Below are 108120 nucleotides of genomic sequence, written 5' to 3' on the forward strand. Positions count from 1 at the left end.
GCGGCATGAGCGGGCGCGAGCTCGCCGACAAGGTGGCGACGATCCGCCCCGGGGTGAAGGTGCTCTACACCTCCGGCTACACCGACAACGCCATTGTCCACCACGGCAAGCTCGACGACGGCGTCATGCTGCTGACAAAACCCTACCGCCGCAACCAGCTCGCCGACATGATCAGGAAGGCGCTGGGTGGCGGGGTGGCGGGTTAGAGTTTCTGGCTCGCGCGCCTTGGTCGAAGTCCCACCTGGAAATGTCGGTGTGGTAAACGCGCACGGCCATTACGAATGGCGATTGGGCCATTCGCGGCGTGATGCCCATCATCCAACATCCACGGCTTTCGCGATGACTGCCGTACGTTCCGCCAGTTCAGGAACCTTGGCCAAGTAGGCCTGGTAGTGCTGCGAGCTTCGATTCGCTTCGACCGCAGCGGCGTCCCGGTAAAGCTCATCAAGGACGTAACGATGGTCGTCCGAACTGTCGCGCCAGACGTCCCAGCGCAGATTGCCGGGCTCGGCCCTGCAATGCGGCGCCAGACCAACAAGGAGTTCTCTGAGCTCAACGATCTTGCCCGGGTGAGCAACTAGAATGGCAGTGATCTTCGAGGGCATTGTTATCACCCAGGCTTCCTCGGGGGGAACGGCGGCCTTCAGGGCAGCCAAGCGATGCTCGGCTGCCTAGTTCTATTTTCTGAGTGCCGCTAGCAACTCCTTGGCCAGGAGCCCGGCCGAGGCGGGATTCTGGCCAGTGATGAGGCGTCCGTCGACGACGACGTGAGGCTGCCAGTTTGCTGCGGACGTATACTCGGCACCCTCTGCCCGCAAGGCATCTTCAAGTTCGTAAGGAACGTCTTCGCGCGCGTAGTCGTACTCTTCCTTCTTCGAGAACGATGTGAGCTTCTTGCCCTGCACGAACGGCTTGCCATCGCCAAGGTCTACCCCGAGGAGCGCGCACGGACCGTGACAAACGGCAGTTACAAACTTTCCAGTGCTCCAGGCGCGCACGACTGCATTCTGAACGACGGGGTTACGCTGAATGTCGACCATCGGTCCAAGACCGCCTGGCACGAAGATGGCTTCGCAATCGGCAGCATCAACCTCAGCCAGTTTGCGACTGCGATTCAAGCGGCGAAAGGCCTTGCTTTCGAGAAAAGCCTTCTGCGCAGGATCTTTCTCGTCGTAGGCATCATATGGCGTCCATCCGCCCCTTAGAGAGGCGAACTCAACGGCAATGCCTGCCTTGTCCAGCACATCGAACGGATGCGCGACCTCGGCGAAAAAGAAGCCCGTCTTACGATTTTTCGGACCGATCACGGCTGCGTTGCTGACGATAACCAGGACGTGCTGAGTCATGATGCGTTTCCTAGAGAAGTCCGCTAAATTTGTCGTCGCTACGACACTACCCGGGCAGCCAAGAACCGTATATCCGAATCCTGCGGGATCATGCGCAATCCCTGCGGTGCCCTAGATCAGACCGATGGGCATTCACCTCGATCTGGCCGCAGCACAATTCGCGATACTGCCCCGGAGTGAGGCTTGCAGCCTTTCGGAAGACGCGCGTGAAGTTCGCCTGCGAGCCGAAACCGAACTCCAAGGCAATTTCGACCAGGGACAGCCGGTCGCGCGCTAGTTCGTGCCGCGCCGCCTGTACGCGGCGATCGGTCACGTAGCGGTGCGGCGATAGACCGGTCGCCTCGCGAAACAGCCGCGAAAAATGATAGGGGCTGAGGCAGGCCTGAGCCGCCAGATCCTCAAGTCTGATTTCGTCTCCCAGAGAAGCCTCGATATAGTCCAGCACGCGCTGCAGGCGCCGTGGATCGAGCGACGGCGACCTGTCGGGCGCGCGCCAGCGGTCGATCGTATAATTGCCCAGAAGATGCGCCGCGAGCGCTACTTGAATTCCCTCCACGAACAGCGCGTCAGTCGACTGGCGCGGACGATGAAGCAGATCTCGAAGCGGCGAGCAGATGTGGAAGAGCACCTGGTCCGTCAGACCGTGGGCGTAGGCGATCTCGATCCTTGCCGGATCGATATTGAAGTCCGCAAGCGCGCTCCGGTCCAGCAGCGCCGGCGGGAGGTAGAGATGAAGACACTCCATCCGGTCCGAAAGCTCGAGATGACTCTCCTGCGTCCCCACCGGGACGAGGTAGCTCATGCCCGGGCGCGCGAGGCTCTTCTGGACTTCACCGTTGCCGGTGCGGCACACCATCCCGCCGCCCGACAGCAGCATGACAAGCTCGGTGCAGATGGGAACGGGCGTTGCCTGGCGGCCCGCCTCGAACTTACGATGTTCGATGCTCAGCCCTGGCCAGTCGTTGGCCGCTGCGAGCTTCTCGCTGTTCTGGTACTTCCGATCTCCATGAGTCACGAGTGCCATCACGACCTCCGCAAGTTGCGGCGACTCCCGGCCCCGTATCGCAAGAGAGCGATCAGTCCATCCGGTCAATGAGTGCAGCCCGGCCCGCTGCCACGCCGATCCTGAATTTCTCACAAGGAGCGATAGCGAAGTCCAGAGGGGGCGCGGTTAAAAGAGGTAAAAGGCAAGCAAAGCAAAAGGTTGGAGCCAGCGCACCGGCGCTTCGAAAGCTGCTCTCACTGCAGATGAGCAAGATGCGTCCATCGTCGCGCAGGAATCGGAAATACCGCAACTTCTCAAGCGCGCTAGTGAAGGGCTCATCAAACGGCAATGTCGCCGTATCAATGATTGGAGCCTGCTATGAAGCCGCTTATTTCCGCGCTTGCTGCAATGTCGATCGCAACGGCCGCCCCCGCGGTCGCCGCCGAGAGGACCGTTTCCATCGTCCTTGTCCACGGCGCTTTCGTCGATGGCTCCGGCTGGAAGGACACCTACGACATTCTCTCGAATGCAGGCTATGAAGTGCTCGTCGTCCAGCAGCCGACGATCTCGCTTCGTGACGATGTCGCGGAGACCGAACGCGTGATCGCCAAGGCGCGGCATCCGGTTATCCTCGTCGGCCATTCCTATGGTGGCATGGTCATCACGGAGGCCGGCAACAATCCGAAGGTTCGCAGCCTTGTCTATCTCGCGGCATATGCTCCCGACGCCGGAGAGTCTGTCAGTACGCTGTCGGAAGGCCCAGTGCCCGTCGGCGAGCAAAAGGGGCCGCTGGTCACGGAGGGCAATTATCTCTTCGTCGATCGCGACAAATTCCCGACCTCTTTCGCTGGCGGCGTCGACGCTGCGACCGCTCGCTTCATGGCTGCGGCGCAATTGCCGTTTGGATTGCAGGCGGTGCAGTCCAAGGTCGACCGCGTGGCCTGGAAGACGAAGCCGACCTATTACATGGTCACGATGGAGGATCACATTATCCCTCCGACCTGGCTGCGCACCATGGCCAAGCGCTCGGGCGCGAAGGTGACGGAGATCAAAAGCGGCCACGCGGTGATGTTGTCGCATCCGCGGGAAGTCGCGGCGTTCATCAGAAGCGCGGATACGTCCGCGACCGAGTGAGACCGGCGGCGCCGCGCACGGACGGACATGCCTGTCGCAGACAAGGACTCGCAACATGGCCCTCAAGGATATTCTGCCAGGAAGATTGGGTTTCGGCGCGGCGCCGCTCGGCAACATGTTTCGCGACATTCCCGAGCAAGAAGCGCTCGCGACCGTGAATGCGGCCTGGGACGACGGCATCCGCTATTTCGACACCGCGCCATTCTATGGCGCGGGTCTTGCCGAGATCCGCATGGGCGCCGCGCTCGGAGGCCGGCCGCGAAGCGACTATGTCGTCAGCACCAAGGTCGGAAGATTGATCCTGGATGAGATCGAGGATGTCGGCGCGCGCGACGTCGCCGAGAAGGGCGGCGTGTTCAAATACGGGCGTCCGAACAAGATTGTGAACGACTATTCCGCGGACGCCACGCTGCGCTCGATCGAGGACAGCTTGAATCGGCTCGCGACCTCCCACATCGACATCGCCTTCGTGCATGACGTGGCGCAGGACTTCTACGGCGACGAATGGCTTTCGGTGTTCGAAAGCGCACGCAAGGGCGCGTTCAATACGCTCGACCGGCTGCGCGACGAAGGCGTGATCAAGGCATGGGGCCTCGGCGTCAACCGGGTCGAGCCGATCGAACTGCTGCTCGCGCTCGAAGAGCCGCACCCCGACGGCTTCCTGCTCGCGGGCCGCTACACGCTGCTCGACCATGCAAGGGCGCTTCAGCGGGTGATCCCGATGGTTGCGGAGCATGAGCTCGCGATCGTCATCGGCGGCCCCTACAGTTCGGGCGCGCTCGTCGGCGGCCCGAATTTTGAATATGCGCCGGCGCCCCCGGAAATCATCAACAAGGTGGGGCGGATCAAGGCGATCGCCGACCGCTACGGCATCAGCATGAAGGCGGCGGGCCTACAGTTCGCGCTGGCAAACCCGGTGGTGGCTGCCGTCATTCCAGGCGCCAGCCGTCCAGGCCGCATTGCCGAGGATCGAGCTGCGCTCGAGGAAGTCATCCCCGCCGATTTCTGGCGCGAGCTGCGCTCGGCGTCGCTCGTCAACCCCGCAGCTCCGCTCCCCCACTGAAGTGCATGTGAAGAGTGGTTCGCCCGGCTTCCGGAACTCAGCTATGAAGCGTCGAGCTTGTGAGCACAGCGGCTTGTGGCAAGCCTAAAAAAATGGCCAGAGGCGCCCGCTCAAGCGGCTTTATGCAGCAGTCGTGCAATTTCAGAAAGGCTCACTTCAACAAGTTTGCCGTGCATGATAATACCAGTCGATCACTTCGATCGATTGGCAATGCTCAATGCGGACCGCCACACGGCAACGGGGCGCACCTCGACAGGAGCTGACATTCAGTTTCGGCCCGTTTCGACTGGTCCCCGGCCGTCAGTTGCTTCTTCTCGACGAGCGCCCCGTCAAACTGGGCGGACGTGCGTTTGAGCTCTTGCGGCTGCTGGTGCAGCGCCGTGGCGAGCTGGTCAGCAAGAACGAGCTGATATCGGCAGCCTGGCCGGGCACGTTCGTCCACGACAGCAATCTCAAGGTCAATTTGTCGAGCTTGCGGCGCTCGCTGGGAGACACCCAGATCGAGCCCATCTACATCGCGACCGTGGCGCGGCGCGGGTACAAATTCATCGCCGATGTCCGGGTCGGCATCGGCGAGATCGAGGAGAAGCCTACGCTGGCCGATCCGCTCCCCCTTTCGCACCCACCATTGCCGCGCGGCATCGTCGGCCGCGAAGCCGACATCGGAGAAATCGCCGATCTGCTCGTTGAGGACAGGCACGTGACCCTGGCCGGCGCAGGAGGAATCGGTAAGACGACCGTAGCCTTGGCCGTCGCCCAAGCGTTTGCGTCAAGGTATCGCGACGGCGTCTGCTTCGTCGATCTCTCGACAATCTCCGATCCTACTCTGTTCGGCGCGGCGCTGGTGACGGCACTCGGTATCCGAGGCAATACGGACATTGATCTGGCTGCTGTACTCGACTATCTGAGGCCGCGGCAGATGCTGCTCATCCTCGACAATTGCGAGCATGTGCTGCCCGCCGCCACAATCTTTGCCAGCAAGTTCATGACGGACACATCGCCGTCCCGGCTGCTTGCGACGAGTCGCGAGCCGCTCGGCACCACCACCGAGCATATCGTGCGGCTTGGCTCTCTACCTTCTCCGGGATCTGGCCTTGGGCTGTCGGTTGATCAGGCTGTCAGGTTCCCGGCGGTGGAGCTGTTTGTCCGCCGCGCCGCCGAATGGTCGGACTACGAGTTCGTCGACGATGATTGCGAAGCCATCGCCGCGGTCTGCCATTCGCTGGACGGACTTCCACTGGCCATCGAACTGGCTGCAGCTCAGACCGGCAGGTTCACTCCTCGGGAGTTGTTGGTCATCCTCGATCAGAAGCTCGGTTTTAGCGCTGCCAGGACCGAGGGCGCGCCGCCGCGCCATGAGACCCTGATGGCGACGATTGAGTGGAGCTTCCGGCTGCTGTCGCAGAAGGAAGCCAGGCTGTTCGCCCTGCTGTCCGTGTTCAGCGATGGGTTCGAGGTCGAGGATGCGGTCTTCGTCGCGGAAGCGGCAGGGCTCACGCCAGTCGACGTCGTGACCGGACTCGGCAGCCTCGTCGCCAAATCACTGTTGAGCGCGCAGGCCCGGGGCGCGAGCCTGCGCTACCGGCTGCTCGACAGCACGCGCCGCTATGCCACGGAACGGCGTCAGGCCGATCCGGCGTGCGGACGGGCGCCGCGGCGCCATGCGGAGCGCATGGTTGCGCTGTTCGAGCAGTCCGAGGAAGAGTGGAACTGGCGCGAGCCGGCTGATTGGACCGAGCGCTACCTCGGCCGTATAGCCGATCTGAGAACCGCGCTGTCATGGTCGTTCGGGAAGCAGGGCGATGCCATCCTCGGCATCAGGCTTGCGGTTGCGGCGATCACCCTGTGGTCGGAAACCTCCATCCTGTCGGAGGCGCAAGCGCGGCTAGAGGGCGCACTTGCCTTGGCCAAGAGCGTCGCATGCGACGATCTATCGAAGGCAAAGCTCGCCTGCGCCCTCGGATGGAGCCTGTTCTACGCCCGCAAGAGTTCGAATGAGAACGAGGTCGCCTGGCTTGATGCGATCGCCTTCGCAAGGCGCGCCGGCAGCATCGACTATCAGCAGCGGGGGCTAGTGGGTTTTGCGTTCTATCTGCTGCAGATCGGCGAACTCGCGCGTGCCATCACCTATCTTGAGGAGGCCACCTCGCTGGCCGACCGGGCGCGCGATTTGACGGCGACGTCCGAAGCCGACAGAGCCCTGGCATGGGCTCACGCCTTCGCCGGCGAATTAAGCAAGAGCCGCCTGGTTCTCGATCGGCTCGCAGCAACCCATTCGCTGGCCGAGGGCCGTTCGCGCAAGGATGCGAACGAGGTTTATCGCTTCATCACCGTTCGCTTCAATCTGCCTTTCGTGGCCTGGATGCAGGGGCAAGCCGAATATGCGGCGAAGCTGGCCAACGATGCCGTCGAGGCCGCGGATCGCGGCGGTCACTGGGTGTCGCAGTCGAATGCGCTAGGCCTCGCCGCGCTTCCGATCTCACTCGAAAACGGGAATTTGGCGGCGCTCGAGCATTACGCGGAGCGGCTGCGTCGCAATCTGGATCGGGAGCGCATCTCGCGCTGGATTCCGGTCGAGCGCTATTTCTCGGCCTGCCTGCGCGATTTGCGCGGAGATCTTGCGGCGGTGGAGGATATCCGTGCGGCGATCGAGGAGCTGATCGACTGTCGCTTCCTGATGCGGATCGGCAGCTATCTCGCCATCCTCAGCCGCGCCTATCTGCGACAAGGGCGGATCGAAGAGGCGCGAAAGGCGATCACAAGGGCTATTCACCATCAGGAAGATCAGGGAGAGCGCTGGTGTCGTTCGGAGCTTCAGCGGGTCGAGGCCTCCGTACTCCTTTCCGAAGGTGAGCCGCTTCTTGCCGAAAACCTGTTGCAGCAGGCACTGGCTGAGGCGCGCGCGATAGGGGCGAAGACCTTTGAGCTGCGCGTAGCCACCGATCTTGCAGCGCGCTGGATAGCGGCCGGGCGCCGGCCGAAGGCCGTCCGATTGCTCACTCCGATCTACGAGCAGTTCAGTGAAGGATTTGAAACTCACGATCTGCTCGCCGCCGCGTGCCTGTTGGAGCGCGCGCGAGCGTCCGCTTAGGACGTCAGGCGGCAAGCCCCTTCATGACTACACGCCCTACCGCGTCGCCAGCACCACCGCTGCCAGCGTGAAGATCAGCGCGGCGATCTGCCCTGCTCCCAGTGGCTCGTGCAGCGCGACCGCGGACGCCACCACGCCGATGACAGGCACCGCCATGGTGCCGATCGCGGCGACGGAGGCCGGCAGGCGCGCGAGCGCTGCGAACCAGCTGACATAGGCGATGCAGAACTGCACCACGGTCGAATAGACCAGGAGCCACCAGCCGACCGGCGTCACCAGCTCCAGATGCGTGGTCTCGATGGCGAGGCCGATGATCGTGATCGGCAGGCAGCCGATCCCGATCTGCCAGGCCGCGGCGGTGATCGGCGGCAGACGGATCGGGTACTTCTTCGAAAACACCGTGCCGAGCGCGAAGCCGAGCGCGCCGCACAGCGCCATGATGATGCCCGGCAGCTTGTCCGCGGTGGCGGCAAAGCCGTTGCCGCCCATGATCGAGGCGAGGCCGGCAAAGGCCATCACCAGCGCGATGGTCCGCAACAAGGTCGGCCGCTCGCCGAGCACCGGCCAGGCGATCAGCGAGGCCCAGACCGGCATGGTGTAGGCGATCAGCGCGGCTTCGCTCGCCGGCAGCCACAGCAGCGCCAGGCCCATCAGCACCATCCAGCCGGTGACGTTGAGGATCGCGGCGGTCACGAGCCGCGGCCAGATCTCGCGCGGGACGCTGAGGCTGTCAGCGCGGATCAACGCCAGCGCCGCCAGCAGCACCGCGCCCAGCACGCCGGTCACCCCGCGCAAGGTCAGCGGCGGCAGCTCGGAGAGCAGGAATTTCGTCACCGGCCAGTTGAAGCCCCAGCCCACCGAGGTGATGGCGAGGAACATCAGGCCGGCCGGGGCGATGCGCGGTCGCAGCACCGGCCGAGTCGAATCAAGCATGTTGGTAGTCCGGCAAAATCGAGGGCAGCTTGGCGCGGATTCGCCCCTCCCACCACCACCCCGGCGGGCATGCCTGCCCTCACCTTCCGTAGCCCTACGTGAGTCCCGGTGTGGCAAGCCCGCGATCTAAAAATATACCTGCCCTGTGAACAGCGGGGTGAAGCCTCAGCGGCACCCCAAGATGGAAATTTTTTCGGTTGGGAATCCCTGAGGACTCACTGATACTTGGCTCAACAACAGGCGCGGGCCTGCCCCCTGTTATCCCCCACAATCCACCATATTTAGTATTTGATTCAGGAACTCGCACTAGTTCTTGACGGGCGTAACGGAGAGTCCTAGTTTTCGATCCGTTCGGCGCGAGTGTGTTTGCGTCCCGCCGGCACTCCCCCAAAGGGTCTGCAAAACAGCACTCCGCCAAGCCAGACAAAGGCAGCGGGATACGGGCTTGTCTGCCCTGCGAGCGGACTTTTCGGGCGCCTGAACGGGCTGGAAACAGGCCCGGATGGCAATGGTTGAAGACGTGACGTTGTGGGGCGTTGAACGCATGTCGGGCTCATCCCTTTGGGGCGGATGGGTCTGGACGTGCCGGCGGATGATCGGTGCGCGCATCGAGCAATCGCGTCGGGAGAAAATGGGCCGGGTCTACCGGCTGAGCTGCGATGCCAAGGGGCCCGACCGCCCTCAAGCACCGCAAAATGAAATGATGACCAGGCACGCCTGAACGGAGGCGGTCCGGTCAAAGATAGGACGGGGCAAGACCATGCGGATTGAGCGGCGCCACACCACTTCGGGACAGTCACCTTACGCCGGCATCGAGTTCCGGCTGACCACGTCGGAGATCAGGAATCCCGACGGCTCGGTCGTGTTCAAGCTCGACAATGTCGAGGTGCCGACCGCGTGGTCGCAGGTCGCCTCCGACGTCCTGGCCCAGAAGTACTTCCGCAAGGCCGGCGTTGCCGCGCGCCTGAAGAAGGTCGAGGAAGAGTCCGTCCCCTCCTTCCTGTGGCGCTCCGTGCCCGATACCGAGGCGCTTGCCCTGCTGCCCGAGAAAGAGCGCTTCGTCAGCGAGCTCTCGGCCAAGCAGGTGTTCGACCGTCTCGCCGGCTGCTGGACCTATTGGGGCTGGAAGGGCAACTATTTCTCCTCCGACGAGGACGCCCAGACCTTCTACGACGAGCTCCGCTACATGCTGACCATGCAGATGGTCGCGCCGAACTCGCCGCAATGGTTCAACACCGGTCTGCACTGGGCCTATGGCATCGACGGCCCCGGCCAGGGCCATTATTACGTCGACCCCTTCACCGGCAAGCTGACCCGCTCGAAATCCTCCTACGAGCATCCGCAGCCGCACGCCTGCTTCATCCAGGGCGTCGGTGACGACCTCGTCAACGAGGGCGGCATCATGGACCTCTGGGTCCGCGAAGCCCGCCTGTTCAAATACGGCTCCGGCACCGGCTCCAACTTCTCGCGCCTGCGCGGCGAAGGCGAACGCCTCTCCGGCGGCGGCCGCTCGTCCGGCCTGATGAGCTTCCTCAAGATCGGCGACCGCGCCGCGGGCGCGATCAAGTCGGGCGGCACCACGCGCCGCGCCGCCAAGATGGTCGTGGTCGACGTCGATCACCCCGACATCGAGACCTATATCGACTGGAAGGTGAAGGAGGAGCAGAAGGTCGCGGCTCTCGTCACCGGATCCAAGATCAACCAGAAGCACCTCAAGGCCGTGCTGAAGGCCTGCGTCAATTGCGAAGGCTCGGGCGACGATTGCTTCGATCCCGAGAAGAACCCGGCGCTCCGCCGCGAGATCAAGCTCGCGCGCCGCAGCCTCGTGCCTGACAACTACATCAAGCGCGTCATCCAGTTCGCCAAGCAAGGCTACAAGGACATCCAGTTCGACGTCTATGACACCGACTGGGATTCGGAAGCCTATCTCACGGTCTCCGGCCAGAACTCCAACAACTCGGTCTCGCTCAAGGACGACTTCCTGCGCGCGGTCGAGACCGACGGCGACTGGAATCTGGTGGGACGCACCACCAAGAAGATCACCAAGACCCTGAAGGCGCGCGATCTCTGGGAAAAAATCGGTTACGCCGCCTGGGCGTCGGCCGACCCCGGCCTGCACTTCAACACCACCATGAACGACTGGCACACCTGCAAGGCGTCCGGCGATATCCGCGCCTCCAATCCGTGCTCGGAATACATGTTCCTGGACGACACGGCGTGCAACCTCGCCTCCGCCAATCTGCTGACGTTCTACGACATCCCCTCCAAGCGTTTCGACGTCGAGGGTTACGAGCATCTCTGCCGGCTCTGGACCATCGTGCTCGAAATCTCGGTGATGATGGCGCAGTTCCCGTCGAAGTCGATCGCCGAGCTCTCCTACGAGTTCCGCACGCTCGGCCTCGGCTACGCCAATATCGGCGGCCTCCTGATGACCATGGGCCTGTCTTATGACTCGAAGGAAGGCCGCGCCATCGCCGGCGCGCTGACCGCGATCATGACGGGCATCACCTACAAGACCTCGGCCGAGATGGCGGCCGAGCTCGGCACCTTCCCCGGCTACAAGAAGAACGCCGCGCACATGCTGCGCGTGATCCGCAACCACCGCCGCGCCGCCCACGGCCAGTCCAACGGCTACGAGGCGCTGAGCGTCAATCCGGTGCCGATGGACCTGGTGTCCTGCCCGCAAGGAGACCTCGTCACCCATGCGCAAGCGGCCTGGGATGCGGCGCTCGAGCTCGGCGAGAAGTACGGCTATCGCAACGCCCAGACCACGGTGATCGCTCCGACCGGCACGATCGGCCTCGTCATGGATTGCGACACCACCGGCATCGAGCCTGATTTTGCGCTGGTGAAATTCAAGAAGCTCGCCGGTGGCGGCTACTTCAAGATCATCAACCGCGCGGTCCCCGCAGCCCTTCGCGCGCTCGGCTATCGCGAGAGCGAGATCGCGGAGATCGAGGCCTACGCCGTCGGCCACGGCTCGCTCTCCAACGCGCCCGGCATCAACGCCTCGACGCTGAGGGCCAAGGGCTTCACCGATGAAGCCATCGCCAAGGTCGAGAAGGCGCTGCCGACCGCGTTCGACATCAAGTTCGCCTTCAACAAATGGACCTTCGGCGAAGACTTCATCCGCGACCAGCTCGGCATCGGTGCCGAGGCGATCGCGGCCCCCGGCTTCGACCTGCTCCAGGCCGTGGGCTTCACCAAGCGCGAGATCGAGGCGGCCAACGTCCACATCTGCGGCGCGATGACGGTGGAAGGTGCCCCGCACCTCAAGGCCGAGCACTATCCGGTGTTCGACTGCGCCAACCCCTGCGGCAAGGTCGGCAAGCGCTATCTCTCGGTCGAGAGCCACATCCGCATGATGTCGGCGGCGCAGCCCTTCATCTCGGGTGCGATCTCCAAGACCATCAACATGCCGAACGACGCCACCGTGGAGGACTGCAAGTCCGCCTACATGCTGTCGTGGAAGCTGGCGCTCAAGGCCAACGCGCTCTATCGCGACGGCTCCAAGCTCAGCCAGCCGCTCAACTCGCAGCTCATCGCAGACGATGAGGACGAGGATGATGTGGTCGATCATCTCTACGACAAGCCGATGGCGGCACGCACCGCCCAGGTCTCGGAAAAGATCGTCGAGAAGCTGGTCGAGCGCATCATCGTGATGCGCGAGCGCGAGAAGATGCCGGATCGCCGCAAGGGTTACACCCAGAAGGCGGTCGTCGGCGGCCACAAGGTCTATTTGCGCACCGGCGAGTATGACGACGGCCGCATCGGCGAGATCTTCATCGACATGCACAAGGAAGGCGCGGCGCTGCGCTCCTTCATCAACAACTTCGCCATCGCGGTGTCGCTGGGTCTCCAGTACGGCGTGCCGCTCGACGAATATGTCGACGCCTTCACCTTCACCCGCTTCGAGCCGGCGGGCCCCGTGCAGGGCAACGACAGCATCAAGTACGCGACCTCGATCCTCGACTACGTCTTCCGAGAGCTGGCGGTGAGCTATCTCAGCCGCTTCGACCTCGCCCATGTCGATCCCAGCGAGACCGGGTTCGACGTGCTCGGCAAGGGCGTCGAGGAAGGCAAGGAGCCGGATGACCACGGCCAGCGCGCCTCCAAGCTGGTGTCGCGCGGCCTCACCCGCTCCCGCACCGACAACCTCGTGGTGATGCGCGGCGGCTCGACCGCGGTCGCCCAAGGCAACGACAGCGCGCCCGCCGGTGGCTCCAAGGTCACCTCGCTCGCCTCGCACGGCGCAGGCCGTGCCGGCGACGTCCTGGAAGGCGCGGTCGCGCTGAAGCAGGAAGTCGCCCACGACCTCTCGCCCACCGAGAAGCTGGAGGCCCTGCAATGGAGCAAGGCCGGCAGCGCGCAAGTCGCGGTGCCCAGCAAGGCCGAGCGCCGCGCGGAAGCGAAAGCCAAGGGCTATGAGGGCGAGATGTGCAGCGAGTGCGGCAACTTCACGCTGGTGCGGAATGGCACGTGCATGAAGTGCGATACTTGCGGCAGCACGACGGGGTGTTCGTAAGCGCGCCCTGAAACATAGAGCATGCCCGGCCGATGCCGGGCATGCGCAACGCCTAGTTTAAGTATTGTTGAATTCATTGTCTTTGGAGATTCGACATGACCAAGCAGCCAGGCCTTGACGGACGCCATCGCGACGCGGATGGGCAAATCCGTCACAAAAACGGTAACACTCGCGTCGACACACTGCGAGAAACCTACGGCGAAAACTTCGCCAAGGGATTTCGTGGGGACATGAAGCTGGAGACACTTCTTGAGAGGACCGGCGCCCCAACACTCACTGAGTATCTTAAAAAATAGACAAATACTTGGACGGTTAGCTTCTTCGTTCATCGGAGCACGTCATGATCAGCGTTCTAAGCCGCTTTGGACATCGGTGCCGAGAGTTGCGCCTCTCAAGAGGCCTAACCATGGGTGACCAGTCGGCACGCCTTAATTATTCCGTCAATAGAATTTCATCGATCGAATGCGGAGCTATGACTCCGCCTGACGACTATCTCAACGGCCTAAAAGATTGGATGAAACTGGACGACGGAGAGTTTCAGGATCTCAAGAAAACAATTCGCTCGAACGTCGTCGAACTCAATCGCGTAAAGGGTATGGGGGAGAATGGTCGCTCAATGCGGCTATTCAGAAAAATAAGTCAAATGACACCGGCACAAATCCGGGCATTCAAACAACCGCCTGAAAACGGGGTTAAGAATGAATGACGACTTCAAAGTAAACGGAAGATCGGCCAAAGATGTTGCCGCCACTGCTCTTGCTTGGCGTGACGTTTTGGGCGTTGCGGATCAGTGGGCTCCAGACGTCGTCAGACTGCTTGAGCTGTCATTACCTCGGATTATTTCCAACTTTGCACTCGTTGTTCGCCCCGACCCAGAGATGGGCGACGCAGAAGCCTATACTGAATTCAATCCACCACATATTGCCGTTCGCGGCAGCGTCTATTCGCTCGCCCTCCATCAAGAAGGCCGAAGCCGAATGACCTTCGCGCATGAACTTGGGCACCTCGTCATGCATCCGGGCGCGGTAAAGCTCCGCAGCGAAGCTGCCGCTCTCACGAAGTCGTCGTTCAAATTCTACGAGAGCGCAGAATGGCAGGCGAGAAAATTTGCCGCGCTATTTCTGGTCCCCGACCATATCGCGATACAGTTTGGCAGCGCGCAGCAGCTAGCCGAGTGCTGCAAGATCAGCGCGCAGGCCGCTCAGATAAGATTCAACGAGACCTCCCCGCTGCGGCAGCAGAAGCAAATTCCGGAGAGCATCCGGCAGGCCGTCGCTCAACTCAATCCCATCGAATAAGACAGAAGCCGCGCTAAACTGTTCTTCTAACAGGTAGGAAGATCAAGGATAGCGAGCCAAGAAGCGCGCGATGTTTACAAGCGTCAAGTTTCGCAACTTCAAGTCGCTCAGGGATTACACTGTCCACCTGAAGAGAACCAATATTTTGGTCGGCCCTAACAATGCTGGGAAATCCAGCATCTTGGATGCATTCCGTGTACTCGGTGCGGCGCAAACGTTCGCAATGCGCAGGAATCCAACACCATTGACGATCGGGCGCGACACGATTTCGGGGTATGAAATCCCGCAATCCCAACTTCCTATCTCTCTCGCCAATATTCATACAGACTACCACTCTGAGTACGAGACCTCGGTCACGTTCCAAATTGAGAATGGCAACAAGCTCCAACTCTTGTTCTTCGAAAATTCGCGTTGTGTGCTTGTAGCCGATAACTTGGGGCGCCAAATTCAGAATACGTCCGCATACAAGCGGAACTATCCACTCACAATCTCCATATTCCCAACTCTTGGTCCACTCGAAGAAGAGGAAAGCCCTGTCGATCCTGACTACCTTCGCCGTTGGCAGTCCACACGGCGATCAAACCGGCTTTTTCGAAACATCTGGTACCAGAACAGGACGAACTTTGATCGTTTCAAGTCTTTGGTTGAGGAAACTTGGCCCGGCATGACGATATCGCCGCCTGAGCGACACGGGTTTAATCCCGCTCGTCTGACAATGTTTTGCGTCGAAAACAGGGTCACTCGCGAGGTCTGCTGGGCTGGGTTCGGCTTTCAAGTGTGGCTTCAATTGCTGACCCATCTTCAGGGCGCTAGCGACTCAACCACAATGATCGTGGATGAGCCGGAGATATACCTGCATCCAGACCTGCAGCGGCGCCTCTTTTTGCTGCTCAAATCAATGAACAAGCAACTGGTTATGGCCACGCATTCCTCGGAAATCGTGAATGAGGCCGAGCATGACGAGATCCTCCTCGTCAACCGAACTCGGCGGACCGCCAAGCGAGTTGGCGATATAGATGGCCTTCAGGAGGCGCTCTTCACAATTGGCTCAGGGCAAAACATACATTTGGCCCGTCTGTCACGCGGTCGTAAGATACTCTTCTTTGAGGGTGACGACATAAAACTCATGAAGAAGTTTGCGGCCCGACTTGGGTATCGCAACTTCGAAAATGAGACGAGCATAACGGTCGTGCCTCTAGGTGGCTTCTCTCACAAGGAAAAGATTGCCGACGCAGCTTGGACTTTCGAAAAAGTTCTCCGCGCCGAAATATCCATTGCTGCGGTGCTCGATCGCGATTACCGCTCCGCCGAGGAGGTCGATGAAATCGCCCGTTCAGTTCCAGCGTCGATACCGGCTTTTTTCATTTTGGCACGTAAGGAGATCGAAAATTATCTGATCGAGCCTCACGCCATTGCAAATGCGATAAACGAACGCTTGGCAGGTCAGTCGAACCGCACGCGCCCCGATCTAACCGCTGAGGAGACGACGCAAATCTTAGATCAAATCGCGAACGGCATGAAATCAATGGTTTTGAGCCAGCTCGCAGGAAACCGCACCCGCTTCTTCGAAGGACGGACTCGCCATGATCCATCGACTGTATTTAAGGAAGCAATTGAGTACCTAGACGCCAAATGGACTTCAACCGCGAGCAAGCTAACTGTCGTCCCTGGCAAGCAACTTCTATCGGCCCTAAACACGTACCTGCAAGAAGCCATGGGCGTGTCAATCACTGCAACTCAAATCATTCGATCCTTGTCTCTGCCAAGCGATAGCGATCTGCGGCATATACTCGCTGCTCTGGACGAATTTGCTGCCGCTCAACAATCGTGACCTCATGCTAAAATTACGCTGACCAGTGCACTTAGCAGGCCTTCCGGCATTGCGGTGAAAGTGCACCAATTCACCTGCTCCTTCCGGCCGATCTGCGGATTCGGCTCCGCGTTTGGTGAACGGCGTCAATTAAGTGCACACCGTCATCGAGACTGGTTCCAGCTTCGTGCTCATCAACACCCCGCCGCCGGAATTACCTTTGCGGCTGCGCCCTTCCCTCCTAAACTCCGACCACCGCCGGCATCGGTTCCGACGGGCCCGGTAGAAGCGGAGTCAGATTATGCCCAAACCGGAAAGCTTCCCGATCGAGAAGATCTTCGTTCCCACGAAGCAGAAGAAAGCAATCAAGCCCGGGATCGTCGGGGAGATCGCTGAAAGTATGCTGGACATCGGACAACAGGAACCCATTTCCGTCCGGCTCGACGGAGACCGCCTCGTTCTGGTCGAGGGGCTGCATCGGCTCGAAGCCTGCAAGGCGCTCGGCGAGACGACCATCATCGGTGTCATCGTCCCGGCGGAAGTCGCTCAACACAGGCCGCTGCTGTCCGAAGGACCTGCAGTCGAGGCAGAGCGCATCAAGATGGCGCGATTGAAACAGCTGCGCCTCGAGAAGGAAGCTGCGGAAGCATCTATGGCTGGCTCGAAGAGCGTCAACGCAACGGAAGCGCCGCGCACCCGTCCGACGAAAGGCGTTCGCGACAATCCGAAGGCATCACCGGGCCGGACTGCGAAATCGTCGCCGAAAACATTGTCGGACTGGATCACGCAGCAAAAGGGCCACGGCGGCCGCTATTGATGGCCGGCGATGACGGTGCCAGTGCACTTCACCTGTCGATGTAGATTCAATGCGCGTCGCCGTAATGCGCGATACGGTCAGGCCGGACACGACCGCAAACGCCCGCGCCCTCCTCGGCCCCTACTTCGTATTGGCCTCGACCGCGTCCAGCAGCGGCATCTCGCGATGCGACTCGCAGAAGCGTGAGAGCTTGTTGCCGTTCTTGTTCAGCGCTTGCGTGTCCACGACGGGATTGTTGCGGCGGCCGGCGTAGAACCCGGCGAGCCAAACGTTTACGGTCTGCATGTGGGTAATGCGCTGGGTGATGTACTGGTCGCAGCTGATCTTGGAAACGTCGACCAGCACCTGGGCCTTGGCCGGCACGGCCAGCAGCAGGGCCGCGAAGGCACCAAGGATGATCGCTCTTGTCTGAACCATGTGTTCCTTCCGATGAATGTCTGCACGGTGGCGACGGTCGGGCGCTGCATGCTTGATCCAGATCAAGGGCGCCCGTTGCATACCCCGCGACCGCCCCACCCCGAGGCCTCGCCATAATTTCTCCTTCGCACGCGCGTTGTGTGGGACGGCGGCGAGTCTTATCGTTCCGATCGGACTGCCGCACTCCCATTGACGCCCGACTGGATCGAGAGCGCATCGGTGCCCGAGACGAACGACCCCAAACCTGACGACCACAAGCCCGACGCCCCCAAGCCGGACGCCCCAAAGTCGGACGCGGAACGCGCCGATGGCGGGCTGGCGCGGGCCTACGACCGGATCAAGAGCGCAGAGCAAGACCTGGCGCGGCTGGACCGGCTGGTTTCCGGAATGGAACGCGGCAGCGAAAGCCCAAGGGCCTCGCGAGCAAGCGCCGGTGCGGAGGCTGTCGAGACTCCCAAGGACAAGGCTCCCGAGGCCAAGGCTCCCAAGGCCGCGGCGCTGGCGCCGGTTAGCACGGCTCGCAATCAAGGCCTGAAGGGAGACCGGCCCATGCTGCGCGCTCTGGTCGGCCTCGTGCTGGCGATCGGCATTCTCGGTGCCGCCTTCGCTTCGCAATATCGCGACGAGGCCAGGTCCATGAGCAGGTCGATCATGGCGCGATGGACTCCACCGGCGGCGAGCGAGCCTCCGCAAGCGTCCACGGTTGAAACTCCGGCGCAGCCGCCGGCCGTGCAGCTCGCTGCCGCGGATGAGCCCGGCACGGTGCCCACGCCGCCGGTCGGCAAGGACACCGAGAGCAATGCAGGGTTTGACGCTTCAAAACCCGACGCTCCAAGACCCGACGCTTCAAAATCTGGCGCCACGACGCCTGACTCGTCGTCCTCTGATCTCGCGCAATCGCTCAAGACCATCACCAGCGAGCTCGCGAACATCAACGGAAAGCTCGAGCAACTGAAAAGCCGCAACGAGCAGACGCTGCGCGAGCAGGCCGACACCATTCAACAGCTCAAGGCGGCGCAGGAGAAGGATGCGGCGGCCAATGCGCGCCTCGCCGCACAGGTCCAGGCGCTGCAAAAGGAGCTGACGACGTCATCCGCATCTTCATCCGCACCTGCATCCGCGAAACCCGCCGCGCGAAGCGTGATGAACAACGAGACCGCTGCGCCGGCACGGCCGCACGCGCAAGCGGCCGCACCTCGGCGACCCCGGCCCTCGCGGGGGCCCTGGATGCCCCCGCCCTATATGGTCGATCCCTACTACGGCGATCCGGATTGGTGAGCCCGCGAGGCGGATGAGCCGACGGCGCGAAGCGAAGCGACACCCCTCAACCGCGGCTAGTCGCTCCTCAGGCTCAGGATGTAGCTCGCCAGCGCATCGGCCTGATCGGACGTCACGATCAGATTCGGCATGTTCTGGTGACTGGTCTTCAGGAACACTTTCAGCGAGAGCGCAGTGGTGCCCTTGCGGTTTGCGACGGCTTCGAATCCCGGGGCCGTATCGAACAGTCCGGCCATGCCGGGCTCGACGGCGTGACACGTCTGGCACCACGCTTGCGCAAGACGATGCCCCTCCGATGCCGTGCGCGCGGCCGGCCTGGGTGCCCCGCCGGCGCTGTGGACGATCATGACAAGAAACAGCCCCGACAGCGCGATCAGGATGCCCAGGCCGAAATAATTGCGAATGCTCCGCGACATAGCCATACCTCGCGCTTGCTTGGCAGCTTGCGAGCGTAGGCCCGGCGCGAGGACGCAGAATTGATCCCGATCAAGAACTGCCCTTGCGAACCCCATCGTACGATGACGGCGAGTGATGGGTTTCGCTTCCGCTTGACCCATTCTACGGGAGTCAGACCATCGCTTCCGTGTCTGCCACTGGACGTTTTCCGCCGTCTGGCTCTCCAGCGCGAGCAGTCCTGCTTCCCGCCGCAAAGATGTCGTGCACCAGCCCGAGTTTCCCCAGCCCCAGAATGATCAGGCCGTTGATGTCGATCTCGTACCAGGCGTGCGAAATGTAGGCGTCGCGGGGAAACCGGTGATGGTTGTTGTGCAGGCCTTCACCGAAGGTGAGGATCGTGGTCACGAACTCGTTGGTGGTGCCGTCGTCGAGATCGAAGCGGCGATAGCCGTAGCGGCCGTCGCTGTGGCAGACCGAGTTGACCAGCGATGTCGCCATGGTCATGAGGTAGCTGCGGAACAGGCCGGAGAACAGGATGCAGCCGGTCATCGTGTGCACGCCGCCGAAGGCGTAGCCGATCGCGCCCGGAATGATCACCGCCGAGAGCGCGTACCAGTACCAGCGTGTCCTGGTGAAGAACATGGCGATCGGGTCGGCCAGGATATCCTTGGCGTAGTATCCGGCATCGGTGGTGGCCTGGTCCCACACCCAGCCGCCTTGCGCATGCATCATCCCCTTGGCGAAGGTGACATAGGGGTTGCCGTCGCCGTCATAGTAAGGGCTGTGGACGTCGCCGGGCTTGTCGGAGTGGAGATGATGCCGGCGATGATTGCTCACCCATTTCAGGATCGAGCCCTGCACCGCCATGGTGGCGATGGCGGCGAACAGCGTCCGCATCACCGGACCGCAGCGGAAGCTGCGGTGCACGAAATAGCGATGCATGAAGCCGATCCCGACCGTGGACAACGCGAACGTGCCGGCGAAGACCGAAACCTCCACCCAGCCGATGCCTTGCCAGAAGGCCCAGACCAGCGCCGCGATCGAACCGCCGATCATGATGACGAACGAGATGTAGGAATCGCGAAACTTGGCCTCGACCACCGGCCCTTCGACCAGCACGCCCGGCGGCATTTTCCGCTCCGCAGCTTCCGCCGACACCACGCTTTCGATCACGGTCATTCCAGCCGATCCATTCACACAAAATTAACCCTGTTGCGGCGCACAGTACAACCTCGGGTTATTTCCATCAAGGATTGGAGCTGCCGTGGGAGTACGGAGCGGCGACTTGAAAGACGCGACCGGAGGAAAAAGAAGCCGGATTTCAAGGCCTGGTGACAGCGTTAACCAGGTACAAAGCCTCCGCGATGCACTCCCACAAGACCGATGCCAGGACGAAGCAAGCCCCTCCTCTCTCGCCTTCGCAAGCTCCGGCGTAGCGCGCGATGGATGCGAAAGACTTTCGCGCGCGCACCGCGGATGGTTCGGATCGCGGGCGGCATGGCGATGCTGCTTGCGGTCGTCGTGCTCGTGAATATCGCCTATCAAACCATGCGCAAGCCGACCGAGCTGTTCGTCCTTGTCGGCCACGCGCTCGACAAGGAGCCATCGGAGACCTGGCGGCAATACGGGCCGCTGTTCCGCAAGCATGCCACCGCGACGATCACGCCCGAATTGCTGGCCGCGCTGGCGCAGGTCGAGACATCGGGCAATCCGCTCGCGCGCACCTACTGGCGCTGGCGATGGAGTTTCAATCCGCTCGCGATCTACCGGCCCGCCTCCAGCGCCGTCGGCCTGTTCCAGATGCTGGACGCAGCCTACGCCGACGCCGCGCGGTTCTGTATTCGCAGCAACGCGGTCACGGAGGCCGGCTGCGGCTCACCCTTCCTCTATGTCCGCGCGATCCCGAGCCACGCCATCGAGCTGGCATCGGTGTATCTGGACCGCAATGTCGCCGATGTTCTCACGCGCGCGGGCGATGTGAAGGCGAGCGCGCGCGAGAAGCAGGATCTCGCCGCCTTCATCCATCTCTGCGGCGCTGGCCCCGCCACGGCCTATGCGCGCCGCAAGTTCCAGATGATCACCGACGAGCGCTGCGGCGATCACCTCGTCGCGAGCTACGTCGCCAGGGTCAACGCGATGAAGCGGCAGTTTGTGCGGCTTGCTGCGGAGGATGGCGGTTAGCGCCGCTACAGCCTCTTCAATTCGAAGAACGCCCTTATGGATTCCGCAATCTCTGGGCGATACTGACGCTGGATGGCATCGTCTCACTTTCTCAAGTGCGTCCCCGGAGTGAGGACGCTTCGATCCCTCCTGGGTGCGGTCCTGCTCGTGTGCACTGCCGTGTCAGGCGCGAGCGGCCAAGCCCTGATGCGGGGGACCGACCTGGTCCAGGTCCCGGACTGTCCGATCGAGCAACCATATATGCCCGAGCCGGATCGCAGCAGGACGACGCCGAGCCAGGACAGCCTTTTCTTTCCAATGGACGGACATCTCTACAAGCGCATTCAGCTTGCGGGACTGAGCGAGCCGACCGACCTCGATATCATCTGGACACCCGAAAATCCGTTCTTTCCGTTTCGGCAGCCTGCCGCCTGGCTTGTCCCCTGGACCGCGAAGACCGCCCATCTTTCGGTCGCTCAAGGCAACCCTCAATGTTTCTTCAACTGGTTTTTCTCTCCTCGGAATGTTCCGGGTCACATCGAAATCCGAGCAACGCAATCACTCGCCGGATTGAAAGTATCGTTTTCCGATCGAACCTGGGACCGCGACGGCGAGTGTCCCGCAAGACAGCTTTGCCCGGTTCTCGTCCAGCAGTTGCGGCAATGCCAATCGGCTCCCCGGTCAAAATCGTGCGACGGATTGATCGATACGGCCAGTCAGCTCACATCCCCATTTCAATGCAGGAGGACCGACGATTTCGAGCCGGTTCCGGCAATCTGGGTTTGCGAGGAGGTGATGGTCTCCAGCGTCCTGGAGGATACAATGCATCTCCTGAAGCGATTGAAGACAGCCAAAGCTCGCCAGTTCTATCGGTCAGGACAATTTCGCGCCGTGCTGGATGGAGCCTTGGCGGAGGAATACATGGATGACCCTCAACTGGAGCAACCTTCATCGCCACGCAAACGTTAGCGTCGCGATGCAGGCCGTCATCAATTCCACCTCCGTCGCTGGCCTTCACCACCAGTACGGCCAGCGCCAGCCCTCATAGCGGACATACGACGACACCAAAGGCGGGCCGTAGGGGTCGACCCGGTCGTCTTCAGGGCGATAACGATAGCGCGGAACGATATTGTAATCCCACGGCGTCGGCCTGAGCACCGGGACATCCACCCTCAACCGTTGTTCATCCACCACGCGGGCCTTCCGCGCCCGGGCTTCGGCATCCGATACCCCGAGATTACACAGCACCAAGGCGGTTCCGAGCGCACACGCGACAGTCATGATCTTCATGCGTTTGTCTCCTTGCCGCCAGAGTGCAAAAGGACGCCAGGCAAGGCAAGCGAATTTGCGATCAAGCTTTGCCGGAACGACCGATGCTGGCTGCACCGCCTCCGTCAGCTTCATCCACTGCTTGTCCCACCGGCTCTGCTCCGCTTCCGCGCGCTCTCCAGCGCAGCGTGCTGCGCTTTGATCGCCTCCGCTCTCGCCTGGATTGCAAATAGCGATCCAACACGCTAAACGTCTGCGATTGAAGCAAATCGATTCCAGCCTCTGGGGGATATATGTACAAGCTGATGGCATCTTTGGTCGTGGCGTTTTTGTCCCTGGGTATCTCGATGGCCAAGGCTGCCCCCGTTTACGAGTGTGGCGGCAACGCTGCCTGCCAGGCTAAGCGCGAGCGCATGTCCCAGGACGCTTACGATCGCAACATCGGCCGGTGCCTGACCGCAGCGGGCGCCACGCGCGAGCAGTGGCGCGCCCATGCCGTGCCGCGCGCGCAGGCGGACAAGGTCCGCGCCTGCCTCGAAGCACGCGGCTAAGCCCTACTCCCGCGCGCGACGCACAGCCTCCGCCAGCTTCATCCGCTGCTTGTCCCAACGCGTCGCCTCCGCCTCGGCGCGTTGATCGAGCGCGGCGCGCTCAGATTCGATCGCCTCCGCCCGCGATTCGTGCTGCCGCCTCGCCTCGTCCAGCGCCGCCTGCGCGCTCGCGACCGCCTTGTCGCGGCGCGCGCGCTCCTTGGCGCGGGCGGCCTCTTCCTTGCGGCGCTCGGCTTCCCGCCGCTTCTCTTCCTTCTCGAATGCTGCGGCGGCCTTGCGCGCCTGTTGAGCGTCGACCTTGCGGGCTGGCTGCTTTGTAGCCTTTGAAGAACTCTTTTTCGGTTTGGACTTCGCTTTGCGTTTGGGCTTGGCCCCGTCGTCAGCGAGATCGGTCGGCAACTCGGAATGCTCGGTGAACGCCCCGTCCGATCCGACCGGACGCCTGAGCACCACGCCCGGCTTCTCCATCGTCGCCGCGACGATGTCGGGGTCGTCGGTCTCTTTCGCAGCACCCTGATGAAACAGATTGGACCTGGCGCCCCAGGCGTCCAGCGCCGCCTTCATCGAGGGCGCGGCGATCGCCTGGTCGTAGAAGCCGAGCGAGGTCTGGTAGGTCTTCAGTTTTCTTTTTGGTTTTGCTTTCTTTGGCATGTCGCTCCGCAGCTGGCGAGCCACCAGCTTCCAGCGGCGCCATCTTGCCATACTGCCCCTGTTTTGCCCGACGAGTCAAATTCGATTCGGTATCGCCGAAGTCGAGGCGAGGCCGTAGCCCGGACGGTGCCCGCGGCGCGATTCCCGGATTGCGCTTCGCTCCATCCGGGCTACGGCCCAATACCAACGCTTTTTCGGATTTCCAACACACTGAAATCCCTCGGGATTTCTACTGTGCATGGGGTTGTTTTCGACGTTTTTATTTTGACGGGGTGCTGACTACGCCGCGTCGACATCCTCGGGCGCCGGCCCCGCGACGAGCCCGTCGAGGCCGACCATCAGCAGATCGGCGATGTGCATCAGCTGATACAGCGGAATGTCCGCCAGGCCCTCCTCGGCCAGAGAGACGAAGGCAGGCGTGGCGCCGATAAGCTCGGCGAGCTGGCTTTGCGTGTAGCCGCGTTTTTCGCGCGCAGCCCTGAGGCGCGCACCTATCCCCAGCCGGTGTCGGGACTGCTCGTCCGCGGTCATCATGACGGCCTGCTCGTCCGCGCTCGCATAACCGTCCGCGAACGCGCTGCCGATCAGCCTGCCCTTGCGCCAGGCAACCCGGCAGTCCTTGCGCAGTCCGCTGCTGAAGACCAGCGTGAACTGCTCGGCGACCCAGAGCGAGGCGTTGAGGCCGAGGCGTGCGCCGGTGCCGGAGACATCGCGGATGGTGCAGGGCGCGCTGATGATCTTGCCGGTGCCGTTGTCGAACTCGACAATGCCGGTGCGCAGCGTGTGATGTCTGACTGCGGCGCGATGCTCGCTCATGACCAGAACACTCCCTTCCGCCGCGACGTCGAACCGACGCAGCTACAAATTCCGGACCTCGATACCTCAGAGTTTTTCCTGAACTCCTAAGTTTCCAAGGGTTCCGCCAGGACTGAAAGCCATGGTAAAGGATTTGCTCCCAATCCATCTTTTTCCGGCGGAAAGCGTGCGGCGCGCCCGTGACGGGCGACGAGGCGAATAATGACCGACGCGATGAAATGTCCGACCTGCAGCTCCGAGCACGCCTATCAGGATCGCGGCCTCTGGGTCTGCCCGGAATGCGGCCACGAATGGAGCGGCACGGCGGAGGCCGCCGCGGACGCCGCGCAAGAGACCGGCGTGCGCGATGCCAACGGCAATGCGCTCACTGATGGCGACAGCGTCATCGTGATGAAGGATCTCAAGGTCAAGGGCTCCTCCTCCGTCGTCAAGGGCGGCACCAAGGTCCGCAACATCCGCCTGCAGGACGCGACCGACGGCCACAACATCGCCTGCAAGATCGACGGCATCGGCGCGATGAATTTGAAATCGGAGTTCGTGAGGAAGGCGTAAGGGCCGCGAACGCCAGGCGACCGCCAACGACGCATCGGGACGAAGAAGCGATGCGTCGGCCTGAACTTTTCGCGAGTTCGGCCGTTCTCTGTGTCAACAGAGGATGGCGGAAATGGTTTTCGATTTGCGGATCATCGCGATCTCGGCGAGTCTCGTTTTGGCTTCGATCGCGGTTGCCGCGGCCAGCGATCTGCACGACCAGCCGTCCTCGGCCGCCGCCGGCACGAGCGGTCCTGCGGGCGATGCGCGACCCATTCGCGTCGTTCTGCCCGCGCCATGGGAGCCCGCGACGCCGTCGTCAGGTTCAGCGGCCGCTACGCGAAAATAACTCGCCCTACGATCCCGCCAGCCGCACGTCCTGTTCAAAAGTGGACATACGCTGCTGCGCCGGGCCGGTACCGATCACTCAGCATCCGCACGACAATTTCGGGAGGCCGCTCTGCGAGAACCGCCAACAAGCGACGCGACCGGGCCGAACCCCACCGATGACATGTTCGACAATCTGAGCGATCAGGCCGTCTTGCGATTGTACGAAAACATCCGGCATCAGGTTGCCGCCGACAAGGCGCTCGGCGGCAGGTATCGGCTGCTCGGAAAATCCGCCAGCGAGCGCGCCGAGCGGCTCGGGCGGGAGCTGACCTGCCGCGGCGTCAAGTTCACCACCATCGAATGGTAAGCGCCGTTTTGGAGGCTGCGATCTATCGCTGCCTCTGCGCCAGATAGAATCCGCACAGTACCGTGACCAATCCCGCCGTCTGCAATAGTGTCGGCGGCTCGCCGAGCAGGAGCCAGCCGGTGAGCACCGTCAGCGCCGGCACGCAGGCAGGGACGACGGCGGCGCGGGCAACGCCGAGGCGTTGCACCGAGACTGCGAACAGATAAAGCGCAGCCGGGCCCGCAAGCACGCCCTGCGCCAGCGCCTGGATGGCGTTCTCACCGATACCGATCGCCGCGATCCGCGCGAGTCCGCCGGTCATGAGGTAGATCGGCAGCAGCAGCAGCGACAGCACGTTGATGACGAGCGCAGCCGACACGGCCGAGACACGCCAGTGGCGCAGCAGCGCGCCGAAACCTGCGAACATCAATCCGGTCAGCACGAAGGTCAGATCGCCGAGCACGCCGTCGACGCCGATATGGCCGATTGATTCCGCGCCGATCACGCCGAGTCCGCCGACGATGACGACAGCGCCGGCGATGCGCGACGCGGAGACGTGCTCCTTCAGGAACAAGGCCGCGAGCAGCAGGCCGCCGAGGGTCGCGCAGGAGGGCTGGATCACGCTGCCATGGCCGAGCGGCACGAACAGAAAACCAGTGTAGGAGATCAGCGACATCACGGGGCCGCCGAGCACCATCAGCGCAAGGCCCCTGCCCCAGCCGATGCCGCAGAGATCGGAGATGCCGCCGCGTATCACCAGCGGCAGGAACGCGATGCCGGACCAGACATAGCGATGCACGAGCAGATCGACCGGAGTGAAGCCGACCTTGAGCCCGTGCCGCGTGCCGGCAAAGCCGAGCGCCCAGAACACCGCCGCGGCGAGGCCGCAGAGCACGCCGACAAGCGCCGGCGCCGCATCGTTCTTTTGAGTGAGAGCGTCGGCGCCGCTCGTCCGCTGATCCATCAGCAAGGCTTATGTCAGCGCGCGACGAGGCTCAACCCATGCCGTTGCAGATCTGGCTAGAAAAATCCGGGGCTGAGATCGAGCCCATATGTCAGGCTCAGAACGAACACGAACAGCGCGGCGGCTGCGAACAAGGCGAGATGCCTAAGAATGAACGCGCGCGGCGAGACGCTTGCAACAACGGCTTTCTGTGCAATGGGCATGACTACTCCATTATGAAAATGATTCTTGGCTGCTCAATAAGCAGCGACCGCATCAAGCGCCGCGATCTGCAAAGCAACTATTAAAGAGATCACACTCGCTTTGAACGGCCGTACACAAGTGACACGTGATCATGACTCGCCGCGCAAAAAAAAGACCGCGCTCCCGAAGGGAACGCGGTCCAGGCAGGCTCGGAAAAAGAACCTGCGTTGGCTTGATGTTGGCTTGTGGGCCCCAGATCAGCGGGCGCTACCCGTTGTCACATCAGCGGTCTTCACCTTGCGCGGCGACAGAACGCGAGCTTGGTGAACCGAAGCAACGTTGGTGGGCGCCGAGGCCTGCTGCTCGACATGCGCGGCACCGAGCACGCGCACCTGCATCGGGGAAACCGGAAAACCGTTGGCCTCATAAGTCGGCAGCTCAGCGGCGAAAGCCGCGGTGCTGCCCGCGATCGTCAGGATGGCGGCGGCGATCGACAGAGTCTTCTTGTTCATGGGTGATGCTCCTTCAGTGGAAGATTCGGAGCACATTTAAGCGCGTTTTGCTGCATTGCGACATCCGTTGTTGCAACGCAACAACGCGCCGGGTGCATGGCAATATGTTTAATGCGCGTGGGCGGGGACTCAGCCGCCGAGCACATGGCCCCAGCCGTCGAAAACGTAGTCCTTCCAGATCACGGTTCCGTCATCGCCCGTTCGGCTGGCCCGCGTGAAATCGTCGGCCTGCTCAGCGGTCCAGGTGATGATCGTATCGGAGAGCTGGTCGTGCAGGATGGCGGGCTCGCTGGGATCGAAGGCGTCCATCGGACGAAGCGAGGAGTGCGTCATGGGCGCCTAACGCGCCGACCGTGACAAGGTTGCGCAACGTGTGGGTGAAACACCCTTACGGCGACCCGTGCCAGAATATTCGCCCTTATCGAATTTTGCACACCGCCCGCGCGCAAGCGCCGGTGGAACCGTGATGGAACCCGCGTTGCCCCCGCGCAACACCTGGTCGAAAAGCCCGCTTTTGCCGAATTGCGCCATTGCGCCGCCACACCGTCCTCCGAACAATCGACGCGCGGCGTGCCTTTTCGTGCAAGACTGTTTGGCCAAGACTGTCTGGTCAGACTATTCGGAGAAGACGAGGTTCAACAGAACCGTTTGGAGGCAGGGATCATGAATGATCGGCGGTCTCTTCTGGTGGCGGTCTCCTGCCCCTCGGCGGTTCTCGCCGGCTGGCTGGCGCTTTCTTTGTCCGCGTATGCTCCTGCCCTCATCGAGAACAGCGGCGCCAATGCTTCTGCCGTCTCGCGCGCTAAGGATCTTGGCCGGCTCGACCTCGCCGACATCCCGCACGCTGCGGCCATCGAGGACGGCGTCGCCCTGACCGCCGATATCGCGGCCGCCGTCGCTGCGACACCCTCGATCGTAACCACCGAAGTGGCAGCGCCCGAGGCCCCAGCTCTGGCCATCAAGCTCGCCTCGGCCGACCCAGTGCTGATCTTGCCGACCGAGGCGCCGCTCGCGCCGCAGATTTCGCCTGACCCAACACCAGTCGCCAGCGAGGTTGCTCCGGCTCCGGCGCCGGAGCCCGTGATAAAGCTCGCATCCGCCGATCCCACTGAGATCGTGACGACGGACGCGCTGTCGCCCGCGACGATCGCGACCGGCCCCGCGCCTGCCGCGAGCAAGGCTTCGCCGTCTGCGGATACGACCGCGGTACTCGACGAATGCTACGTCATGGAAGCCTGCATCGACCGCTATCTCTGGGCGCTCTACCAGCGCACGCCCAAGGAAGACTCGGTCAAGGTCGAGGATCGCCGCGCCGTCACCGTCAAGCGCAAGGGCAAGATGGTAACCGTGATGCGCAGCTTCACGAAACTGGTCGACGAGGACTTTGGCTGGAAGGATCCGAAGGCGGCCGACCGCGCCGGCATGTCGATGATGGACTACGTCATCGGCGGCATGGACAAGAGTTTCAAGAAAAAGCTGTTTCGTACGTTGCTCGCGGCTGAGGCTGCTGGGCTTTCGCCGGGCATCACCAGCGCGTTCCGCGACGACTATCGCCAGTCGATCGCGAGCGGCCTGAAAGCCGCCTCCGACCGCTCCTATCACGGCGGCAGCACGCGCGGCGGCTACGGCCACGGCATGGCGGCCGACATCGTCAGCACCAAGGGCGACAACCGCGCGCAGCGCTGGGTCTCGACCGAGGTGCTGTGGAAGTGGGTCGATGCCAATGGCAAGGCGCTCGGCATCGGCCGACCCTATCTCGGCCGCGATCCCCCGCATGTCGGCCCGGTCGACGGTACGGAATACGTCTCGCGCCGAGGCACGTCGGACCGTAAGGAAGCCAGCGTCAAGCCGAGGAAGGCGCGGGCCGTGGCAAGCGCAAAGCCGCCAAAGGCGAAGGCACAAGCGACGCGCGAGCAGAGGGTCCCGGCGAAGCCGCAGAAATCAGCGCAATCGGCCGCGAAGCGCGCGACCTGAGCATGACGGTCTACCGTCCCGGCGTCGGCAGCGGCACGAGCCGCATCTCCGCGGTGCCTGCTTCCTGCGTGCGCACCAGCACTGCAAAGATGGTTTCGACTGCGAGCCGTACCGCCGCCTCGATCGCTGTGCCCTTGGCCAGATGCGCCGCAATCATGCCGGTGAGGAGATCGCCGGTGCCTGAGGGGCGGATCGGCAGGCGCAGCGTCGCAAAGCGCGACAACTGACCGTCGGCGCACAGAATCGTTTCCACCTGCCCTTCCGCCGTATCAGTGAGCGTGCAACCGGTGGCGACCACGTCGATGCGGCCGGTCCCGGCCAGCGCCGCGCACGCCGCGCGCAGGCCCTGCACATCCGCGATGTCGAGGCCTGCGAGCAGCCCGAGTTCGAACTGGTTCGGCGTGGTCAGATTGGCGACCGGCAGCAGCCGGTGCCGGACCACGTCCAGGATGCCGTCGGCGACGTAGACCCGGCCGTCATCGCCGATCACGGGGTCGCAGAGATAGACCAGCTTCGAATTGCGGGTCAGCGCCCGCTCGACGAAATCGGCGACGACAGCGGCATTGCCGGACGAACCGAGATAGCCGGTGACGAGGATCGCGGCCTCGTCGACGAGATCGCGCTCCTCGACGCCTCTGAGCAAATCTGAAACAAGCTCTGTCTCCAGCACCCGCCCGCGCAGGCTCGGATAACGCGGATGGTTCGACAGCAGCGTTGTCGGCACCGCCGCGACATTCACCCCTTCCGCCTGGATGGCATAGGCGGCGGCGCTGTTGCCGACGTGACCGTGGACCACCTGGCTTTGAATGGAGATGACGAGCATGAAAGAGGTCCGTAGGGTCAAATGCCGGAGCGCGCAAGAGTAGCCCGGATCACGAACCGTGGTACCCAAGCCCCGGCCGCAGCACTTGCATCTTCCGCGCCAGCCGCCGATGCCCGCTCTCCTCCGACCGTGCCAGCCGGCCGGCGACCGCGACGTGGTCCGCATCGCTCTTCTGCTGGTTGAGCTTTGTCTGCCCCTCGACGGTATCCACTACGAGATCGATGACGCGAATGGCGGCCAACATGGTCTCGCGCTTGTCTGGCTCCATCTGCGCCAGGTCCCATGGCGTCTTCGGCAGCCGCGCTTCGGCGACCGCGAGTAGCGCATCGCCGTGCCTGCGGTTCTCCTCGAGCCCGCGCCGATGCGCCACGCCCGAGAGGTGCACGGCCTCGTAGAGCCAGGTCGAGACGTTGTCGCGCGAAGAATACCAGTCGTTGGAAATGTAGGCGTCGTCGCCGGCAACGATCAGCAGAAAGCGCCGCGCGCCATCAGCGAGCGGAACGAGCGGATTCCCGGCGGTGAAATGGATTTGCACGATCGTGCGCCCCTCGCGTTGCTCCAGCACGAAGGGCACATGCGAAGCGCGCGGCCCGCGCTCATCCGCCGCGACGATCATGCCGAAGCCGCGCTGGGTTGCGAATTCCAGCGCTTGCTGCTCCTCGATGCGGAATTGGGGGCGGAGGACATGCATGGCGGGGCGCTCGTCGACTGGCTGGAGGACAAACCGAGGCTAACTCATGATCCGGTCAAGTCAGAAGCGATATTGGCCCGCAAACGCGGATGTCGGGAATGATCTCGCCGCCGCGCCAGCTCATCGATATAGGCGCAGAACATGTCGGCCATTGCGTCGGCATGATGCGCGATCTCCGCCTCGTTGCGCGGTGTCTCCGAGAACTGCTTGCCAACCTCGCTTAGCGTCGTCTTGATCAGCTCGCCGGCAAGCTCCCGCGTCGCATCCGGCGCGTTGGGCAGGGCCTCCCGCATGAAGGCCGCGACGATGCCGTTACCGGCGGCCCGCGCGTCGTGTGCTTCGGGCGCATCGCGATAGAGCGGCGCGGCGTCGCTGAGCGCCGTGCGGATCGCAGCCTCCTCGCACTCGGAACGAATGAAGGCGTGGACCAGCGCTCGCAGCCGCACCAGTGGCGGTTTCGCCCGGTCCGCCAGGATGCCGCGCAGGAGCTCGCTCGTGCGCCGCCACTCGTCGCTCTGGAGGCGGAACAGGATCGCCGCCTTGTTCGGAAAATATTGATAGAGCGACCCGACGCTCACCCCGGCCCGTTCGGCCACCCGCGCCGTCGTGAAACGCTGCGCCCCCTCCTTGGCAAGGACCTGAACAGCCGCGTGCAGAATGGCCGCCACCAGCTCGTTCGAGCGGGCCTGCTGCGGCTGTTTTCGTGAGGAAACTGAACGGCTTCGGCGATCGGCCATGGCGCCCTCGGACAATGCGAATAGCGAATGCGACGAATTAGTCGTATTTCAATTCTCACGCAAGCACGCGCCTCGCGACGACATCTGGAGACTACACATGACCACCCCTACCATCATATCACTTGCACCACTGCTCGATCGTCTGTTCGACCAGGACGAAGCGGCGCGCGGCGCGATGCGAGCCGCGTTCGCCGATGTGACCGACGCCGAACGCGCACGGATGATGCGGAGCAAGACCGCTTACCGCGACCTCTACGGGCGGCTGAAGGACGCACCGCTCGCAGTCTCCCGCGAGACCGGTCACCTGCTTTACATGCTCGCACGCAGCTCCCGCGCTAAAGCGATCGTCGAGTTCGGCACCTCGTTCGGCGTCTCGACCCTGCACCTTGCCGCGGGCTTGCGCGACAATGGCGGCGGCCGCCTCATCACCACCGAATTCGAACCGTCCAAGGCGGCCCGGGCGCGCGAGAACCTCGCGGCCGGCGGGCTGCTGGATCTCGTCGAAATCCGCGAAGGCGACGCGCTGAAGACGCTTCAAGTCGACCTGCCCGACACGATCGATCTCGTGCTGCTCGACGGCGCCAAGGCGCTCTATCCCGATATCCTGGATCTGGTCGAAGGCCATCTCCGACCGGGCGCGATCATCGTCGCCGACAACGCGGACGACAGTCCCGACTACCTGGCGCGCATGCTCAGGCCCGGAAGCGGCTACATGTCCACGGCCTTTGCCGAGGATGTCGAACTCTCCGTGCGGATCAACTAACGCCACCACCAATGGGCCGCCGCGCGAACCATCGCGCGGCGGTTTCGTGCTGCGCTCCGCCGTGTCGCAGGCTCGTCACTGACACGTGATAGCTGGACCCGGGCAAACGTCATTTCCCCGTACCGCGCGGTATCTTTCTTTGCGCAACACGCCCGAGCCCGTGATGACTTCGGCCTTCAATGCCTACGCAGCGCTTGCCCTCGCTATCGTCCTGGAGGTCACGGCGTCTGCCTTCCTCCAGCAATCCGCGCAGTTCACGCGGCTGTGGCCGACACTGGCGATGGTGCTGTTCTATGTCGCCTCGTTCTACGCGCTGTCGGTCGCGATCCGGATCATCCCCCTGAGCATCGCCTATGCGATCTGGGGCGGGGTCGGCATCATCCTGACTGCAACGGTCTCCTTCGTGCTGTTTCGCCAGATGCTCGACGCTGCGGCCTTCGTCGGCATCGCGCTGATCGTGTCCGGAGTCGTGGTCATCAACCTGTTCTCGGCGGCCACGGTGCATTGATGCCGGCAAGGCCTCGGCTTGGCGACGCCCTCTCGGGCAGCCGGCTCACACCTACTGGCTTTGCGACGGCGTGGGAGCACGCCGCCTGGATCGCTTCGCGCCAGGCTTGGCCGCAGCTCCAGGCGGCGCCGTGTCGACCGATTCCAGATAGGCGGCAAGTGCCTTGGCTGTGGCCGAACTGGTTGCGTAATGGTCCTTCAGGAACCAGGACAGCGTCAGGTTGAAGCGCCCTTTGGCGAGGCCGCGCGGGCTGCGATGGCAGGTCGCGCATCCATCGGCGAAGAGCTTTTGCGGCGACTTGCCGGCATCGAGATTTTGCGCGGCGGCAATTGTCGCCGTCAGGACGGCGGCGGCTGCAAGAGTCATAGTTGGAAGACTTATCAGGCGCGCGGTCACGCCGCGCCCCGATCGAATGTGCGAAATCAATGTCGTCCCTGCCCGTCTTGCGGTCAGGCCGCCAATAGCTGATCGAATTCGGGCGGCGCGTAGGCCTTGCCGTCCTGGTCGGTGATGACGACCTTCCACCCCTCGCTCGCCCAAACCTTCGCCTTCGCGACGATGAGCAAACGGCTCTCGCGGGCAAAACTGCACTTCTCGTTGTCGCGTTCTGCGACCATCTTGTAGGCCAATGCGCATCCCCTTGCGTTGCCCTGCACCCGCTCTCGTCGTGGCAGCGGGCTTTGGCGGCAATTCGCCGGGAGCGTGGCAATTTGGTGCCATCCGCGGCAGCATTGTGCTTTGTTCCGGCTGAGCGAGGGAGATCGATCGTGCGCCGCATCATGAATGCGATTCTGCTTCTCGCGGGCTTGTTTGGTGCGGGCCTGCCCCGCGCAGCGCCGACAGCTGCGCAGACCTACGATCCGCGTCATCCCGTCTGCATCGAGATCTACACGATCGACGGCCGCAGCATCGATTGTAGCTTTGCGACAATGGCGCAGTGCGCCGCGACCGCGTCCGGGCAGTCCGCCCAGTGCTACGCCAATCCCTATGCCGCGCAGAGCCGGCAGCTGAGCCCGGTTCCGTCGCCGCCGCGACGAAGCCGATAGCACAGGTCTGCGCTCCGATCAGTGGACGCGAATGATGTGGGGGCGGCCAAGATCGATCAGCCCCTGCACCGCCGAGAGGCGGTCGTCGAGGGCTGCGATGGTCAGCAACAGATTGTTGCGGCGTTCGTCGAGAAGGCCCATCTCGGCGCCGGAGAGTTTGGTGCTCGATCGCTCCTTGTGAATCACCTCGAGAGATTGGCGCAATCCGGCAATCAGCCCGGACAGCTGCTTGGCTTCCTTGGTCATCGACCGCTTCGCGACATTATGGCGGCGCGTCTCCGCCTGGTTCTGTCTCATCGTCGTCATCCTCCCGTGCCCCGCTGCCCCGAGTGGAATGCTTACAGCTTTGAGTAGACATATTACGATCGATGAAATCTGTCCGCGAAGAAGCTTCTTAAATTGTACGCGCACGGAACCCGGTCCGCCCCGAGCAGAAAGCCCGGCGCGAGGGCCGGGCTTTCGTTGGTAAATTTAGTGCTTTTGGTGGCCGCCACCGGGACCGCCGGCCGGCGCACCGCCGCCGTGCGGCGCGGCGTTGATGTGAGGTGCGCCGCCACCAGCGCCATGAGGCATCGCAGGCGCAGCCGCGCGCGGCGCCGGCATCTGGGCATGAGCATTCATCGGCGAGCCGCGGCTCACATTGGGCTGGGCCATATGCGGCATCGCGGGCCGGCTTGCGGGCGCGGCTGATACACGCGGCGCTTCGTGTGCGCGCGCCATCGGTTGCGCAGGCACACCCGCGCGGTGTGCGGCCTGCTCGTGCATGATGCGGGCCTGTGCATCGCGCGGATTGCGGCCCTGAAGATTGGTCCGCTCATGCGCGATGCGGTCAGCTCGTCCCGCACGGCTCCGGTCCGTCGTCACCGCAGTCTCGTGCCTGGCGATCGCGGCGTCGTGTCGTGAAGTCATGGTATCACGGCCGGAGACCGCGGCCGCGCCCTTAACACTTTCCTTCGCATTTACCTTGGCATTCGCACCGTTGCGCCCGAGTGCGACCGCCGCATCGCGCGTTGCCGCGCGGCCGATGCGAGCCGCGCGCGGATCGATCGTCATCCGCATCGCGTCGCGCTGGTGCGAAGTCCAGTAGCTATTCCAGTGGGCATGCCGCCGATACCAGGGCCGCCCCTGATAATAGCTCGACCAGTACGAGGTCAGCACGAAGGGGACGATCGGCACGTCGATCTCGTCAACATAGTCGGGGAGATAGACGTAGTGATTGCGGTAGAGATATTCGAGATATTGCGACGACACCCAGCCGCGGTCATCCGAGAAGCTCACGTCGCACCAGGCATTGCCGCGCAGGCAACCATGGATGTCGACGCGGGCGCCCTCGGGGATGCGATCGACCAGCGGGAAGCCCGGACCCGGCCCGGCGCGCAGGCCGGTCGAGACGGTGACCATGCCCGGTGCGGCCAACGCGGCCGTCGGGGCGAGCAGCAATGCGGCTAACAACACGCTTCGGAATTTCATGGCGTAGTCCTCCTCTTTCGAGTCGGAACGCGCAGGCACAGCGGGCGTTCCGCGTGCGAAGATCTCATTCGTCAAAAGATCGAGACGTATACCGCGCGCGGTTCAATATTCATTCGCCGTTCATCGACACCGCACGGAGAGAGAGCCTGCGGGTGCGCCGGCGACCTCACTCGTCAGTTCACTTGCAGCATGAAGGCGTCGAAGTACGCAGCAAGCGCAGCAAAATCATCGAGCGGCAGCACGGTCGCGACATACTGATCCGGCCGCACTACGACCATGCAGCCCGCCCTACGGTCGATGCCGCGCATGGTGAAAACGTCCTGACCATTCTTGAGGTCCGGACAGAACATCTTCTCGTAGTCGATCAGGCCGTACCGGCCCTTGCGCGGAAGCAGCAGCGCGGGCATCGCCTCGACCGCGAGCTCGCGATGATCCTGCTGGAACACCGCCCGCAGGTCGATCACGCTGTCGATGTCGGCGGCCGCGGGCGTGTAACGCCGGACCGGCGACTCCCGCGCCTCGGAGAGGAAATTGCACAAGGCGCGAATGGCCGAGCCGGCGGCTGCCGGATCATCAGCGCCGGAGAAAGCGTAGATGCGGAAGCGGCCATCCGCCGGCGCGGCGTGCCCGAGATGCACCGGCTTGGCATCCGCAAGCCGGATCACCGGTGCGGAATGAAAGCGCGTCCCGATGACGAAACCTTGCGCGAGATGCTGATGGGAGGTCGCTCCGGTCAGAACCGACGGGCGGTAATGCGTCGCCGTGCCCGCGGTGTAGCGGCCGTGCTTCACGAAATAGTCCTGCATCCTGGCGGCGTCGGCGCCGCCGGTCTTGGCCGCGGACGCAAGAATCCCCGCCCATTCGCGATCGAAATCGATCAGCTCTTTCGCAACCGCCTGGCGCTCCTCCGAATAGGAATGCAGCAGGCTCGGCGCAGACTGCTTGCGCAAAACGGCAGCGAGCTTCCAGCCGAGATTGAAGGCGTCCTGCATCGAGACGTTCATGCCCTGCCCCGCCTTCGGGCTGTGGGTGTGGCAGGCATCGCCGGCGATGAAGATCCGCGGCAGACGCGTGGCGATATCGGTCTCCGGCACGTCGTCGAACTTGTCGGTCAGGCGCTGGCCGATCTCGTAGACCGACCACCACGCGATCTCCTTCACATCGAGCGTATGCGGCTTCAGGATCCGCTGCGCTTTCGCGATCACGTCATCCGCGGTGATGTTGCGATTGGCGACGCGCTCGCCGATGTCGAGCTTGGCGAGCTCGACATAGAGGCGGACCATGTAGCCGCCCTCGCGCGGAATGATGAGCAGGCTGCCGTCCTTCGCCGACTGGATCAGGGCCTTGAAGCGGATGTCCGGAAAATCGGTCACCGCCAGCACGTCCATCACGCCCCAGGCATGATTGGCGGAATCGCCAAGCAACTCGCGGCCGATCGATCTGCGCACCATGCTGCGAGCGCCGTCGCAGCCGACGACGTAGCGCGCCTTGATCGTCTCGACCTTGCCCTCGTTCTCGGCATCGACCCGTTCGAGCCGCGCCGTCACGGCATGGTCGGAGGGACCCGCGGCCGGATCGACCCGAAGGTCGAGCAGGCGCCGGCTGTAATGGGGCTCGAGCCTCGCCGGCGCCTTGCGCATGACGTCGAGAAAGCCGTCATGGATGCGCGCCTGGTTGAGAATGACGTGCGGGAATTCCGACAAACCGTCCTCGACGTCCTGCACCCGGCCGCTGCGGACGATATGTTCCGGCGCCCGCTCGTCCGGCTTCCAGAATGTCGTCTCGTTCACCCAGCAGGCTTCCTTCAGGACGCGCTCACTGAATCCGAAGGCGTGGAACATCTCCATGGTGCGGCATGCGATGCCGTCGGCCTGCCCGACCAGCAGGCGGCCCGGCTTCTGCTCGACGATGCAGGTCTTGATGTCGGCAAACTGGGCAAGCTGGGCCGCGAGCGTCAGGCCCGCAGGGCCACAGCCGACGATGAGGACATCGACCTCGTCAGGCACGCCCCCCGTTGCGCCCGAACCCTGAATGCGCGCGGCGGGATCGGCGATCTCAGGGTCGCCCGGCTGAAATCCATTGAGATGGAATTGCATGAGCACCTCTCCCGGATACGCTCTGTTTGGATATTGCTCAGTATGCTGACTATCAGTATACTTGTCAACGACCCGGCGGACCTGCCCCAACGGAGAAATTCGGTGAGAGACAACAACGACATGCCCGGACATCTGGCGCGCCGATTCCAGCAGATTGCGGTCGCGGTGTTTCTGGCCGAAGTCGGGGATGCCGGGTTCGACCTTACGCCGGTGCAATACGCCGCGCTCGCGACCATCAAGGCTAATCCTGGGCTCGACCAGGTGACCCTCGCAGGATTGATTGCCTACGACCGCACCACCATCACCGGCGTGATCGACCGCCTCGTGCAAAAGGGGCTCGCGGAGCGCCGCGCCTCGCGCCGCGACCGGCGTGCCCGCGAGCTCGAGATCACCGACGAAGGCCGCCGCACGTTGCGCAAGATCACGCCGGCCGTGGAATCCGCGCAACGCATCATGCTGCGCGGCCTCAGCGCGAAAGAAAGTGAGGAGCTGATGCGCCTTCTGCACAAGGCCATCGCCGCCGGCAACGAGCTCAGCCGCGCCCCGCTGCGCGAGGCGCAGGCATAACCCCCGTAATTCTACCGGTAATTGTCGCAGTGTCGCGAAACCAGGAACTAACCTTCGCCTGTTACGGTCGGCCGCATTCAGCGTTTAACGCGCGATTAACTTTGCCGGTCTGGAGTTTCGGATGTTCAGGTTCCTCATTGCGGCGGCGGCCATCGCGCTCTCGACCGCTCCGGCACTCGCGAACGGCCATGGCGGCGGCGATGCCCCTCCTCCGCCGAAGCCCGCGACCTCACCGGCGAAGGTCATCCTGACCAAGCAAGGCCCCACGCTCGTCGACCTCAACGGCATGACGCTCTACTATTACGAGCGCGATACCACCGGCAAGACGTCGAACTGCAACGGCAAATGCGTCGAGAGCTGGATTCCGCTCTCCGCAACGGCCGATGCCAAGGCGATCGGCGACTTCACCGTGATCAACCGCAACGACGGCAGCAAGATGTGGGCATATCGCTATCGTCCGCTCTACACCTCGCCGGCCGACAAGGCGCCGGGCGAGGCCAACGGCAATGCCACGACGCTGCAATGGCGCATCGCCCGTCCCGAGAACTAGGGCGACCTCACCCGCGCCAGCTGGGTCGCGCCTCGACTTGCGCGTTCTGTCCGGGCGGCAGCACCACGACCGTTGAATTGAGCTTCACCCGGTCATAGAGATCGATCACGTCCTCGTTGCGCATCCGGATGCATCCCGACGAGATCGCCTGCCCGATATATTCCGGCTGGTTGGTGCCGTGGATGCGGTAGAGCGTGTCCTTGTTGCCGGCATAGAGATAGATGCCGCGAGCACCCAGCGGATTCGCGGGACCACCGGGCACACGCGCCGGATAGGGTCCGAGCCGCGCCTGGATGTCCGCCGTCGGAACCCAGTCCGGCCATTCCGCAAGGCGACCGACCCGCGCGACCCCGGAGAACGCCATGGCTTCCTCGCCGACCGCGACACCGTAGCGGATCGCCTTGCCTTCGGGCAGCACGAAGTAGAGGTAGCGCGCATCGGTATCGACCAGGATCGTGCCCGGCTGCTCCTTGCGCGGGTAATCGACGATATGACGAAGATATTGCTCGGGCACGTTCGCCTGCGCGTACGGCGTATGAGCGAGTAACTGCCGGTCGCGCGGCGTCATGCTTGCGTCCGTCGATGGCGAAAGCGTCGTCTGCATGCAGCCGCCCAACGGAAGCATGGCAAGGACGAATAGAACGAATAAGGATCTTGGCACCGCCGGCCCCGATAGCGATAGCAGCACCCCCAGCGACCCCAGATGCTGCCAAAATCGTGCTGAAAACAAGGCATGGCGGAACAATTGCGCGTGTTTTCTGAGGCGGGTTCCATCACCACAAACGGCGCAAGAGCGTCGCACAGTCTCCATCCCCTCGCCTTGCTTTGGTCAAACCCGGCTGGACTCGTGCGTCATGTGCTTGGGCCTCGGGAATTGGATGGGCTCACCTCACGGATCTGCTCGCGCGAATGCGGACGGCCAACACTTCAACTACTCAACACCCGGGCTTCAAAACACCCGGGCTTCAAAGGAGCTGCGATGCTCGCGACGCTGAACTCTCGGCAAATCGTCGATGAGATCGTGAAGGACACGGTCACGAACAACGACCCGCACGACGCGGTGCAGATTTCGCCTGACATTGTGCTGGCCTCGCGCCGTCTCAGCGTCGCGCCCGCGCTTGCGCCTGAGATCACGGCCCGTCCGGACCCCAAAATAGATCCGGCGTTCGCGCTGAAGTCCAGGATGAACCCGGAGCCGAAGTTCAGTCCCATCGCGGAGCCGCAGGCGGCAGCGCCCTCGGTCGACACCGCCGTGCGCGTCGCGCCCGGTGATGGCCTCAGCCGGCAGAAGCGCTCCTCGGCCGGCAAATGGCTGCGCGGCGCGTTCGTCACGATGCTGTTTGCGGGCGGAAGCGCGGCCGCCACTGTCGCCTGGGAGAAACATGGCGACACCGCAAGACAGATGCTCGCCGAATGGACGCCGGCATTGGCGTCGCTACTGCCTTCGACCTCGGAGACGGCACCGCTCGCCGCCGCACAGGCTGCGCCGCCTGCGGACCAGGCCGCAACGGGTCAAGCCGCCACGGATCAAGCGGTCGATCAATCTGCGGCTCCGCCTGCAACCCAGGTTGCAGCAGCAGTGCCCACGGCAACACAACCCGATCCTGTACAATCGGTGCAGTCGATGACGCGCGATCTCACCGCGATGGCGCAACAGATCGAGCAGCTCAAGGCCAACATCGCCGAGTTGAAGGCCGGGCAGGAGCAGATGGCACGCGAGATGGCGAAGCCGCCGGCGCCGAAGCCGGTGGCCGATGCGAAGCCGCGCGTCGATCCGCGCGCGCAAATGTCCGCGCTGCCGCCGCGGCCCGCGGCGCCGCCGGTTCGCAAACCGAAGCCGGTCGTGTCGCACACCTACATGCCGGCTTATTCCCCCGCGCCGCTCGCACCGCCGCCGCCCTCGCAGGCTGCCGCGGTTCCGCCGCCGGCCGCCGTGACGACGCAAGCCGTTGCCGACGACGACGGACCTGTCGTGCGCCCGCCAATGCCGCTGCGCTGAACCATCGCCGCGCCACGACACGAAAGCGTCGCGCCAAGAACGCTGTCCGAGTCGATGTGATGCGTTGACTCCGGATGACTACGGGAAGCGATGCTTCGATCGTTTTTGCATCAAGAGAAAAGGCCGTCGGGATCTATGCCGGCGGCCTTCTCTTGCAGCTGCCGGTTCCCGGAGCCCGGTTCTGCTGCAATTTCATGCCTCATGATCACGTCGACATATTTAATAAAATCTTAACACGCTTGAATCTTGCACATCATTTCTGCGCCATAAGCACAGAGATTGCGCGCGCCGTTCATTCGATAAACATCGACTCAGTGGTACCATCGGTCATGTGTTGAAACGTCGACCCGAAGCTCAATTCGTCATACCGGGGAATTCGGATGCCTTACTATTCCTTCGATCTCGTGGTTGGTGAAGAGTTCAAGAACCAGGGCGGTATCATCCTCGAAGACATCGAGGTCGCCTCCGATCGCGCCGTTCAACTGGCCACCGAGCTGTCGCAGGTGAAGCCCGAGCTGCAAAGCAAGGGTTGCGCTGTGCGCGTCACCGACCGCGATCACAAAGAGGTCTATCGCACGCCGCTTGATCCGGTGCCGGCCTGGCGGCGCTAGCTCGCCGGCCGTCTTCGCGGCCGCACGCTATCCCCATTGCGGAGCGGCGCGCCAGCCGTTAGCCTTCCCGAAAATTCGGGGAGGTACCAAGGATGCGCACTGGTTTTCTGATGACGGCCCTGTTGCTGCTGGCGGCGCCGGCCCAAGCGGCCGACCATCCACGTTCGACCTATGTCACGTTGGTTTTGCAAGCGTTCGCCGCCAAGGTCGAATGTCCCGGCACCGATGTCGTCTACCAGGATCTGGTGCAGAAGGCGGAGCAGATGCAGCTGCCCGAAGGCACCACCGAGAAGGTCCGCAAGGCGATCGCCTGGATGCACACCGGCGGCAAATTGGGCGAGAAGCAGGACGACGATCTGATGGCCGAGGTCGCGGTGGCCACCCAGGCGACCGACCTCAACCAACGCCGCCTCGGCATGCCCAGCTGGTGCGAGGCCCAGAAGACCAACCTCGCCGGCCTGATCCGCAGCAAGGGCGGCTAGCGTGATCGCGCGGCGTTAAGCACGCCGCGCCGGAACTTTCGCTTCGGCCAATAATCGTCACAATCCTCGCCAGCATGCGGCTCTCTTCGAATTCGAACAGGGGAGCCCCATGCGGATCAACCATGTCCTTCTTGCCGTGGCGTTTGCCGTCGCCATGACGCCGACTGCGCCCGTGCTGGCGAAGAATTCCGATACCCAGAAGGGCGAGGACAAATCGACCTCGTCGTCATCGTGTAGCGCCTATCAGCAGGCGCCGGACGGCTCGTGGGAGCCGCTCCCCTGCAAGGAGACCGGCGAGCGCTCGCAGCCGCAGACGCAGCATCGCACATCACCGCAGGGCGCGGATCGCGGGGAGCATTGAACGCGGGGAACCTTGACGCGCGAGGGTGTCAGCTCTGGTGCGGACCGCGGATGATCTTCATCGCGTCGGCGATGTGACGCCACTCCTTAGCCTCATCGGCCTCGCCGCGGCCCTCGCAAGCCCTGGCCTGTTCGGCGGCCTTCGCGATCGCCGCAAAACCATGCTGTTCCAGCATCTGGCGCGCGACGGTGTGGACCTGGACCTCGGTCATCATGGGCGTTCTCCCGTTTGACGAAACCGCGGTGCATCGCGCCGCCGCGGGTTGTTCACAACGATTGAGCCCCGGACCTCGTTCCGCAGCGTTCCCGTCCGCGCGCAAAAGGCGGCCCGCTATGCCCAGCGGACCGCCTTTTCACCCACCCCAATTTGAAGCGTCGCGGCCGAAATCCCTATCCGGCCGCCGCGCGCCTGCGCTCGAAATCGTTGGGCACCTCGATATCGACCTCGAGGGTCGAGACCTCGTCGCCGCGATCGAGCCGGACGATGACCTTGGTCGGGTCCAGCGTGACGTGCCTGGAGACGACCGCGAGAATTTCCTCACGCAGCACACCGAGCAGATCGGGCTGGCCGCGCAGTCCGCGTTCATGGGCAAGCAGGATCTGCAACCGTTCGCGCGCGACGGGTGCAGAGGCCTTGTTGCCGCGGAGAAGCCGAAGCAGACCCATGCTCATGCGGCCCTCCGTCGCAGCAGGCGGTCCATGAATCCCTTGCGCTCGGTCGGCACCTGCATCGGCACGGTGTCGCCGCACAGCCGCCGCGCCGCGTCGATATAGGCCCGCGCCGGGGCGCCTTCCGCGTTCGAGAGCGTCACGGGCGTACCGACATTGGAGGCGCGCAGCACGTCCTGGCTCTCCGGGATGATGCCGAGCAAGGGTGTTGCAAGAATTTCGAGAATGTCCTCGATGGTCAGCATCTCGCCGCGCGCGGCGCGCGAGGGATCATAGCGGGTGATGAGAATGTGCTTCTCGACCCGCTCGCCCTTCTCGGCCCGCACCGTCTTGGAATCGAGCATGCCGATGATGCGATCGGAATCGCGCACCGAGGAGACTTCGGGATTGGTGACGATCACGGCTTCGTCGGCAAAGCGCATCGCCATGGAGGCGCCGCGCTCGATGCCGGCCGGGCTGTCGCAGATCACCCAGTCGAAACGGCTGCGCAGATCGTCGATGACCTTGCCCACTCCCTCTTCGGTCAGCGCGTCCTTGTCGCGGGTTTGCGAGGCCGGCAGCAGCCAGAGGTTCTCCAGCCGCTTGTCCTTGATCAGCGCCTGCGGCAGCTTTGCGACACCCTGCACCACGTTGATGAGGTCGAACACGACGCGGCGTTCGGCGCCCATCACGAGGTCGAGGTTGCGCAAGCCGACGTCGAAATCGACGACCACGACCTTTTCGCCGCGTTGCGCGAGCGCAGCCCCCAGTGCGGCGGTCGTCGTCGTCTTGCCGACGCCCCCCTTGCCTGACGTCACGACCAGTACCTTGGCCATCTCAAAAATCTCCTTCTGGTCAGTTCAGCGCAGTAATTCGCATGGTGTTGCCCTGCAGCCAGGCTTGGGCCGGCTTGCCGCGCAGGGCCGCGTCGATATCGTCGGCGGTCTGGTAAAAACCATCGATTGCAAGCAGTTCGGCCTCGATCTTCTGACAATAGATGCGTGCGCTCGTGTGACCGTTCACGCCCGCCATGGCACGGCCGCGCAGCGCGCCGTAGATGTGAATGGAGCCGCCGGCAACGACCTCGGCGCCGGAGCCGACAGACCCCAGAATGGTGACGTCGCCTTCGGGGAAGATCACGGTCTGGCCGGAGCGCACGGGGCTTTCGAGCAGCAGCGAGGTCGGCTTGGTCTCGACCTTTGCCTCAACCTTCTTGGGCGCACTCGGTTCGACCACGCAGCTCCGCCCGCCCGAAAGCAGCGGCGGCATCATGGGCGTCAGCCGGCCCTCCTCCACGCCCTCGATCCCGAGCACGCGGATGTTGCGGTCCTGAAGGCTGGTGAGCAGATGGCCGATGCCGGACTGGCTGAGATCGACCGAGGACAGGTCGATCACCACGGGCCGGCCCGCGAAGAAGCCCGGCGAGCGCGCGATGGTGGTGTCGATCTCCTGCAGCCAGTCCTGGATCGGAACCGTCGGCACGAACACGAAGGCCACATAGGAGCGCCCACGCAAGCGCACCATTTGGCGTTGAGGTTTTACTGCAGCCTCCATAGCGGCCGACTCGTTCCCTGTTATTGAATGGTTAACGATGCCGCCGATATGGTTAATGGCCGGTTAATTTCTCCGTGGGGTTACGTGGAGGCGGGCTGGCCGGCGGTGGCTCTCGGCGACGGGCAGCCACCCCCGATCTCCGGTGTCGTCCTGGCGAAAGCCAGGACCCATACCGCGGGATCCATCGATGCGGACGGTGGGAGCACCGAACCACGAGTCTTCGCCAAACCGCGCCCTGGGGTGATGGGTCCTGGGCTTTCGCCAGGACGACGATAAGGAAGCCCCCTACTTCTTGACCTTGCTCGCATCCATCTTGATGGCGGGATCGAGCATCCTGGTCGTGAACGCCGTCGTGACGTCGAACGGCTTCTCCATGCCGAGATAGGTCTGGACCAGCTCGTAGTCCTTCTTCATGCGCTCACCGTCGATCCAACCGAGCGCCTTCGTCGTCGTGAATTCGTCCGTCATCAGGAACTTGATGCGCTCCCACTGGCGCTCCTGATTCTCCTTGTCGAGACCGGAGACCTGATCGAGCAACGCCTTCAGGCAGGGCGCGGCGTCGGCGACGCAAGTCGCGAACGCCTTTTGCGTGACCCGCACGAACTCCTCGACCAGCTTCGGGTTCTTCTGCAGATAGCCGCCGTTGACGATCAGCGAATTGCCGTAAGGGTTGAGCCCGATGTCCTTCCAATTGACGTAGCCGAGATCGCTCCCGAACTCGATCACCTTCAAATCGTGCTCGTTGTAGAAGTCGCTGATGATGTCGACGGTATGGCTCTTCAGCGCGGCGATCTTCGCCGTCGGCCCGACATTGACGAAGCCGACGGAGTCCGGGGCAAGCCCTGCGGCCTTGGCGAAAGCCGGCCACATCACGCGCGAGGCGTCCCCGGGCGGATTACCGATCTTGTGGCCGGCAAAATCCTTGACCCCGTTCACGCCGTAGCTCTTCAGCCAGTAGAAGGTCTGGCCGGTGTTGGCGTAGACGCTCATGACGGCAACAGCGTCAGCGCCCTTGCTCTTCGCCACCAGCATGGTGGCGAGATCGGCGACGCCGAACGGCGAGCCGCCGGAGCCGACCTTGGCGGCGGAGACGCCGGAGCCCTTGCCGACCTCGATGGTCAGATCGATGCCCGCCTTCTCGTACCAGCCTTGCGCCTTGGCGTAATAGTACGGCGAGTGATCGGCCGTCGGTGCCCAGTTCAGGATCAGATTGACCGCCTCGCCCGCGGTCGCGGGCACGACTGGTGAACCGAGCATCAGGGCCACAGCCAGAGCCGAGCCCGCCGCCTGCAAACGCTTCATCGCATCTCTCCTCGTGCCCGCGACCGGCTTGTCGCTCTCCCCCTGTGAGGATACCAATGCAACAAGGCCGCCCTCAACTTGTCAACTGTTTGGTTGGAAATGCCCGCAAAACGTTCAGGCGACACCGTGCCGCAGCGGCGCGACCCGGTCGCCACCCGCAAGAAGCTGCTCACCGCGGCGCGCGAGGAGTTCGCCCGGCACGGCTTTGCCGGTGCCCGCGTCGACGAGATCGCGGAGCGCGCCGGCGTCAACAAGCAGCTCGTCTACCATTATTTCGGCGACAAGGACGCGCTCTATCTTGCCGTGCTCGAATGGGTTTACGCCGATATTCGCGAGCAGGAGCGCCAGCTCAATCTCGAAGGCCTGCCGCCTGAAAAGGCGATCCGGAAGCTGATCGAAGCCTCGTTCGATTACCTGGCGACGAACCCCGATTTCATCGTGCTTCTGAACGACGAGAACCGCGGCGGTGCCCGCCACGTCCGCGGTTCGACGCGGCTGGAGGCGATGCATTCGCCGCTGGTGAAGAGCGTGTCCCACATCCTTCACGAGGGCGTCCGCGCCGGCATGTTCCGCAAGGGGATCGACCCAATCCAGCTCTATATCTCCATCGCGGGCCTCAGCTATTTCTATCTCTCCAACACACCGACGCTGTCGGCGATCTTCGGCAAGGACCTGTCGAGCCGGGCGGCGCGGCGCGCCCGCCGCCGGCACGTCGCCGATCTCGTACTGCATTCGCTCCGGCCGTAATCAACCAACTGGTTGAAACTTCCCTCCGGGACGGTTAGGCTAGAGACCAGGCGGCAAGGTGGCCGGCGGCAACAGGGAGCAACCGGTGACAGGAGACGGCGCCCGCAATACGCGCAGCTTTGCGGTCATCCTGATCGTGCACCTCGCCGTGCTCGTGCTCTGGCAGGTCCTGGTCGATGCCTTCCACGTGCCAAAGTTCATCCTGCCCTCGCCGCTCGCGACAATCCAGACGCTGGGAACCGCGAGTTACGCCTGGGGCGCCAATACGCTGGTGACGGCGATCGAGATCCTCGGCGGCTTTGCGCTCGGCGCATTCGTCGGTGTGGCGCTGGCCGTCATCTTCAGCTGGGCGCCGCTGATCAGCCTCGTACTGCTGCCGCTGTTCGTGACGCTGAATATGATCCCAAAGGTCGCGCTCGGTCCGCTCCTCATCGTCTGGTTCTCCTACGGCATCGTGCCGAACATCCTGATCGCCTTCAGCATCTGCTTCTTCCCGATCCTGCTCACCACCGCGCGTGGCTTGCGCGAGGTGGAGCCGGATCTGCTCGACCTCGTCAAATCGCTGCGCGGCTCGCGCTGGACGCTGTTCCGCAAGATCCAGCTGCCGGGATCGCTGCCTTACATCTTCTCCGGCATGAAGGTCGGCGCCATCCTCGCGGTCGCCGGCGCCATTGTCGGCGAGTTCATCGCCTCCGAGCGCGGGCTCGGCTACCTCATGATCCAGGTGCAATCGTCGCTCGACACGCCCGCGATGGTGATGGCTGTCGTGCTGCTGACGCTGCTCGGGGTCGCGCTTTACGGCTTCGTGCTCGTCCTCGAACGCATGTTCGTGGTCGGTGACGCAACACCGACTTGAACGGCAAAGCCAAGACCAAGGACCACGACCATGCTCCTGACCCGCCAGACACTACCGAAGACCATCCCCGATATCGCCGCGCTCGACGATCTCCTGTGCCGGCCGACGCAGGCATTGATCGACGACCTCGCCAGGGTCGAGGGCGACATCACAATCCTCGGCGTCGCCGGCAAGATGGGGCCGACGCTGGCGGGGCTTGCCAAAGCCGCAGCGCCCGATCGCCGCGTCATCGGCGTCGCCCGCTTCAGCGACGCCGGCGTCAAGGACTGGCTGCATGCGCGTGGCGTCGAGACCATCAGTTGCGACCTGATGGACGAGACCGCGATTCAGGCGCTGCCGAAGGCGCCGAACATCGTCTTCATGGCCGGCCGCAAATTCGGCGCGGAGGGCGATCTGTCGCTGACCTGGGCGATGAATGCGCACGTGCCGGCGCTGGTCGCGCAGGCCTTCCCGTCATCGCGGATCGTGGCGTTCTCGACCGGCTGCATCTATCCCTTCGTCCCGGTCGACGGCAAAGGCTCGAGCGAGGACATGGCGCCGAACCCGCCCGGCGAATACGCCCAGTCCTGCGTCGGCCGCGAGCGCATGTTCGAGTATTTTTCGCGCAAGTTCGGGACGCCCGGGCGGCTGTTCCGCCTCAACTACGCGATCGACATGCGCTATGGCGTGCTCCACGACATCGCATCGAAAGTGCTCACGGGCACGCCGATCGACGTCAGCATCGGTCACGTCAATTTCATCTGGCAGGGCGATGCCTCGTCCCAGGCGCTGCGCTGCCTCGCGCATTGCACGGCGCCGACCTCGTCGATCAATGTCAGCGGCCACGAGATCTTGGCGGTGCGCGACCTCGCGGCAAGATTCGGGGCGAGGTTCGGCCGCGCGCCGGTGCTGACAGGAACCGAACAGCCGACGGCGTGGCTGACGGACACGTCCAAGGCAGTCGAGCTGTTCGGCCTGCCGGTCGTCGACACCGATCAGCTGATCGCATGGACCGCGGATTGGGTGTCCCGCGCCATGCCGAGCCTCGGCAAGCCCACCAAATACGAGGTGCGCGATGGACGCTACTGACGATCCGGCCATCATCAAGCTCGGCGTCGACGATGCGATCGCCGGGCTCGTGCTGTCGGCGGAAGCACGCTGGAACCAGACCGAGGAGGACTGGCGCATCTTCCTGCACGACGGAATCGTGTTCGGCATCCGCGACGGCAGACGGCTGGTGGCAACCGCGGCCCTCCTGCCCTACTCCAGCAAAAACGCCTGGATCAGCATGGTGCTGGTGTCAGGCACCCATCGCCGCCGCGGCCTTGCAACGCGCCTCGTCGATGCCTGCCTGGAAACCGCCCGCAGGAACGGCCTGACAAGCTGGCTCGACGCGACGCCCGACGGTGCTGCCGTCTATGGGCCGCTCGGGTTCACGCCGACCCTGCAATTGCGCCGTCTCAAGCTGGTGAAATCCGCGTCCGCATCCGGGCAGGCACCTTCATCCGCGACGCTCGACGCGCTCTGCGCGCGTGACCGGCGCGCTACGGGCCTCGATCGAACCGCCCTGCTCTCCAACTTCGCTCAGCGTCCCGGCTCACGCATCGTTTCCGCGAACGGCGCCATCGCGCTGGTGCGCGACGGACGCACCGCGCGCCATATCGGCCCGCTCTTTGCCGACGACGCCGCAGCCGCGCTGACCCTAGTCGATGCCATCGCGCGATCGGAGACCGGGCCGCTGCTGCTCGACGCCGTCGCGTCGCACACCGCGTTCCCTGACGGATTGACCGCATCGGGCTGGAGCATCGAACGGCCGTTCCAGCGTATGCGGTTCGGCCCCGCCAGTGCCGCGGGTGAGGACATGCCATTCGCCGTCGCCGGCCCTGAATTCGGATAGGACATCATGCACCACAGCCAGATCAACAGCGAAATCCGTAAGCTGATCGCCGACGGCACCGTGCTGCCGGCGCATCCCCTCGCGCTGACCGCCGAACGCCAGCTCGACAAGAAGCATCAGCGCGCGCTGACGCGCTATTACATCGACGCCGGCTCCGGCGGCCTTGCGGTCGGCGTGCACACCACGCAGTTCGCGATCCGCGATGTCGGCCTCTATCGTCCCGTGCTGGAGCTCGCTGCCGAGACGGCGGCGAACTGGACCAAGCGTCCGCTGGCGCTGGTCGCGGGCCTCGCCGGTCCGACCAGGCAGGCCACCACTGAAGCCCGCACCGCGCGCGACATCGGCTATCACGCAGGGCTCCTCAGCCTCGCCGCGATGAAGGGCGCGTCGGAAGACGACATCATCGCGCATTGCGCAGCGGTCGCAGCCGAAATTCCGCTGGTCGGCTTCTACCTTCAGCCGGCAGTGGGCGGCGTGCTCCTGTCTAGCCGGTTCTGGCAGCGCTTTGCTTCGATCGACAATGTCATCGCGATCAAGATCGCGCCGTTCAACCGCTACCGGACCCTCGATGTTCTGCGCGGCGTCGCGGCAGCCGGCGCGCTCGACCGCGTCGCGCTCTACACCGGCAATGACGACCACATCCTGCTCGATTTGATGCTGCCGTTCGACCTGCGCGACAACGGAATCACCACGCGCACTTATTTCAAGGGCGGCCTGCTCGGCCACTGGTCGGTCTGGACCGCGAGCGCGATCAAACAGTTCGAGCGCTGCAAGGCGGCACGGAACAAGGACAGCGTCCCGGCCGATTTGCTCGCGCTCGATGCCCGCGTCACCGATTGCAACAGCGCCTTCTTCGACGTCGCCAACGATTTTCACGGCTGCATCGCCGGCTGCCACGAGATACTGCGACGGCAAGGCCTGATGCAGGGCCTGTGGTGCCTCGATCCGAACGAGAGCCTGAGCCCCGGCCAGAAGGACGAGATCGAGCGCGTCTACCGCGAGCATTCCGACCTCAGCGACGACGCGTTCGTGGCCGCAAACTTGGATAAATGGCTGGCATGAGCTCGAGCCCCTTCATCAGCCTGCAAGGCGTCCGCAAGGTCTATCGCAGCGGCGGCGCCGAATTCCTGGCGGTGTCCGACGTCACCCTGGACGTGCAGGAGGGTGAGCTTGTCTCGCTGGTCGGCCCGTCCGGATGCGGCAAGACCACGGTGATGAAGATTTTGGCCGGCCTGCACGGCGCCGACGGCGGCACGGTGAAGATTGGCAATGCCAAAAGCCCGTTCGATCCGACCCGCGACATCGGCATGGTGTTCCAGCAGGCGCTGCTGCTGAAATGGCGGACGATCCTGGACAACGTGCTGCTGCCGGCGGAGATCGTCGGCCTGCCGATCAAGGCCGCGCGCGAGCGGGCGCGCGATCTGCTCAATCTGGTGGGACTTGCCGGCTACGAGCAGAAATATCCGCGAGAGCTGTCCGGCGGCATGCAGCAGCGCACCGCGATCGCGCGCGCCTTCATTCACGACCCGAAACTGATCCTGATGGACGAGCCGTTCGGCGCGCTCGACGCCTTGACGCGCGAGCAGATGAATCTGGAGATGCTGCGGATCTGGCGCGAGAGCGGCAAGACCATCATCTTCATCACGCACTCGATTCAGGAAGCCGTGTTCCTGTCCTCGCATTGCGCCGTGCTGACGTCAGGTCCGGCGAAGATGGCCGATTATTTCCCGATCGACCTGCCCTTCCCGCGCGATCTGCCGCTCAAGACGACGGACGCGTTCGGCGCCTATGCGCGGCGCATTTACGAGAAGCTGGGTTTGGGCGCGGCCCAAGGCGCCTGATGAATCCGTAGCCCGGATGGAGCGCAGCGCAATCCGGGGCGGTGCCGTTGACGTGCGAGACCCGGATTACGCTTGCGCTCTATCCGGGCTACGAAAGCCGGGCGCGGCGTGAGCACCGCGCCCCTCTTGCGATCAGGTCTTGTTGCGCATCTTGCCGAGCAGATAATTGTCGTAAAAATTCTCCGCGATCTGCGTGTAGAACAGCAGCTCTTTCATATAGGCGTCGTGGCTTTCCTTGGTGCGCTTGAACAGGTCGCTCTTGGTGGCGAGCTCGTTCAGATGCTCCTGGGTCGCGGCATAGCAGGCCTCCAGCACCGGCTGCGGAAACGCCTTCAGCTCCGCGCCATTGGCGATCAGCCGCTTCAGCGCCGCCGGATTGACGCTGTCGTATTTCTCGAGCATCCAGGCGCCCGCGGCCGACGCGGCCTGGTTGACGATCGCCTGGTACTGCTTCGGCAGCGACGCCCACTTCTCGTCGTTGACGATCATGTGCAGCATGGCGCCGCCTTCCCACCAGCCGGGGAAGTAGTAGTATTTGGCGACCTTCTGGAAGCCGAGCTTTTCGTCGTCATAGGGACCGACGAATTCGACTGCGTCGATCGTGCCCTTCTCCAGCGCCGGATAGATGTCGCCGCCCGCGATCTGTTGCGGGACCACGCCGAGGCGCGCCAGCACATGGCCGCCCATGCCGGCGATGCGGAATTTCAGGCCCTTGAGATCGTCGACGGCCTTGATCTCCTTGCGGAACCAGCCGCCCATCTGGGTGCCGGAATTGCCGCAGAGGATGGCGTGCGCCTTGAAGGGCTTCAGCGCCTCGTTGGTGAGGTCGGCGCCGCCGCCGAAATGCCACCAGGATTCCTGATGGCGATGGTTCATGCCGAAGGGCGCGCCCGTCGCATAGGCCAGCGCCGGCTCCTTGCCGATGTAGAAATAGAGCGGGGTCTGCGCCATGTCGACAGAGGCTGTGCTGACCGCATCCAGCGCCTGCAGGCCGGGGACGAGCTCGCCGGCCGCAAAGGTCTGAATCTGGAATTTGTTGTCGGTGGCCTCGGCAACATATTTCGCAAAAGTCTGCGCGGTGCCGTAGATGGTGTCCAGCGACTTCGGGAAGCTCGAGGTCAGACGCCATTTGATCTCGGGCGCGCCTTGCGCAATCGCAGGTGCGGCAACCAGCGTCGTCGCACCAGCGACCGCGCCGCCCTTCAGGAATGTACGGCGTTTCATGATGGGTCTCTCCCTGAACTATGTTTCAATGTATCGGCTTGAGGTCGATCTTCGCGAGCTATTGCCGTTCCTATAGCGGAGTTCAAGTCGTGAGCGGTAGCCCGGATGGAGCGCAGCGCAGTCCGGGACTCTCCCCAAACATCCGCCGTGTCACTCTCAGAGCAGTTTTGCGCTCACAAACAGCGCGCGCACGGCGTTGGTCGCCTGCACGACGAGCATGGCGTTCTCGGCGGCGCCTTCGAGCGCTGCGACCGCGTCTTCATGCAGCGAGCGGAATTCCATCCACTCGACCGATTTGAAATTGGTGAGGAATTGATAGGCCTGGCCGACGGTCGCAATCGCCAGCGTGTCGCCGTTCAGCTTGATCTTGAACGTCGTGCGCAGCGGGGTCTCGGAACTTTGCGGATCACTCACTTTGCGGATCACTCATGGGCTGCTTCTGGACGATGACGGCTCAAGGAAGGGAAAACGGCAGCCCCGCCGCGGCAGGCAAATATCAGGAGCAGATATCAGGACTCGGTGCTCGCCCGCTGCGAGGCGGTCGCCGACGGGGTCAGCCTGGGCACCACGACCAGACGGTTGAACTCACCATTGTCGTAGGCCTTCATGAAACGATCATAGTCCTTGATCGAAACGCAGCCGTTGGAGTCGCCACGAGGCCCGAGCATGTAATTGTGGGTGAGCAGGCCGACGCGGCCGAGCGCGCTGGTCCCCTCGGTGGGCGTCAAGCGCAGCGCGCGGACGCCGTGAAACAGTTTTTCGCGCGGCTTCAGGTCGTAGGTCGCGGGCGGGGTCGCGCCAACCATGCGCTGGTCGACGTGCTCCGGGTCGTCCATCAGCGCGCCCATGCCGGAATGCGCTTCCAGCGCGAGGCCGCTCGGCAGGTAAAGCGCCTTGGCCGAGATGTCATAGACCGCGGTGCGCGAATCGTAACCGAGCGCGGCGAGATCCGGCGCCTTGCCGAACAGGCCGCTGTCAGGCGTCAGCGAGGCCAGCTTGATCTTGTCGGTGAATTTTTCGAAGAAGTTGCGGTTGTCGACCCTCGGGTTGGTCTCGGCATAAGCCTGGCTGGAAGCAATCTGGGCCGAGAAGTCCGCCTGCGGCGGGCGCGAGCGCGGCATCGGGATGGCGTCGGCACGCTGCGCAAGTCTCGCCTCCTCGGACATGTGCCGGTCGTCGTCGGTCAGGGTCGAGCGCCAGTCGTCACCCTGGAGCTTCTGGGCGAGCATCGCCTTGGCGTCGCGCAATTTGAGCTGTACTGCACTCACCGCGGAGCGCTCCAGCGTCCGCAGGCCGAGCTCGCGGGCGGGCGGACTGCTCGAAGCAGAAGCGAAACGATCATCGAATGAAGGCGCATTGGCTGGCGGCAGCGCGGCGGTGACCAGCGAGCCCGAACCGCCGATATCCGCGACCCAGGCGGCAGCGCCCAGGGCCAGGGCGACGGCGGCCAGAGACAGCAATATCGTCTCGGCTCGCCCAATACGGCGGCGCGACAATAGCCTCTCGGCTTGTGCCCGGTCGGAAACCATCAGCTCCCCAAAATCGATCCCCGGGGGGACCCACCCCACCCGGAGATTCTATACCAGCTACCACATTGGGAGCCAAAAGTTAGGCATAATCGCGGCCGGCAAGGGTCTGGCAAGGCTCCGGCAAGCCATTCCAGGGTATCCTAAGGTATCCAATGACCGATCCTTTCGACCTCAAACGCTTTGTCCGGGCCCAGGACCCGGTCTACCGCGACATCCAGGGGGAGCTGACCCGGGGCCGGAAGCAGAGCCACTGGATGTGGTTCGTCTTCCCGCAGGTCGCCGGCCTCGGCTTCAGCGCCATGTCGCAGCGCTACGCCATCGCCTCCCGCGCCGAGGCCAAGGCCTATCTCGCCCACCCCATCCTCGGTCCGCGCCTGATCGAATGCACCCGCCTCGTGCTTGCCATCGAGGGTCGGACCATCAACGCCATCCTCGGCGCGCCCGATGACGCCAAATTCCGCTCGTCGATGACGCTGTTCGACGCGGTGTCCGACGAACCCGTTTTCGACGAGGCGCTCGTCCGGTACTTTTCCGGCGATCGCGATCCGGCAACGCTCGATATCCTCGCCGCCCTCGACCGCAAGGCCAGGTGACCGCGGCCGCCGGCAGCCACCAGCGTAAACCCGGGATTAACATCGCCTGCCTATTGTCCGTGCAAATAATTTCCCGCGCCAGTTGCCGGACAGACTCATGAAAATCGGTACGCTCCTGACCACCGCCATCGTCTCGCTCTCGACCGTGGGCGGCGGCCTCGCCGTCTACGTCGCCGTGACGAAATACCACACGATGGAGCGGATCACCGAAGCCCAGGGGCGGCTGGCGATCGTCCGCGCCGTCAGCGACATCCCGCGCTACCTCAATCCCGAGCGCGGCTTTTCCACCAACATCCTCTATGGCCCTCCTGCCGTCGACCCGGCGCTGCTTGCCGAGCAGGGCAAGCTGCGCAAGCAGACCGATGCCGCCCGCGACACGATGAACGCGCTGCGCAAGGACCTGCCCGGCCCGTTCGACGACGGCAACACCACCGGCGGCAACATCGACGCCATCAATTCGAAGTTCACCGCGCTACGCGAGGCCATCGACAAGGCGATGTCGGGCCCGCCGGAGGCGCGCAAGGACGCCGCCAAGAAGATCGTCGCCGACAATGCCGTGCTCAACGCCAGCGTGACTGCGCTGCTCAACGAGCAGGTCCGCCGCATGGCGATCCTCAATGGCGACGCCTACCGGCAGGCCAGCTACGCCAACATCGCCATGACATTGCGCGACGTCGGCGGCTTCAATTCGAGCCTGCACAAGAATCTCGTCGGGGGCAAGAAACCGGCGACCGAGACCGAGAAGGCCGAGATCAGCCGCTCGCAGGGCCGCAACGACCAGATCGTGATGTCGCTGCTGGAGTTGCGCGGCAATCCCGCAACGCCGGCGAACGTTGCCGCCGCGCTGGAGAAATTCAACGCGATCTACATCGAAGAGTTCGGCCGCGAGCTCAAGCTGGTGAAGGAGGGTGCGGTCAGCGGCAAGTACGAACACGACATGGACACCTATTACACCGCAACGCAGCGCGGCCTCAGCACCATCATCGAGGTCCGCGACGCCTTTTACGACAACGCCGAGCAGATTCTCGCCGGTGCTTCCACTGCGGCCCACACCAGCTTCACCATCGCACTCGCGGGCCTCCTCGCTGTGCTGATCGCCAGCGCCGGCCTCATCGTCACGGTCCGCCGCCGGGTCTGCGCTCCGATCGTCAACCTGACGACGCGGATGTCGCGGCTTGCCGAGGGCGAGGTCGCGGAAGAGATTCCCGGCGCCGAGCGTTCCGATGAAATCGGTGCCATGGCCGCGGCCGTCCGGGTCTTCAAGGACAACATGATCCGGGCCGACAGCCTTGCGGCCGAGAAGCAGGCCGAGAACGACGGCAAGATGCGCCGCGCCCAGGCGCTCGACGGGATCACCCGCGCGTTCGAAGCCAAGGTCACCGAGCTCGTCGGCGGATTGTCGAAAGCCTCCTCCACCATGGAAAGCACGGCGCAGTCGATGACCTCGACGGCGGCCCAGACCAACAGCCAGGCCGCGGTCGTCGCCGCCGCCTCACAGCAAACATCGAGCAACGTGCAGACCGTCGCGAGCGCCACCGAAGAGCTGACCTCTTCGATCTCGGAGATCGGCCGTCAAGTGGCCCAGTCCACCGAGATCGCCGCCCGCGCCGTCGACAACGCCCGCCGCACTGGCGACACCGCCCGTGCGCTGGCCGAGGGCGCGCAGAAGATCGGCGACGTCGTCACGCTGATCCAGAGCATCGCCGAGCAGACCAATTTGCTGGCGTTGAACGCGACCATCGAGGCTGCCCGCGCCGGCGATGCCGGCCGCGGCTTTGCGGTGGTTGCTGCCGAGGTGAAATCGCTGGCGGGCCAGACCGCCAAGGCCACCACCGAAATCTCCGAGCAGATTTCGGCGATCCAGGCCGCGAGCGACGAGACCGTCACCGCGATCCGTAACGTCGCCGACGTGATCGGCGAAATCGACCAGATCGGCACCGCGATTGCGGCCGCGATCGAGGAACAGGGCTCGGCGACCAAGGAGATCGCCCGCAGCGTCCAGGAGGCCGCGCGCGGCACCCAGGAGGTCAACACCAACATATCAGGCGTGCAGCGCGCCGCCGACGACACCGGCACGGCCGCGCGGGAGGTGCTGGGCGCGGCCGAGCAGCTCTCGACCCAGTCACGCGATCTCGCCGGACAGTTCGATCGCTTCCTCGGTGAGGTCAGGGCCGCGTAAGGCGCTCAGTACGGCGGCGCCTTGCGCGCCCGCTGCGCCTTGGCCGCCTCGATCCACCATGCGAGATCGTCGGCGAAACGCGGGAACGAGCGTTCCAGCGCCTTGCCGCCCTCGCCGATCGGTTCGCCCGCCTCCGACAGTGTCTGTGCGATCGGGCCGACGCCGATGGTGCTCGACACCACCACCATGCCCATCTCCGACAACGTGCCATGCCAGGCGGTCGAGGCACGCGCGCCGGACAGGCGGCCGGCCGAGTAGCTGACGATCGCGGCTGGACGCCAGAACCACTCCTCGAGGAAGTGGTCGGTGAGATTCTTCAGGCCGGGCTGAATGCCCCAATTGTATTCGCCGGTGACGAAGACGAAACCATCGGCGCCGCGGATCTCTCCCGCCAGCTTCTCCAGCGCCTCGGGTGCGGAGCCCTTGGGATATTCCTTGTACATGCGATCGAGCATCGGCAGGCCGATCGCCTTGGCGTCGATGAACACGACGTCGTCGCCGCGGGCGCGCAGGCGATCGATGACGAAATTCGCGAGGCGGATGCCCATGCGGTCGGAACGGTAGGAACCGTAGAGGACGAGGATGCGATTGCTCATGACCGGTAGTATAGCACGGATCATCAAGACCGGCCTCAACGTTTTGACGCACTAGGTTCGCCGTCCGCATTCAAGCGTTTGCGACGGTGTCTCGCCGAACTGGTCGCGATAGCTTCTGGAGAAGTCGCCGAGATGCCAGAAGCCGAACGCCAGCGCGACGGCCTTGACGCTGTCGGCACCGGCGAGCAGCCGCTGGCGCACCAGCCACAGCCGGCGCAGGCGCAAGTAGCGGTGCAGGCTCATGCCGCGATAGCGGCGGACGACGTCGTGCATGGTGCGAACGGACAGGCCGAGCGTGCGCGCGATCTCGTCGCTGTAGATGGGCTGCGAGAGGTCGTCGGAAAGCAGCGCGCGGATGTCCTGAAAGACCTTGAAGTTCCGCTCGTCATTGGGGCGCAGGGTCCATCGCGCAGGAACGATGCTTTCGAAAATTGCGTCCACAGCGCCGAGCAGGGTCTCCCTCATGGCGGCAGCCTTCAGCGGCACGTCGGGCGCATCGACCGGCTCTGAAGCGGCTGCCAACACCTCCCGAACCACACCGCGGAGCCGGTTCAAGCCCGCGGCGGTCGTTTCGAAGATGTTGAAGCAGAGGGCTGCTTGTGGCCAGCCGCGATCTGTCACCTCCGGCCTGAACACCACCGAGGCGATTTGCCGCTGCACCTCCTCGATGGTGGTGTAAGCCGCGCCGCTGCTGCCGATGACGATGACGGGTCGTGTGCGCTGCGTGCCGTTGAATCGAACCGGCACGTCCAAATCGTCCATCGTGAATCCGATCGCGGTGCAATTCTCGACGAGTTGTGCGTCGACCACCCGCGGAAATGCCCGCGTCAGATTCACGTCGCAGCCGGGCAGCGACAGAATGGTCTGCTCGGCCGAAATCCTCCGGACGAAAGGCGTGAACTCGAAGTTCAGGCCTCGTATGGCACTTCGAAATTCATCGACGTCGGTGAAACGAAATACCTTCGGCGCCAGCGTCGGCGCATCATCAGTTCTGTTCATGGCAATGTGAAACTTCGCGTCGCAACAAACGCGCGTCCGGCGAGGATGCCGGCCCAACTTCCCCGTTCCGGTGTCCCTTAAGTCTGAAAGAATCACTTCGCACTATGTTGCCCAGTTGGCGAGCGGCGAAGTCCAAGGACAAGCCGGCGCATCAAATCTCGCCAATTTTCGATAGCGTTTTCCGTGTATCCAGCGGTGCACATATACCTAGACGAGCAAAATCCAAATTTCAAATTAACGTCTGTCGAGCGGAATAGGCGCAGTTCGATAGTCCAAATTAATTTTAGGTCAGGCCCCTGCCATGATGGCAAATTCGCCTGCTGATGTTCTTGCTGAATTGGAAGAGACGGTCGCAACCTGCCCGGCGGAGCGTTGCGCACGCATTCTCTCCGGCATGGTGCAGTTGCTCACTGGCAGCCGCGACCAGTGCCGGGAATTGCTCAGCAACGTGGTCGACGGTGTTCTGCTGCGATTGACGGAACGAGTCGAGACCAGCGCACTGGTTCAGCTCAGCACGGCGCTCGCCGAGCTTGACATCGCGCCTCCCGAAACATTGTGGCGTCTCGCCTCGCACGATAATCCGGACGTGGCATGTCCTGTGTTGCTCAAGTCGCGCGCACTTTCCGCGGCAGATCTCGAGGCTGTCATTGACTCCCGTGGCGAGTTGCATCGACGCGCAATCGCCGCCCGCAGCGACATCGCGCCGGCCGTGACCGAAGCGTTGATCAAGCACGGCGGCCCGATCTGCCTTGCCCTGATCAAGAACCCGGGAACGAAATTCTCCGACGCAGCCTATGCAGCGCTGATTGCCAAGGCCGACCAGGACGGCGAGATCGCGAAGGCGCTGGCGCTCCGGCCCGGCACGCCCGACCTGGTCGTGCGCAAGCTGCTCTCCGCCCCACCAATGCGGCAGGCACCGGCGACGCCCAACCCATCCGCCGCGGCGCCGGTGCCGGAAGCGGAGCCGGCTCCGCCAAAGCGGCCTTGCCGGGCCGAGTATGCAAGCGCGAGGCCGGAGATCGTCATCCTCAACCGCATCGGCAAGCTCAACGATTCCACGGTGAACCGTTTTGCGATCCGCGGCGAGACGGCCAACCTGTTCACGGCGCTGTCGGTGCTTTCAGGGGCGCCGCTCGAAATTATCGAGCATGTCGTGAGCGACGACGATTGCGAGGGGCTGGTCATGGCGTGCCGGGCCTCGCGGCTGAACTGGCAGACCACCCTGACCATCCTGAGCAACCGCAGCGGGAAAAGGCTCTCCTATGCCGGGCGCGAGCGCGCGCAACGGATCTTCGAGACGCTGCTTCTGTCCACCAGCCAATGGACAGTGCGATGGGGGGAAATAGCCGCAAGCGCCAACACGAGCGATCCGGCAAATCGCGGCGCGAAGATGGGGGTTAGCCGATGAAGTTCGACGGTCGCAAAGCGCAGCGCGTGAAAATGGATCACAAGCAGCCGGTCAATCTGATGGGCTCCGACGGCACGTGGCGGCGCAGTTGCGTTCTGCTCGACATATCGCAAAGCGGTGCGAAGATCGAAGTCGAGGGCACGCTCGACGTTCTGCGGGCCAAGGAATTCTTCCTGCTGCTGTCGTCGACGGGGCTCGCCTACCGGCGCTGCGAATTGGTCTGGATCGACGGCACCACGGCCGGCGTGCACTTCGTCACCGTAGACGGCAAGAGGAAACCGGCAGCCGCCGCTGCCGCTCAGAGCACATAGGCCCAAGGACTCATCAGCCCCATCCACTCAGCATAATTCAGGTCAACCGTGCAGAACGCGCGAATTATATCCCGCCCCGTCAAAGGCAACGGCGGCATCCGAGAGAAGGAAGCGGCACGCCCGTTCGTGCATGTGCTGGCTGATTCCTCAGACAAATTATCGAGCATCTGTTCGATTCTCGAGCAGCAGTTTGCCGTCGCAGGCGAACGGCTCGACGCGGAAGCCAAGCTGTCCCAGGTGCCGTTCGCGATCGTCATCCGTGCGGAATTGCGGGATGTCCGCACCATTGCGGCCATCAAGAAACGAGCCGTAAAGCTCGCGAAGGCAACGAAGCGCATCTTCCTGGTCGAGCACGCCTCTCACATGAGTATCTCGCAGGCCTACGCGCTCGGGGCCACGCTCGTCCTTCCCGGGACGATCGACAAGAGCAAGCTGCTGGCAGCGCTTGCTGATCCCGCCGAAGAGGCGTCTGGTTCCTCAGGTCACGCGGCGCAGTCGGACAATGCAGTCGAGACCGCGGCGACCGCGATCGCGTCGATGTTCACCTCGGTGACATCAGGCCAGCCGATCGACATCAACGGCGCCAGAGAAGCCGGCCGCCAGATCGCCGATCGCATCAGCCAGCATGGCCTGTCGGAATGGCTCACGGCGGTGCGGCGCCATCACGAGGGGACCTATCAGCATTGTCTCCTCGTCACCGGCGTCACCATCGACTTCGGCCTGAGCCTCGGCGTCGGCAGGCCCGATCTGGAGCGCCTGTATACGGCGGCCATGTTCCACGACATCGGCAAGGCCCGGATCCCTCTTGCCATCCTCGACAAGCCCGGCCGTCTCGATCCGGAGGAACGTGCCATGATCGAGACTCACCCGGCAGCGGGCTACGATTTTCTGAAAGACCAAGACGATATCTCGCCGGAGATCCTCGATGCCGTGCGGCATCATCACGAATATCTCGACGGCAGCGGCTATCCGGATGCGCTCGGGGCCGAGAGCATTGGCGACATCGTGCGGATTCTCACGATCTCGGACATCTTCGCGGCCCTGATCGAATATCGGCATTACAAGCCGACGCTGCCACGCGGCGAGGCCTATGAGATCCTATGCGGGATGAGCGGAAAGTTGGAGAAGGCGCTGCTGACCGCGTTCAGGCAGGTCGCTCTCACGAGATGAGCGCAGCAATCCGTCTCGACCCCAGTCTAGTGCGCGGCGCGATGTCTGGTGCGGCGCGGAACGGTCCGGCAGGCGAGCCCTTCGGCCAGCAGCTTCATGTCCTCGTGCCGGCCGCTACGGATCATCCGGCCGAACTCTTCGGGTGTGAAAGGAAGACTTGGATCATCATCGATCGGACGCCGCACTCGCGGGCCGAAGAACCGTCGAACCAGGCTAGCGAGCCGCCGCATGTCAATTCCCTCGCGCCAGCATCAAACCTTTCAGTCCGTACATTGTTCCTCCTGCACGATAGAGATTGCAAGAGGCCGCCAAGGGGTCCGCACCAAAAAAATTCCGGCGAGAGAATAATCTCCTCTGCCTGCGTTACTCGGCGAATCCGACGTAGCGCACGAAATCGTCATTGCCCTCGCGATCGGAGCGAACGGCGTTCGCGGCAAAGTTGTCGTCGGGATAGCCCATCGCGACGCAGGTCATGATCACCTCGTCCTCCGGAATGTTTGCGACCTCGCGCACGATGTCGGAACGCATGATGCCCTGCCCGTTGATCACAGAACCGAGACCGCGGTCCCAGGCCGCGAGCACGATTCCGTAGCAGAGCGCGCCCAGATCGAAATGGCAGACCGCGCCGGGATCGAGCACGCGGTCATAGGTCAAGACGAGCGAGACCGGCGCGTCGAACTGGCGGAAGCCGCGCAGCACCCAGTCCTGGCGCATCGGCTTGTCGTCGCGCGCGATTCCCATCGCGCCGAACAGTTTCTTGGCGACGTCGACTTGCCGGGTCCGGTGCACGCCCTGGTACTCCCCGTGGCTGACGATGTCGCGCTTGACCTTGGCGCCGGCAACCATTTCCTCCATGTTGCGTCGGCGCAGCTGTTCCAGCGGACTGCCTGTGAGCACGTGGACATGCCAGGGCTGGGTGTTCATCGACGACGGCGCACGCTTGGCGCTGTCGATGATCGCCTCGATCACCGCGCGCGGCACCGGCTCGTTCCTGAAGCCGCGCACGCTGCGGCGCGACTGGACCAGCGTTTCGAATTCCACCTCAAGACCTCCCTGCCCGTTCATCCCACGGCATTGCATTCCCCGGCATCGCCACATGCGAGCGGTTGCCGATGCGGCGCGCAATATCTATGCTAACCCGCAAGCAAGACCAAGAACCGTGTGAGGATTCCATGGCCGCACCGCTCGATCCAGTCATCGCCCAGATCATTCCGCTGCTGCCGATGCGCGATCACACGACGATGACGCCACAGAGCGCCCGCGATTCCTTGCGCGCACTGGCTGCCTCGCGCGCGGCCATACCGCCGCCGCCGGTCGACATCGTCGCGGATATCAAGGTGAAAGGCGGCGCCGGACCGCTCGATGCACGGGTCTACCGGGTCGGCACCACGCCCGCACCGACCGTGGTGTTCTTCCATGGTGGCGGCTGGGTCGCGGGCGACCTCGAGACCCACGACCGGCAGGCACGCAATCTTGCGATCGAGACCGGCGCAGTCGTCGTCTCCGTCGACTATCGTCGCCCGCCCGAAACGCGCTTTCCCGGCGCGTTCGAGGACGCCTTTGCCGCGGTCAGCGACGTGTTTGGCCGCGTCGCGGAATTTGGCGGCGATGCAAAACGCCTGGGCGTCGCCGGCGACAGCGCCGGCGGCAATCTCGCCGCCACCACCGCGATCGCCTGCCGCGACACCGGCATCAAGCTCGCCGCGCAACTCCTGGTCTATCCCGTCACTGACGTCCTTGGGAGTTATGCGGACGCGCGCGAGAACGCACGCTTCCCCTCGCGCGCCGAGAATGCCGAAGGCTACTTCCTCTCCCGCGCCGTGATGGAGTGGTTCTGCGGTCATTATCTCGCCGATCCCTCGGACGCGACCGACTGGCGCGTTTCGCCGCTGCGCGCGACTTCGCTTGCCGGCGTCGCGCCCGCGATCGTCACCACCGCCTGGTTCGATCCCCTCCGCGACGAGGGCACGGCCTATGCACGGGCGCTGGAAGTCGCCGGTGTGCCGGTAAAGCACCATGAAGGCCCCAGCCTGATCCACGGCTATTTCGGCCTCGGCGACGCCTCCGAGGTGGCGCGCGCCGAAGCGCAGCGCGCACGCGCGGACTTCAAGGCGCTTCTCGCGCGCGGCGTATGAGCGGCTAGGTGCTCCCCGCCCGTTGCGCGTCGGTGTGCCCCCACGTCTGGTCCCAATCCTGACCGGCGGCATCGACGACGCGGCCGTCGGCTTCGAAGAACTTGTTCGGCACCTGAAAGATCGCCAGGATCAGGGCGCCCTCCGGGCACCAGGCAGCATGCCGGCTGCCCGCCTCGCGCCAGATGAATTCGCCGGCCTTGCAGGCAATCCCCTTGGCCGGCCCCTCGTTGTCGACGAGAGCGCCCTCGATGACATAACTCTGCTCGACGCCAACATGCTCGTGATCGGGCAGCACCGATCCCGGCGCAAAGCGCATCAAGGCCGTCATCAGACCGCTGCTGCGATCGAACAGCAGTGTCTTGGCCTCGCAGCCGGGAAAGCGCGTCTTCTGCCATTCCATGTCTTGCGGCCGAACCAGGTGAGAATGCCGGTCAGAATCGGCATCCGGCATGTTCGCAATCAGGGTCTCCATCACGATGCTCCCTTCGGCTAAACTCGCCCGAAGCTAGCAGGATCGCCCGTCCCGGTCAGCGAGCAGTGCAGCAGGCGGTGGGCCCCGTCGCACCCGCGCTCGGAAAATCGCCAGGAAGACCGGGCGGCAGGCGATCATCCAGCTTGATTGCGCCACGATTCCCGGCTCCAATCCGCGCGCCATTTCTGGTTTAGGGAGACAATCATGATGAAGCGAATTTTCCTGGCTGCGATCGTTGCCACGTTTGCGGCGGGTTCGGCCTTCGCGGAAGACACCTGCGAAAGCAAGGCCGTCGGCAAGGACGGCAAGGCCCTGGCTGGCGCCGCCAAGACCTCGTTCATGAAGAAGTGCAAGGCCGACGCCTGCGCGCCCAAGGCCGTCAGCGCCGAGGGCAAGCCGCTCGCCGGCGCCGCCAAGAACAGCTTTATGAAGAAGTGCGAGATGGGCGCGTAGTCGCGCTGCGAATTCGCTGCTGTTTTACTGAGCAATCACCAGACGAACTGCACATGGCCGGGCTTGTCCCGGCCATTCGCGTGTGTGTTTCCGTGTGCCGGTTTCCAGACCACATCATCCGAAAGCAGCGTCGCCCTAGACAGGAGCTCTCGACTGACCGATCATGCGATGCTGAGCGAACCGGGGCGCATCGGCAAGGCTTTCTAGGAAAGGGACGTCAAGATGTGGCAACCTCGAGTGCGTCATCACTTCATCGCGGCAATGAGCTTGCTCTTCGCTCTGCTCATCGGACTTGAAGCCGCGAACGCGCGGGGCCCGGGACTGCCCAACGTCATGGTGCTCGCAACCGGCGGCACGATCGCCGGCAGCGGGGCGAGCAGCACCACCGTGGTGGGTTACACCGCAGCCACCGTGGGCATAGAGACCCTCCTGAACGCCGTTCCCGAACTGAAAACGGTGGCTAACGTCAAGGGCGAGCAGGTCTTCCAGATCGCCAGCGAGAACATGAATAATGACTACTGGCTCAAGCTTGCCAAGCGCGTCAACACGCTGCTCGCGCAGGACGACGTCGATGGCATTGTGATCACGCACGGGACCGATACGATCGAGGAAACCAGCTATTTTCTGGACCTCGTCGTCAAGAGCAAGAAACCTGTCGTCGTCGTCGGCGCGATGCGGCCGTCGACGGCGATCAGCGCGGATGGGCCGATCAACCTCTTCAATGCGGTGATCCTCGCGGGCAGTGACGAGGCCGTCGGCAAGGGCGTGCTCGTCGCTCTCAACGATCAGATCAACGCGGCCCGCGATGTCACCAAGAACAACACTTCGACGGCGGACACCTTCCGCACGCCTGAACTCGGCTTTCTCGGCTACATGCAGGGCAACAAGCCGTACTTCTATCGTCAATCGACGCGCCGGCACACGGCAGACTCCGAATTCGACGTCTCCAGCCTCGATGTCCTGCCGCAAGTCGACATCGTCTACGGCTACGCCAACATGAACCGGGTTGCGATCGACGCGTTTGTCGCCGCCGGGGCCAAGGGGATCGTGCATGCCGGCGTCGGAGACGGCAGCCTGGCTCGTCCCGCGGTCGAGCCGGCGCTCGACGACGCCCGCAAGAAGGGTGTCGTGATCGTGCGCAGCAGCCGGGTCGGCAACGGCATCGTCGCGCGCAACGGCGAGGCCAAGGACGACGAGCACGACTTCGTCGTCTCGGATACGCTCAATCCTCAAAAGGCGCGTATTCTGCTGATGCTGGCGCTGACCAAGACGACCGACACGAAGGAAATCCAGCGGATGTTCTACACGTACTAGACCGTCGGATGTACGGTCGCTCCATGAACTCGTCATGCCCGGGCTTGTCCCGCCTGCGAGGCCGAAGCCTCTTCGGCGAGGCGAAGGCCCGGGCATCCACGGCCTTGTTTCCGTGTAGCAAAGGTCGTGGATGACCGGGACAAGCCCGGCCATGACGGCGAGGCGGTCGCCCTACTCCCGCTTGAAACGGTAATCAAAGGCGGCGCCGAGCGGCTTGATCAGCCCGACCGTCGGCGCCGGAAAATGGACAGGCAAGATCAGCGTGTCGGTGTCGGCGACGGAAGCAAAGAACTTTCGCCGCGACACCGCCGACTGCTTCGCATCCCAATCCGGCTTGGCCGACCAGTCCGGCTCGCGGCACTGGATCTGGTGATGCATGAGATCGCCAGCGACCACCGCGCGGCGCCCCTTCGAGAAGATGTTCACGCAGCAATGGCAGGGCGAATGCCCCGGCGTCGGCGTCAGCGTGACGGTGTCGTCGAGCGCGTAGTCGTCATCGACCAATAGCGCTTGGCCTGCTTCGACGATCGGCAGGCAATTGTCGCGAAACACGGTACCGGGCGGATTGCCGCCCTTGGCATGCTCGGCCTCCCAGGCCGCATATTCACCCTTGTGGAAGACGTATTTCGCATTGGGAAACGTCGGCACCCAGCGGCCGTCGCGCAAGGTCGTATTCCAGCCGGTGTGGTCGATATGAAGATGCGTGCAGAAGACGTAGTCGATCTGCTCGAAAGAGATGCCCAGCGCGAACAGCTCGTTGCGCCAGCGCTCCTTGCCCGGAAAATCGAACGGCGGCGGATGGCCCTTGTCCTCGCCGGTGCAGGTATCGACCAGAATGGTGTAGCGCGGCGTGCGCACCACGAAGGTCTGATAGGTGATCACCATCATGCCGCGCGCGGCGTCGAACACCTCAGGCTCCATCGTCGGCAGATGATGCCTGAACACGGCCTCGTCATAGGCCGGGAAAAAATCCTGCGGCCGCCGCCACGGCCCCTCCCGCTCGATCACCGCATCGATGGTGATGTCGCCGATGCGCAGCTGCTTCATGGCTGTTTCGCTCCCCTTTTGGAAGGAGCGTAGCGGGCCGCAGCAACGCGTCAAGGCGGCGTAGCGGTATGCTAGCTCCGCAGCCCCGGCGCTTCCTGCCCCGTGCGCGCGACGTATTCGGTGTAGCCGCCGCCGAACTGGTGGATGCCTTCGGGCGTCAACTCCAGCACGCGGTTCGACAGGACGCTGAGAAAATGCCGGTCATGCGAGACGAACAGCATGGTGCCCTCGAAATCCGACAGCGCCGTGATCAGCATCTCCTTGGTGGCGAGGTCGAGATGGTTGGTCGGCTCGTCCAGCACCAGAAAGTTCGGCGGATCGAACAGCATCTTCGCCATCACCAGGCGCGCCTTCTCGCCGCCCGAGAGCACGCGGCAGCGCTTCTCGACGTCGTCGCCGGAGAAGCCGAAGCAGCCGGCGAGCGCGCGCAGGGAGCCCTGACCCGCGGTCGGAAACGCATATTCGAGTGACTCGAACACCGTCTGCTCGCCGTCGAGCAAATCCATCGCGTGCTGCGCGAAATAACCCATCTTGACGCTGCCGCCGACCGCCACGGTACCCTCGTCCGGCTCGCTCGCACCAGCGACGAGCTTGAGCAGCGTCGATTTGCCGGCGCCGTTGACGCCCATCACGCACCAGCGTTCTCGGCGGCGGATCATGAAATCGAGCCCGTCATAGATCCGCTTGCTGCCGTAGCCCTTGAACACCTTCTTGAGCGCAACGACGTCCTCGCCCGAGCGCGGCGCCGGCGGAAAGTCGAACGCCACCGTCTGGCGGCGGCGCGGCGGCTCCACCCGCTCGATCTTGTCGAGCTTCTTCACCCGGCTCTGCACCTGCGCCGCATGAGATGCGCGCGCCTTGAACCGCTCGATGAACTTGATCTCCTTGGCGAGCATGGCCTGCTGGCGCTCGAACTGCGCCTGCTGCTGCTTCTCGCTGAGCGCCCGCTGCTGCTCGTAGAACTCGTAATTGCCGGCATAGGTGGTGAGCGAGCCGGAATCGATCTCCACCACCTTCGAGATCACGCGGTTGATGAACTCGCGATCGTGCGAGGTCATCAGCAGCGTGCCTTCGTAGTCGTGCAGGAACTTCTCCAGCCAGATCAGGCTTTCGAGATCGAGATGATTGCTGGGCTCGTCGAGCAGCATGACGTCGGGACGCATCAAGAGGATGCGGGCGAGCGCCACGCGCATCTTCCAGCCGCCGGAGAGCTTGCCGACGTCGCCGTCCATCATCTCCTGGCTGAAGCCGAGGCCGGACAGTGCCTCGCGCGCGCGGCCGTCGAGCGCATAGCCGTCGAGCTCTTCGAACGCGTGCTGCACCTCGCCGTAACGCGCGATGATCTCGTCCATCTGGTCGGCTTTGTCCGGATCGGCCATCGCAGTCTCGAGCTCGCGCAGCTCGGCTGCCACCGCACTCACTGGTCCCGCCCCGTCCATGACCTCGGCCACGGCGCTGCGGCCGGCCATCTCGCCGACGTCCTGGTTGAAATAGCCGATGGTGATGCCGCGATCGGTCGAGACCTGCCCCTCATCGGGCAGTTCCTCGCCGGCGATCATCCGGAATAGCGTGGTCTTGCCGGCGCCGTTCGGGCCGACGAGCCCGATCTTCTCGCCCTTGTTGAGGGCGGCGGACGCTTCGATGAACAGGATCTGGTGGCCGGCTTGCTTGCTGACGTTGTCGAGGCGGATCATGAGGTCTTTTTGGAGGATTGTTGCGTTGCAGCGTCAATAGGCCATGCGGGCCGCCAGGGGAAGCCCGGCCGGACCCGGATCAGCCCCGCGCGCCGCCGAATTCGCGCAATTCGACCCGCAACTTACGCCTTGTAGACCTCCACGGTCTGCATCATGCCCATCTCCTCATGGTTCATCATGTGGCAGTGGAGCATGTAGACGCCGGTGAAATCGATGAAGCGCGAGCGGAACACGACCTGCCCGCCCTTGCGCTCCACGATCACGGAATCCCGCCATTCCGGCACCGCCAGCGCCTTGCCGTTGGCCGAGATCACCTGGAATGGGTTGGTATGGATGTGGAACACGTGGTCGTCATGCTCGTGCGTGTTGACGATGGTCCACTCCTCGACCGCACCCAGTTTGACCCGCTGATCGATGCGGCCGGGGTCGAACTTCTTGCCGTCGACGAAGAACTCGAATTCCTGCCAATGGCCGGCGGCATCCGCCTCCGGCGCGGTCGCCGACAGCACCACCTTGCGGCGGTTGGTGATCTCGGAGTCCTTGATGGTCGCGAGCGGCGCCGGTGGCAAAGCGCGCGGCAGCTTCATGTCCATTGGCGCGCCTGACACCACGACCCGCGCCAGCGGTCCCACTGGCGAAGGATGCCCCTGATCGTAGGGCGTGGCGTTGAAGGCGTAGGTGCCGGGGCTTCCTGCCTTCACCAGAATATCGGCGCGCTGCCCAGGCGCGATCAGGACCTGCTTGAGCGGCTGCATGGCGCCGAGCTGGATGCCGTCATAGGCGATTGCATGCAGATCGTGCTTCTCGAGGTCGAGCAGCATGTCGTCCTGGTAGGCGGCATTGAGGATGCGCCAGCGCTGCACCTCGCCGGGCCGCATCTCGATCATCGGCCGGCGCTGGCCATTGATGGCGAGAAAGCGCGTCGCAGTCTCGGGAAACAGCGTCTCGAAATTCTCGACCATGCCGTTGGCATCGTAGACCACCTGGGTCAGCACCATGAGCCGTTCGCGGGCTGTGGCGATCTCGGGAATTTCGGCGAAATCGCCTTCGATGACGATGGCGCCGACCATGCCGGAGGACATCTGGATGTCGGCGCTGCCGTGGTGATGCGGGTGATACCAATAGGTGCCCTTGGTGTGATCGGCCGGCAGGGTGATTTCGATGTTGTAGCTGCGGCCCGGCGCCATCGAGCGCATGACGTTGTCGGAAATTCCGCTCGGGCTGGTATGCGCGCCGTGGAAATGGAAATTGGTGTTGTTGAACTGGTGCGGATGGCTGATGTCGGCCGGCAATCCATCGCGGTTCGGCGGCAGATCGTTGATCATCTTGATGCGCAGGGTATCGCCGGGCTTCATGCGCAAGGTCGGGCCGGGGCTGCCGCCCTCATAGGACCTGACATAGAGCCTGACGCCGCCGATCTGGCGATAGGCATAGCCGACGCGCATGGTCGTGCTCAGCACGCCATTGACGGACCGCCGCACCTCGGGCTCGAGCAGCGCTTGGTCCATGGCGGGAACGGGCGTTTCAGCGACCATCCCCATGGTCGGCGACATGTCCGCGGTGTGGGACATGCCCGCATGGTCGTGCGCGGCGTGCTGGGCATTCGCTGCACCTGCGAACAGCGACAACGCGCCGGCCTTGAGACCGCAATCCAGCAATTGGCGGCGCGACAATGTCGTCGTGCCCATCGTGCCGGTGACTGAAGACGCACCGTTCGGATCCTGCTGCATTTGAATTGCGCCCCCTGTTGCCGGACCGTCTTCCGTTCGATTCGACTCTAAAGCAAGCACGAAACCACAATTCGATCTGCGAGCGCACGACATTCAGCGGTTGTAAACCTTCTCACCCGTTCTATCGTCGCATGATGCATCGTGACGGATTCGCGCTGGCGCGCGCCATGCCCTTCGGACATCGCATGTTGACGGCATCCCGATGTTCTCGAAACTCTGTACAAGGATATGATCATGGGGCCTTCGCGACGCGAGTTCGTGAAGTGGTTGTCGGCGGGAGGCATCTCGGTCAGCCTCTCACATCTTGCATCCGCGGCCGGTGTGCCCTTCGCAGCGCACGAGACGCTGCCTGGACGCGGCAAGTTCAATCCCGCGACAAATGGCGCCGGCCGCGTCGACGGCGTCGCCAAGGTCACCGGTGCGAAGCTCTACGCCTCCGACTTCCGCGCCAATGATCTGCAGGGCTGGCCGCAGGCCACCTCGCACGCCATCCTGGTCCGCGCCAACGACGCCACGCACGTCTACACCGGACTGGACCTCGCCCGCCTCGGCGGCGCGCTCAAGCCGTCGGTGGTGGTGACTGCCGCCGAGCTCGACCGGATCGGGACGCAGGTGCCGGAGTTCTACGCGGGCGACCTGTTCTGTCCGATCGGCAAGACGCCGCTCTACCTCGGCCAGCCGGTCGCGCTTTTGATCTTCGAAAAGTTCGACACCTTCGACCAGGCGCGTCTCGCGCTGCGCGACGGCACGTTCGTCCAGTTCGGCGAGGAGACCGGGCCTGTCGTCGTGCCGGATTACGGGGCTTTCCGCTTCACGCGCGTGGCAGGTCCCTCGCCTGACAAGCCGGATGTCTATTCGCCGCTCCAGGCCGGCTGGGTCTCGCCCAAGAAGGTTCAGAGCGCGGCGCTGCCGGTGTGGTCGCCGCTCGCGAAGGACATGCCGGCGGATTACGCCAAGGCGGCGAAACATGGCGAGCAGATTCGTGCCGAGCTTGCCGCGGATGACGCATCCATGCTGGTGCTCGACCGCGAGTTCGAGACGCAATCGGTCGACCCGATGTTCCTGGAGCCCGAATGCGGGCTCGCCTGGTACGACGGCAAGGGCGGCAATCTCGAACTGCTGCTTGGCGTACAGTCGCCCTACGAGGCGGCGGAGTCGATCGCGCATCTGCTCGGCAAGGCCCGCGCGCCCTACAAGCCGGCGCACATCAACGCGCAATTCGCCCATGTCGGCGGCGGCTTTGGTGGCCGCGATCACACGCCTTTCATTCTCTATGTTGCGCTCGCGGCGATCTGCTTTCCCGGCAAGCCGGTGCGGCTGGCGCATGACCGCTACCAGCAGTTTCAGGCCGGCATCAAGCGCCATTCGATCAAGATGCGCTCGCGCATCGGCATCGATCGCGCAACCGGCAAGATCAAGGGGTTCGCCGCCGATCACGTGCTCGACGGCGGCGGGCTCGCCCATTTCTCCGCCAGCGTTGCCGTCGTCGCGGCCACCGGCGCGATCGGCATCTACGACATTCCGAAGGTCGACGTCAGGACCGTCGCGGTGCACTCGCGCGGCGTGAGCGCGGGCTCCATGCGCGGCTACGGCGTCCTGCAAGCCATGACGGCGCTGGAGGTCCTGATCGACGAAGCCGCGTCCGAGCTCAAGCGCGATCCGATCGAATTCCGGCGGCGCAATGCGCTGCCCCAGAACGGCCGGACCATGACGGGCAATCCCTACATCGTCTCGGTGCGGACGCCCGAAATCCTCGACAAGCTCGAGAAGCACCCGATCTGGCAGCAGCGGGCGCAGTTCAAGCAGACCTCGTCGGATCGGCTGGTCGGCACCGGCGTTGCCTGCGTGACGAAAGACTATGGCTCCGGCGCGGACGGCTCGCTCGGCCGTGTCGAGCTTGGACCTGACGGCAAGATCGTGATCTTCTGCGATCATGTCGAGATGGGCAACGGCATCGGGACGGCGCTGGCCAACCGCGTCGCCGGCCATCTTGGCGCCATCGCCGACGAGGTCTCGGTCGCCCGCGTCGACAGCTATGACGTGCTCGGGCTGGTCACGTCGGGCGATCCCTCCACCATGGACCAGAAGACGCAGGATGCCGCGGAGAAAAACCCGCGCTGGGTGCCTGCGATCAGCTCGCCGACGAGTTCCTCGATCGGCGCGCATGTCGGCACGCATTCCGCCGCGGAGGCCGCCCGGGTCATTTTCCGCTTCGGCCTGTGGCCCGCGGCGCTCGAGCTGTGGCGCATCGCAAGGACCGATCCGCGCGCGGGGCAATGGGCTAGCGCAAGCTGGCAGAACGGCCAGCTCACCATGCCCGGCCTCGAACCGCTCGGCCTCCCTACGCTCGCGGCAACGGCTCACACGCGTGGCTTCGTCACCGGTGCGGTTGCGCACAGCTTCTCGCGCTGGGCGTGGTCGCGGGCCCGCTTCCCGCTGTCCGGCGAGCAATACCGCGCCGAGATCGACGCGCTGGCGATCCGCAAAGGCAATAGCAAGTTCGAGCGGGTCAACCGCACCAGCGTCAAGTTTCCGCCGACCGACAACAACCGGATCGGCACCGCCTACACCTCGATGTGCGGCACGGTCGTCCGCGTCGAGATCGAGCGCGCAACCGGCGCGCTTCGCATCGCCAAGGCCTATAGCGTTTTCGAATGCGGCACCGCGCTGGTGCCCGAGGTGGTGATGGGCCAGGCCCAGGGCGGCTTCGCCATGGGCGTCGGCTACGCGTTGCTCGAAACCCTGCCCCCGTTCGAGGGCGGGCCGGGCAACGGCGAATGGAATCTCGGGCGCTATCTGGTCGCACGCGGTTCCGACCTGCCGCTCCGCGATCTCGAGATCGAGATGCTGAAGCCGCTGGTATCGGACGAAGCGCCGAAGGGCATGGCGGAGGTCGTGATGATCCCGATCGTGCCGGCGCTGATCAACGCCATCCACGACGCCACCGGCCATCGCTTCCGCGCGCTGCCGGTCACCGCAAGCCTATTGAAGGGAGTGCTCGCGTGACGACCCTCAGCCTCACCATCAACGGCCAGAAGCACGGTCCGATGGACGTCCGCGACGACCTCTCGATGAACGATTTTCTGCGCGAGATGCTCGGCATGACCGGCACCAAGTTCGGCTGCGGCGCCGCGCAATGCCTGAGCTGCGCCGTCATCATCGACGCGCCCGATGGCACCAGCACCACCAGCCCGACCTGCGTCGCGCCCGCCGTGAATTTCGACGGCAAGTCGATCCGCACCGTCGAGGGGCACGCGAAGGACGGCGAGCTCTCGACCCTGCAAAAGGCCTTCATCGCGCATTTCGCCTTTCAGTGCGGCTATTGCACCGCCGGCTTCCTCAATGAGGGCCAGGTCTTGCTGGAGCGCCTGTCGCGGACACTCGTCGCGCGCGAGGCGCTGGAGCAGACCATCGCTGACGCGCTCGACGGTCATCTCTGCCGCTGCACCGGCTACGTCAAATATCACGAGGCGGTGCGGGACGTGATCCTCGCCGACTCGAAGCGCTACCTCATGGCCACCAAGTGACACGCATCATGATCTCCGACATGCGGTTCAAGATGATTGCCGTGGCCGCCGCCCTCGCCGGCAGTCTCAGTACGGGCTACGCGGCCTCGGAGACGGCAAGCCACGCCCTCGCCTCGCCCGAGAGCTTTGCCTCGATCGGAGACACAGAGAAGCGTTCGGCCGCAATCTTCAGCGAGCTCGGCAAGGTGCTGACAAATCCGCGCTGCACCAATTGCCATCCGGCCGGCGACAGGCCGCACCAGGGCGACAATGCCCGCCTGCATCAGCCGCCGGTCACGCGCGGCGCTGACGGCCACGGCCTTGAGGCGATGCGCTGCAACAGCTGCCATCAGAAGGCCAATTTCGAGCCCGGCCGCATGCCCGGCCATCCCGAATGGCATCTGGCCCCGCGCGAGATGGCCTGGGAGGGCAAGACCGTCGGCGAGATCTGCGAACAGATCAGGGATCCCGCCCGCAATGGCGGGCGCAAGGTGGAAGACCTGATCGACCATATCGGCAAGGACACCCTCGTCGGCTGGGCCTGGAAGCCCGGCTTCGGCCGCTCGCCCGTGCCGGGCACGCAAGAGCAGGCCGGTGCGCTGGTCGAGGCTTGGGTCAAGACCGGAGCGGCGTGTCCGGCTCCGTGACGAGGTCGAAGCGTCCGTTCCGCGGCGAAGTCCAATCGAACTTGTGCGCCGAGCGGCATCACTTCGATAGCGCGGCTTGATCGTTTTCGACTGCACCGCCGCCACCCGAGGAGTTCACGACGCATACGGCTCGTGTGGCTAGGCGAATCGTGCCGAAACGGTCCCGAGCCCGGCGATGTTGGCCTCGAATGCGTCGCCCGGATTCACGGGCACCATCGGCCCCAGCGCTCCGGAGAGAACGACGTCGCCGGCGCGCAGCGGTCGCTTGCGACGCGCCAGTTCGCCGGCGAGCCAGGCCATCGCGTTGAGCGGATTGCCGAGGCAGGCGGCGCCCGTCCCCTTCGAGACCACCTCGTCCTTCCTCGTCATCTGCATCTGGAGCGAGCGGAGATCCAAGCCATCCAGCCGTCTGACGGGTCCTCCAAGAACGAAGAGCCCCGACGAGGCGTTGTCGGCGATGGTATCGACGATCCCAATATCCCAATTGGTGATACGGCTGCCGACGATCTCGAGGGCGGGCATCGCATAGGCCACTGCCCGCACAACGTCGGCCACGGTCGGCGTTTCGACCTCGATATCGCGGTCGAGTAGGAAGGCTACTTCCGCCTCGATCTTCGGCTGCAGGACGCGTCCCACCACGACAGGTTCGTCTTCTCCCACGATCATGTCGGCGAAAAGTACGCCGAAGTCGGGACGATCGACGCCGAGCTGCTTCTGGACCGCACGGGAGGTCAATCCGATCTTGCTTCCGACGACGCGCCGCCCCTCGTTTTCCCAGTGCGCAGTGTTCTCCTGCTGGATGGCGTAGGCTGCATCGACATCGAGCTCTGCCAGTTGCGTCCGGATGGGCGCGATCGGGGTGCCGGCGTAAGCCGCGCGGATCTCGGCGGCGAGCCCGCCGTGCTTGGTTTGCTGGTTCATCTGAACGATCCTTACTTGCCGGTCCGGAGGAATTCGATGTGGAGGCGGTTGAACTGCTCCGCGTCCTCGAACTGAGGCCAGTGGCCGCAGCGGTTCATGACGACGAATTTCGAACCCGGAATCATGTCCGCGATCTGCTTGCCTTCCTCGGGCGTGGCGGTCGGATCATGCGAGGTCCACACGACCATGGTCGGAGCCTTGATCGATCGGTACTGGTCGGCGGTGATCATGTTCGGTCGACGGATTTCCATGTCCTGCAGACACATGATCCGCTTCATCGTGTCGGCGAATCCCGGCTGCGCGTAGATCGCACGACGGGTCTCGATCAGGTCGTCCGAGACCATGCTCTTGTCGCACATCAGGAATTCAAGGCGCGTCTTGATCCGCTCCCATGAGGGATCGGAAGCAGCCTCGTTCGACAGCTTCTTCAGTCGTTCCATCACCTGCGGGTGCGCGGTCCAACCGCCGGCGGTGTTGAGGACCAGTTTCTCCACCACGGCGGGACGATGTACGGCGAGATAGGTCGCGACCCATCCACCCAGCGATTCACCGCTGATCATCGCCTTGTCCCTGCCGAGGATCTTGAGGACGGCGAGCACGTGGTCGGCGTAGTCCTTGACCTGGTAGTGGATCGCGGGCTTGTCGGTCCAACCGTGTCCCAGCATGTCGATGGCAACGAACCAGAAGCTATCGGCATGAGGGCCGAAATTCCTCGAATATGCCTCTGCATGGCCCCCGACACCGTGCAGCGCCAGGACGAGCGGCTTGGACGGGTCGCCCGACTCGATGCAGCGGGTCCGGATTCCGCCGGCGTCGATGTAGTGCTGCTTGAAGGAAGCGCCCCGCAGGTCGGCCCAGACGCTGGAGAAGTTCGCTGGTCTTGTGTCGCTCATGACTCGATCTCGTTGGTTTGTGTGTCAGGCGAAGAGCGGGGTGCCGCTGGGCCTCGATGGCGGCTGCGGCTTCTCGCGCGGGATCGCCGAAAGGTCCGAAACATCGAGGACCCTCCGTATCGCAGCGCTCAGCCGGTCCACGGCTTCTCCGGTGTCCGAAGTCCCCTCCATGTCGCGCCAGGCGACCACACCATCGGGGCGAACAAGAAGAACTCCAGCTTCGTCGATCTCGCGAGTGCGCTGCCACTCGCAATAGAGGTCCTGCGCTTCGGGCGAGCCCGTCACGACGACCCGGAGAAACGGGAGGTCAAGGCGCAGTGCCGCTTCCTTCCATGCGACGCCGGCGAGGCCCGTCACGACGGCAAAGAGGCCCTTACCCGTCACGTCGAGGGTCGACACCCGCAAGCCGTCGCGATCGACGAGCCACGCATGCGGGATCTTGGCACCCGGGCGCGACGTGGGCTGATTGTAGAGGCCGCGATCTCGCCGCCATTGCTCGGGCTCGCCACCGACGTCGGGAATCACGGCCGAGGATTCGTATCGCTGGTTCATCTCGGTACCCTGGGCATTGAATTCCGTCTGCTTGAGATCAAGCGCGGCCTGCGCCGCCTTCCGGGCCGCGACGCCATCTGGGCCCGGATCGCGAAAACGCGCGATGCCGGCGGCGACCGGATTCTCGGCGCCGGGCACGCGGAAGCATGCGTTCAGCGGGGCATAGTCGAGCCGGGACTGGTTGGCGCGCAGCACGATCTGCTTTCCAACCGGCGCCCGCTCCTGTGAGTAGCTTTCCAGAAGCTTCGGACCGGCCCAACCCTTCACGGCGTACGCGAGCTTCCAACCGAGGTTGTGACTGTCCTGTACGCATGTGTTGTTGCCGAGCCCGCTCGACGGCGGATGCCGGTGGACCGCGTCGCCGCCGCAGAACACCCTACCCTTCGAATACTGGGTCACGTAGGCCTGGTTCACATACCAGATCGACGTTCTCAAGATGTCGATCTCAACCGAAGGATCGCCAATCAACACCTTGATCTTCGGAATGATCGCGTCCGGCGACAAGTCCGGTTCACCCTTGCTGATGTCGAAGCCCCACCCGGCGATCCATTGCGTCCACGGATGCACGGCCCGCAGCAGCCCCATGCCGATCTCACCGAAGCTCGCATCCGGCGTCACGATCCAGTTCAGGATGCTCGGCCGATGTTTGCTGTACCTGGAGAGGTCGGCGTTGAAGACGGTGTAGACGGTCCCGGCCCGTGCCATCTGACCTTCGATCGGAAGCCCGAGATGGTCCACCACCATGGATCGAGCGCCGTCCGCGCCGACCATGTAGCGTGCGCGAATGGTGTACTCACGCCCATCCAGGCGATCTCGCAGCGTCGCCGTTACGCCGTCCGCATCCTGCTCATGACGGACATACTCGGTGTTGAATGCGAAGGTCGCACCCTTCTCGGCCGCCTTCTGGAACAGGATGGGCTCGAGCAGCGGTTGAATGATATCGACCATTCCGCACGGACTGGCACGCAGGTAATCGCCGCGGCGATCGTCGCCGGTTCCCCACGTCCGCATCCGGATCAACTCGGAGCCGGCCAGGCTGGTCGTGAAGGTCGTGTCGCCCATCAGTTCCCAGGGGCTCGCGTACCTGGCCACGTCGTCCGCGATCCCGAGATCGCGGAAGACCTCGTTGGCCCGCTGGTTCGTGATGTGGGCTCGCGGACTGTCGGCCATCCAGTTGCCGCGTGACACGATGTGACTGCGAACGCCGCAGTTCGCGAGCGCCAGAGCGGTCGTCGAGCCCGTTGGCCCGGCGCCGATGATGAGCACGTCTGTTTCGTATGCCATTTGCCTGCTCCGCGATGCTTCCGCATTCGCGCGGTGTTTTCGTGATCAGTGAGCGCCGTCAGCCTGTTTGGCCGCCATCATCGCCATGCCGGCGATCCAGCCCGGAATGGCTTCGTAGAATTCCTGCTCCATCTTGAAGCGGCCGCCGGTCGAGAAGGCGCCGAAGGCGGCGACCCATGCGAGCACCTCGTTGGCACCGCGTCCCGCAACTTCGCGGACCTTGTCGGTGTCGAGCGCGTCGGCACGCCAGATCTGGCCGCTACGCAGGATCTCCATGAACTGCGCATCCCAATCCGGATTGAGCGGCTGGCACGGCCCCTCTCCCGCTTCTGCGAGAACGCCCGCCTCGAGCACCCGCTTCTCGCGGGCTTCCTTGGCTTCCGCGGTCGGATTTCGCCCATTAATCAGCCGCTCCCGAATCTCCGGTGGCGCGTCCTTGATCGATGGCAGCGGCGGATCGTGCGAGAGGCCCCCCGACGCGGCAAACAAGACTCGCTTGCCGGAACGCGCAGCGAACCGCCCTACCGATTCACCGATTTGCCGGGCACGGCGGTAGGTCGGAACGGGCGGCGCAGCGGCGTTGACGAAGATCGGCAGGATCGGGATCGACTTGAAGTCACCGAGCATCGCCTCCCACAGTTGAACGAAGCCGTGATCGACCGGCATGCGATAAGATACGGCCACGTCAAAGTCCTCGGCCCTCACGTGGTCGATGAGCTCGAGCGCCGTCTTCTCCGGAACATCCAGCGGTCCCGTCCCGCCTCCCCAGTCGCCCAGCGAGACTGCGCCGGCCCCGACGCAGAACGAGGGCATCAGGTCGTAGAAGAAGCCGTTGAAGTGATCGGGAGCGAACTGGATGATGTAGTCGGGTGCGAACTCCTTCACGAAGGTCCCGAGCCGTCCAAACGCGGTTCGGACGCGTTGCTCGGTTTCGTTGCTGGCCGGTCCCTTGTACATCAGAGGCGTGTGAGAAGCGCAGACGATGGCGACTGACATGTTCGGATTCCTCGCGCCGAGTTGGATGGTCGATCGATGGCTGGCGGCTACTTCTTCACCAGCGGGCACGGACTTTCGGATAGCGGGCGGTTGACGGACTCGCCGGGCAGCGTCTGAATGACGTTGTAGAGATCCCAGGCACCCTTGTTTTCGCCAGGCTTCTTGACCCGGAGCAGGTACATGTCGTGGATCATCTTGCGGTCGGCACGGATATAGCCGTCGGCCGCGAAGAAGTCGTGCACGTGTTCCTTCTCCATCTGCTTCATGACCGTCGGGGCGTCGTCGGTACCCGTGGCCTTGACGGCCTTCAGGTAGTGCGCGACCGAGGAGTAGACGCCCGCATGGAATCCGGTCGGCATTATCTTGGCTTTGGCGAAGAAGCGTTCGGCCCAAGCGCGCGTTTCGGGCGTCCGGTCCCAGTAGAACGGCGACACTTCGTAGGCATCGTGCGCGATCTTCTGACCTACCGCGTAGACGTCCGTCAGCACCGATTGAAGCGGAACGATCTTGGCCGTTGAGCTCAGACCGAATTCGTCCGCCTGCTTCAGCGCGGTCACCGTATCGCCGCTCGACGCCGCGATCGCGATCACGTTGGCGCCGGCATTGGACGCGGTGAGTAGGAACGAAGCGAAGTCGGACGTGTTCGGCGGGAACACCGAGTTGCCGACCACCTGCCCGCCATTGAGCTTGACTTGCTCAGACGTATCGCGCGTCAGGGCATTGCCGTACGCCTGATCGACTGTGAGGAAGTACCATTTCGTTCCGCCGGCCTCGACCACGGACTTGGCGGCGCCTTTCGCGAGATTGTAGGTGTCAACCGTCCACTGGACCGTTAGCGGCGAGCAGGCCTTGCCGTTGAAGTCCGAGGAGGTCGAACCGGACAACAGCATGATTTTGCTCTTCTGCGCCGCCATGTTCTGCACGGCGAAGCCGATCGGGGATCCCTGCATGTCGGCGATCGCGTCCACGCCTTCGACGTCGAACCAGCGTCCGGCGATCTGCGATCCGACGTCCGGCTTGCCCTGGTGGTCGGCCGAGATCACCTCGACGTTGAGGCCGGCGCCGAAGTCCTCGGCGGCCATTTCAGCCGCGATCACCGAACCCTTGCCGTTCGCCATGGCCGTGGGGCCGGCGATGTCAGTCAGGACACCGACCTTGACCTTGCCTCCGCTGAGATTCGGGGGGCCGCCGGCGGTCTGCGCCGCGACCGGCGCCGCGAGAGCCAAGCACACGGCCGCAGACAAATAAAAGCTTGAATGAACCATCGTTTCCTCCCGTCGCCGCCCTTTTGGGCGTGCCGGGATGGATTGCCGCCGATTGAACTAGGATTCCATCTGAGTCTATGAAATGTTCGCAGTGCGAACACGTCTGGAGGGATCATGCACCGCAGCGTAAGGGCACTTTCCCGTGGCTTGGCGCTGATCAACGAGCTCAATGCAAGCGGCCCATCCAACGTCGTACAGCTTGCAAAGCGGACAGGACTCAACCGTACCACCTGCTATCGTCTGCTCGATACGCTGCGCGAAGATGGCTACGTGACCTTTGACGAGACGAATGCCTTGTTCGGCTTGACGTCCCAAGTACGCACCTTGAGCGAAGGCGTGTCTTCACGGGATCTATCGAGCCAGGCGGCACTGCCCGCGATGTTCGGCCTACTGGATGGCGTCTCCTGGCCAAGCGACTTCGGAGTGTTCGAACTCGGGTCGGTACTTATTCGGGAAAGCACACATCCCTTCAGTCCGTTCTCCGTTCATCGGTCCATGGTCGGACGGAGGAGATCCTTGGTGCGCAGCGCGCTTGGGAAAGCCATCTTGGCTGCCTCCGCGCCTGCTCTGCGACGAGAGATGCTGGACCTCACCGCATCACTCGTCGAGGAGGACGCGGCTTTGGCGAAAGACCGTCGTTTCATCGAGGACATTCTCTCACAGACGAAAAAGGACGGTTACGCCTCGTCCGTCGGTGGATCGGAGGCGGGCATCAGCGCGATCGCGCTGGCCATTCCGGGGGGCGGCCCCGTCCTCGGCAGCCTGAATCTGATTTTCTTCTCATCGTCGATGACGCCGGAGGCGGCCGCCAAAAAGTATCTGCCCAACATGCGGGCGGCGGTGAAGGAAATCGAGCGGCGGTGGTCCGCGGCAAACAAGGCGCGCGGAAAAGTCTCTTGACGCAGCCGCCTACGTGTTGCGCGCGAATGAAAAGGTGAGCCCTTGTCCCAAACGCCACTTCGAGGAGTGGCGAAGGATCTGCGGCCCGCGAGCGTCAAAACCACAGGAACCAATGTTCATGGCCGTGTTTCGCGCGTGAAAAGCAGATACTTGCAAGCTTATGTGTACCCGCACCTTCACGCCCGCCGCATCAGCTTGAGCGAGGCCGCCAGCCGCAGGCTGCGCTTGCCGGCAAGCGCGATGCCTTCGAGTTCGCCGCTGTCTTCCGTGCAGGTGCCGGAGAAGCCGATCCCGACCTCGTAGCCGCCGAACAAGGGGTTCTCGCCTTTCGGCGACGTTTGCACCGGGTTCAGCATCTCAACTTTCCACGGCAATCCGCCGAGGAGTATATTGCGGTGACAGTGCACTTTGGTTCAGTCAGCACCTCGAGCGCACGAGTGTGGCTGGGATCATTGAGTGCACTGTCACCGCAAAGCAGGAACTTTCCGTCACGGATGCGCCACTCTTCCTAGCCGCACTCGCCCGAGCCTATGCCAGCCTGCCAACAGCCCCGCTTGCGGGGAAGTCCTTTTGGTAGGCCACGAACGTATCGGACGGGAACAACCAGGACGTATCGTCGTAGTTGACCCACGCCCCGCTACTGTAACGACCGCGCCCGTTCCACGCGACTTGAGCCTTGCGATTGGCGTAGTTCCGGTCCCCCTTCGGAAGCACGTTGCCGTTGGAAACGAACTTGCCGCCGGTGTCGTACGAGCCCTGGATCGCCACGATCTCGTGCACCAGCTGCCACAGCACCCACACCCGAACCATTCCGTCCGCTGGCGGACTGATCTGGACCGTTTCTGTGTACGAGCTTTCGTCGCTAGTCGTCACGGATTTCGAGAACGTCGCTGACACCTCGGCGCTCAGTGCGCCGTACGAGATGCCCAGCGATGCGGTAATCGACTGTGAGACTGTCGAGGATACCCCCTGAGTCTTCGTGACACTGATCGTCAGGGTGTTGCCCACTGGAATCCGATGGTACGACTTCCCAACGGGGCGCCAGAACTGCCGCAAGACCAGCTGGTAGACCGGCGGCCCCTTGCCGTCCCAGTAGTTCTCGATGATCGCGGTGGTGTTTGACAGATTCTCGTTCGGCTCGTCGCAGACATAGGCGCTCTTGCTCGAATTGTCGGAATTGGCCCACATGACCAAGGGCCGATCCACGCTTTGAAGCTGGACATAGGCTGACCTGTCCGGCGGCTGACTGTTCGCGTTCGCGAGTTCGGGGACGAGCGGGAAATCTGTGTTCGTATCAGGCATTTTGAAAGACTCCGTAATGGCACGCCTCATGAAAGACAATTTTAAGTAGTATTTTGTAGTATCGGAAACAACACACGCACTGAAGATCGCTGCCGGCCTATCGCTGCATACTGCGACGCCGCACGGGCTCGGCCGCGCCTCAGCTAAACTTCCTTGGGGCGGCCGGTGCCCGAGCAATCGCCAGAAACCTAGCGGCTTCTACTCAGGATTGAATGGAAAACATTGCGCCTATCGCTTCGCCCCTTTTATATTTTCCTCACGTCAGGATCAGGGGGCGGCTTTGGAGCAGGACGAACTTGAGCGCTTGGTTGGCGGCCGGTTGCGATTGACGCTTGATGAGATCGTGCAGCATTCTCGCCTGCCTGAGGCGCGGCACGCTTATCTGGCAAGCTTCGTGAAGGTGTACGAGGGCGAACCATTTCTGGTTCGGCTTCTCCTGGAGGCGGGGCGGTTCTTTGTCTTCCACTGTGCGGCAGTCCTCGAAGCCGCCCATGACCCTTCCCGACGCGAGACCTGGTTCACCGTCAGCGCCCTCAAACAGCAACTTGCCTTGTTCGGATACGCGAGCGACCGGCAGGTGGATCATTTGATCGCGCGGTTGCGGGAGGTCGGGTTTCTCGAATTGCGCAGAGCCCCCGACGACGGCCGGGTCCGATTGCTGGCAACCACGGACAGGCTGCGCGCGCATCACATCGAATGGCTGGTGGCTCACTATGTGCCCCTTGCCACGCTGTATCCCGGTCACGATTACGGCCCGATATTTTCGCGCGATCGGGACTTTTACGTCCTCAACTGCAGCAAATCTCCGCCCTTCAATCCTGCAGCGGCTCGCCTCATGATGACGCTGCCGGACACGATGCTGTTCTTCAGCCATGCCGCCGGGCCGCTCATCCAGAATGCGGTGCTCAAGGCTGCAATGGATGCCGGCGACCCGAGCGCGGTCGTGCCCTATATCGAGGCCACCAGCCGTTTCGGCGTCTCCCGAACCCATGTCCGCAACTTGATGATCTCCGCTGAATCAGCCGGGCTCGTCAGGATCATCGGACGCGGGGGACGCAACATCGAGATTCTTCCGCGTTTCTGGGCAAGCTATGACCGTGGCCTCGCAGTGGGGATGTACCTCACCGATGCGGTCAATCTGGTCACGACGCGTGAGTGGCTCGAGAGATCCAGCCAAATCATGCGACCCTCTGCATTGGAGAACCAGGACTAGCACGCGACGAGATGATCGGTAGCCTACGCCCTTCGCATCAGCTTGAGCGATGCTGCCAGCCGCAAGCTACGCTTGCCAGCGAGCGCAATGCCTTCGAGCTCGCCGCTGTCTTCTGTGCAGGTGCCGGAGAAGCCGATCCCGACCTCGTAGCCGCCGAACACGGGGTTTTCGCCTTTCGCTGGCGTGTGCTCCTGGTTGAGCATCTCGCCCTTCCAGCGGCCGTCCGCCGAGGAATAGGAGCCGAGATAGTAGAAGAACGCATCTCCGCCCAGGATGCGGCCGTCCATCAGCAGCATGACGCCGGAGAGCCCGGCATCGACGCCGTCGAGCGCGCGCAGATGGATCGCATAGAGCCCGTTCACGACCCCGCCCGGACCAATCGTCCCCTGCGGCGGCAATCCCTCGTCATCGAGCCGCGTGAGATTGGCCCAGAAACCGGCACCCGGCATCGTGTCCGCGCTGCCCGCGAGACGGATCTGGTTGCCGACGAGCCGCCCCCGTGCGCCGATCGAGGCGACATCAGCCCCCATCAGCGGCTTGTAGTTGGGATCGTCGTTGTGCCGTTCGGTGATGACTTCGGCGATGATCTCGCCATCGCGCACGAAATAGCTTCCGAGATGCGCAAAAGCCGAATTGCCGCCCAGCAGCTTGCCGTCATGCATGCACATGATGCTGCGGCCGAAGGCATCGTTGACGCCGTATTCAACCTTGTAGAGCCCGTCCAGCAACGCAATTGACCCGGAATATCAAAAGGAAAGCACGCGCTACCTAGCACCAGCGTCGCACGAAGGCCATCGGGCTTTTTCGCGCAGGGCCATTCGCGAAGCCACACCCTGCCATGATGCCATCATGCGCCTGTTTTGCCCGACGGCGCAAGCGATTTCGGCAATTCCGTAGATGGCGATTTCACACCATTTGCGAGAGCTGAGATTTCAAGCACTTGGCTACTGTGCATGGGGTTGTTTTTCGCGTTTTTTGTTCGGGCGGTCGCGACGGCCTTCCTCAGGCGCTAGTGACGCTTGAAATACTGCACCTCGCGCTCATGCTTCTCGGCCGCCGCACGGCTCCTGAACGTGCCGAGGTTGCGGCGCTTGCCGGTCTTGGGATTCACCTTGCGCGAATAGAGCCGATATTCGCCGGATGCGAGCTTGCGAATCATGGTTGCGCCTCCTGCTGTCGAGGATTCAACGGACCGTGTCCGAGCTGGTTCCTGACGCATTCGACCCCGTCGACACAAGCACGACGCCCGCAACAATTTCGCCTATTACTACAAGTGAGCGACAGCATGATCCGGAAAAGTGCGCAGCGGTTGTCCGAAAAGGTCATGCTCACACATGAATCCAAAGCGCGTTCATCGCGCTTTAGAAGCACAGCGTGGTGACGAGCTTGCCCTGCTTGTCCTTGATCGCATAGGGACAGCGCAGCCGCTCCAGCGCCTGCTTGGCATCCGCGTCGCCGAGCGCCGCAGCGCGCTCGTAATAGGATTTCGCGGCGTCCTTGTCCTTTGGTCCGCCGCGGCCTTCCTGCGCGAAGGCGCCCATCCGCTCCAGCGCGCCGGGATGGTTTTGCGCGGCAGCCTTCTCGAACAGCGCACGCGCCGCGGCGTCGTCCTTCGCACCACCCGTACCTTCGGAGAGCATCATGCCGAGCTGGTATTGCGCCTCGGCATTGGTCTCGGCGGCCTTGCCGAGCAATGCGCGCGCCTGTGCGGGATCGGCCGGCGCGGCACCGCCGCTGCCGCCGAGCGCGGCGAGATTGCTGATGCCGCGGGGATTGCCGGCCTGCGCCGCTTTCTCGAACAATTTGCGCGCCTGCGCTTCATCCCTGGCGACACCGGAGCCGGTGCCGTAGGCGACACCGAGCTCGACCATTGCCGCACTCGATCCCTTGTCCGCGGCCTTGCGCCAGGCGGCCATCGCGTCCGCCGTCTGCCGGTTGGCGGCATAGGCGCGGCCGAGCGCGAACATCGCGCGCCGCGATGAGGGTGCGGCCTGCTTGCAGAATTTGATGGCGGTCGCAACGTCGGAGGCCGCAATCTCCGTCACGCCCTTCATATCGGCCGGCTTGTCGGGATCGCTGGGGTCCGCGGCGACGCGGTCGCACAGGACGAGATCGGCCGATTGCGCATGCGCCGACAACGGCGCCGCAAGCGTGAGAAGGATGGCAACGAGGAAAGTCCGCATGGACGCCAAGTTGCGTCGTCGCCCCGGCAAATTCAAGGCTCGAGTCCTGATTGGCGCAGCACGGGGACGACCTCGGGTGATGCCAGATAGCGCAGCAGCCGATCCGCGGCGTCGGCATGCTCGGCGTTTGTCATCCGGCCGACGGAGAACACGGCCGGCGTTTGCAGATCATGCGGAATCGGTCCGATCACCTCGATGCCCTCGACCTGCTTCAGCTCGCTGATCTGCTGCACGGCGAGCTCAGCCTCGCCGCTCACGAGCCGCTCCGCGGTAAAGCCCTGCTCGACGATGGTGGCTTTGGCGTTGATCTCTGCCGCGATGCCCATCTGCGCGATCAACCGGGCGAAATAGACGCCGCTCGCACCCAGCCGCGAATAGGCCACGGACCGCGCCGCGAGCAGCGCCTTGCGCAGTGCGGTTTCCGTGGCGATATCGGGATGCGCTTGCCCCACCCGCACCGCGATGCCGACGAAGGAGCGCGCGAGATCGGCCGCGTTCCCTGAGACGACGCGACCCTCGTCGATCATCTCGTCGAGCCCTTCGCGGGTGAGGATGACGAGATCGGCGGCCTCGCCGTCGCGCAACCGCTTGAGCAGCGCCAGCGTCGGCGCGAAATCGGCGTCGATGTGGACGCCGGTTGCGGTCTCGTACGCGGAGGACAGGCTGCGCATCGCGCCCATCAGGCCGAGCGTCGAAAGCATGCGAATTTTTTCCATCAGCGATTCCTGTGGCGATCAGGCGCGGTGCATCAGCTTGAGCGCGGCGGTCAGGCGCAGGCTACGCTTGCCAGCGAGCGCCGTTGCCTCCAGCACCGCCTGCTCGGCATCATAAGTGCCGGAGAAGCCGATGCCGACCTCGTGGCCGCCGAAGATCGGATCGTCCTTGGCCGGCGTGTGCTCCTGATTCAGGATCTGGCCCTTCCAGCGCCCGTTGGCGGCGGTGTAGCTGCCGAGATAATAGAACGATGCATCGCCGCCGAGGATGCGGCCCTTGTTGAGCAGCATCACGCCGGTGAGACCGCCGTCGACGCCGTCGAGCATGCGCAGATGCACCGAGTAGAGCCCGTCGGCGATGCCGGCCTCGCCGACGCCGCCGGCGATCGGCATCTCGTCTTCGGTGATGGGTGTCATCAACGACTGAAAGGGTACGCCGGGCAGCTCCTTGAGCTCGCCCTTGAAGCGATAGAGATCGCCGTCGGCCCAGCCCTTGGCAAGCAGGGTCGCGTCGTCCGTGCCCGCCATGGCGCGATAGTTCGGATCGGGGTTGTGGCGGACGGTGTTGATCACGATGTCGACGCCGCCTTCCGTCTTCGCGTAGGTGCCGATATGGGCGAAGGCCGAATTGCCGCCGAGCATCTTGCCGTTGCCGGCATGCATCACGCTTCGGCCGACGGCGTCGCCGAGCTGAAATCTCACCTTGTAGAAGCCTTCAAACACCAGCCGTCCCCGGCCCTGCGCGCACCCAGGCGCACTCTATCCCGCTTTCGGCGGCGATGGACAAGTTTCCCGCCATGAGGTCCGAGGCGGCTCCGCAAACGGCTGTCATCAGAATGAAAAATCCGCCGAAGCCTTTCGGCTTCGGCGGATCGAAGTCCAACCCGGGCCAGCCCCCCAGCCCGGGCCGGGAGGATCTAGGCGGCGGCCTTCTTGTCGGCCGGCACGGAGGCGATCGTCTTCAGGATCTGCGAAGCGATCTGGTATGGGTCGCCCTGCGAATTCGGACGACGGTCTTCCAGATAGCCCTTGTAACCGTTGTTGACGAAGGAGTGCGGCACGCGGATCGAAGCACCGCGATCGGCAATGCCGTAGCTGAACTTATTCCAGGGCGCGGTCTCGTGCTTGCCGGTCAGACGCTTGTCGTTGTCCGGGCCGTAGACGGCGATGTGGTCCATCAGGTTCTTGTCGAAGGCCGCCATCAGCGCCTCGAAGTACTCCTTGCCGCCGACCGTACGCATGTACTCGGTCGAGAAGTTGGCGTGCATGCCGGAGCCGTTCCAGTCGGTGTCGCCGAGCGGCTTGCAGTGGAACTCGATGTCGATGCCGTACTTCTCGGTCAGGCGCAGCATCAGGTAGCGGGCCATCCACATTTCGTCAGCGGCCTTCTTGGAGCCTTTGCCGAAGATCTGGAATTCCCACTGGCCCTTCGCGACTTCCGCGTTGATGCCTTCATGGTTGATGCCGGCGGCCAGGCAGAGGTCGAGATGCTCTTCGACGATCTTGCGGGCGACGTCGCCCACGTTCGAGAAGCCGACGCCGGTGTAGTACGGACCCTGGGGCGCCGGATAGCCGGAGGCCGGGAAGCCGAGCGGACGGCCGTCCTTGTAGAAGAAGTATTCCTGCTCGAAGCCGAACCAGGCGCCGGCATCGTCGAGGATGGTGGCGCGCTTGTTGGTCGAGTGCGGGGTCTTGCCGTCGGGCATCATGACTTCGCACATCACGAGCACGCCGTTGGTGCGGGCGGCATCCGGGAACACCGCGACCGGCTTCAGCACGCAATCGGAGCTGTGGCCTTCAGCCTGCTGGGTGGAGGAGCCATCGAAGCCCCAGAGCGGAAGCTGCTCGAGCGTCGGGAACGACGCGAATTCCTTGATCTGAGTTTTGCCGCGCAAGTTCGGAGTCGGCGTATATCCGTCGAGCCAGATGTACTCGAGCTTATACTTGGTCATTGAGCCTCTCTGTAGATGATGCGAAAGGTGGGGGCCGCAGGCCCCCGCACGATTGTTTACCCGGCCAACATCGGCCGACCCTTTCCAAGCATTTAACGTGCCAAAAGGCCGCAGCGCGGGAGGTTTTCCACCGCGGCCGGCCTCCTCTCCCGCCCGTCGGATCGTCGACTGCGCCGTGCGTCATAGCGGCGCACCTTTGCGTGAATAGCTGCACCGCAAAAATCCCGCGGAAAACGCCCGATTCTGGAGCAGGCAGGCCGGTGCCTGAGGTTGCCGACTAAACGCGCATCAACGTCCGGCAATATTCGCCAAGTCTGCGCCCGTCGCCCGCAACCTTCGCAATGGCCCACGCGTTAGCCACCCGACCGCTGCCTTGGAGGAAGCAGAATGCACCCTGCCTACAAAATAGGCCAAGGCTGATTTCCTTTTCAGCACTTTGCATTTCGGAATGCACGGCCGATATGGGGATTCCAGTAACCACAAGCCAACGAGTCGGGCGCACCATGGAGGCCAGCGCTGCGATCTCGGGAGATACCGCAATGATGAACAATGGACTGAGTCACGGATCTGCACAGATCTACCAATTCCCTGTCGGGGGCCGCTCCGCTCTCGGGGGGCGCCGCAACGGTGAGACCCGCCTTCCCGCCAACCACGCCTCGCTCCCCGTGAACGAGACGATTTGCAGCGGCAGCTGGTACCATCAGGAAGCAGTCGATGAAGCCAAGCCGAAATGGGATCGCTGATGCCTGCGTTCGGTTCGATACCGCCGCGCCCTCTCAAGCGTCCGGCGTCAGTTTGAAAAAGGGTCGAAACAACGAAGTTTCGGCCCTTTTTGATTTTTGTGGAAATGCCGCCGTTCAGATCCCCGCGCAGGCCGTGACCGGCCGCTTCAGATGCTTGACCGTGGTGCTGCCGGTCTTGCCGATCACAAGCGTGATGCCCGCCCCCGAATAGCGCGCGCCGGAGACCGTCAGCCGCTTCGCAAGCGTGACAGGCTCGCCGTCGATCTGGAGGAAGGCGCGCTTGTCGGCGTCATAAAACCCAACGATGAACTGCGTACCATCGGCGCAGTGGTAGGTCCGGAACGTCTGCGCATCGGCCTGCCGCGCTCCGATCACTCCGCCCGCCAGCATGGCGACCGTCAAAAGAATGGCCTTGTGCCGGCCCATGATCGCCCCCTGTAATAGATTCAAGGACGCCCGTTGTGCGTCCAATGGAGCCATAACCCAAACTGATCTCATGCAAGACAAGTCCCTGCAAGACTCCTCCGGACAAGACTCCTCGGTACAGGGCTCCCCTGCCCGCCATCTCGCCCTGCAAGGCGCCAGCAATTTTCGCGACCTCGGCGGCTATCCGACCGCAGATGGCCGGACCACGCGCTGGCGGCACATCTTCCGCTCCAACCATCTCGGCCAGCTCACTGCTGCCGATGTCGAGATCGTCCGCGCGCTGGGTGTGCGCAGCGCCTTCGATTTTCGCGGCGTCGAGGAGCGCGCGGCGGGCGTCTGCGTGATCAACGAGATCGCCGTGCATTCGCTGCCGATCGAGCCGACGGTCGTGGCTGCGCTGCGCGCCGAGCTCGCCAGAGGCAGGCTGACCGCGCCGGTCGCGCTCGAACTCATGCGCGAATCCTATCGCAACTATGTCCGCCACAACACGGCCAGTTTCCGCAACCTGTTCGGTCATCTCCTGGAGGACCGCGCGCCGCTCGTCATTCACTGCACCGCCGGCAAGGACCGCACCGGCTTTGCCAGCGCGCTGATCCTGCATGCGCTCGGCGTGCCGGATGACGTCATTGCCGAGGACTATCTGCTGACCAACCAGCACTACAAGCGCGACGCGACGGCGGCCACCGATCTGCCCGAGGACGTACGCAATGCCATCGGTAGCGTAGAGGCGTCGTACCTTGCCGCGGCTTTCGAAGCTGTCGGCGCCGAATATGGCGATCTCGAAACCTATTTGCGGGACGGGCTCAAGCTCGGCGCGGCCGAGCGGACGGCGCTCAAAGAACGCTATCTCACGTCGTAATCATACACGGGCATCTCTGTGTTGCACCCGTCGCCGTTAGGATCGCCGAACGCAGAGCCCGCGCGACTTGCATGGTGCTCCAGTCGCTCTGGTGCAGCTTCAACTCGTCGTCCGGCGCGAGCAGTTGCTCGAGCGAGGCGTTGTTGTGCTCGTTCCAGTGCCGCATCAGGGCCCAGCGCTGGAACAAATTGACTTTGGCCTCTTGCGCGGCGGCCCGGATCGCCGAGACCATCTTCTCCGAGAGCTTGGCATTGTCGCCGAGCATGGCCGTGACGTATTGCGGGTTGATGAGAATGACATCTGTGGCCGGATGATCGCGCAGGCGGGCCAATCCCTCGGCGATCTTAGCCAACACTTTATCGAAGTCGAATTCGTTGCTGCGAAACACGGCGTTGGTTCCGACCTGCCAGAGCACCAGCGAAGGATTGTCGGCAAAGATGTCATCGTTGAACCGAGCCACTTCTTGCGGCGCCTCTTCGCCGCCCTTGCCACGGTTGAGCACATCTATCCGGATGTCCCGATGGGGATCGTCATCCTTGTAGTGCTTTCTCAAATACAGCTCGAGCCGCGCTGGATATGCAACCACGTTGCCAAGTCCGGCCGTCGAGGACGACCCCATCGCCACGATGCGCACGGGCCCCCTTCCGCCCAATGCTTTCCTGAAGTTCGGCAGCGGATACTGCAAGTCAACGATCGCAGCAGGAAACTCGAGGGTCGGCAAATTGTCGCCCATGAAACAGCCTCCTCCACTATCTGAAGTTGCATCTATAGCCCAATTTGGAACCGGCCGCCATTGCAAGTCCAATGCGGGCCGCGCAATAGTCCGGCCCATTGATGGACGGAGAGTCTCGTGCAGGGAAAAGTCATTGTGGTGACCGGCGCACTCGGCGCACTTGGAAAAGTCGTCGCCGAGACCGCGCAGTCGCGCGGCGCGCGCGTGGCCGGCATCGACCATGCGCCATCGCAAATCTCCGCGACGCCTGAGCGCATCGAGATCGGCGGCGTCGATTTGTCCGACGCAGCACAAGCAAAGACGGCGGTCGAGGCGGCGGCAAGACACTTTGGCAAGCTCGATGGGCTGATCAACATCGCCGGCGGCTTCGCCTTCGAGACCGTGGGCGACGGCGACATCAAGACATGGCAGCGCATGCATGCGCTCAACCTGCTGACGGCGCTCAACGCCTCGCACGCGGCGCTTCCGCATCTGGCCGCGTCCAAGGCCGGCCGCATCGTCAACATCGGCGCCATGGGCGCGCTTCAGGCCGGCTCCGGCATGGGCCCCTATGCGGCGTCGAAAGCCGGCGTCCATCGCCTCACCGAGGCGTTGGCAAGCGAGTGGAAAAGCAAGGTGACCGTGAACGCTGTGCTGCCCTCGATCATCGACACCAAGGCCAATCGCGCCGACATGCCGAAAGCGGACTTCACCAAATGGGTGACACCGCAAGAACTCGCCGAAGTCATCCTGTTCCTCGCCAGCGATGCCGCGAGCGGCGTCACCGGCGCGCTGATCCCGGTCGGCGGCCGGGTGTAATCAATCCGGCACCAAGAGCCGGAGATTGCCTTTGAAACGGATGCTCTGTTTGCCGGCGAGCGCGATGCCCTCGCCGTACGCGGTCTCGTCATTATAGGTACCGCTGAAGCCGATGGTCACGACCTTGCGGCCCCACACCGGGCGCTCGTCGAACGAAGGGGAATGTTCCTCGTTGGTCAGCTCGCCCTTCCACTTGCCGTCGGCCGAGGTGTAGCTGCCGTAGGCGAAGAAGAACGAATCCCCTCCCCGCATGCTGCCGTCGCGCATCACCATGACGCCCTGGTTGCCGCCCTGGACGGCATCCAACATTTCGATGCGGATATGATAGAGCCCATTCCTGATGGTCATCTTCGTGAACCGCCCGATTATCCTACCCTCAGGATAGCCGGATCATCTGTTCCCGATCAAATGGCGCAGAGCTCTAAGTCCATTCCGGGGCTAAACTGCCGCAGACTGATTCTCGGACGTGACACTCGGAAGCTTGCTTTGGAAACCACGCTCTATCTGCCTGTCAAACGCTTCCTCGAAGAGCTCGGCTTCACGGTCAAGGGCGAGATCGGCGGCTGCGATCTCGTGGGCCTCAGCGCCGGCGATCCGCCGGTGGTGGTGATCGGCGAGCTCAAGCTCACCTTCAATCTCGAGCTGATCCTTCAGGCGGTCGATCGTGCACCGGCCGGCGACGAGGTCTGGATCGCAGCAAAGATGTCGGTGCGCGGCAAGGGACGCGAGACCGACGCGCGCTATCGCAATCTCTGTCGCCGCCTCGGCTTCGGCATGCTCGGGGTGACCGACCGGGGTCAGGTCGAGGTGCTGGTGAAGCCGCCGACGGCAGCCCCACGCCGCGAGCCGAAGGTCCGTTCGCGCCTCGTTGCGGAGCATCAGCGCCGCCAGGGCGATCCGGTGCTGGGCGGCAGCACGCGCGCGCCGATCATGACGGCTTATCGGCAGCAGGCGCTGGCCTGCGCCTCGGAGCTTGCGGCAGGCCCGCGGAGGGTGAGCGAGTTGCGCCAACGCTGTCCCGATGCCGGCAAGATCATGCTTAACAATGTGTATGGCTGGTTCGAACGCACCGAACGGGGAATCTACGGGCTGACGGAAGCGGGCCACGCGGCGCTGAAACGCTGGCCACAGCAGCGGGTTGCGGATGTTGCCGGTGTCGCGTCACCACCCTGACACCCAACCGGTGCATAGCTGAGATGCCACACCGATTTCATATTGCAATGCAACATAGACGGCACTAGGTATCCCGGCATCGAAACGAGGCCGTTATGAACGCAGACTGGAATACCAAATATGGCACGCGGCGCGTGCGCCACGATCCGCCGACCCTGGACGAGGCGATCTTCGCCGCCGTCGGCATCACCGATGATCAGGAGCAGCAGGCCGAGATCGCCGCAGCCCTGATGGGCATGCCGCTTGATGTCGTCCAGGCCGAGGTCAAGAAACAGGTTCGCACCAACAGCCGCATCACCTCGACCCGCGTGATCGCCGGCGAACAGGGTGCGCAGCGCTCGGTGGTGGTCGAACGCCGTGTCGTGCGCCGCTTCGGCAACGACAAGCGCACCGGCACCTGAAGGCTTAGTTCCCTATTTCCAATACAAAAGCGGACCGGTTTTGCCGGTCCGCTTTTTGATTCCAGTCGGCTTTTTCAGGTCAGGCGGCGCGATTGCCATAGATGCTGGAAATGATCTTCCAGCAGGTCGAGTTGAAGCTGATAAGAGCGCGGCCGGCCGCGAATGGCGAGGCCGCGAGATCAGCGAGCTCGTCCTCAGGCGCCTTGGCGAGATCGATCGTACCGGTCGATTCGCCATGACGGAATTGCAGATGCGCCCCGAACTTCCTGGCGAGCGCGCGCATTGCGTGATTCTCGGCACCGGTTGTAATGCGCAGGCGCTTGTAGCCTTTCCAGCGCGCTTCCGCGATCAAACGGCTGAACAGCACGGTGCCGACGTTCTGGCGCCGCGCCGAGGCTTCCACGCTGAAGGCGACCTCGGGCAGCGAATCGCCCTCTGGCGGATGCAGCTCGGCCGCACCGCGGACCACGCCATCGACGATGTAGGCGACGATCACGGTGCCGTCCTCGGCACAGCGCGCGGCGTAACGCTCGATAAAACTGTCGTCGAGAAAACCGTTGAAGCGGTCGTGCCGGCTTTCGGCATCGAGCCTCAGCAGATGATCGCGCAAGAGCGGCAATTCTTCCTGCTGGCTCAAGGTCCGCACGTAGCCCTGGACGGACTTCGGGCGGCTGGTTACTTCAAGTCCAAAATCTGCTGCGAGTGACAAGTCAAAACTCCTCTTGGTGTCCCTCGAGGAGGCGTTCGAATCCCTAGGCCTCCAATATTGTGCATCGCAACAAACTTTTCAAGACGGGAACCTGCCCAAGTTTCGGGCATTGGAGGCGACTAATTCGTTAATAAAATCAAGCCCCCGTATTCATACGAGGACCAGCTGGGTCTGCGTCACCACGGCGATCAGCTTGCCGTCCTCGGTCTCCAGCCGGGTGGTCCAGACCTGGGTGCGCCGGCCTCTGTGGATTGGGGTAGCGGTCGCGATCACCGTGGTTCCCTCCTTGGCCCCGCCGATGAAATTGGTCTTGCTCTCGAGCGTGGTCGTGCCCTTGGCGTCCTCCGGCAGATTGATCACGGTGGCCGCCGCGCCGACGGAATCGGCCAGCGCCATCACCGCGCCTCCGTGAATCGTGTGATGAAGTGTGCAGAGATCGGGCCTGACCATCATCCGCGCCACCACGCGATCCTTTCCGGCTTCGACGAACTCGACGCCCTTGAGTTCGGCAAACGGCATCTTCATTGCTTTAAGTTTCTCGAGCGGCGTCATCGGATCTCCTCCCAAATCATTCTGCTCTCAGGGTGAATTGCTCCGCGCGGCAAAGCAATGACGTCCGAGGTAATCGCCGCCGTGACATTCGGCTCTGCAGCGCATCGCCGAGAGGCGCTGCGCTGCGTCCGGGGCACGGGCCCCCTCACGTCACCGCATTCACCACCTGATATTCTGGCCGCCGCCAAATCTCGCCCGCGATCACCTCCTCCATGATCTCGGCCGCCCGCATGATCTCGCTCTCGCCGATATACAGCGGCGCGATGCCAAATCGCATGATGTCAGGCGCGCGGAAATCGCCGATGACGCCACGGGCGATGAGGGCCTGCATCGCGGCATAGCCGCCGTCGAAAGCAAAGGAGACCTGAGACCCGCGGCGCTCATGGGTGCGCGGTGTAACGAGCTTCAAGGACGGACAGCGGCGTTCGACCTCGGCAATCAGGAGATCGCCGAGCGCCAGCGAACGCGCGCGGACTTCTCTGATATCGACACGGTCCCAGATATCGAGCGAGGCCTCCAGCGCTGCCATTGCCAGCACCGGCGGCGTGCCGACGCGCATGCGCTCGACGCCGCCTGCGGCCGCATAGGCAAGCTCGAACGCGAACGGCTTTGCGTGTCCCATCCACCCCGACAAAGCGGCGCGCACGCTGTCGGCGTGGCGCGGCGCGACGTAGAGAAAGGCCGGCGCGCCGGGGCCGGCGTTGATGTATTTGTAGGTGCATCCGGCGGCGAAATCAGCGCCGGTACCCGCAAGGTCAACCGGCAGCGCACCGGCCGAATGCGCGAGGTCCCAGACCGTGACGATGCCAAGCGCATGCGCTCTTGCGGTCAGCTTCGCCATGTCGTGGCGGCGTCCGCTGCGGTAGTCGACCTCGGTGATGTAGAGCACCGCGATCTCCTCCGACAACGAAGCCTCGATCTGCTCCGGCGCTACCAGGCGCAGTTGATGGCCACGGCCGAACGTCGCGATCAGGCCTTCGGCCATGTAGAGGTCGGTCGGAAAATTGCCGGTGTCTGACAGGACGACCTTGCGCGATGCGTTCATGTCAAGCGCGGCGGCGAGCGCCTGATAGACCTTGAGCGACAGCGTATCTCCGACCATGACGGAGCCGGCTTCCGCACTGATCAGCCGCGCGATGCGATCGCCGACGTGGCGCGGTTGGGCATACCAGCCCGCCGTATTCCATGCGCGGATCAACTCATCACCCCACTCGGCGGTGATGACGCGGCTGACGCGCTCGGCGACACCAAGCGGCAACGCGCCGAGCGAATTGCCGTCGAGATAGATCACACCGTCCGGCATATGGAACAGCGCTTTGGTGTCGTCGTAGACGCGAAGCTTGGTCATGAAAATCTCTACAGGATCGTGCGCACGCGCCAGAGTTCGGGAAACAGTTCGACCTCCAGCATCCGCTTGAGGTAGCTGACGCCGCCGGTGCCGCCGGTGCCGCGCTTGAAGCCGATAACGCGCTCGACCGTCGTCACATGGTTGAAGCGCCAGCGCCGGAAATAATCCTCGAAATCGACCAGCTTTTCGGCGAGCTCATAGAGCATCCAGTGCGTTTCCGGCGCCTCGTAGACGATACGCCAGGCCTGCAGCACACCTTCATTGAAGCTATGAGTTTCGCGAACATCGCGCGCCAGCACCGCCGCGGGCATCTTGAGCCCGTTGCGGTCGGCGAGCCGCAGCACCTCGTCATAAAGGCTCGGGGTCGCGAGTTCGGTTTCGAGCAGCTGCGTGGTTTCCAAATCGTGCGCGTGCGGCTTGAGCATGGCGTGGTTGCGATTGCCGAGCAGGAATTCGATCAACCGGTATTGCCGCGACTGGAAGCCTGAGGACTGGCCAAGCTGCGAGCGGAAGCGCGTATACTCGCTGGGCGTCATGGTGCGCAGCACGTCCCAGGCGCCGTTGAGCTGCTCGAAGATGCGCGACATCCGTGCCAGCATCTTCATTGCAGGCTGCACCTCGTCCTTCGCGATCGAACGGCGTGCGGCGCTGAGCTCGTGGATGGCGAGCCGCATCCACAGTTCGGTGGTCTGATGCTGGATGATGAACAGCATCTCGTCATGCGCTTCCGACAGCGGATGCTGCGCGCCGAGGATCGCGTCCAGCGCCAGATAGCTTCCGTAGGACATGCGCCGGGCGAAATCGGTCTCGGCGCCTTCGCTTGCGGGATCGTATTGGCTGGACGTCATGGCAGGCCCTTTCAATCGATCTTTGAGGCCCCGTCAGTCGAGGCCGATCAGGCGCGCGGTGATTGGCGACGACGGGTCCTTGAGGGCGTCGATCACGGTGAAATGGTTCAGCCCGGGATCGACGACAAGACGAGTCGGCACGTCGAATCCAGTCCAGACATTGGCCATCAGATCGGACTGGCGGATGAATTCGGGTCGCTCGTTGCCACCGACCCAGGCGGTCACGGGCGAAGGCCCGCGCGGCAGATGCAGCGCCGCGCTTTCCAGCGTCGCCTCCTCCATCGTCATGCGCAGGGTGTCGTTCATCCTGGTCTTGAGCAGTGGACGCAGATCGTGCAGGCCGCTGATCGAAAGCGTGCCGGCGATGCGGTCGGCGACGGCCGGCTCCAGCCGGCTGTCGTCGCACAGCATGCGCGTGACGAGATGGCCGCCGGCGGAATGGCCGGCGAGCCGGATCGGACCCGCGACGAGCGAGGCCGCCTTGGCGGTCGCCGTGGTGATTTCTGCCGTAATGTCGGAGATGCGCGCGGCCGGCGTCAGCGTGTAGCTTGGCAGTGCCACGGTCCAGCCGTGATGCCGCGCGCCTTCGGCGAGATCAGTCCATGCCGACTTGTCGAAGCGCATCCAATAGCCGCCGTGGACGAACACGACGAGGCCCTTGCTGTCGCCGTCGGGCAGGACGAGGTCGAGCCGCTGGCGCTCGCCGGCGCCATAGGCGATGTCAGCGCGAAACTTCTTAAGCCCGGCGCGATAAGCCGCCGCCCGCTCCGCCCACAGCGCCGGTATCTTGTCCGAGCCCGGGATATGGGCCGAATTGGCATAAGCGTCATCCCAATCGCGCATCGTGCTTCCTCGACGGACTCAAGGCCATCTGGACCTGGCGCCAGTCTGCCACCGGCGCGGGCGGCATCCTAGTCTTTCTTTTAAGCTTAAAGGATTTTGAACGCCGGTGGATTGGGCAATCCCCGTCATTGCGAGCGCAGCGACTTGTCCGCCGAAGCTTTAGCGAAGGCGGAAGCAAATCCAGACTGTCTCCGCGGTGACAGACTGGATTGCTTCGTCGCAAGGGCTCCTCGCAATGACGGCGGAAGGCCCCTAGCCCTTCTCCACCCCGCACCAATTCGCGATGAATAGCGCCATTGCCTTGGTCGTCTTCTTAAGCGAGTCCAGATCGACATATTCATTGAAGCCGTGCATCTCGCCGCCGCTCGCGCCGAAGCACAGGCTCGGGATGCCGTGATTGAGGCCGTAAAAGCGGGTGTCGGTGAGCGCGGTGAAGACGAGATCTTCGACTGCGCCGCCATAGACGGTGTTGAAGGCCTTGCCGAACGCCGCCTCAGGCGCGGCGGCGTCGGTCAGCTCATAGCCTTCCGACAAAAAGCCCGACCATTCGACCTCCGGGGGATTGTTGGCGAGGAAGCGGTGGTTGCGCGCGGCAGCCGCAACGCAGGCCATGATCTCCTTCTGGTGATCGGCGATCGACCAGCCCGGCAACACGGCGATCCGGCAATCGACGTCGCACCAGGCCGGCACGCTGGAGGCCCAGTCGCCGCCCTTGATGATGCCGGGGTTGAAGTTGATGGGATGGTTCAGCGTCTTGAAGTGACGATCGGCTTTCGCGCGCTCGTTCCACTCGATCTCGAGTTTTTGCAGCGCCTGGATCAAATGATAGGCCGCCATGATTGCGTTCGCGCCGGAGCCGGCGAAGGCGACATGGGTCGGATGGCCCTTCACGCGCAGGCGGAACCAGATCACGCCGACCTGCGAGCGCACCATCTTGCCGCCGGTCGGCTCAGGAATGAAGCAAGCATCGGCACGATAGCCGCGTTGAAGCGTCGAGAGCGCGCCGACGCCTGTGCTCTCCTCCTCGATCACGGACTGGAAGTGAATCCGCGCCGTAGGCTTGAGGCCTGCGGCCTTGATCGCATCGAGCGCGGAGAGCGCTGCGATGGTGCCCGACTTCATGTCGCAGGCGCCGCGACCGAACATCTTGCCGTCCTCGATGACGGGCGAGAACGGCGGGGTGTCCCACAGTTCCAGCGGCCCGGCCGGTACGACGTCGCAATGACCCTGGAGGATCAGCGATTTGCCCGCCTCGGTTTTGGGCCGGTACGTGCCGACCACAGTGCGCGCCTTCGAAAAATCGTGCTCGATGGGCCCGAAGCCGCGCAGATCCTTGAGGTCGTCGACATTGATGTGCCAGTCGTCGACCTCGTAGCCGCGCGCGCGCAGGAGGTCGCCGATCATGTCCTGGCAAGGCCCTTCCGCCCCGCGCGTCGAGGGGATAGCGACGAAATCGCGGGTTGTCGCGAGCTGGGCTTCGAAGCCGGCATCGACGGCGTCAAGAATCCTCTGCTGCGTTTCGGCATTCATCAGGCAACTCCAATCGGGCATTGAGATCATCGATGGAGCGCAAGCTAACCGATTTCAGCCGTTCGGGTACTCTGCAAAATAGGCATCCCGCAATGCATCTTCGAGCAGCCGGCCTTCCGAATAGCCGTTCAGTGTCGCTGGCCGGCTGACGCCGTCGAGCAGCCGCGGGCAAGGCTCCGGCGCGCCGAGCACGGTGCGTACCGGGATGCGCTCGGCATAGATCGGCAGCGCATAGTCCTCTTCATCGTCGGCCACACCCTTGGCCCGGATTTTCGCGGAGGCTTCCTCGATCTCCATCGCGATAAAGGAGGTCGCCTTGATCTCCTGCGTGTTGCTCGCCCGCAGGCTTGCGGTGCGATCGGGGAAGAAGCGGTCGACCATCGCGATAACCGCGCGTTCTTTCTCCTCGGGATCGGTGACGAGATAGGCGGTGCCGAACGCCATCACGGCGCGGTAGTCGGCGGAGTGATTGAACCCGCAGCGCGCCAGCACCATGCTGTCGAGATGGGCGACGGTCAGGCACACACGCTCCCCCCGGGTCTGGTTGCGCAGCATGCGGCTGGCGCTCGAGCCATGCCAATACAGCTTCGTCCCTTCGCGCCAGAAGAAGGTCGGCGTGCAATAGGGTTGGCCGTCGATCGCATAGGAGACGTGGCAGAGCATCGAGGAATCCAGGATGCGATGAACGGTGTCGTGATCGTAGAAGCCGCGGTCGTGACGGCGCTTCACCTGGTTGCGCGCGGACGTCGGATAGGAATTTGGGCTCTCGGTCTGGCTCACGGCCGCTCCTGTCGGATTGGATCACTTCCAGCGCAGTTGTAGCCGCGGATTTGGTCTGCGATAGTGCCAATTCCATGGAAAAAATTCCGACCAATTCTGTCCCCTCGCCGGCCAAAGCCGAGCTGCCGCTCGACCTCGCAGGCCCGCACATCACGGCCGGCGCTTCGTCGGCGCACCGGCTGTACCAGGCGCTGTGCGAGATGATCGTCGGCGGCCTGGTGAAACCCGGCGAGCCGCTGCCGCCGTCGCGCACGCTGGCCAAGCAGACAGGCTTTCGGCGCAATGCCGTCGTCACCGCCTATGAGCGGCTGATCGCCGACGGCTTTGCCGATGCCACCGTCGGCTCCGGCACCTTCGTTGCCACGCGCATCCCCGCGCGCGCGGCCGAGCCGAAGCGGCCGAAGATCTTCGTGGAAGCGCCCGGGCAAGGCGCGTTTTCGCTCGGCTGCACCCATATTGACGCGCGCGCAGTGCAGCGTTTCCGGGCCTTTGTCGGCCGCCGCATGCGCGCCTTCGGCGCGGAGCATCTGCACTATGGCGACCCCCGCGGCAGCCGCGAGCTGCGTGCGGCGATCGCCGATCATCTGTTGTCGGCGCGGGGCCTGCGCTGTGATCCCGATCAGATCATGCTGACGTCGGGCACGCTGCACGCGCTGCGCATCGTGCTGAGCGCGATCCTGAAGTCCAACGACCAGGTCTGGTGCGAGGACCCAGGTTATCCCGCCGCGCGCAAGACTATCGCGCATTGCGGCTATCGTGCCGTGTCCGTGCCCGTCGACGCGCACGGCATGCGGATCGCCAGAGGCCGCGCGGCGGCGCCGTCCGCGCGCGCAGCCTATGTGACGCCGTCGCACCAGTTTCCGCTGGGTGTGCAGATGTCGATGCCGCGGCGGCTCGAGCTGCTGGACTGGGCCAGGCAGGCCGGCGCCTTCGTGCTGGAAGACGATTACGACAGCGAATTCCGTTACGACGGCGCGCCGCTGATGTCGCTGGCCGGCATCGATCACCTCCAGCGTGTGATCTACATGGGCACGTTCGCCAAGACGTTGTTTCCGGGCCTGCGGATCGGCTATTGCGCCCTGCCCGAGCGCTTGATTGCGGATGTCACCGCAGCGCGGGCCGCGCTCGACCGCTTTCCCGGCACGCTGATGGAGGCCGCGGTGGCCGACATGCTCAATTCCGGCGCCTTCGCGGCCAACCTGAAGCGCGTGCGCAAGCTCTACCGCGAGGCGCGCGACGCGCTGGCCGGGACGCTCGAAGCCGTATCCGGCGGCGTGCTGTCGGTGCCGGTCCCATCACAGGGCCTGCATCTTGTCGCCCGCTTCGATCCCTCGGTCGACCTGCTGGTGGCGGCAGAAGCCAAGCAGGCCGCCGGCGCCGAAGGCTGGCTGTTGGCCGACACCTATTCACGCTCACGTCCACTGCCCGGTTTCGTGCTGGGATTTTCCGGCCACGCGGTTCCGAAGCTCGTGGCATCCGCCGCGCGGCTCGCGCAGGAATCGCGAGCAGCCGTGCGTGCAAGGCGCAAGCCGGCCCGGCGCGCATGACGAACGTTCACTATGAGAATCGGCTGCCGGTCCCTACATTGCGGCACCGATGCCGGGAGCTCACACCATGCTGCTACGCCGTGCGACTTGCCTCTCGCTCATGATCTTCATCGCACTTGCCGCGACGGCGCGCGCAGGCACGGTCGGACGCGAGCAGGACATCGTCGATCTCAAGCTCGGCCAGCGCGTGCAAGTGGACGACGGAACTTGTCCCGCCGGACAAGTCAAGGAAGTGCGCGGCGCCAAGATGACCGACAAGGGCATCGCACGGACCAGCACCTGCGTGTCGCGGTTTGGTCCGAAATCAAAGCGATGAGCGCTACTTCGCCGGATCGAACATGCATTGCAGGGTCGGCTTGGCGATCTTGGTGAAGGTCGGGCCGATTTCGGTCTGCTTTGCGGCCGGCACCCAGTCGGTCTCGATCGTCGGCACCCCGGTCTCGCTGATGCCGCGCAGCAGGGCCTCGCGGAGATCGCGATCCTCGACGACGGCGGCAGCATGATCGTGCAGGCAGCCGCAGACCTCTTCCGGATGCTCCCACCGTCCGAGCATGCGCGGCGCACATTGCCTCACGAACTCAGTACGGGGATCGGGTAATCTTGAGGGAGAGCGCACCTGCGCCTGAACGGCACTGATCGTCAGAAGGGATATGAACGCCGCAGCGAAAGCACGAACAAGCATGATGGCCTTTATCGGCTGATTTTTCTTGTTGACGATCAGAAGCGCGCGGCAACCACGATCGGCTGCGGCGCCGGGGTCATGATCGGCGAGCCGCTGTACTGGAAAGTACCGATGCCCGGGACATTGCCATCCGGCGAGCCTGCGAACGAGGAGCCGGCGAGCACGAAACCAAAAGCAAGAATGAGGCTAAGCGTGCGCATGAACTTCTCTCCGAATTCGGTGGCCGGCGTGCGCCGTCGTCGTTGTGAGGTTGATAACCATGGGCGGTTTCGCGCGTGATGCGCCAAAGCCGGAAAATGGTTTCATCTCCGTGAGAATTGTTTCGTCCGGCTCGCGGCGACGACATATTCGACGGAAAATCTCAATCTTTTCAGATGGGTCGTGCGGCAGCGCAAAGTGATTTGACGGGTTCCGGGCGAGATCGGATGCGCGCCGGAACGCTGGCGCCGTCATGATCCCGCCTCACACCCTTCACATGCGTTTTACGTTTTTCTGCTGAAGAGAAGCCGAACGAAGGCTGCGTGCTGTCGAACCGGGGGCGCTTCGACTGCGACCCAAGCTATCGAGACCGAGGACGCCCGGGCATCGCCGAGCGCGTTCATGCGAGGAACGGCCATCATGACGGCGCAGAATCGCGCAACGGCGCGCGATGCGGACCAACGAACGGACCGCCGGGAGCAACGACCTGTTCACAGCAGCGCCAATTCGCCTGGCGAAATGGCGCTGCAATCAAGTCGTGGGTTTGAGGCGACGCCGCAGTCATTCGTGCGGCTGACCGGCTCGCATCTTGCAAAACCGCGCGCCAGCCGCGCTGACATCACCGAGTGAACGCAAACCCCTCAGTGAGTGAACGCAAGAGCGTCACTGAGTGAAGAACTCTCCGCACTTCTGGACATTGGCGTCTGCCGGTCCCCACGGCATGACCGGCACGGTCGAGGTCGAGTTCTTCGGCGAACCCTCGATCAGCCTGTCCGAATAGACCATGTAGACCAGCACGTTGCGCTTGGCGTCACAGCCGCGCACGATCTGCATTTTCTTGAAGAACAGCGAGCGTCGCTGGTGGAACATGTCGTCGCCCTGCTCCATCTTGTTCTTGAACTTGATCGGGCCGACCTGACGGCAGGCGAGCGAAATGTCCGAGACCTCCTCGGCAAGACCCAGCCAGCCCTTGAAGCCGCCCTTCTCCGGCACCGTGAAATGACAGGCCACGCCCTCGACTTCAGGGTCGTCGAGGCCATAGGTCGCAAGCTTGTCGTTCGGGCTCATCCATTTGAACACCGTCGAGCGGCGGAAGATCAGATCCGGCTCGTCCGCGGCGAAGGCGGACGCTGCCGGCACGGTCAGCGCCAGGAGGAATAAAGCGAGGCCTTTCAAGCGGATGCTGGAAAGACCGGGGAAACGAGATGACATGAAGTTCTCCAGTAACAAGTCCCAGCAATGTAGGCATCGGGCGACCGATCAGGAAGACGGCCGGCCAGCCGACGCGGCCGCCGTTTACCGCTCCGTGAGGCTTTTTTGCTACGCTTTGGACAAAAGTAGCTGATCGCAGAACCGCCGTGCTGGTGAACGCGTATCCCCTCTGAGAGACTAACATCTGATTTGGATTATGGATTCGATGATGAACAGCGTGAACGGGTCTGGTTTTTCTGCCAAGCCGGCGCGATTTTGGCAGGTCGCCATTTTGACGGCGGCAGGTGCGATCGGCACGGCGAGCCAGGCGGATGCAGCATTCTATTACTGGACGGATTATTCCGACGGGTCCTACGGGCGCCAGGAGCGCCATCCCGAAGTCCCGCGCCAGAAGCCGCAGAAGCGCGGTGCGGCCGTCAAGAAAGACCTTGTTGCCGAAAAGGAAGCCGGCACGAAACCGCAAGGTCCTCTGGTCATCGTCGTCTCGATCGACCGGCAGAGGGTCACGGTCTACGACACCAACGGCGTGTTCGCGGAATCCCCGGTGTCGACGGGTATGAAGGGCCATTCGACGCCGATGGGTGTGTTCAGCGTCATCCAGAAGCACAAATTTCACCACTCCAACATCTATAGCGGCGCGCCGATGCCGTACATGCAGCGGATCACCTGGTCGGGCGTTGCCATGCATGCCGGCGTGCTGCCGGGTTATCCGGCCTCGCATGGCTGCATCCGCATGCCGATGGCGTTCGCTGTGAAGATGTGGAACTGGACCAGGATGGGCGCGCGCGTGATAGTTTCGCCGGGCCAGATGTCGCCGCAGAACTTCTCACATCCGCTGCTTGCCTCGCTGCGCGTGCCGCTCCAATCCGCGGCCAGCCTCGAGCCGCAGACCAATGCCGGCGACAAGGCCGACAAGGTCGCTGCCAATACCGGAGCCGCCGCAGCAAACCCGGCCGAAACGAAGACCGCCAGCGCCGACGGCGTGCTCGAGCTGCGCTCGTCGGTCGGCCACACCGTCATGTCGGACGTGACCACCGGATATGTCCCGGCCCGCGAGGAGGCGGCGGCATCGGTCGACCAGACCGAGACAACGGCAAAGCCCGAGACCAACACCGCTGAGGCGGCGGACGCGGCCAAGCCCCAGGCCGGAGACGCCGCGCTGCCCGCGAACACTGAAGCGAAGCCTGTCGACGCCGCGGAAGCGCCGAAGGCCGAAACCGCCAAGCCTGAACCGGCCAAGTCCGAACCCGCGAAGACGCCCGATGCGCCGGTCATGGCACCAGCGCAGGCGGCGACGCCCGAGGTCAAGAAGGACGAAACCCGCGTTGCCGATCCGGCGCCCGTGGCAAAACCCGACGCGCCCAAGCGGGCGGGCCAGATCGCGGTCTTCATCAGCCGCAAGGATTCCAAGCTCTACGTCCGGCAGAACTTTGCGCCGCTGTTCGAGGTGCCTGTCACGATCGCTGCGAGCGATCGGCCGCTCGGCACGCATGTCTTCACCGCCGAAGTCGACAAGACGGATTCCAATGCGCTGCATTGGTCGGTGGTGTCCTTGCCAGTGTCCGTCCGCTCTGCCGCACGCGAAGATAACGTCCGCCTGACAGTCCGCCAGCGTGGCGCGGCCGTGATTCCCGTCGCTGCCAAGCCTGTGGTCACGCCGGACAGCCCGGCCGAGGCGCTCGACCGCGTCTCGATCCCAGCCGACACGATCGCAAGGATCAACGAAATGCTGACATCAGGCGGCTCGATCATCGTCTCCGATCAGGGCATCAACCAGGGCGAGACTGGCGAAGGCACCGACTTCATAGTCCGCCTGTACTAAGCGCTTCATCGCGTCAGATAACGCGGTGTTGACGACGCCGCTCGCGCCGAGGGGGTAACATCCGCCCCGGATCATTTCGGGGGACGCCGTCATGATGAACCGCAGGACCATGCTCATCGCCGCCTTTGCTGGCACGCTGGCGCCGGCGACGCGTGCACTGGCGGATGGCGGCATGAGCCGAATCTCCGCCTATGCCTTCTCTTTCCCGGCATTGTCAGGCGACGACATCCGCCTTGCGGCATTCACCGGCAAGCCACTGCTGGTGGTCAACACCGCTTCGCTCTGCGGTTACACGCCGCAATATGCCGGCCTGCAAGACATCTGGGGCGAGTTTCGCGAACGCGGCCTCACCGTCATTGGCGTACCCTCCAACGACTTCGGCGGACAGGAGCCCGGCGGCACCAGCGAGATATCGGAAACCGCCCACCACCAATACGGCGTTACCTTCCCTATTGCCGCCGTGGTCGGTGCGAAGGCGCATCCGTTTTACAAATGGGCGGCAGAGGCGCGCCCGCGAGAAGTTCCGCGCTGGAACTTCCACAAATATCTGATTGGCCGGGACGGCTATATTGCCGATGTCTTTGCATCGACGGTCGAGCCGGCCGACACCCGGATCAAGACAGCAATCGCCAAGGCGTTGGCCGACACTTGACGCCACGCGTCCCCAACCCGGTTGGGCACAATTGGGCTGGCGCGCCAAACAGCCGTTGCAATGGCGAGGGCCCACCATCTAGGCTAGGATCGTTAGGGGCAGGATGGTTTTGCCGGAGGCGAAAAGCCGCGGCGGAACAACGGGATCAATCTCGAGGACAACACCATGCGTGTGGCGGCAGGACTGATTTTGGCAAGCGCGATGTCTCTGGCGATGACGGGTGCGGCATGGTCGCAGACCCCGGCTGCGAAGCCCGCTGTCGCGACGCAGGCCGCACCGGCGGCAACACCGGCTGCGGCTGCGGCCGCTGCAGCTCCCGCACCCGCTCCTGCAGCAGCCGCCGCGCCGGCGGGGTTCGTCAATCCTCCCCCGCCTAAACAGGCGCCGCAGCCCGCGCGCGCAGCCTGCAACACGCCGGGCGCGCTCGGGGTCGCCCGCACCGTCGAGATCGATACCACGGGCGGTCCCGGTTTCGGCTTCGAGCATTTCAAGGAGCTCGACTTCCTGCGCGACAAGGAGGTCGTGCTGACCTTCGACGACGGCCCATGGCCTAAGAACACGCCCGCGGTGCTGAAGGCGCTCGCTGACGAGTGCACCACCGGCATCTTCTTCTCCATCGGCAAGCACGCGACCTACGAGCCGGAGATCCTCAAGCAGGTCTACGCGGCCGGTCACACCGTGGGCACCCACACCTGGTCGCACGCCAACCTCAACAACAAGAAGCTCACGGAAACGCAGCGCAAGGAGGAGATCGAGAAGGGCCTTTCCGCGGTGAAATGGGCGCTCGGCGGCATTTCGCCCTCGCCGTTCTTCCGCTTCCCGGCGCTCCAGCATCCGCCGGAGATGGTCACCTATCTCGGCAACCGCAACACGGCGATCTTCTCCTGCGACATCGACTCCTTCGACTTCAAGGCCTCGAAGCCCGAGAAGGTGATCGAGACCGTCATGAAGAAGCTCGACAGCAAGGGCAAGGGCATCATCCTGATGCACGACTTCCAGAAGCACACTGCGGAAGCGCTGCCCGAATTGCTGAAGCGCCTGAAGGCCGGCGGTTACAAGGTGGTGGCGATGCGCGCCAAGTTCCCGGCTTCGACGCTGCCGGAATACGACCAGGAGCTGCTCAAGGACGTCAAGCTGCCGACGGTGAGCAACCGGCCGGTCAACAGCGTCGTGACGACGGTTTCCGAATAGCCCGCGCCATTGTCCTTTCGCATCGAAGGCTACGTCATCATCTCCGCGGACGGCATGCTCGCCGACGCGGCGCATGTCATGCCCGACAGCCTGAAGTTCGAAGGCGACAAGCTGTTCTTCGAGCAGGCGCTCGATCGCGCCGCGCTGATCGTGCACGGCCGTCACTCGCACGAGCAGCAGCCGAATTCACCCAAGCGCAAGCGCCTGATCCTGACCCGCAAGATCAAGGCGTTGACCGTCGATCCCGAGATGCCGAACGCGACCTTGTGGAATCCGGCTCACGCCAGCTTCGAGGACGCCTGCGCGTTCGCCGATGTCGCTTCCGGCACCGTCGCAATCATCGGCGGCCCCGTCGTGTTCGACATGTTCATGGACCGCTACGACACGTTCTGGCTGTCGGAAGCTCCGCATCTGCAGCTGCCCGGCGGCGAAGGCTGTTTTGTCGAAGTACCGGGGCGTACGCCTCAGGAGGTGCTGGCCTCACACGGGATGAAGCCGGGCGCGCCGTATCTGCTCGACGCCGCACATGACGTGACTGTCACGCCGTGGCGCAGGACGTAGTGGTTGACCGTCACACGTCCCCGTAGGCCGCCTCGGCCGGACGCGTGGCGCGGCCGTAGCCCATGATCATGAACAGCGCGCCGATGATCGACAGGTTCTTGAGCGCGTCGACCAGCATCTTGGCGTTGTCGGGCGGCACCTGGTTCCAGAAGTCGTCGAACAGGAAGGTCGCGACCGCGAGAAAGACGATCATCAGCATCGCGAAGAAGCGCGCGCCGAAATTCAGCGCGATCATCACCCCCGCGATGATCTCGAGCGCGCCGATCGCAATCGCCAGCAGCTGCGGCGTGGTCATTGCCGTCGCCGTCTCGATCTGCTTGGCGTAAGGCGCAATCATGTCGGGCACCACGACCTTGGCGGCGATGAAATCAACGGTCGCCTGCATGGCAAACAGTCTTGCCGCACCCGTGTAGATGAACAGCAC

General features: G+C 63.7%; 123 protein-coding genes and 1 pseudogene (2 of these 124 running past the window's edge). 60 read left to right on the top strand and 64 right to left on the bottom strand.

Annotated features, from left to right (window positions below; translation table 11 throughout):
- On the top strand, window positions 1-206 hold the 3' portion of the coding sequence (locus tag AC0L3C_RS02300; protein ID WP_473407036.1) for a CHASE3 domain-containing protein. 2047 nt of this gene lie to the left of the window's left edge; the window shows 206 of its 2253 coding nt (coding positions 2048-2253); its start codon lies beyond the left edge, outside the window; it ends in the stop codon at window positions 204-206.
- Between the two features lie 108 nt (window positions 207-314).
- Here the strand turns inward: AC0L3C_RS02300 and AC0L3C_RS02305 are convergent, their stop codons facing one another.
- The 3 genes from AC0L3C_RS02305 to AC0L3C_RS02315 form a co-directional block, all read right to left on the bottom strand.
- Window positions 315-614, bottom strand: a complete 300-nt coding sequence (locus AC0L3C_RS02305; RefSeq protein WP_473407107.1) for a putative quinol monooxygenase — start codon at window positions 612-614, stop codon at window positions 315-317.
- A 63-nt stretch (window positions 615-677) separates the two neighbouring features.
- On the bottom strand, window positions 678-1346 hold the full coding sequence (locus AC0L3C_RS02310; RefSeq protein WP_473407037.1) for a type 1 glutamine amidotransferase domain-containing protein: 669 nt from the start codon (window positions 1344-1346) through the stop codon (window positions 678-680).
- An 88-nt stretch (window positions 1347-1434) separates the two neighbouring features.
- Window positions 1435-2370, bottom strand: coding sequence for a helix-turn-helix domain-containing protein (locus AC0L3C_RS02315; RefSeq protein ID WP_473407038.1), 936 nt, complete (start codon window positions 2368-2370; stop codon window positions 1435-1437).
- 339 nt (window positions 2371-2709) lie between these two features.
- Here AC0L3C_RS02315 and AC0L3C_RS02320 point away from each other — a divergent pair, with 339 nt between their 5' ends.
- From AC0L3C_RS02320 to AC0L3C_RS02330, 3 genes are all read left to right on the top strand, one after another.
- Window positions 2710-3465: an alpha/beta hydrolase gene (locus AC0L3C_RS02320; RefSeq protein ID WP_473278023.1), complete on the top strand. Its 756-nt coding sequence runs from the start codon at window positions 2710-2712 to the stop codon at window positions 3463-3465.
- 55 nt (window positions 3466-3520) lie between these two features.
- On the top strand, window positions 3521-4528 hold the full coding sequence (locus AC0L3C_RS02325) for an aldo/keto reductase (RefSeq protein ID WP_473278022.1): 1008 nt from the start codon (window positions 3521-3523) through the stop codon (window positions 4526-4528).
- 304 nt (window positions 4529-4832) lie between these two features.
- Window positions 4833-7619 (top strand): ATP-binding protein, encoded by a 2787-nt coding sequence (locus tag AC0L3C_RS02330; RefSeq protein ID WP_473407039.1) that lies wholly within the window; start codon window positions 4833-4835, stop codon window positions 7617-7619.
- A 36-nt stretch (window positions 7620-7655) separates the two neighbouring features.
- On the opposite strand, the gene AC0L3C_RS02335 is transcribed toward AC0L3C_RS02330, so the two are convergent.
- Window positions 7656-8552: a DMT family transporter gene (locus tag AC0L3C_RS02335; RefSeq protein WP_473407040.1), complete on the bottom strand. Its 897-nt coding sequence runs from the start codon at window positions 8550-8552 to the stop codon at window positions 7656-7658.
- A 502-nt stretch (window positions 8553-9054) separates the two neighbouring features.
- Here AC0L3C_RS02335 and AC0L3C_RS02340 point away from each other — a divergent pair.
- From AC0L3C_RS02340 to AC0L3C_RS02370, 7 genes are all read left to right on the top strand, one after another.
- Window positions 9055-9273: a hypothetical protein gene (locus AC0L3C_RS02340; protein ID WP_456764545.1), complete on the top strand. Its 219-nt coding sequence runs from the start codon at window positions 9055-9057 to the stop codon at window positions 9271-9273.
- 39 nt (window positions 9274-9312) lie between these two features.
- Window positions 9313-13077, top strand: a complete 3765-nt coding sequence (locus AC0L3C_RS02345) for a vitamin B12-dependent ribonucleotide reductase (protein ID WP_473407041.1) — start codon at window positions 9313-9315, stop codon at window positions 13075-13077.
- 95 nt (window positions 13078-13172) lie between these two features.
- Complete coding sequence (locus AC0L3C_RS02350; protein ID WP_473387596.1) at window positions 13173-13373, top strand: hypothetical protein; 201 nt, start codon at window positions 13173-13175, stop codon at window positions 13371-13373.
- A 110-nt stretch (window positions 13374-13483) separates the two neighbouring features.
- Window positions 13484-13783, top strand: coding sequence for a hypothetical protein (locus AC0L3C_RS02355; protein WP_473387593.1), 300 nt, complete (start codon window positions 13484-13486; stop codon window positions 13781-13783).
- Window positions 13776-14375 carry an ImmA/IrrE family metallo-endopeptidase gene (locus AC0L3C_RS02360; RefSeq protein ID WP_473387591.1) on the top strand — a complete coding sequence of 200 codons (600 nt, stop codon included), beginning with the start codon at window positions 13776-13778 and terminating at the stop codon, window positions 14373-14375. The genes AC0L3C_RS02355 and AC0L3C_RS02360 overlap by 8 nt, the downstream gene beginning before the upstream one ends.
- A gap of 70 nt (window positions 14376-14445) precedes the next feature.
- Window positions 14446-16206: an ATP-dependent nuclease gene (locus AC0L3C_RS02365; RefSeq protein ID WP_473387590.1), complete on the top strand. Its 1761-nt coding sequence runs from the start codon at window positions 14446-14448 to the stop codon at window positions 16204-16206.
- Window positions 16207-16486: 280 nt separating this feature from the next.
- Window positions 16487-17002, top strand: a complete 516-nt coding sequence (locus AC0L3C_RS02370; RefSeq protein WP_473278014.1) for a ParB N-terminal domain-containing protein — start codon at window positions 16487-16489, stop codon at window positions 17000-17002.
- A gap of 120 nt (window positions 17003-17122) precedes the next feature.
- On the opposite strand, the gene AC0L3C_RS02375 is transcribed toward AC0L3C_RS02370, so the two are convergent.
- Window positions 17123-17419: an HdeA/HdeB family chaperone gene (locus tag AC0L3C_RS02375; protein ID WP_354254950.1), complete on the bottom strand. Its 297-nt coding sequence runs from the start codon at window positions 17417-17419 to the stop codon at window positions 17123-17125.
- A gap of 219 nt (window positions 17420-17638) precedes the next feature.
- Here AC0L3C_RS02375 and AC0L3C_RS02380 point away from each other — a divergent pair, with 219 nt between their 5' ends.
- Complete coding sequence (locus AC0L3C_RS02380; protein WP_473278013.1) at window positions 17639-18697, top strand: hypothetical protein; 1059 nt, start codon at window positions 17639-17641, stop codon at window positions 18695-18697.
- A 56-nt stretch (window positions 18698-18753) separates the two neighbouring features.
- Here AC0L3C_RS02380 and AC0L3C_RS02385 read toward each other — a convergent pair whose 3' ends face one another.
- Window positions 18754-19113 (bottom strand): c-type cytochrome, encoded by a 360-nt coding sequence (locus AC0L3C_RS02385; protein WP_473278012.1) that lies wholly within the window; start codon window positions 19111-19113, stop codon window positions 18754-18756.
- Between the two features lie 151 nt (window positions 19114-19264).
- Window positions 19265-20272 carry an acyl-CoA desaturase gene (locus AC0L3C_RS02390; RefSeq protein ID WP_473278011.1) on the bottom strand — a complete coding sequence of 336 codons (1008 nt, stop codon included), beginning with the start codon at window positions 20270-20272 and terminating at the stop codon, window positions 19265-19267.
- Between the two features lie 267 nt (window positions 20273-20539).
- Here AC0L3C_RS02390 and AC0L3C_RS02395 point away from each other — a divergent pair, with 267 nt between their 5' ends.
- A complete protein-coding gene (locus AC0L3C_RS02395) occupies window positions 20540-21274 on the top strand; it encodes a lytic transglycosylase domain-containing protein (RefSeq protein WP_473407042.1) in 735 nt (244 codons plus the stop codon).
- Window positions 21275-21514: 240 nt separating this feature from the next.
- On the top strand, window positions 21515-22222 hold the full coding sequence (locus AC0L3C_RS02400) for a hypothetical protein (RefSeq protein WP_473278009.1): 708 nt from the start codon (window positions 21515-21517) through the stop codon (window positions 22220-22222).
- Between the two features lie 45 nt (window positions 22223-22267).
- Here AC0L3C_RS02400 and AC0L3C_RS02405 read toward each other — a convergent pair whose 3' ends face one another.
- Complete coding sequence (locus tag AC0L3C_RS02405; RefSeq protein WP_473278008.1) at window positions 22268-22657, bottom strand: hypothetical protein; 390 nt, start codon at window positions 22655-22657, stop codon at window positions 22268-22270.
- A 158-nt stretch (window positions 22658-22815) separates the two neighbouring features.
- On the opposite strand from AC0L3C_RS02405, the gene AC0L3C_RS02410 reads away from it, so the two are divergent.
- Window positions 22816-23073, top strand: coding sequence for a hypothetical protein (locus AC0L3C_RS02410; RefSeq protein ID WP_473407043.1), 258 nt, complete (start codon window positions 22816-22818; stop codon window positions 23071-23073).
- A 3-nt stretch (window positions 23074-23076) separates the two neighbouring features.
- Here the strand turns inward: AC0L3C_RS02410 and AC0L3C_RS02415 are convergent, their stop codons facing one another.
- Window positions 23077-23724 (bottom strand): cell envelope biogenesis protein TolA, encoded by a 648-nt coding sequence (locus AC0L3C_RS02415; protein WP_473407044.1) that lies wholly within the window; start codon window positions 23722-23724, stop codon window positions 23077-23079.
- 279 nt (window positions 23725-24003) lie between these two features.
- Window positions 24004-24540: a helix-turn-helix domain-containing protein gene (locus AC0L3C_RS02420; protein WP_473278006.1), complete on the bottom strand. Its 537-nt coding sequence runs from the start codon at window positions 24538-24540 to the stop codon at window positions 24004-24006.
- A 201-nt stretch (window positions 24541-24741) separates the two neighbouring features.
- On the opposite strand from AC0L3C_RS02420, the gene AC0L3C_RS02425 reads away from it, so the two are divergent.
- The 3 genes from AC0L3C_RS02425 (at window position 24742) to AC0L3C_RS02435 (ending at window position 25768) form a co-directional block, all read left to right on the top strand.
- Window positions 24742-25092 carry a zinc ribbon domain-containing protein YjdM gene (locus AC0L3C_RS02425; RefSeq protein ID WP_473278005.1) on the top strand — a complete coding sequence of 117 codons (351 nt, stop codon included), beginning with the start codon at window positions 24742-24744 and terminating at the stop codon, window positions 25090-25092.
- A gap of 112 nt (window positions 25093-25204) precedes the next feature.
- Window positions 25205-25420 carry a hypothetical protein gene (locus AC0L3C_RS02430; RefSeq protein WP_473278004.1) on the top strand — a complete coding sequence of 72 codons (216 nt, stop codon included), beginning with the start codon at window positions 25205-25207 and terminating at the stop codon, window positions 25418-25420.
- A gap of 162 nt (window positions 25421-25582) precedes the next feature.
- Window positions 25583-25768 carry a hypothetical protein gene (locus tag AC0L3C_RS02435; RefSeq protein ID WP_473257010.1) on the top strand — a complete coding sequence of 62 codons (186 nt, stop codon included), beginning with the start codon at window positions 25583-25585 and terminating at the stop codon, window positions 25766-25768.
- Window positions 25769-25790: 22 nt separating this feature from the next.
- Here AC0L3C_RS02435 and AC0L3C_RS02440 read toward each other — a convergent pair whose 3' ends face one another.
- Window positions 25791-26711 (bottom strand): DMT family transporter, encoded by a 921-nt coding sequence (locus AC0L3C_RS02440; protein WP_473257012.1) that lies wholly within the window; start codon window positions 26709-26711, stop codon window positions 25791-25793.
- A 38-nt stretch (window positions 26712-26749) separates the two neighbouring features.
- Here AC0L3C_RS02440 and AC0L3C_RS02445 point away from each other — a divergent pair, with 38 nt between their 5' ends.
- Complete coding sequence (locus AC0L3C_RS02445; RefSeq protein WP_473258389.1) at window positions 26750-26998, top strand: hypothetical protein; 249 nt, start codon at window positions 26750-26752, stop codon at window positions 26996-26998.
- A 153-nt stretch (window positions 26999-27151) separates the two neighbouring features.
- On the opposite strand, the gene AC0L3C_RS02450 is transcribed toward AC0L3C_RS02445, so the two are convergent.
- Together AC0L3C_RS02450 and AC0L3C_RS02455 are read right to left on the bottom strand one after the other, a co-directional pair.
- Window positions 27152-27406 (bottom strand): hypothetical protein, encoded by a 255-nt coding sequence (locus AC0L3C_RS02450; protein ID WP_018454524.1) that lies wholly within the window; start codon window positions 27404-27406, stop codon window positions 27152-27154.
- Between the two features lie 129 nt (window positions 27407-27535).
- Complete coding sequence (locus AC0L3C_RS02455) at window positions 27536-27739, bottom strand: hypothetical protein (protein WP_473407045.1); 204 nt, start codon at window positions 27737-27739, stop codon at window positions 27536-27538.
- A gap of 330 nt (window positions 27740-28069) precedes the next feature.
- Between AC0L3C_RS02455 and AC0L3C_RS02460 the strand changes: the two genes are divergently transcribed.
- On the top strand, window positions 28070-29380 hold the full coding sequence (locus AC0L3C_RS02460; protein ID WP_473407046.1) for a M15 family metallopeptidase domain-containing protein: 1311 nt from the start codon (window positions 28070-28072) through the stop codon (window positions 29378-29380).
- A 10-nt stretch (window positions 29381-29390) separates the two neighbouring features.
- Here AC0L3C_RS02460 and pdxY read toward each other — a convergent pair whose 3' ends face one another.
- From pdxY to AC0L3C_RS02475, 3 genes are read right to left on the bottom strand one after another with little or no spacing between them, the layout of a single operon-like run.
- On the bottom strand, window positions 29391-30203 hold the full coding sequence (gene pdxY / locus AC0L3C_RS02465) for a pyridoxal kinase (protein ID WP_473407047.1): 813 nt from the start codon (window positions 30201-30203) through the stop codon (window positions 29391-29393).
- Between the two features lie 49 nt (window positions 30204-30252).
- Window positions 30253-30894 (bottom strand): FMN-binding negative transcriptional regulator, encoded by a 642-nt coding sequence (locus AC0L3C_RS02470; protein ID WP_473277999.1) that lies wholly within the window; start codon window positions 30892-30894, stop codon window positions 30253-30255.
- Window positions 30895-30938: 44 nt separating this feature from the next.
- The gene (locus AC0L3C_RS02475; RefSeq protein ID WP_473257017.1) at window positions 30939-31631 is read right to left on the bottom strand and encodes a TetR/AcrR family transcriptional regulator; all 693 of its coding nucleotides are present in this window, start codon (window positions 31629-31631) and stop codon (window positions 30939-30941) included.
- A 97-nt stretch (window positions 31632-31728) separates the two neighbouring features.
- On the opposite strand from AC0L3C_RS02475, the gene AC0L3C_RS02480 reads away from it, so the two are divergent.
- Together AC0L3C_RS02480 and AC0L3C_RS02485 are read left to right on the top strand one after the other, a co-directional pair.
- On the top strand, window positions 31729-32394 hold the full coding sequence (locus tag AC0L3C_RS02480) for an O-methyltransferase (RefSeq protein ID WP_473277998.1): 666 nt from the start codon (window positions 31729-31731) through the stop codon (window positions 32392-32394).
- Window positions 32395-32557: 163 nt separating this feature from the next.
- Window positions 32558-32902 carry a DMT family transporter gene (locus AC0L3C_RS02485; protein ID WP_473277997.1) on the top strand — a complete coding sequence of 115 codons (345 nt, stop codon included), beginning with the start codon at window positions 32558-32560 and terminating at the stop codon, window positions 32900-32902.
- Between the two features lie 51 nt (window positions 32903-32953).
- Here AC0L3C_RS02485 and AC0L3C_RS02490 read toward each other — a convergent pair whose 3' ends face one another.
- Together AC0L3C_RS02490 and AC0L3C_RS02495 are read right to left on the bottom strand one after the other, a co-directional pair.
- Window positions 32954-33268: a hypothetical protein gene (locus AC0L3C_RS02490; RefSeq protein WP_473277996.1), complete on the bottom strand. Its 315-nt coding sequence runs from the start codon at window positions 33266-33268 to the stop codon at window positions 32954-32956.
- An 83-nt stretch (window positions 33269-33351) separates the two neighbouring features.
- The gene (locus tag AC0L3C_RS02495) at window positions 33352-33558 is read right to left on the bottom strand and encodes a hypothetical protein (protein ID WP_473277995.1); all 207 of its coding nucleotides are present in this window, start codon (window positions 33556-33558) and stop codon (window positions 33352-33354) included.
- A gap of 111 nt (window positions 33559-33669) precedes the next feature.
- On the opposite strand from AC0L3C_RS02495, the gene AC0L3C_RS02500 reads away from it, so the two are divergent.
- The gene (locus AC0L3C_RS02500; protein WP_473257021.1) at window positions 33670-33948 is read left to right on the top strand and encodes a DUF3551 domain-containing protein; all 279 of its coding nucleotides are present in this window, start codon (window positions 33670-33672) and stop codon (window positions 33946-33948) included.
- Window positions 33949-33966: 18 nt separating this feature from the next.
- Here the strand turns inward: AC0L3C_RS02500 and AC0L3C_RS02505 are convergent, their stop codons facing one another.
- From AC0L3C_RS02505 to AC0L3C_RS02515, 3 genes are all read right to left on the bottom strand, one after another.
- On the bottom strand, window positions 33967-34245 hold the full coding sequence (locus tag AC0L3C_RS02505) for a hypothetical protein (RefSeq protein WP_027517641.1): 279 nt from the start codon (window positions 34243-34245) through the stop codon (window positions 33967-33969).
- A 174-nt stretch (window positions 34246-34419) separates the two neighbouring features.
- Window positions 34420-35418 (bottom strand): SH3 domain-containing protein, encoded by a 999-nt coding sequence (locus AC0L3C_RS02510; protein WP_473277994.1) that lies wholly within the window; start codon window positions 35416-35418, stop codon window positions 34420-34422.
- A 173-nt stretch (window positions 35419-35591) separates the two neighbouring features.
- Window positions 35592-37514 carry an FAD-binding monooxygenase gene (locus AC0L3C_RS02515; RefSeq protein ID WP_473277993.1) on the bottom strand — a complete coding sequence of 641 codons (1923 nt, stop codon included), beginning with the start codon at window positions 37512-37514 and terminating at the stop codon, window positions 35592-35594.
- A 102-nt stretch (window positions 37515-37616) separates the two neighbouring features.
- On the opposite strand from AC0L3C_RS02515, the gene AC0L3C_RS02520 reads away from it, so the two are divergent.
- The gene (locus AC0L3C_RS02520) at window positions 37617-38081 is read left to right on the top strand and encodes a MarR family winged helix-turn-helix transcriptional regulator (RefSeq protein ID WP_473277992.1); all 465 of its coding nucleotides are present in this window, start codon (window positions 37617-37619) and stop codon (window positions 38079-38081) included.
- A gap of 121 nt (window positions 38082-38202) precedes the next feature.
- Window positions 38203-38631: a COG4315 family predicted lipoprotein gene (locus AC0L3C_RS02525; RefSeq protein WP_473257025.1), complete on the top strand. Its 429-nt coding sequence runs from the start codon at window positions 38203-38205 to the stop codon at window positions 38629-38631.
- A 7-nt stretch (window positions 38632-38638) separates the two neighbouring features.
- Here the strand turns inward: AC0L3C_RS02525 and AC0L3C_RS02530 are convergent, their stop codons facing one another.
- Window positions 38639-39235, bottom strand: a complete 597-nt coding sequence (locus AC0L3C_RS02530; RefSeq protein WP_473407048.1) for a L,D-transpeptidase — start codon at window positions 39233-39235, stop codon at window positions 38639-38641.
- A 375-nt stretch (window positions 39236-39610) separates the two neighbouring features.
- Here AC0L3C_RS02530 and AC0L3C_RS02535 point away from each other — a divergent pair, with 375 nt between their 5' ends.
- From AC0L3C_RS02535 to AC0L3C_RS02550, 4 genes are all read left to right on the top strand, one after another.
- Window positions 39611-40630, top strand: a complete 1020-nt coding sequence (locus AC0L3C_RS02535; protein ID WP_473407049.1) for a hypothetical protein — start codon at window positions 39611-39613, stop codon at window positions 40628-40630.
- 380 nt (window positions 40631-41010) lie between these two features.
- Window positions 41011-41241 (top strand): DUF6894 family protein, encoded by a 231-nt coding sequence (locus AC0L3C_RS02540; protein ID WP_007591727.1) that lies wholly within the window; start codon window positions 41011-41013, stop codon window positions 41239-41241.
- Between the two features lie 92 nt (window positions 41242-41333).
- Window positions 41334-41723: a hypothetical protein gene (locus tag AC0L3C_RS02545; RefSeq protein ID WP_027517634.1), complete on the top strand. Its 390-nt coding sequence runs from the start codon at window positions 41334-41336 to the stop codon at window positions 41721-41723.
- A gap of 109 nt (window positions 41724-41832) precedes the next feature.
- On the top strand, window positions 41833-42084 hold the full coding sequence (locus AC0L3C_RS02550; protein ID WP_473277989.1) for a hypothetical protein: 252 nt from the start codon (window positions 41833-41835) through the stop codon (window positions 42082-42084).
- A 28-nt stretch (window positions 42085-42112) separates the two neighbouring features.
- Here AC0L3C_RS02550 and AC0L3C_RS02555 read toward each other — a convergent pair whose 3' ends face one another.
- From AC0L3C_RS02555 to AC0L3C_RS02575, 5 genes are all read right to left on the bottom strand, one after another.
- On the bottom strand, window positions 42113-42298 hold the full coding sequence (locus tag AC0L3C_RS02555) for a hypothetical protein (RefSeq protein ID WP_018454544.1): 186 nt from the start codon (window positions 42296-42298) through the stop codon (window positions 42113-42115).
- Between the two features lie 175 nt (window positions 42299-42473).
- On the bottom strand, window positions 42474-42755 hold the full coding sequence (gene minE / locus AC0L3C_RS02560) for a cell division topological specificity factor MinE (protein WP_007609560.1): 282 nt from the start codon (window positions 42753-42755) through the stop codon (window positions 42474-42476).
- Window positions 42752-43567 carry a septum site-determining protein MinD gene (gene minD, locus AC0L3C_RS02565; protein WP_007591740.1) on the bottom strand — a complete coding sequence of 272 codons (816 nt, stop codon included), beginning with the start codon at window positions 43565-43567 and terminating at the stop codon, window positions 42752-42754. Before minD ends, minE begins: the two co-directional genes overlap by 4 nt.
- A 19-nt stretch (window positions 43568-43586) precedes the next feature.
- Window positions 43587-44285 (bottom strand): septum site-determining protein MinC, encoded by a 699-nt coding sequence (minC, locus tag AC0L3C_RS02570; protein ID WP_027569772.1) that lies wholly within the window; start codon window positions 44283-44285, stop codon window positions 43587-43589.
- Between the two features lie 285 nt (window positions 44286-44570).
- On the bottom strand, window positions 44571-45587 hold the full coding sequence (locus AC0L3C_RS02575; protein WP_473257029.1) for an ABC transporter substrate-binding protein: 1017 nt from the start codon (window positions 45585-45587) through the stop codon (window positions 44571-44573).
- Between the two features lie 99 nt (window positions 45588-45686).
- On the opposite strand from AC0L3C_RS02575, the gene AC0L3C_RS02580 reads away from it, so the two are divergent.
- The 6 genes from AC0L3C_RS02580 to AC0L3C_RS02605 all read left to right on the top strand — a co-directional run bounded on the left by AC0L3C_RS02580 (window position 45687) and on the right by AC0L3C_RS02605 (window position 50907).
- On the top strand, window positions 45687-46334 hold the full coding sequence (locus tag AC0L3C_RS02580) for a TetR/AcrR family transcriptional regulator (protein ID WP_007591743.1): 648 nt from the start codon (window positions 45687-45689) through the stop codon (window positions 46332-46334).
- A gap of 85 nt (window positions 46335-46419) precedes the next feature.
- Window positions 46420-47190: an ABC transporter permease gene (locus tag AC0L3C_RS02585; protein ID WP_473257030.1), complete on the top strand. Its 771-nt coding sequence runs from the start codon at window positions 46420-46422 to the stop codon at window positions 47188-47190.
- 30 nt (window positions 47191-47220) lie between these two features.
- Window positions 47221-48258 carry an NAD-dependent epimerase/dehydratase family protein gene (locus tag AC0L3C_RS02590; RefSeq protein WP_473407050.1) on the top strand — a complete coding sequence of 346 codons (1038 nt, stop codon included), beginning with the start codon at window positions 47221-47223 and terminating at the stop codon, window positions 48256-48258.
- Entirely contained in the window at window positions 48245-49066 is an 822-nt protein-coding gene (locus AC0L3C_RS02595; RefSeq protein WP_473407051.1) for a GNAT family N-acetyltransferase, read from the top strand. The genes AC0L3C_RS02590 and AC0L3C_RS02595 overlap by 14 nt, the downstream gene beginning before the upstream one ends.
- 6 nt (window positions 49067-49072) lie before the next feature.
- A complete protein-coding gene (locus AC0L3C_RS02600) occupies window positions 49073-50128 on the top strand; it encodes a dihydrodipicolinate synthase family protein (RefSeq protein ID WP_473407052.1) in 1056 nt (351 codons plus the stop codon).
- Window positions 50116-50907, top strand: a complete 792-nt coding sequence (locus AC0L3C_RS02605) for an ABC transporter ATP-binding protein (protein WP_473407053.1) — start codon at window positions 50116-50118, stop codon at window positions 50905-50907. Before AC0L3C_RS02600 ends, AC0L3C_RS02605 begins: the two co-directional genes overlap by 13 nt.
- Window positions 50908-51039: 132 nt before the next feature.
- On the opposite strand, the gene AC0L3C_RS02610 is transcribed toward AC0L3C_RS02605, so the two are convergent.
- The 3 genes from AC0L3C_RS02610 to AC0L3C_RS02620 form a co-directional block, all read right to left on the bottom strand.
- A complete protein-coding gene (locus tag AC0L3C_RS02610) occupies window positions 51040-52131 on the bottom strand; it encodes a TRAP transporter substrate-binding protein (RefSeq protein WP_473407054.1) in 1092 nt (363 codons plus the stop codon).
- 156 nt (window positions 52132-52287) lie between these two features.
- Window positions 52288-52545 (bottom strand): hypothetical protein, encoded by a 258-nt coding sequence (locus AC0L3C_RS02615; RefSeq protein ID WP_007609546.1) that lies wholly within the window; start codon window positions 52543-52545, stop codon window positions 52288-52290.
- Between the two features lie 95 nt (window positions 52546-52640).
- Window positions 52641-53591 carry a DUF2778 domain-containing protein gene (locus tag AC0L3C_RS02620; protein ID WP_473257036.1) on the bottom strand — a complete coding sequence of 317 codons (951 nt, stop codon included), beginning with the start codon at window positions 53589-53591 and terminating at the stop codon, window positions 52641-52643.
- 221 nt (window positions 53592-53812) lie between these two features.
- Here AC0L3C_RS02620 and AC0L3C_RS02625 point away from each other — a divergent pair, with 221 nt between their 5' ends.
- Both AC0L3C_RS02625 and AC0L3C_RS02630 read left to right on the top strand, forming a co-directional pair.
- Window positions 53813-54253, top strand: a complete 441-nt coding sequence (locus AC0L3C_RS02625; protein ID WP_473407055.1) for a DUF1810 domain-containing protein — start codon at window positions 53813-53815, stop codon at window positions 54251-54253.
- A 97-nt stretch (window positions 54254-54350) separates the two neighbouring features.
- Window positions 54351-56432, top strand: coding sequence for a methyl-accepting chemotaxis protein (locus AC0L3C_RS02630; RefSeq protein ID WP_473407056.1), 2082 nt, complete (start codon window positions 54351-54353; stop codon window positions 56430-56432).
- A gap of 5 nt (window positions 56433-56437) precedes the next feature.
- Here AC0L3C_RS02630 and AC0L3C_RS02635 read toward each other — a convergent pair whose 3' ends face one another.
- Window positions 56438-57028: an NADPH-dependent FMN reductase gene (locus AC0L3C_RS02635; RefSeq protein WP_085353019.1), complete on the bottom strand. Its 591-nt coding sequence runs from the start codon at window positions 57026-57028 to the stop codon at window positions 56438-56440.
- A 51-nt stretch (window positions 57029-57079) separates the two neighbouring features.
- A complete protein-coding gene (locus AC0L3C_RS02640) occupies window positions 57080-58027 on the bottom strand; it encodes an AraC family transcriptional regulator (protein ID WP_473257040.1) in 948 nt (315 codons plus the stop codon).
- A 301-nt stretch (window positions 58028-58328) separates the two neighbouring features.
- Between AC0L3C_RS02640 and AC0L3C_RS02645 the strand changes: the two genes are divergently transcribed.
- Genes AC0L3C_RS02645 through AC0L3C_RS02655 form a run of 3 tightly spaced genes read left to right on the top strand, consistent with a single transcriptional unit; the run spans window position 58329 to window position 60916 of the window.
- The gene (locus AC0L3C_RS02645) at window positions 58329-59435 is read left to right on the top strand and encodes a DUF2336 domain-containing protein (protein WP_473257042.1); all 1107 of its coding nucleotides are present in this window, start codon (window positions 58329-58331) and stop codon (window positions 59433-59435) included.
- Window positions 59432-59746, top strand: coding sequence for a PilZ domain-containing protein (locus AC0L3C_RS02650; RefSeq protein ID WP_473407057.1), 315 nt, complete (start codon window positions 59432-59434; stop codon window positions 59744-59746). The genes AC0L3C_RS02645 and AC0L3C_RS02650 overlap by 4 nt, the downstream gene beginning before the upstream one ends.
- Window positions 59747-59794: 48 nt before the next feature.
- Window positions 59795-60916, top strand: a complete 1122-nt coding sequence (locus AC0L3C_RS02655; protein ID WP_473407058.1) for an HD-GYP domain-containing protein — start codon at window positions 59795-59797, stop codon at window positions 60914-60916.
- 363 nt (window positions 60917-61279) lie between these two features.
- Here AC0L3C_RS02655 and AC0L3C_RS02660 read toward each other — a convergent pair whose 3' ends face one another.
- Window positions 61280-61957 carry a nitroreductase gene (locus tag AC0L3C_RS02660; protein WP_456764590.1) on the bottom strand — a complete coding sequence of 226 codons (678 nt, stop codon included), beginning with the start codon at window positions 61955-61957 and terminating at the stop codon, window positions 61280-61282.
- A 131-nt stretch (window positions 61958-62088) separates the two neighbouring features.
- On the opposite strand from AC0L3C_RS02660, the gene AC0L3C_RS02665 reads away from it, so the two are divergent.
- Window positions 62089-63051 carry an alpha/beta hydrolase gene (locus tag AC0L3C_RS02665; protein WP_473407059.1) on the top strand — a complete coding sequence of 321 codons (963 nt, stop codon included), beginning with the start codon at window positions 62089-62091 and terminating at the stop codon, window positions 63049-63051.
- 4 nt (window positions 63052-63055) lie between these two features.
- Here the strand turns inward: AC0L3C_RS02665 and AC0L3C_RS02670 are convergent, their stop codons facing one another.
- Window positions 63056-63523, bottom strand: coding sequence for a cupin domain-containing protein (locus tag AC0L3C_RS02670; RefSeq protein WP_473407060.1), 468 nt, complete (start codon window positions 63521-63523; stop codon window positions 63056-63058).
- A gap of 204 nt (window positions 63524-63727) precedes the next feature.
- Between AC0L3C_RS02670 and AC0L3C_RS02675 the strand changes: the two genes are divergently transcribed.
- Together AC0L3C_RS02675 and AC0L3C_RS02680 are read left to right on the top strand one after the other, a co-directional pair.
- Window positions 63728-63976, top strand: coding sequence for a hypothetical protein (locus AC0L3C_RS02675; RefSeq protein WP_456764594.1), 249 nt, complete (start codon window positions 63728-63730; stop codon window positions 63974-63976).
- A 261-nt stretch (window positions 63977-64237) separates the two neighbouring features.
- Complete coding sequence (locus AC0L3C_RS02680; protein WP_473407108.1) at window positions 64238-65290, top strand: type II asparaginase; 1053 nt, start codon at window positions 64238-64240, stop codon at window positions 65288-65290.
- A gap of 171 nt (window positions 65291-65461) precedes the next feature.
- Here the strand turns inward: AC0L3C_RS02680 and AC0L3C_RS02685 are convergent, their stop codons facing one another.
- The 3 genes from AC0L3C_RS02685 to AC0L3C_RS02695 all read right to left on the bottom strand — a co-directional run bounded on the left by AC0L3C_RS02685 (window position 65462) and on the right by AC0L3C_RS02695 (window position 69761).
- Window positions 65462-66337, bottom strand: a complete 876-nt coding sequence (locus AC0L3C_RS02685) for an MBL fold metallo-hydrolase (RefSeq protein WP_473407061.1) — start codon at window positions 66335-66337, stop codon at window positions 65462-65464.
- Between the two features lie 71 nt (window positions 66338-66408).
- On the bottom strand, window positions 66409-68031 hold the full coding sequence (locus AC0L3C_RS02690) for an ABC-F family ATP-binding cassette domain-containing protein (RefSeq protein WP_204511036.1): 1623 nt from the start codon (window positions 68029-68031) through the stop codon (window positions 66409-66411).
- Window positions 68032-68153: 122 nt separating this feature from the next.
- A complete protein-coding gene (locus AC0L3C_RS02695; RefSeq protein ID WP_473407062.1) occupies window positions 68154-69761 on the bottom strand; it encodes a multicopper oxidase family protein in 1608 nt (535 codons plus the stop codon).
- A 234-nt stretch (window positions 69762-69995) separates the two neighbouring features.
- On the opposite strand from AC0L3C_RS02695, the gene AC0L3C_RS02700 reads away from it, so the two are divergent.
- Genes AC0L3C_RS02700 through AC0L3C_RS02710 form a run of 3 tightly spaced genes read left to right on the top strand, consistent with a single transcriptional unit; the run spans window position 69996 to window position 73914 of the window.
- On the top strand, window positions 69996-72767 hold the full coding sequence (locus AC0L3C_RS02700; RefSeq protein ID WP_473407063.1) for a xanthine dehydrogenase family protein molybdopterin-binding subunit: 2772 nt from the start codon (window positions 69996-69998) through the stop codon (window positions 72765-72767).
- Window positions 72764-73288, top strand: coding sequence for a (2Fe-2S)-binding protein (locus AC0L3C_RS02705; RefSeq protein WP_473407064.1), 525 nt, complete (start codon window positions 72764-72766; stop codon window positions 73286-73288). Before AC0L3C_RS02700 ends, AC0L3C_RS02705 begins: the two co-directional genes overlap by 4 nt.
- A gap of 8 nt (window positions 73289-73296) precedes the next feature.
- Window positions 73297-73914, top strand: a complete 618-nt coding sequence (locus AC0L3C_RS02710) for an Isoquinoline 1-oxidoreductase subunit (RefSeq protein WP_473407065.1) — start codon at window positions 73297-73299, stop codon at window positions 73912-73914.
- 138 nt (window positions 73915-74052) lie between these two features.
- On the opposite strand, the gene AC0L3C_RS02715 is transcribed toward AC0L3C_RS02710, so the two are convergent.
- From AC0L3C_RS02715 to AC0L3C_RS02735, 5 genes are read right to left on the bottom strand one after another with little or no spacing between them, the layout of a single operon-like run.
- Window positions 74053-74835, bottom strand: coding sequence for a 2-keto-4-pentenoate hydratase (locus tag AC0L3C_RS02715; protein WP_473407066.1), 783 nt, complete (start codon window positions 74833-74835; stop codon window positions 74053-74055).
- An 11-nt stretch (window positions 74836-74846) separates the two neighbouring features.
- Entirely contained in the window at window positions 74847-75728 is an 882-nt protein-coding gene (locus AC0L3C_RS02720) for an alpha/beta fold hydrolase (protein WP_473407067.1), read from the bottom strand.
- 24 nt (window positions 75729-75752) lie between these two features.
- Window positions 75753-77564: an FAD-dependent monooxygenase gene (locus tag AC0L3C_RS02725; protein WP_473407068.1), complete on the bottom strand. Its 1812-nt coding sequence runs from the start codon at window positions 77562-77564 to the stop codon at window positions 75753-75755.
- Between the two features lie 45 nt (window positions 77565-77609).
- Window positions 77610-78560: a 3-carboxyethylcatechol 2,3-dioxygenase gene (locus AC0L3C_RS02730; RefSeq protein ID WP_473257057.1), complete on the bottom strand. Its 951-nt coding sequence runs from the start codon at window positions 78558-78560 to the stop codon at window positions 77610-77612.
- A 47-nt stretch (window positions 78561-78607) separates the two neighbouring features.
- Window positions 78608-79825 (bottom strand): ABC transporter substrate-binding protein, encoded by a 1218-nt coding sequence (locus tag AC0L3C_RS02735; protein WP_473250715.1) that lies wholly within the window; start codon window positions 79823-79825, stop codon window positions 78608-78610.
- A gap of 114 nt (window positions 79826-79939) precedes the next feature.
- Between AC0L3C_RS02735 and AC0L3C_RS02740 the strand changes: the two genes are divergently transcribed.
- Window positions 79940-80725: an IclR family transcriptional regulator domain-containing protein gene (locus tag AC0L3C_RS02740; RefSeq protein ID WP_473257059.1), complete on the top strand. Its 786-nt coding sequence runs from the start codon at window positions 79940-79942 to the stop codon at window positions 80723-80725.
- Window positions 80726-80901: 176 nt separating this feature from the next.
- Here AC0L3C_RS02740 and AC0L3C_RS02745 read toward each other — a convergent pair.
- Both AC0L3C_RS02745 and AC0L3C_RS02750 read right to left on the bottom strand, forming a co-directional pair.
- A pseudogene (locus AC0L3C_RS02745) lies at window positions 80902-81093 on the bottom strand (GrlR family regulatory protein); the annotation flags it as partial.
- Between the two features lie 160 nt (window positions 81094-81253).
- On the bottom strand, window positions 81254-82027 hold the full coding sequence (locus AC0L3C_RS02750) for a hypothetical protein (RefSeq protein WP_007609501.1): 774 nt from the start codon (window positions 82025-82027) through the stop codon (window positions 81254-81256).
- 280 nt (window positions 82028-82307) lie between these two features.
- On the opposite strand from AC0L3C_RS02750, the gene AC0L3C_RS02755 reads away from it, so the two are divergent.
- Window positions 82308-83240 (top strand): hypothetical protein, encoded by a 933-nt coding sequence (locus AC0L3C_RS02755; protein ID WP_007609500.1) that lies wholly within the window; start codon window positions 82308-82310, stop codon window positions 83238-83240.
- A 23-nt stretch (window positions 83241-83263) separates the two neighbouring features.
- On the opposite strand, the gene AC0L3C_RS02760 is transcribed toward AC0L3C_RS02755, so the two are convergent.
- The 6 genes from AC0L3C_RS02760 to AC0L3C_RS02785 all read right to left on the bottom strand — a co-directional run bounded on the left by AC0L3C_RS02760 (window position 83264) and on the right by AC0L3C_RS02785 (window position 88088).
- Window positions 83264-83968, bottom strand: a complete 705-nt coding sequence (locus AC0L3C_RS02760; protein WP_473407069.1) for a GrlR family regulatory protein — start codon at window positions 83966-83968, stop codon at window positions 83264-83266.
- A 281-nt stretch (window positions 83969-84249) separates the two neighbouring features.
- A complete protein-coding gene (locus AC0L3C_RS02765) occupies window positions 84250-84399 on the bottom strand; it encodes a hypothetical protein (protein WP_007591825.1) in 150 nt (49 codons plus the stop codon).
- A gap of 202 nt (window positions 84400-84601) precedes the next feature.
- Entirely contained in the window at window positions 84602-85423 is an 822-nt protein-coding gene (locus tag AC0L3C_RS02770; RefSeq protein ID WP_473257061.1) for a tetratricopeptide repeat protein, read from the bottom strand.
- Between the two features lie 32 nt (window positions 85424-85455).
- Window positions 85456-86139 (bottom strand): substrate-binding domain-containing protein, encoded by a 684-nt coding sequence (locus tag AC0L3C_RS02775; RefSeq protein WP_473407070.1) that lies wholly within the window; start codon window positions 86137-86139, stop codon window positions 85456-85458.
- An 18-nt stretch (window positions 86140-86157) separates the two neighbouring features.
- Window positions 86158-86859, bottom strand: coding sequence for a GrlR family regulatory protein (locus tag AC0L3C_RS02780; protein WP_473277966.1), 702 nt, complete (start codon window positions 86857-86859; stop codon window positions 86158-86160).
- Between the two features lie 194 nt (window positions 86860-87053).
- The gene (locus AC0L3C_RS02785) at window positions 87054-88088 is read right to left on the bottom strand and encodes a glutamine synthetase beta-grasp domain-containing protein (protein ID WP_473250723.1); all 1035 of its coding nucleotides are present in this window, start codon (window positions 88086-88088) and stop codon (window positions 87054-87056) included.
- Between the two features lie 542 nt (window positions 88089-88630).
- On the opposite strand from AC0L3C_RS02785, the gene AC0L3C_RS02790 reads away from it, so the two are divergent.
- Window positions 88631-88831 (top strand): DUF2735 domain-containing protein, encoded by a 201-nt coding sequence (locus AC0L3C_RS02790; protein ID WP_371261365.1) that lies wholly within the window; start codon window positions 88631-88633, stop codon window positions 88829-88831.
- A gap of 114 nt (window positions 88832-88945) precedes the next feature.
- On the opposite strand, the gene AC0L3C_RS02795 is transcribed toward AC0L3C_RS02790, so the two are convergent.
- Complete coding sequence (locus AC0L3C_RS02795; protein WP_473257066.1) at window positions 88946-89257, bottom strand: MliC family protein; 312 nt, start codon at window positions 89255-89257, stop codon at window positions 88946-88948.
- A 70-nt stretch (window positions 89258-89327) separates the two neighbouring features.
- Here AC0L3C_RS02795 and AC0L3C_RS02800 point away from each other — a divergent pair, with 70 nt between their 5' ends.
- Entirely contained in the window at window positions 89328-90116 is a 789-nt protein-coding gene (locus AC0L3C_RS02800; protein WP_063992655.1) for a tyrosine-protein phosphatase, read from the top strand.
- Here AC0L3C_RS02800 and AC0L3C_RS02805 read toward each other — a convergent pair.
- On the bottom strand, window positions 90106-90849 hold the full coding sequence (locus AC0L3C_RS02805) for an SGNH/GDSL hydrolase family protein (protein WP_473257071.1): 744 nt from the start codon (window positions 90847-90849) through the stop codon (window positions 90106-90108). The genes AC0L3C_RS02800 and AC0L3C_RS02805 overlap by 11 nt on opposite strands.
- 117 nt (window positions 90850-90966) lie before the next feature.
- Between AC0L3C_RS02805 and AC0L3C_RS02810 the strand changes: the two genes are divergently transcribed.
- A complete protein-coding gene (locus tag AC0L3C_RS02810; protein WP_473257073.1) occupies window positions 90967-91647 on the top strand; it encodes an SDR family oxidoreductase in 681 nt (226 codons plus the stop codon).
- Here AC0L3C_RS02810 and AC0L3C_RS02815 read toward each other — a convergent pair whose 3' ends face one another.
- Entirely contained in the window at window positions 91648-91995 is a 348-nt protein-coding gene (locus tag AC0L3C_RS02815; RefSeq protein WP_473250727.1) for a hypothetical protein, read from the bottom strand.
- A 138-nt stretch (window positions 91996-92133) separates the two neighbouring features.
- Here AC0L3C_RS02815 and AC0L3C_RS02820 point away from each other — a divergent pair, with 138 nt between their 5' ends.
- Window positions 92134-92820 (top strand): DUF2161 domain-containing phosphodiesterase, encoded by a 687-nt coding sequence (locus tag AC0L3C_RS02820; protein ID WP_063992659.1) that lies wholly within the window; start codon window positions 92134-92136, stop codon window positions 92818-92820.
- Between the two features lie 95 nt (window positions 92821-92915).
- Window positions 92916-93221 (top strand): hypothetical protein, encoded by a 306-nt coding sequence (locus AC0L3C_RS02825; protein ID WP_007591844.1) that lies wholly within the window; start codon window positions 92916-92918, stop codon window positions 93219-93221.
- Window positions 93222-93300: 79 nt separating this feature from the next.
- On the opposite strand, the gene AC0L3C_RS02830 is transcribed toward AC0L3C_RS02825, so the two are convergent.
- The 7 genes from AC0L3C_RS02830 to AC0L3C_RS02860 all read right to left on the bottom strand — a co-directional run bounded on the left by AC0L3C_RS02830 (window position 93301) and on the right by AC0L3C_RS02860 (window position 99831).
- Window positions 93301-93930, bottom strand: a complete 630-nt coding sequence (locus tag AC0L3C_RS02830) for a GNAT family N-acetyltransferase (protein ID WP_007609461.1) — start codon at window positions 93928-93930, stop codon at window positions 93301-93303.
- A gap of 150 nt (window positions 93931-94080) precedes the next feature.
- The gene (locus AC0L3C_RS02835) at window positions 94081-94482 is read right to left on the bottom strand and encodes a PaaI family thioesterase (protein ID WP_007609457.1); all 402 of its coding nucleotides are present in this window, start codon (window positions 94480-94482) and stop codon (window positions 94081-94083) included.
- 145 nt (window positions 94483-94627) lie between these two features.
- A complete protein-coding gene (gene kynU, locus AC0L3C_RS02840; RefSeq protein ID WP_473407071.1) occupies window positions 94628-95830 on the bottom strand; it encodes a kynureninase in 1203 nt (400 codons plus the stop codon).
- 8 nt (window positions 95831-95838) lie between these two features.
- Window positions 95839-96678 carry a tryptophan 2,3-dioxygenase gene (kynA, locus tag AC0L3C_RS02845; protein WP_473257078.1) on the bottom strand — a complete coding sequence of 280 codons (840 nt, stop codon included), beginning with the start codon at window positions 96676-96678 and terminating at the stop codon, window positions 95839-95841.
- A gap of 33 nt (window positions 96679-96711) precedes the next feature.
- Complete coding sequence (locus AC0L3C_RS02850) at window positions 96712-97521, bottom strand: alpha/beta hydrolase (RefSeq protein ID WP_473407072.1); 810 nt, start codon at window positions 97519-97521, stop codon at window positions 96712-96714.
- 252 nt (window positions 97522-97773) lie between these two features.
- On the bottom strand, window positions 97774-99051 hold the full coding sequence (locus tag AC0L3C_RS02855; protein ID WP_473407073.1) for an ArgE/DapE family deacylase: 1278 nt from the start codon (window positions 99049-99051) through the stop codon (window positions 97774-97776).
- Between the two features lie 54 nt (window positions 99052-99105).
- Window positions 99106-99831: a pyridoxamine 5'-phosphate oxidase family protein gene (locus AC0L3C_RS02860; RefSeq protein WP_473257084.1), complete on the bottom strand. Its 726-nt coding sequence runs from the start codon at window positions 99829-99831 to the stop codon at window positions 99106-99108.
- A 74-nt stretch (window positions 99832-99905) separates the two neighbouring features.
- Here AC0L3C_RS02860 and pdxR point away from each other — a divergent pair, with 74 nt between their 5' ends.
- Both pdxR and AC0L3C_RS02870 read left to right on the top strand, forming a co-directional pair.
- Window positions 99906-101378 (top strand): MocR-like pyridoxine biosynthesis transcription factor PdxR, encoded by a 1473-nt coding sequence (gene pdxR, locus AC0L3C_RS02865; RefSeq protein ID WP_473407074.1) that lies wholly within the window; start codon window positions 99906-99908, stop codon window positions 101376-101378.
- A gap of 67 nt (window positions 101379-101445) precedes the next feature.
- Window positions 101446-101694, top strand: coding sequence for a DUF6719 family protein (locus tag AC0L3C_RS02870; RefSeq protein WP_473257089.1), 249 nt, complete (start codon window positions 101446-101448; stop codon window positions 101692-101694).
- 3 nt (window positions 101695-101697) lie between these two features.
- Here AC0L3C_RS02870 and AC0L3C_RS02875 read toward each other — a convergent pair whose 3' ends face one another.
- On the bottom strand, window positions 101698-102060 hold the full coding sequence (locus AC0L3C_RS02875; protein ID WP_473257091.1) for a hypothetical protein: 363 nt from the start codon (window positions 102058-102060) through the stop codon (window positions 101698-101700).
- A gap of 35 nt (window positions 102061-102095) precedes the next feature.
- On the bottom strand, window positions 102096-102260 hold the full coding sequence (locus tag AC0L3C_RS02880; protein WP_167552240.1) for a hypothetical protein: 165 nt from the start codon (window positions 102258-102260) through the stop codon (window positions 102096-102098).
- A 418-nt stretch (window positions 102261-102678) separates the two neighbouring features.
- On the opposite strand from AC0L3C_RS02880, the gene AC0L3C_RS02885 reads away from it, so the two are divergent.
- Complete coding sequence (locus AC0L3C_RS02885; protein ID WP_473257093.1) at window positions 102679-102888, top strand: hypothetical protein; 210 nt, start codon at window positions 102679-102681, stop codon at window positions 102886-102888.
- Window positions 102889-102921: 33 nt separating this feature from the next.
- Here the strand turns inward: AC0L3C_RS02885 and AC0L3C_RS02890 are convergent, their stop codons facing one another.
- A complete protein-coding gene (locus AC0L3C_RS02890; RefSeq protein WP_473407075.1) occupies window positions 102922-103470 on the bottom strand; it encodes a CreA family protein in 549 nt (182 codons plus the stop codon).
- A 208-nt stretch (window positions 103471-103678) separates the two neighbouring features.
- On the opposite strand from AC0L3C_RS02890, the gene AC0L3C_RS02895 reads away from it, so the two are divergent.
- From AC0L3C_RS02895 to AC0L3C_RS02910, 4 genes are all read left to right on the top strand, one after another.
- On the top strand, window positions 103679-105292 hold the full coding sequence (locus tag AC0L3C_RS02895; RefSeq protein ID WP_473257097.1) for a L,D-transpeptidase: 1614 nt from the start codon (window positions 103679-103681) through the stop codon (window positions 105290-105292).
- A gap of 91 nt (window positions 105293-105383) precedes the next feature.
- Window positions 105384-105944, top strand: a complete 561-nt coding sequence (locus AC0L3C_RS02900) for a glutathione peroxidase (protein WP_473407076.1) — start codon at window positions 105384-105386, stop codon at window positions 105942-105944.
- A 165-nt stretch (window positions 105945-106109) separates the two neighbouring features.
- Window positions 106110-107135, top strand: a complete 1026-nt coding sequence (locus tag AC0L3C_RS02905; RefSeq protein WP_473407077.1) for a polysaccharide deacetylase family protein — start codon at window positions 106110-106112, stop codon at window positions 107133-107135.
- Window positions 107136-107144: 9 nt separating this feature from the next.
- Window positions 107145-107696: a dihydrofolate reductase gene (locus AC0L3C_RS02910; RefSeq protein WP_473407078.1), complete on the top strand. Its 552-nt coding sequence runs from the start codon at window positions 107145-107147 to the stop codon at window positions 107694-107696.
- A 10-nt stretch (window positions 107697-107706) separates the two neighbouring features.
- On the opposite strand, the gene AC0L3C_RS02915 is transcribed toward AC0L3C_RS02910, so the two are convergent.
- Window positions 107707-108120 carry the 3' portion of a DoxX family protein gene (locus tag AC0L3C_RS02915; RefSeq protein WP_473277956.1) on the bottom strand. Its footprint extends 39 nt past the window's final position, so 414 of the gene's 453 nt are visible here — the last part of the coding sequence; the start codon falls outside the window, past its right edge — the gene reads right to left on this strand; it ends in the stop codon at window positions 107707-107709.

It is taken from the genome of Bradyrhizobium sp. WSM4872 (genome assembly GCF_055811715.1).

Coding starts and splice junctions, on each gene's coding strand:
- AC0L3C_RS02310 (WP_473407037.1), bottom strand. CDS start 1,346: ATGACTCAGCACGTCCTGGTTATCGTCAGCAACGCAGCCGTGATCGGT.
- AC0L3C_RS02315 (WP_473407038.1), bottom strand. CDS start 2,370: ATGGCACTCGTGACTCATGGAGATCGGAAGTACCAGAACAGCGAGAAG.
- AC0L3C_RS02320 (WP_473278023.1), top strand. CDS start 2,710: ATGAAGCCGCTTATTTCCGCGCTTGCTGCAATGTCGATCGCAACGGCC.
- AC0L3C_RS02325 (WP_473278022.1), top strand. CDS start 3,521: ATGGCCCTCAAGGATATTCTGCCAGGAAGATTGGGTTTCGGCGCGGCG.
- AC0L3C_RS02335 (WP_473407040.1), bottom strand. CDS start 8,552: ATGCTTGATTCGACTCGGCCGGTGCTGCGACCGCGCATCGCCCCGGCC.
- AC0L3C_RS02340 (WP_456764545.1), top strand. CDS start 9,055: ATGGCAATGGTTGAAGACGTGACGTTGTGGGGCGTTGAACGCATGTCG.
- AC0L3C_RS02345 (WP_473407041.1), top strand. CDS start 9,313: ATGCGGATTGAGCGGCGCCACACCACTTCGGGACAGTCACCTTACGCC.
- AC0L3C_RS02350 (WP_473387596.1), top strand. CDS start 13,173: ATGACCAAGCAGCCAGGCCTTGACGGACGCCATCGCGACGCGGATGGG.
- AC0L3C_RS02355 (WP_473387593.1), top strand. CDS start 13,484: ATGGGTGACCAGTCGGCACGCCTTAATTATTCCGTCAATAGAATTTCA.
- AC0L3C_RS02360 (WP_473387591.1), top strand. CDS start 13,776: ATGAATGACGACTTCAAAGTAAACGGAAGATCGGCCAAAGATGTTGCC.
- AC0L3C_RS02365 (WP_473387590.1), top strand. CDS start 14,446: ATGTTTACAAGCGTCAAGTTTCGCAACTTCAAGTCGCTCAGGGATTAC.
- AC0L3C_RS02370 (WP_473278014.1), top strand. CDS start 16,487: ATGCCCAAACCGGAAAGCTTCCCGATCGAGAAGATCTTCGTTCCCACG.
- AC0L3C_RS02375 (WP_354254950.1), bottom strand. CDS start 17,419: ATGGTTCAGACAAGAGCGATCATCCTTGGTGCCTTCGCGGCCCTGCTG.
- AC0L3C_RS02385 (WP_473278012.1), bottom strand. CDS start 19,113: ATGTCGCGGAGCATTCGCAATTATTTCGGCCTGGGCATCCTGATCGCG.
- AC0L3C_RS02390 (WP_473278011.1), bottom strand. CDS start 20,272: ATGACCGTGATCGAAAGCGTGGTGTCGGCGGAAGCTGCGGAGCGGAAA.
- AC0L3C_RS02395 (WP_473407042.1), top strand. CDS start 20,540: ATGCGAAAGACTTTCGCGCGCGCACCGCGGATGGTTCGGATCGCGGGC.
- AC0L3C_RS02400 (WP_473278009.1), top strand. CDS start 21,515: ATGCCCGAGCCGGATCGCAGCAGGACGACGCCGAGCCAGGACAGCCTT.
- AC0L3C_RS02405 (WP_473278008.1), bottom strand. CDS start 22,657: ATGAAGCTGACGGAGGCGGTGCAGCCAGCATCGGTCGTTCCGGCAAAG.
- AC0L3C_RS02410 (WP_473407043.1), top strand. CDS start 22,816: ATGTACAAGCTGATGGCATCTTTGGTCGTGGCGTTTTTGTCCCTGGGT.
- AC0L3C_RS02415 (WP_473407044.1), bottom strand. CDS start 23,724: ATGCCAAAGAAAGCAAAACCAAAAAGAAAACTGAAGACCTACCAGACC.
- AC0L3C_RS02420 (WP_473278006.1), bottom strand. CDS start 24,540: ATGAGCGAGCATCGCGCCGCAGTCAGACATCACACGCTGCGCACCGGC.
- AC0L3C_RS02425 (WP_473278005.1), top strand. CDS start 24,742: ATGACCGACGCGATGAAATGTCCGACCTGCAGCTCCGAGCACGCCTAT.
- AC0L3C_RS02430 (WP_473278004.1), top strand. CDS start 25,205: ATGGTTTTCGATTTGCGGATCATCGCGATCTCGGCGAGTCTCGTTTTG.
- AC0L3C_RS02435 (WP_473257010.1), top strand. CDS start 25,583: ATGTTCGACAATCTGAGCGATCAGGCCGTCTTGCGATTGTACGAAAAC.
- AC0L3C_RS02440 (WP_473257012.1), bottom strand. CDS start 26,711: ATGGATCAGCGGACGAGCGGCGCCGACGCTCTCACTCAAAAGAACGAT.
- AC0L3C_RS02445 (WP_473258389.1), top strand. CDS start 26,750: ATGCCGTTGCAGATCTGGCTAGAAAAATCCGGGGCTGAGATCGAGCCC.
- AC0L3C_RS02450 (WP_018454524.1), bottom strand. CDS start 27,406: ATGAACAAGAAGACTCTGTCGATCGCCGCCGCCATCCTGACGATCGCG.
- AC0L3C_RS02455 (WP_473407045.1), bottom strand. CDS start 27,739: ATGACGCACTCCTCGCTTCGTCCGATGGACGCCTTCGATCCCAGCGAG.
- AC0L3C_RS02460 (WP_473407046.1), top strand. CDS start 28,070: ATGAATGATCGGCGGTCTCTTCTGGTGGCGGTCTCCTGCCCCTCGGCG.
- pdxY (WP_473407047.1), bottom strand. CDS start 30,203: ATGCTCGTCATCTCCATTCAAAGCCAGGTGGTCCACGGTCACGTCGGC.
- AC0L3C_RS02470 (WP_473277999.1), bottom strand. CDS start 30,894: ATGCATGTCCTCCGCCCCCAATTCCGCATCGAGGAGCAGCAAGCGCTG.
- AC0L3C_RS02475 (WP_473257017.1), bottom strand. CDS start 31,631: ATGGCCGATCGCCGAAGCCGTTCAGTTTCCTCACGAAAACAGCCGCAG.
- AC0L3C_RS02480 (WP_473277998.1), top strand. CDS start 31,729: ATGACCACCCCTACCATCATATCACTTGCACCACTGCTCGATCGTCTG.
- AC0L3C_RS02485 (WP_473277997.1), top strand. CDS start 32,558: ATGACTTCGGCCTTCAATGCCTACGCAGCGCTTGCCCTCGCTATCGTC.
- AC0L3C_RS02490 (WP_473277996.1), bottom strand. CDS start 33,268: ATGACTCTTGCAGCCGCCGCCGTCCTGACGGCGACAATTGCCGCCGCG.
- AC0L3C_RS02505 (WP_027517641.1), bottom strand. CDS start 34,245: ATGAGACAGAACCAGGCGGAGACGCGCCGCCATAATGTCGCGAAGCGG.
- AC0L3C_RS02510 (WP_473277994.1), bottom strand. CDS start 35,418: ATGAAATTCCGAAGCGTGTTGTTAGCCGCATTGCTGCTCGCCCCGACG.
- AC0L3C_RS02515 (WP_473277993.1), bottom strand. CDS start 37,514: ATGCAATTCCATCTCAATGGATTTCAGCCGGGCGACCCTGAGATCGCC.
- AC0L3C_RS02525 (WP_473257025.1), top strand. CDS start 38,203: ATGTTCAGGTTCCTCATTGCGGCGGCGGCCATCGCGCTCTCGACCGCT.
- AC0L3C_RS02530 (WP_473407048.1), bottom strand. CDS start 39,235: ATGCAGACGACGCTTTCGCCATCGACGGACGCAAGCATGACGCCGCGC.
- AC0L3C_RS02535 (WP_473407049.1), top strand. CDS start 39,611: ATGCTCGCGACGCTGAACTCTCGGCAAATCGTCGATGAGATCGTGAAG.
- AC0L3C_RS02540 (WP_007591727.1), top strand. CDS start 41,011: ATGCCTTACTATTCCTTCGATCTCGTGGTTGGTGAAGAGTTCAAGAAC.
- AC0L3C_RS02545 (WP_027517634.1), top strand. CDS start 41,334: ATGCGCACTGGTTTTCTGATGACGGCCCTGTTGCTGCTGGCGGCGCCG.
- AC0L3C_RS02550 (WP_473277989.1), top strand. CDS start 41,833: ATGCGGATCAACCATGTCCTTCTTGCCGTGGCGTTTGCCGTCGCCATG.
- AC0L3C_RS02555 (WP_018454544.1), bottom strand. CDS start 42,298: ATGATGACCGAGGTCCAGGTCCACACCGTCGCGCGCCAGATGCTGGAA.
- minE (WP_007609560.1), bottom strand. CDS start 42,755: ATGAGCATGGGTCTGCTTCGGCTTCTCCGCGGCAACAAGGCCTCTGCA.
- minD (WP_007591740.1), bottom strand. CDS start 43,567: ATGGCCAAGGTACTGGTCGTGACGTCAGGCAAGGGGGGCGTCGGCAAG.
- minC (WP_027569772.1), bottom strand. CDS start 44,285: ATGGAGGCTGCAGTAAAACCTCAACGCCAAATGGTGCGCTTGCGTGGG.
- AC0L3C_RS02575 (WP_473257029.1), bottom strand. CDS start 45,587: ATGAAGCGTTTGCAGGCGGCGGGCTCGGCTCTGGCTGTGGCCCTGATG.
- AC0L3C_RS02580 (WP_007591743.1), top strand. CDS start 45,687: ATGCCCGCAAAACGTTCAGGCGACACCGTGCCGCAGCGGCGCGACCCG.
- AC0L3C_RS02590 (WP_473407050.1), top strand. CDS start 47,221: ATGCTCCTGACCCGCCAGACACTACCGAAGACCATCCCCGATATCGCC.
- AC0L3C_RS02595 (WP_473407051.1), top strand. CDS start 48,245: ATGGACGCTACTGACGATCCGGCCATCATCAAGCTCGGCGTCGACGAT.
- AC0L3C_RS02600 (WP_473407052.1), top strand. CDS start 49,073: ATGCACCACAGCCAGATCAACAGCGAAATCCGTAAGCTGATCGCCGAC.
- AC0L3C_RS02605 (WP_473407053.1), top strand. CDS start 50,116: ATGGCTGGCATGAGCTCGAGCCCCTTCATCAGCCTGCAAGGCGTCCGC.
- AC0L3C_RS02610 (WP_473407054.1), bottom strand. CDS start 52,131: ATGAAACGCCGTACATTCCTGAAGGGCGGCGCGGTCGCTGGTGCGACG.
- AC0L3C_RS02625 (WP_473407055.1), top strand. CDS start 53,813: ATGACCGATCCTTTCGACCTCAAACGCTTTGTCCGGGCCCAGGACCCG.
- AC0L3C_RS02630 (WP_473407056.1), top strand. CDS start 54,351: ATGAAAATCGGTACGCTCCTGACCACCGCCATCGTCTCGCTCTCGACC.
- AC0L3C_RS02635 (WP_085353019.1), bottom strand. CDS start 57,028: ATGAGCAATCGCATCCTCGTCCTCTACGGTTCCTACCGTTCCGACCGC.
- AC0L3C_RS02640 (WP_473257040.1), bottom strand. CDS start 58,027: ATGAACAGAACTGATGATGCGCCGACGCTGGCGCCGAAGGTATTTCGT.
- AC0L3C_RS02645 (WP_473257042.1), top strand. CDS start 58,329: ATGATGGCAAATTCGCCTGCTGATGTTCTTGCTGAATTGGAAGAGACG.
- AC0L3C_RS02650 (WP_473407057.1), top strand. CDS start 59,432: ATGAAGTTCGACGGTCGCAAAGCGCAGCGCGTGAAAATGGATCACAAG.
- AC0L3C_RS02665 (WP_473407059.1), top strand. CDS start 62,089: ATGGCCGCACCGCTCGATCCAGTCATCGCCCAGATCATTCCGCTGCTG.
- AC0L3C_RS02670 (WP_473407060.1), bottom strand. CDS start 63,523: ATGGAGACCCTGATTGCGAACATGCCGGATGCCGATTCTGACCGGCAT.
- AC0L3C_RS02675 (WP_456764594.1), top strand. CDS start 63,728: ATGATGAAGCGAATTTTCCTGGCTGCGATCGTTGCCACGTTTGCGGCG.
- AC0L3C_RS02680 (WP_473407108.1), top strand. CDS start 64,238: ATGAGCTTGCTCTTCGCTCTGCTCATCGGACTTGAAGCCGCGAACGCG.
- AC0L3C_RS02685 (WP_473407061.1), bottom strand. CDS start 66,337: ATGAAGCAGCTGCGCATCGGCGACATCACCATCGATGCGGTGATCGAG.
- AC0L3C_RS02690 (WP_204511036.1), bottom strand. CDS start 68,031: ATGATCCGCCTCGACAACGTCAGCAAGCAAGCCGGCCACCAGATCCTG.
- AC0L3C_RS02695 (WP_473407062.1), bottom strand. CDS start 69,761: ATGCAGCAGGATCCGAACGGTGCGTCTTCAGTCACCGGCACGATGGGC.
- AC0L3C_RS02700 (WP_473407063.1), top strand. CDS start 69,996: ATGGGGCCTTCGCGACGCGAGTTCGTGAAGTGGTTGTCGGCGGGAGGC.
- AC0L3C_RS02710 (WP_473407065.1), top strand. CDS start 73,297: ATGATCTCCGACATGCGGTTCAAGATGATTGCCGTGGCCGCCGCCCTC.
- AC0L3C_RS02715 (WP_473407066.1), bottom strand. CDS start 74,835: ATGAACCAGCAAACCAAGCACGGCGGGCTCGCCGCCGAGATCCGCGCG.
- AC0L3C_RS02720 (WP_473407067.1), bottom strand. CDS start 75,728: ATGAGCGACACAAGACCAGCGAACTTCTCCAGCGTCTGGGCCGACCTG.
- AC0L3C_RS02725 (WP_473407068.1), bottom strand. CDS start 77,564: ATGGCATACGAAACAGACGTGCTCATCATCGGCGCCGGGCCAACGGGC.
- AC0L3C_RS02730 (WP_473257057.1), bottom strand. CDS start 78,560: ATGTCAGTCGCCATCGTCTGCGCTTCTCACACGCCTCTGATGTACAAG.
- AC0L3C_RS02735 (WP_473250715.1), bottom strand. CDS start 79,825: ATGGTTCATTCAAGCTTTTATTTGTCTGCGGCCGTGTGCTTGGCTCTC.
- AC0L3C_RS02740 (WP_473257059.1), top strand. CDS start 79,940: ATGCACCGCAGCGTAAGGGCACTTTCCCGTGGCTTGGCGCTGATCAAC.
- AC0L3C_RS02750 (WP_007609501.1), bottom strand. CDS start 82,027: ATGCCTGATACGAACACAGATTTCCCGCTCGTCCCCGAACTCGCGAAC.
- AC0L3C_RS02765 (WP_007591825.1), bottom strand. CDS start 84,399: ATGATTCGCAAGCTCGCATCCGGCGAATATCGGCTCTATTCGCGCAAG.
- AC0L3C_RS02770 (WP_473257061.1), bottom strand. CDS start 85,423: ATGCGGACTTTCCTCGTTGCCATCCTTCTCACGCTTGCGGCGCCGTTG.
- AC0L3C_RS02775 (WP_473407070.1), bottom strand. CDS start 86,139: ATGGAAAAAATTCGCATGCTTTCGACGCTCGGCCTGATGGGCGCGATG.
- AC0L3C_RS02785 (WP_473250723.1), bottom strand. CDS start 88,088: ATGACCAAGTATAAGCTCGAGTACATCTGGCTCGACGGATATACGCCG.
- AC0L3C_RS02790 (WP_371261365.1), top strand. CDS start 88,631: ATGAACAATGGACTGAGTCACGGATCTGCACAGATCTACCAATTCCCT.
- AC0L3C_RS02795 (WP_473257066.1), bottom strand. CDS start 89,257: ATGGGCCGGCACAAGGCCATTCTTTTGACGGTCGCCATGCTGGCGGGC.
- AC0L3C_RS02800 (WP_063992655.1), top strand. CDS start 89,328: ATGCAAGACAAGTCCCTGCAAGACTCCTCCGGACAAGACTCCTCGGTA.
- AC0L3C_RS02805 (WP_473257071.1), bottom strand. CDS start 90,849: ATGGGCGACAATTTGCCGACCCTCGAGTTTCCTGCTGCGATCGTTGAC.
- AC0L3C_RS02815 (WP_473250727.1), bottom strand. CDS start 91,995: ATGACCATCAGGAATGGGCTCTATCATATCCGCATCGAAATGTTGGAT.
- AC0L3C_RS02825 (WP_007591844.1), top strand. CDS start 92,916: ATGAACGCAGACTGGAATACCAAATATGGCACGCGGCGCGTGCGCCAC.
- AC0L3C_RS02835 (WP_007609457.1), bottom strand. CDS start 94,482: ATGACGCCGCTCGAGAAACTTAAAGCAATGAAGATGCCGTTTGCCGAA.
- kynU (WP_473407071.1), bottom strand. CDS start 95,830: ATGACCAAGCTTCGCGTCTACGACGACACCAAAGCGCTGTTCCATATG.
- kynA (WP_473257078.1), bottom strand. CDS start 96,678: ATGACGTCCAGCCAATACGATCCCGCAAGCGAAGGCGCCGAGACCGAT.
- AC0L3C_RS02850 (WP_473407072.1), bottom strand. CDS start 97,521: ATGCGCGATTGGGATGACGCTTATGCCAATTCGGCCCATATCCCGGGC.
- AC0L3C_RS02855 (WP_473407073.1), bottom strand. CDS start 99,051: ATGAATGCCGAAACGCAGCAGAGGATTCTTGACGCCGTCGATGCCGGC.
- pdxR (WP_473407074.1), top strand. CDS start 99,906: ATGGAAAAAATTCCGACCAATTCTGTCCCCTCGCCGGCCAAAGCCGAG.
- AC0L3C_RS02870 (WP_473257089.1), top strand. CDS start 101,446: ATGCTGCTACGCCGTGCGACTTGCCTCTCGCTCATGATCTTCATCGCA.
- AC0L3C_RS02875 (WP_473257091.1), bottom strand. CDS start 102,060: ATGCTTGTTCGTGCTTTCGCTGCGGCGTTCATATCCCTTCTGACGATC.
- AC0L3C_RS02880 (WP_167552240.1), bottom strand. CDS start 102,260: ATGCGCACGCTTAGCCTCATTCTTGCTTTTGGTTTCGTGCTCGCCGGC.
- AC0L3C_RS02885 (WP_473257093.1), top strand. CDS start 102,679: ATGACGGCGCAGAATCGCGCAACGGCGCGCGATGCGGACCAACGAACG.
- AC0L3C_RS02890 (WP_473407075.1), bottom strand. CDS start 103,470: ATGTCATCTCGTTTCCCCGGTCTTTCCAGCATCCGCTTGAAAGGCCTC.
- AC0L3C_RS02895 (WP_473257097.1), top strand. CDS start 103,679: ATGAACAGCGTGAACGGGTCTGGTTTTTCTGCCAAGCCGGCGCGATTT.
- AC0L3C_RS02900 (WP_473407076.1), top strand. CDS start 105,384: ATGATGAACCGCAGGACCATGCTCATCGCCGCCTTTGCTGGCACGCTG.
- AC0L3C_RS02905 (WP_473407077.1), top strand. CDS start 106,110: ATGCGTGTGGCGGCAGGACTGATTTTGGCAAGCGCGATGTCTCTGGCG.